At 69.3% G+C, this 113,311-nt stretch carries 103 protein-coding genes, 3 tRNA genes and 7 pseudogenes (2 of these 113 only partly in view); 50 read left to right on the top strand and 63 right to left on the bottom strand.

Annotated elements, in window-relative coordinates:
• Positions 1-930: the 5' portion of an FAD-dependent oxidoreductase gene (locus tag V1460_RS29000; RefSeq protein ID WP_338676555.1), read on the bottom strand. It extends 300 nt beyond the left edge of the window; the window shows 930 of its 1,230 coding nt (coding positions 1-930); it begins with the start codon at positions 928-930; the stop codon falls past the left edge of the window.
• Between the two features lie 214 nt (positions 931-1,144).
• Between V1460_RS29000 and V1460_RS28995 the strand changes: the two genes are divergently transcribed.
• The 3 genes from V1460_RS28995 (at position 1,145) to V1460_RS28985 (ending at position 3,103) form a co-directional block, all read left to right on the top strand.
• Positions 1,145-1,525 (top strand): MarR family winged helix-turn-helix transcriptional regulator, encoded by a 381-nt coding sequence (locus V1460_RS28995; protein WP_338676554.1) that lies wholly within the window; start codon positions 1,145-1,147, stop codon positions 1,523-1,525.
• A gap of 697 nt (positions 1,526-2,222) precedes the next feature.
• Positions 2,223-2,603: a divalent-cation tolerance protein CutA gene (gene cutA, locus V1460_RS28990; protein ID WP_338676553.1), complete on the top strand. Its 381-nt coding sequence runs from the start codon at positions 2,223-2,225 to the stop codon at positions 2,601-2,603.
• Positions 2,600-3,103, top strand: coding sequence for a gamma-glutamylcyclotransferase family protein (locus V1460_RS28985; protein WP_338676552.1), 504 nt, complete (start codon positions 2,600-2,602; stop codon positions 3,101-3,103). Before cutA ends, V1460_RS28985 begins: the two co-directional genes overlap by 4 nt.
• On the opposite strand, the gene V1460_RS28980 is transcribed toward V1460_RS28985, so the two are convergent.
• From V1460_RS28980 to V1460_RS28965, 4 genes and pseudogenes are all read right to left on the bottom strand, one after another.
• Complete coding sequence (locus V1460_RS28980; protein WP_338676551.1) at positions 3,054-5,177, bottom strand: molybdopterin oxidoreductase family protein; 2,124 nt, start codon at positions 5,175-5,177, stop codon at positions 3,054-3,056. The genes V1460_RS28985 and V1460_RS28980 overlap by 50 nt on opposite strands.
• A 76-nt stretch (positions 5,178-5,253) precedes the next feature.
• On the bottom strand, positions 5,254-5,418 hold the full coding sequence (locus V1460_RS28975; RefSeq protein WP_338678408.1) for a hypothetical protein: 165 nt from the start codon (positions 5,416-5,418) through the stop codon (positions 5,254-5,256).
• Positions 5,418-6,418 (bottom strand): annotated as a pseudogene (locus tag V1460_RS28970) (IS5 family transposase). The gene V1460_RS28975 and the pseudogene V1460_RS28970 overlap by 1 nt, the downstream one beginning before the upstream one ends.
• A gap of 76 nt (positions 6,419-6,494) precedes the next feature.
• A pseudogene (locus V1460_RS28965) lies at positions 6,495-7,046 on the bottom strand (vancomycin high temperature exclusion protein); the annotation flags it as partial.
• Positions 7,047-7,209: 163 nt separating this feature from the next.
• Here V1460_RS28965 and V1460_RS28960 point away from each other — a divergent pair.
• The 6 genes from V1460_RS28960 to V1460_RS28935 all read left to right on the top strand — a co-directional run bounded on the left by V1460_RS28960 (position 7,210) and on the right by V1460_RS28935 (position 15,221).
• Positions 7,210-7,911 carry a hypothetical protein gene (locus V1460_RS28960; RefSeq protein WP_338676550.1) on the top strand — a complete coding sequence of 234 codons (702 nt, stop codon included), beginning with the start codon at positions 7,210-7,212 and terminating at the stop codon, positions 7,909-7,911.
• Positions 7,912-8,104: 193 nt separating this feature from the next.
• Entirely contained in the window at positions 8,105-9,001 is an 897-nt protein-coding gene (locus V1460_RS28955) for a sirohydrochlorin chelatase (RefSeq protein ID WP_338676549.1), read from the top strand.
• 70 nt (positions 9,002-9,071) lie between these two features.
• On the top strand, positions 9,072-10,430 hold the full coding sequence (locus V1460_RS28950; RefSeq protein ID WP_338676548.1) for a deoxyguanosinetriphosphate triphosphohydrolase: 1,359 nt from the start codon (positions 9,072-9,074) through the stop codon (positions 10,428-10,430).
• A gap of 200 nt (positions 10,431-10,630) precedes the next feature.
• A complete protein-coding gene (locus V1460_RS28945) occupies positions 10,631-11,899 on the top strand; it encodes an FAD-dependent oxidoreductase (RefSeq protein ID WP_338676547.1) in 1,269 nt (422 codons plus the stop codon).
• 9 nt (positions 11,900-11,908) lie between these two features.
• Positions 11,909-13,846 (top strand): DNA primase, encoded by a 1,938-nt coding sequence (gene dnaG, locus V1460_RS28940; RefSeq protein ID WP_338676546.1) that lies wholly within the window; start codon positions 11,909-11,911, stop codon positions 13,844-13,846.
• Positions 13,847-13,967: 121 nt separating this feature from the next.
• Complete coding sequence (locus V1460_RS28935; RefSeq protein WP_407077547.1) at positions 13,968-15,221, top strand: RNA polymerase sigma factor; 1,254 nt, start codon at positions 13,968-13,970, stop codon at positions 15,219-15,221.
• On the opposite strand, the gene V1460_RS28930 is transcribed toward V1460_RS28935, so the two are convergent.
• The 5 genes from V1460_RS28930 to V1460_RS28910 form a co-directional block, all read right to left on the bottom strand.
• The gene (locus V1460_RS28930; protein WP_338676545.1) at positions 15,209-15,445 is read right to left on the bottom strand and encodes a hypothetical protein; all 237 of its coding nucleotides are present in this window, start codon (positions 15,443-15,445) and stop codon (positions 15,209-15,211) included. The two genes, V1460_RS28935 and V1460_RS28930, sit on opposite strands and share 13 nt — an antisense overlap.
• Positions 15,446-15,524: 79 nt before the next feature.
• Complete coding sequence (locus V1460_RS28925) at positions 15,525-17,450, bottom strand: ABC transporter ATP-binding protein (RefSeq protein ID WP_338676544.1); 1,926 nt, start codon at positions 17,448-17,450, stop codon at positions 15,525-15,527.
• Positions 17,450-19,183 carry an ABC transporter ATP-binding protein gene (locus tag V1460_RS28920; RefSeq protein ID WP_338676543.1) on the bottom strand — a complete coding sequence of 578 codons (1,734 nt, stop codon included), beginning with the start codon at positions 19,181-19,183 and terminating at the stop codon, positions 17,450-17,452. The genes V1460_RS28925 and V1460_RS28920 overlap by 1 nt, the downstream gene beginning before the upstream one ends.
• 141 nt (positions 19,184-19,324) lie before the next feature.
• Positions 19,325-20,770, bottom strand: a complete 1,446-nt coding sequence (locus tag V1460_RS28915; protein ID WP_338676542.1) for an FGGY family carbohydrate kinase — start codon at positions 20,768-20,770, stop codon at positions 19,325-19,327.
• A 67-nt stretch (positions 20,771-20,837) separates the two neighbouring features.
• On the bottom strand, positions 20,838-21,140 hold the full coding sequence (locus V1460_RS28910; RefSeq protein WP_338676541.1) for a YtxH domain-containing protein: 303 nt from the start codon (positions 21,138-21,140) through the stop codon (positions 20,838-20,840).
• Between the two features lie 169 nt (positions 21,141-21,309).
• Here V1460_RS28910 and V1460_RS28905 point away from each other — a divergent pair.
• The 4 genes from V1460_RS28905 (at position 21,310) to V1460_RS28890 (ending at position 22,265) form a co-directional block, all read left to right on the top strand.
• Positions 21,310-21,382 (top strand) — tRNA-Asn (locus V1460_RS28905).
• A 5-nt stretch (positions 21,383-21,387) separates the two neighbouring features.
• Positions 21,388-21,460: transfer RNA gene (locus V1460_RS28900), tRNA-Asn, on the top strand.
• Between the two features lie 177 nt (positions 21,461-21,637).
• A tRNA-Ile gene (locus tag V1460_RS28895) sits at positions 21,638-21,714 on the top strand.
• Positions 21,715-21,944: 230 nt separating this feature from the next.
• On the top strand, positions 21,945-22,265 hold the full coding sequence (locus V1460_RS28890; protein ID WP_338676540.1) for a MafI family immunity protein: 321 nt from the start codon (positions 21,945-21,947) through the stop codon (positions 22,263-22,265).
• A 238-nt stretch (positions 22,266-22,503) separates the two neighbouring features.
• Here V1460_RS28890 and V1460_RS28885 read toward each other — a convergent pair whose 3' ends face one another.
• The 7 genes from V1460_RS28885 to V1460_RS28855 all read right to left on the bottom strand — a co-directional run bounded on the left by V1460_RS28885 (position 22,504) and on the right by V1460_RS28855 (position 27,638).
• The gene (locus V1460_RS28885) at positions 22,504-23,247 is read right to left on the bottom strand and encodes a methyltransferase domain-containing protein (RefSeq protein WP_338676539.1); all 744 of its coding nucleotides are present in this window, start codon (positions 23,245-23,247) and stop codon (positions 22,504-22,506) included.
• Between the two features lie 20 nt (positions 23,248-23,267).
• Positions 23,268-24,659, bottom strand: coding sequence for a hypothetical protein (locus V1460_RS28880; RefSeq protein ID WP_338676538.1), 1,392 nt, complete (start codon positions 24,657-24,659; stop codon positions 23,268-23,270).
• Positions 24,659-25,429: a hypothetical protein gene (locus V1460_RS28875; protein WP_338676537.1), complete on the bottom strand. Its 771-nt coding sequence runs from the start codon at positions 25,427-25,429 to the stop codon at positions 24,659-24,661. The genes V1460_RS28880 and V1460_RS28875 overlap by 1 nt, the downstream gene beginning before the upstream one ends.
• Positions 25,430-25,468: 39 nt before the next feature.
• A complete protein-coding gene (locus V1460_RS28870) occupies positions 25,469-26,059 on the bottom strand; it encodes a hypothetical protein (RefSeq protein WP_338676536.1) in 591 nt (196 codons plus the stop codon).
• A 148-nt stretch (positions 26,060-26,207) separates the two neighbouring features.
• The gene (locus V1460_RS28865; RefSeq protein WP_338676535.1) at positions 26,208-26,507 is read right to left on the bottom strand and encodes a hypothetical protein; all 300 of its coding nucleotides are present in this window, start codon (positions 26,505-26,507) and stop codon (positions 26,208-26,210) included.
• Positions 26,508-26,581: 74 nt separating this feature from the next.
• A complete protein-coding gene (locus V1460_RS28860; RefSeq protein ID WP_338676534.1) occupies positions 26,582-27,091 on the bottom strand; it encodes a nucleoside-diphosphate kinase in 510 nt (169 codons plus the stop codon).
• Positions 27,092-27,413: 322 nt separating this feature from the next.
• On the bottom strand, positions 27,414-27,638 hold the full coding sequence (locus V1460_RS28855; protein WP_338676533.1) for a hypothetical protein: 225 nt from the start codon (positions 27,636-27,638) through the stop codon (positions 27,414-27,416).
• A gap of 257 nt (positions 27,639-27,895) precedes the next feature.
• On the opposite strand from V1460_RS28855, the pseudogene V1460_RS28850 reads away from it, so the two are divergent.
• The 3 genes and pseudogenes from V1460_RS28850 to V1460_RS28840 form a co-directional block, all read left to right on the top strand.
• Positions 27,896-28,048 (top strand): annotated as a pseudogene (locus V1460_RS28850) (helix-turn-helix domain-containing protein); the annotation flags it as partial.
• A gap of 557 nt (positions 28,049-28,605) precedes the next feature.
• Positions 28,606-29,127, top strand: coding sequence for a hypothetical protein (locus V1460_RS28845; protein WP_338678407.1), 522 nt, complete (start codon positions 28,606-28,608; stop codon positions 29,125-29,127).
• A gap of 10 nt (positions 29,128-29,137) precedes the next feature.
• Positions 29,138-29,620, top strand: coding sequence for an NUDIX hydrolase (locus V1460_RS28840; RefSeq protein WP_338676532.1), 483 nt, complete (start codon positions 29,138-29,140; stop codon positions 29,618-29,620).
• A gap of 523 nt (positions 29,621-30,143) precedes the next feature.
• On the opposite strand, the gene V1460_RS28835 is transcribed toward V1460_RS28840, so the two are convergent.
• The 12 genes and pseudogenes from V1460_RS28835 to V1460_RS28780 form a co-directional block, all read right to left on the bottom strand.
• The gene (locus V1460_RS28835; protein WP_185013271.1) at positions 30,144-30,557 is read right to left on the bottom strand and encodes a PIN domain nuclease; all 414 of its coding nucleotides are present in this window, start codon (positions 30,555-30,557) and stop codon (positions 30,144-30,146) included.
• Positions 30,554-30,769, bottom strand: coding sequence for a type II toxin-antitoxin system VapB family antitoxin (locus V1460_RS28830; RefSeq protein ID WP_018889935.1), 216 nt, complete (start codon positions 30,767-30,769; stop codon positions 30,554-30,556). The genes V1460_RS28835 and V1460_RS28830 overlap by 4 nt, the downstream gene beginning before the upstream one ends.
• A gap of 722 nt (positions 30,770-31,491) precedes the next feature.
• Positions 31,492-31,932: a CBS domain-containing protein gene (locus V1460_RS28825; RefSeq protein ID WP_338678248.1), complete on the bottom strand. Its 441-nt coding sequence runs from the start codon at positions 31,930-31,932 to the stop codon at positions 31,492-31,494.
• Positions 31,933-31,960: 28 nt separating this feature from the next.
• Entirely contained in the window at positions 31,961-32,155 is a 195-nt protein-coding gene (locus V1460_RS28820; RefSeq protein WP_338676531.1) for a hypothetical protein, read from the bottom strand.
• Between the two features lie 10 nt (positions 32,156-32,165).
• Positions 32,166-32,411: an acyl carrier protein gene (locus tag V1460_RS28815; protein WP_338676530.1), complete on the bottom strand. Its 246-nt coding sequence runs from the start codon at positions 32,409-32,411 to the stop codon at positions 32,166-32,168.
• Entirely contained in the window at positions 32,408-33,790 is a 1,383-nt protein-coding gene (locus V1460_RS28810) for a 2-oxo acid dehydrogenase subunit E2 (RefSeq protein ID WP_338676529.1), read from the bottom strand. The genes V1460_RS28815 and V1460_RS28810 overlap by 4 nt, the downstream gene beginning before the upstream one ends.
• 2 nt (positions 33,791-33,792) lie before the next feature.
• Entirely contained in the window at positions 33,793-34,788 is a 996-nt protein-coding gene (locus V1460_RS28805; RefSeq protein WP_338676528.1) for an alpha-ketoacid dehydrogenase subunit beta, read from the bottom strand.
• Between the two features lie 2 nt (positions 34,789-34,790).
• On the bottom strand, positions 34,791-35,894 hold the full coding sequence (gene pdhA / locus V1460_RS28800) for a pyruvate dehydrogenase (acetyl-transferring) E1 component subunit alpha (RefSeq protein ID WP_338676527.1): 1,104 nt from the start codon (positions 35,892-35,894) through the stop codon (positions 34,791-34,793).
• The gene (gene acsA / locus V1460_RS28795; protein ID WP_338676526.1) at positions 35,891-37,681 is read right to left on the bottom strand and encodes an acetate--CoA ligase; all 1,791 of its coding nucleotides are present in this window, start codon (positions 37,679-37,681) and stop codon (positions 35,891-35,893) included. The genes pdhA and acsA overlap by 4 nt, the downstream gene beginning before the upstream one ends.
• A gap of 398 nt (positions 37,682-38,079) precedes the next feature.
• A pseudogene (locus tag V1460_RS28790) lies at positions 38,080-38,436 on the bottom strand (gluconate kinase); the annotation flags it as partial.
• Positions 38,437-38,531: 95 nt separating this feature from the next.
• The gene (locus tag V1460_RS28785) at positions 38,532-39,206 is read right to left on the bottom strand and encodes a CBS domain-containing protein (RefSeq protein WP_338676525.1); all 675 of its coding nucleotides are present in this window, start codon (positions 39,204-39,206) and stop codon (positions 38,532-38,534) included.
• A 303-nt stretch (positions 39,207-39,509) separates the two neighbouring features.
• Positions 39,510-40,280 carry a CBS domain-containing protein gene (locus V1460_RS28780; RefSeq protein WP_338676524.1) on the bottom strand — a complete coding sequence of 257 codons (771 nt, stop codon included), beginning with the start codon at positions 40,278-40,280 and terminating at the stop codon, positions 39,510-39,512.
• A 393-nt stretch (positions 40,281-40,673) separates the two neighbouring features.
• On the opposite strand from V1460_RS28780, the gene V1460_RS28775 reads away from it, so the two are divergent.
• Together V1460_RS28775 and V1460_RS28770 are read left to right on the top strand one after the other, a co-directional pair.
• Positions 40,674-41,012, top strand: coding sequence for a cation transporting ATPase C-terminal domain-containing protein (locus V1460_RS28775; protein ID WP_338676523.1), 339 nt, complete (start codon positions 40,674-40,676; stop codon positions 41,010-41,012).
• A 286-nt stretch (positions 41,013-41,298) separates the two neighbouring features.
• On the top strand, positions 41,299-41,718 hold the full coding sequence (locus V1460_RS28770; RefSeq protein WP_338676522.1) for a CBS domain-containing protein: 420 nt from the start codon (positions 41,299-41,301) through the stop codon (positions 41,716-41,718).
• 35 nt (positions 41,719-41,753) lie between these two features.
• Here the strand turns inward: V1460_RS28770 and V1460_RS28765 are convergent, their stop codons facing one another.
• The 7 genes from V1460_RS28765 to V1460_RS28735 all read right to left on the bottom strand — a co-directional run bounded on the left by V1460_RS28765 (position 41,754) and on the right by V1460_RS28735 (position 49,654).
• Positions 41,754-42,410, bottom strand: a complete 657-nt coding sequence (locus V1460_RS28765) for an NAD-binding protein (protein ID WP_338676521.1) — start codon at positions 42,408-42,410, stop codon at positions 41,754-41,756.
• The gene (locus tag V1460_RS28760; RefSeq protein ID WP_338676520.1) at positions 42,407-43,066 is read right to left on the bottom strand and encodes a TrkA family potassium uptake protein; all 660 of its coding nucleotides are present in this window, start codon (positions 43,064-43,066) and stop codon (positions 42,407-42,409) included. Before V1460_RS28760 ends, V1460_RS28765 begins: the two co-directional genes overlap by 4 nt.
• Positions 43,066-45,882, bottom strand: coding sequence for a cation-transporting P-type ATPase (locus V1460_RS28755; protein ID WP_338676519.1), 2,817 nt, complete (start codon positions 45,880-45,882; stop codon positions 43,066-43,068). Before V1460_RS28755 ends, V1460_RS28760 begins: the two co-directional genes overlap by 1 nt.
• A gap of 25 nt (positions 45,883-45,907) precedes the next feature.
• Positions 45,908-46,582: a molybdopterin dinucleotide binding domain-containing protein gene (locus V1460_RS28750; RefSeq protein WP_338676518.1), complete on the bottom strand. Its 675-nt coding sequence runs from the start codon at positions 46,580-46,582 to the stop codon at positions 45,908-45,910.
• A 445-nt stretch (positions 46,583-47,027) separates the two neighbouring features.
• Positions 47,028-47,672, bottom strand: coding sequence for a CBS domain-containing protein (locus V1460_RS28745; RefSeq protein ID WP_338676517.1), 645 nt, complete (start codon positions 47,670-47,672; stop codon positions 47,028-47,030).
• A 111-nt stretch (positions 47,673-47,783) separates the two neighbouring features.
• Positions 47,784-48,245 carry a cyclic nucleotide-binding domain-containing protein gene (locus V1460_RS28740; RefSeq protein ID WP_338676516.1) on the bottom strand — a complete coding sequence of 154 codons (462 nt, stop codon included), beginning with the start codon at positions 48,243-48,245 and terminating at the stop codon, positions 47,784-47,786.
• Positions 48,246-49,231: 986 nt separating this feature from the next.
• Positions 49,232-49,654 carry an Hsp20/alpha crystallin family protein gene (locus V1460_RS28735; protein ID WP_338676515.1) on the bottom strand — a complete coding sequence of 141 codons (423 nt, stop codon included), beginning with the start codon at positions 49,652-49,654 and terminating at the stop codon, positions 49,232-49,234.
• A 161-nt stretch (positions 49,655-49,815) separates the two neighbouring features.
• Here V1460_RS28735 and V1460_RS28730 point away from each other — a divergent pair.
• Together V1460_RS28730 and V1460_RS28725 are read left to right on the top strand one after the other, a co-directional pair.
• A pseudogene (locus tag V1460_RS28730) lies at positions 49,816-50,085 on the top strand (RraA family protein); the annotation flags it as partial.
• Between the two features lie 108 nt (positions 50,086-50,193).
• Complete coding sequence (locus V1460_RS28725; protein ID WP_338676514.1) at positions 50,194-50,706, top strand: aconitase family protein; 513 nt, start codon at positions 50,194-50,196, stop codon at positions 50,704-50,706.
• On the opposite strand, the gene V1460_RS28720 is transcribed toward V1460_RS28725, so the two are convergent.
• From V1460_RS28720 to V1460_RS28710, 3 genes are all read right to left on the bottom strand, one after another.
• Positions 50,599-52,992, bottom strand: coding sequence for a phosphoketolase family protein (locus tag V1460_RS28720; protein WP_338676513.1), 2,394 nt, complete (start codon positions 52,990-52,992; stop codon positions 50,599-50,601). The genes V1460_RS28725 and V1460_RS28720 overlap by 108 nt on opposite strands.
• Before the next feature lie 265 nt (positions 52,993-53,257).
• Positions 53,258-53,425 (bottom strand): universal stress protein, encoded by a 168-nt coding sequence (locus V1460_RS28715; protein WP_338676512.1) that lies wholly within the window; start codon positions 53,423-53,425, stop codon positions 53,258-53,260.
• 110 nt (positions 53,426-53,535) lie between these two features.
• On the bottom strand, positions 53,536-54,408 hold the full coding sequence (locus V1460_RS28710) for a universal stress protein (protein WP_338676511.1): 873 nt from the start codon (positions 54,406-54,408) through the stop codon (positions 53,536-53,538).
• 343 nt (positions 54,409-54,751) lie between these two features.
• On the opposite strand from V1460_RS28710, the gene V1460_RS28705 reads away from it, so the two are divergent.
• Positions 54,752-55,624, top strand: coding sequence for a universal stress protein (locus tag V1460_RS28705; protein WP_338676510.1), 873 nt, complete (start codon positions 54,752-54,754; stop codon positions 55,622-55,624).
• Positions 55,625-55,741: 117 nt separating this feature from the next.
• On the opposite strand, the pseudogene V1460_RS28700 reads toward V1460_RS28705, so the two are convergent.
• Positions 55,742-55,885, bottom strand: a pseudogene (locus tag V1460_RS28700) (hypothetical protein); the annotation flags it as partial.
• Positions 55,886-56,087: 202 nt separating this feature from the next.
• Here V1460_RS28700 and V1460_RS28695 point away from each other — a divergent pair.
• Positions 56,088-56,222, top strand: a complete 135-nt coding sequence (locus tag V1460_RS28695; protein ID WP_338676509.1) for a hypothetical protein — start codon at positions 56,088-56,090, stop codon at positions 56,220-56,222.
• Between the two features lie 56 nt (positions 56,223-56,278).
• Here V1460_RS28695 and ppk2 read toward each other — a convergent pair whose 3' ends face one another.
• The gene (gene ppk2, locus V1460_RS28690; protein WP_338676508.1) at positions 56,279-57,142 is read right to left on the bottom strand and encodes a polyphosphate kinase 2; all 864 of its coding nucleotides are present in this window, start codon (positions 57,140-57,142) and stop codon (positions 56,279-56,281) included.
• A gap of 39 nt (positions 57,143-57,181) precedes the next feature.
• Here ppk2 and V1460_RS28685 point away from each other — a divergent pair, with 39 nt between their 5' ends.
• Positions 57,182-57,793, top strand: a complete 612-nt coding sequence (locus V1460_RS28685; protein ID WP_338676507.1) for a CoA-binding protein — start codon at positions 57,182-57,184, stop codon at positions 57,791-57,793.
• Positions 57,794-57,834: 41 nt separating this feature from the next.
• On the top strand, positions 57,835-59,532 hold the full coding sequence (locus V1460_RS28680) for a GAF domain-containing protein (protein ID WP_407077546.1): 1,698 nt from the start codon (positions 57,835-57,837) through the stop codon (positions 59,530-59,532).
• A 33-nt stretch (positions 59,533-59,565) separates the two neighbouring features.
• Here the strand turns inward: V1460_RS28680 and V1460_RS28675 are convergent, their stop codons facing one another.
• Positions 59,566-60,027, bottom strand: coding sequence for a pyridoxamine 5'-phosphate oxidase family protein (locus tag V1460_RS28675; protein ID WP_338678246.1), 462 nt, complete (start codon positions 60,025-60,027; stop codon positions 59,566-59,568).
• A 159-nt stretch (positions 60,028-60,186) separates the two neighbouring features.
• Entirely contained in the window at positions 60,187-60,507 is a 321-nt protein-coding gene (locus V1460_RS28670) for an STAS domain-containing protein (protein WP_338676506.1), read from the bottom strand.
• A 377-nt stretch (positions 60,508-60,884) separates the two neighbouring features.
• Here V1460_RS28670 and V1460_RS28665 point away from each other — a divergent pair, with 377 nt between their 5' ends.
• The gene (locus tag V1460_RS28665; RefSeq protein WP_338676505.1) at positions 60,885-61,613 is read left to right on the top strand and encodes a response regulator transcription factor; all 729 of its coding nucleotides are present in this window, start codon (positions 60,885-60,887) and stop codon (positions 61,611-61,613) included.
• 653 nt (positions 61,614-62,266) lie between these two features.
• Here V1460_RS28665 and V1460_RS28655 read toward each other — a convergent pair.
• Both V1460_RS28655 and V1460_RS28650 read right to left on the bottom strand, forming a co-directional pair.
• Positions 62,267-63,136: a universal stress protein gene (locus tag V1460_RS28655; RefSeq protein WP_338676504.1), complete on the bottom strand. Its 870-nt coding sequence runs from the start codon at positions 63,134-63,136 to the stop codon at positions 62,267-62,269.
• A 262-nt stretch (positions 63,137-63,398) separates the two neighbouring features.
• Positions 63,399-64,427 carry a PP2C family protein-serine/threonine phosphatase gene (locus V1460_RS28650; protein WP_338678245.1) on the bottom strand — a complete coding sequence of 343 codons (1,029 nt, stop codon included), beginning with the start codon at positions 64,425-64,427 and terminating at the stop codon, positions 63,399-63,401.
• A 206-nt stretch (positions 64,428-64,633) separates the two neighbouring features.
• Between V1460_RS28650 and V1460_RS28645 the strand changes: the two genes are divergently transcribed.
• The 16 genes from V1460_RS28645 (at position 64,634) to V1460_RS28570 (ending at position 84,431) form a co-directional block, all read left to right on the top strand.
• On the top strand, positions 64,634-65,158 hold the full coding sequence (locus V1460_RS28645) for a nitroreductase family deazaflavin-dependent oxidoreductase (protein WP_338676503.1): 525 nt from the start codon (positions 64,634-64,636) through the stop codon (positions 65,156-65,158).
• Between the two features lie 602 nt (positions 65,159-65,760).
• A complete protein-coding gene (locus tag V1460_RS28640; RefSeq protein ID WP_338676502.1) occupies positions 65,761-67,293 on the top strand; it encodes an alanine/glycine:cation symporter family protein in 1,533 nt (510 codons plus the stop codon).
• 213 nt (positions 67,294-67,506) lie between these two features.
• Complete coding sequence (gene nhaA, locus V1460_RS28635) at positions 67,507-68,817, top strand: Na+/H+ antiporter NhaA (protein ID WP_338676501.1); 1,311 nt, start codon at positions 67,507-67,509, stop codon at positions 68,815-68,817.
• Between the two features lie 708 nt (positions 68,818-69,525).
• Positions 69,526-71,232: a multicopper oxidase family protein gene (locus V1460_RS28630; RefSeq protein WP_338676500.1), complete on the top strand. Its 1,707-nt coding sequence runs from the start codon at positions 69,526-69,528 to the stop codon at positions 71,230-71,232.
• Positions 71,233-72,666: 1,434 nt separating this feature from the next.
• A complete protein-coding gene (locus V1460_RS28625) occupies positions 72,667-74,187 on the top strand; it encodes a LuxR C-terminal-related transcriptional regulator (RefSeq protein WP_338676499.1) in 1,521 nt (506 codons plus the stop codon).
• A gap of 251 nt (positions 74,188-74,438) precedes the next feature.
• Positions 74,439-75,773, top strand: a complete 1,335-nt coding sequence (locus V1460_RS28620) for a YcaO-like family protein (protein ID WP_338676498.1) — start codon at positions 74,439-74,441, stop codon at positions 75,771-75,773.
• Positions 75,774-75,783: 10 nt separating this feature from the next.
• A complete protein-coding gene (locus V1460_RS28615; RefSeq protein WP_338676497.1) occupies positions 75,784-76,443 on the top strand; it encodes a TOMM precursor leader peptide-binding protein in 660 nt (219 codons plus the stop codon).
• Complete coding sequence (locus tag V1460_RS28610) at positions 76,440-78,203, top strand: hypothetical protein (RefSeq protein WP_338676496.1); 1,764 nt, start codon at positions 76,440-76,442, stop codon at positions 78,201-78,203. Before V1460_RS28615 ends, V1460_RS28610 begins: the two co-directional genes overlap by 4 nt.
• The gene (locus V1460_RS28605; RefSeq protein ID WP_338676495.1) at positions 78,194-78,880 is read left to right on the top strand and encodes a nitroreductase family protein; all 687 of its coding nucleotides are present in this window, start codon (positions 78,194-78,196) and stop codon (positions 78,878-78,880) included. The genes V1460_RS28610 and V1460_RS28605 overlap by 10 nt, the downstream gene beginning before the upstream one ends.
• Entirely contained in the window at positions 78,877-80,025 is a 1,149-nt protein-coding gene (locus V1460_RS28600; protein WP_338676494.1) for a PqqD family peptide modification chaperone, read from the top strand. Before V1460_RS28605 ends, V1460_RS28600 begins: the two co-directional genes overlap by 4 nt.
• Positions 80,022-82,439: a hypothetical protein gene (locus V1460_RS28595; RefSeq protein ID WP_338676493.1), complete on the top strand. Its 2,418-nt coding sequence runs from the start codon at positions 80,022-80,024 to the stop codon at positions 82,437-82,439. The genes V1460_RS28600 and V1460_RS28595 overlap by 4 nt, the downstream gene beginning before the upstream one ends.
• A gap of 1 nt (position 82,440) precedes the next feature.
• Positions 82,441-83,298, top strand: coding sequence for a thiopeptide-type bacteriocin biosynthesis protein (locus V1460_RS28590; RefSeq protein ID WP_338676492.1), 858 nt, complete (start codon positions 82,441-82,443; stop codon positions 83,296-83,298).
• A gap of 171 nt (positions 83,299-83,469) precedes the next feature.
• The gene (locus tag V1460_RS28585; RefSeq protein ID WP_338676491.1) at positions 83,470-83,634 is read left to right on the top strand and encodes a thiocillin family RiPP; all 165 of its coding nucleotides are present in this window, start codon (positions 83,470-83,472) and stop codon (positions 83,632-83,634) included.
• A 106-nt stretch (positions 83,635-83,740) separates the two neighbouring features.
• A complete protein-coding gene (locus V1460_RS28580; RefSeq protein WP_338676490.1) occupies positions 83,741-83,899 on the top strand; it encodes a thiocillin family RiPP in 159 nt (52 codons plus the stop codon).
• 81 nt (positions 83,900-83,980) lie between these two features.
• On the top strand, positions 83,981-84,142 hold the full coding sequence (locus V1460_RS28575) for a thiocillin family RiPP (RefSeq protein ID WP_338678244.1): 162 nt from the start codon (positions 83,981-83,983) through the stop codon (positions 84,140-84,142).
• A gap of 91 nt (positions 84,143-84,233) precedes the next feature.
• Positions 84,234-84,431 carry a thiocillin family RiPP gene (locus V1460_RS28570; RefSeq protein ID WP_338676489.1) on the top strand — a complete coding sequence of 66 codons (198 nt, stop codon included), beginning with the start codon at positions 84,234-84,236 and terminating at the stop codon, positions 84,429-84,431.
• Positions 84,432-84,667: 236 nt separating this feature from the next.
• Here the strand turns inward: V1460_RS28570 and V1460_RS28565 are convergent, their stop codons facing one another.
• The 5 genes from V1460_RS28565 to V1460_RS28545 all read right to left on the bottom strand — a co-directional run bounded on the left by V1460_RS28565 (position 84,668) and on the right by V1460_RS28545 (position 89,080).
• Positions 84,668-85,510 (bottom strand): enoyl-CoA hydratase/isomerase family protein, encoded by an 843-nt coding sequence (locus V1460_RS28565; protein WP_338676488.1) that lies wholly within the window; start codon positions 85,508-85,510, stop codon positions 84,668-84,670.
• A 776-nt stretch (positions 85,511-86,286) separates the two neighbouring features.
• Positions 86,287-86,583, bottom strand: coding sequence for a hypothetical protein (locus V1460_RS28560; RefSeq protein ID WP_338676487.1), 297 nt, complete (start codon positions 86,581-86,583; stop codon positions 86,287-86,289).
• Positions 86,583-86,789 carry a hypothetical protein gene (locus V1460_RS28555; RefSeq protein WP_338676486.1) on the bottom strand — a complete coding sequence of 69 codons (207 nt, stop codon included), beginning with the start codon at positions 86,787-86,789 and terminating at the stop codon, positions 86,583-86,585. Before V1460_RS28555 ends, V1460_RS28560 begins: the two co-directional genes overlap by 1 nt.
• Positions 86,790-87,120: 331 nt before the next feature.
• The gene (locus tag V1460_RS28550; RefSeq protein ID WP_338676485.1) at positions 87,121-88,182 is read right to left on the bottom strand and encodes a helix-turn-helix domain-containing protein; all 1,062 of its coding nucleotides are present in this window, start codon (positions 88,180-88,182) and stop codon (positions 87,121-87,123) included.
• A 370-nt stretch (positions 88,183-88,552) separates the two neighbouring features.
• Positions 88,553-89,080: a MarR family transcriptional regulator gene (locus V1460_RS28545; protein WP_338676484.1), complete on the bottom strand. Its 528-nt coding sequence runs from the start codon at positions 89,078-89,080 to the stop codon at positions 88,553-88,555.
• Positions 89,081-89,361: 281 nt separating this feature from the next.
• On the opposite strand from V1460_RS28545, the gene V1460_RS28540 reads away from it, so the two are divergent.
• Both V1460_RS28540 and V1460_RS28535 read left to right on the top strand, forming a co-directional pair.
• Complete coding sequence (locus V1460_RS28540) at positions 89,362-90,078, top strand: DUF4142 domain-containing protein (RefSeq protein WP_338676483.1); 717 nt, start codon at positions 89,362-89,364, stop codon at positions 90,076-90,078.
• Positions 90,079-90,778: 700 nt separating this feature from the next.
• Entirely contained in the window at positions 90,779-91,471 is a 693-nt protein-coding gene (locus V1460_RS28535) for a response regulator transcription factor (protein ID WP_338676482.1), read from the top strand.
• A 13-nt stretch (positions 91,472-91,484) separates the two neighbouring features.
• On the opposite strand, the gene V1460_RS28530 is transcribed toward V1460_RS28535, so the two are convergent.
• The 3 genes from V1460_RS28530 to V1460_RS28520 form a co-directional block, all read right to left on the bottom strand.
• Complete coding sequence (locus tag V1460_RS28530; protein WP_338676481.1) at positions 91,485-93,200, bottom strand: GAF domain-containing protein; 1,716 nt, start codon at positions 93,198-93,200, stop codon at positions 91,485-91,487.
• A 177-nt stretch (positions 93,201-93,377) separates the two neighbouring features.
• Positions 93,378-95,945 carry a cation-translocating P-type ATPase gene (locus V1460_RS28525; RefSeq protein ID WP_407077545.1) on the bottom strand — a complete coding sequence of 856 codons (2,568 nt, stop codon included), beginning with the start codon at positions 95,943-95,945 and terminating at the stop codon, positions 93,378-93,380.
• A gap of 112 nt (positions 95,946-96,057) precedes the next feature.
• Positions 96,058-96,255 carry an SHOCT domain-containing protein gene (locus V1460_RS28520; protein WP_338678243.1) on the bottom strand — a complete coding sequence of 66 codons (198 nt, stop codon included), beginning with the start codon at positions 96,253-96,255 and terminating at the stop codon, positions 96,058-96,060.
• A 384-nt stretch (positions 96,256-96,639) separates the two neighbouring features.
• On the opposite strand from V1460_RS28520, the gene V1460_RS28515 reads away from it, so the two are divergent.
• Positions 96,640-97,521, top strand: a complete 882-nt coding sequence (locus V1460_RS28515) for a universal stress protein (protein ID WP_338676479.1) — start codon at positions 96,640-96,642, stop codon at positions 97,519-97,521.
• Positions 97,522-97,546: 25 nt separating this feature from the next.
• On the top strand, positions 97,547-98,536 hold the full coding sequence (locus tag V1460_RS28510) for an Acg family FMN-binding oxidoreductase (protein ID WP_338676478.1): 990 nt from the start codon (positions 97,547-97,549) through the stop codon (positions 98,534-98,536).
• A gap of 196 nt (positions 98,537-98,732) precedes the next feature.
• Here the strand turns inward: V1460_RS28510 and V1460_RS28505 are convergent, their stop codons facing one another.
• Entirely contained in the window at positions 98,733-99,770 is a 1,038-nt protein-coding gene (locus V1460_RS28505; RefSeq protein ID WP_338676477.1) for a saccharopine dehydrogenase NADP-binding domain-containing protein, read from the bottom strand.
• Positions 99,771-99,898: 128 nt separating this feature from the next.
• On the opposite strand from V1460_RS28505, the gene V1460_RS28500 reads away from it, so the two are divergent.
• A complete protein-coding gene (locus V1460_RS28500) occupies positions 99,899-100,834 on the top strand; it encodes a helix-turn-helix domain-containing protein (protein ID WP_338676476.1) in 936 nt (311 codons plus the stop codon).
• 125 nt (positions 100,835-100,959) lie between these two features.
• Here the strand turns inward: V1460_RS28500 and V1460_RS28495 are convergent, their stop codons facing one another.
• The 8 genes and pseudogenes from V1460_RS28495 to V1460_RS28460 all read right to left on the bottom strand — a co-directional run.
• Complete coding sequence (locus V1460_RS28495) at positions 100,960-101,463, bottom strand: flavodoxin domain-containing protein (protein WP_338676475.1); 504 nt, start codon at positions 101,461-101,463, stop codon at positions 100,960-100,962.
• A 203-nt stretch (positions 101,464-101,666) separates the two neighbouring features.
• On the bottom strand, positions 101,667-102,374 hold the full coding sequence (locus V1460_RS28490) for a CBS domain-containing protein (protein ID WP_338676474.1): 708 nt from the start codon (positions 102,372-102,374) through the stop codon (positions 101,667-101,669).
• Positions 102,375-102,553: 179 nt separating this feature from the next.
• Positions 102,554-103,948: a nickel-dependent hydrogenase large subunit gene (locus V1460_RS28485; protein ID WP_338676473.1), complete on the bottom strand. Its 1,395-nt coding sequence runs from the start codon at positions 103,946-103,948 to the stop codon at positions 102,554-102,556.
• Positions 103,945-104,748 (bottom strand): oxidoreductase, encoded by an 804-nt coding sequence (locus V1460_RS28480; RefSeq protein WP_338676472.1) that lies wholly within the window; start codon positions 104,746-104,748, stop codon positions 103,945-103,947. The genes V1460_RS28485 and V1460_RS28480 overlap by 4 nt, the downstream gene beginning before the upstream one ends.
• A 1-nt stretch (position 104,749) precedes the next feature.
• Complete coding sequence (locus tag V1460_RS28475; protein ID WP_338676471.1) at positions 104,750-105,553, bottom strand: FAD/NAD(P)-binding protein; 804 nt, start codon at positions 105,551-105,553, stop codon at positions 104,750-104,752.
• The gene (locus tag V1460_RS28470) at positions 105,550-105,951 is read right to left on the bottom strand and encodes a cyclic nucleotide-binding domain-containing protein (RefSeq protein WP_338678242.1); all 402 of its coding nucleotides are present in this window, start codon (positions 105,949-105,951) and stop codon (positions 105,550-105,552) included. The genes V1460_RS28475 and V1460_RS28470 overlap by 4 nt, the downstream gene beginning before the upstream one ends.
• 71 nt (positions 105,952-106,022) lie before the next feature.
• Positions 106,023-107,195: a 4Fe-4S dicluster domain-containing protein gene (locus V1460_RS28465; RefSeq protein ID WP_338676470.1), complete on the bottom strand. Its 1,173-nt coding sequence runs from the start codon at positions 107,193-107,195 to the stop codon at positions 106,023-106,025.
• A 309-nt stretch (positions 107,196-107,504) separates the two neighbouring features.
• Positions 107,505-107,699: pseudogene (locus V1460_RS28460) on the bottom strand (DUF1918 domain-containing protein); the annotation flags it as partial.
• Between the two features lie 625 nt (positions 107,700-108,324).
• Here V1460_RS28460 and V1460_RS28455 point away from each other — a divergent pair.
• From V1460_RS28455 to V1460_RS28440, 4 genes are all read left to right on the top strand, one after another.
• Positions 108,325-108,525 (top strand): universal stress protein, encoded by a 201-nt coding sequence (locus V1460_RS28455; protein WP_407077544.1) that lies wholly within the window; start codon positions 108,325-108,327, stop codon positions 108,523-108,525.
• Positions 108,526-108,628: 103 nt separating this feature from the next.
• Positions 108,629-110,104, top strand: coding sequence for an AAA family ATPase (locus tag V1460_RS28450; protein WP_338676469.1), 1,476 nt, complete (start codon positions 108,629-108,631; stop codon positions 110,102-110,104).
• 142 nt (positions 110,105-110,246) lie between these two features.
• On the top strand, positions 110,247-110,903 hold the full coding sequence (locus tag V1460_RS28445; protein ID WP_338676468.1) for a CBS domain-containing protein: 657 nt from the start codon (positions 110,247-110,249) through the stop codon (positions 110,901-110,903).
• A gap of 241 nt (positions 110,904-111,144) precedes the next feature.
• Positions 111,145-112,014 carry a universal stress protein gene (locus V1460_RS28440; RefSeq protein ID WP_338676467.1) on the top strand — a complete coding sequence of 290 codons (870 nt, stop codon included), beginning with the start codon at positions 111,145-111,147 and terminating at the stop codon, positions 112,012-112,014.
• A 30-nt stretch (positions 112,015-112,044) separates the two neighbouring features.
• On the opposite strand, the gene V1460_RS28435 is transcribed toward V1460_RS28440, so the two are convergent.
• Positions 112,045-113,311 carry the 3' portion of a glycosyl hydrolase family 65 protein gene (locus V1460_RS28435; protein ID WP_338676466.1) on the bottom strand. It continues 1,133 nt past the right edge of the window, so the window shows 1,267 of its 2,400 coding nt (coding positions 1,134-2,400); its start codon lies beyond the right edge, outside the window — the gene reads right to left on this strand; its stop codon occupies positions 112,045-112,047.

Raw genomic sequence — 113,311 nt, 5'->3', positions numbered from 1 at the left:
GTCACCTCCGCCGAGCCGGGCGGCGAGTACGTCGGCCTGTTCCACCGCCGCAGTCGCGAGGCCGTAGACGGTGCCCGCGTGCTCGGCGCAGTCGCCGAGCGCGTGGATGTGCGGGTCCGAGGTGCGGAGTTCGTCGTCCACGACGATTCCTTGGCGGACTTCGAGACCGGCTTCGGTGGCCAGTGCCGTACGCGGACGGACCCCGCAGGCGAGGACCACGCACTCCGCGTCGAGTACGAAGCCGTCGGCGAGTTCGACGCCGGTCACGGCCTGCCGGGCGCCGCTGCGCAGCCCGCGGACATGGCACTCGGTGTGGACCTCCACCCCGAGCCCCTCCAGGTGGGCGCGGACCAGGGCACCGGCCGCCGGGTCGAGATGGCGGTCCATCAGCGTGGGCCCGTGATGGGCCAGCACCACGTCCGCTCCCCGCTCGGCCAGTGCGCGTGCGGCGGAGACCCCGAGCAGTCCGCCGCCGATGACGACGGCACGCGTGCCCGTACGGACCAGTGCGGCCAGGGCCAGGCAGTCGTCGAGGGTGCGGAACGGGTGCACGCCTTCGGGCAGTCCGTCCGATGTGCCGCGCAGTGGCGGCAGCACCGGGTTGGAGCCGGTCGCCAGGACGAGCCGGTCGTACGCCACCGCGGAGCCGTCCGCGCAGTGCACGGTTCGTTCCTCGCGGTCGACGCGTACGGCCCGCACCCCGCGTCGCACCGCCGCCGGTCCGCCCGCCCCGGGCGGACCACCCGGTACGGGGGGCAGAGCGATCACATCGGGCGTGTACCGCCCGGCGAGGACGTCGGCGAGCAGCACCCGGTTGTAGGGGGCGTGCGGCTCGTCACCGAGCAGGGTGATGTCGCACACCGGCGCGAGCAGTCGCGCCAGGCGTGCCCCCGCCATCCCGGCGCCGATCACCACGGTCCTCGTATCCATGCAGGCAGCTTGGGGCGCGGCTGTTACCTGCCGGCATCTGCGTTGTTTCCCGTGGGGAACGCTGATCTCAGCGCGGGCGGGGGAGTGGTGTGAGGCGGTCGGAGAGGGGCCGCCTCAGCGGGCGCTCCCCAGGTTCCGGTCCGCCGCGGTGCCTTCATGAGGGTGACCTCCTCGATCCGGCGGAAGCGCCCGTCGGGGCCCGCGCAGTGCCGCGATGCCGGCCGGAGACGTGGGACTCGACCGCTCCGGAGTCACCCGGCGCGCATCGAGGCTGGAGGAGGCGGGACTCGTCCGGCGTGCACCCGACCCCGGAGACAGGCGGGTGACCCTGCTCGCCCTCACGGCGGCGGGCGAAGAGGTCGTCGCGACCCTGTGCCGACGCCTGGCCGTTCACATCGAAGCCGCCCTCGCCGGCTGGCCCGCCGACGAGGCTGCGGCTTCCGTGCGCCGCCTCAGGCGCTTCGTCGGCGACGGCCCCTTCACCGCCTTCGAGGTCGCGCATCGTCCCGCCGACGCAGCGCACGGTCCCGTCGAGGGCGAGGGAATCAGGCGCTCCGTGAGCGGACGGCCCGAGCAGGGGGTCGAGGCCGGGTAGGCGGAAGCAGAGCGGCGGACTGAGGCGGCGAGGCGGGCGCGACAGAGACGGGCCCTGAATCGGAACGACTTCCCGCCCCCGTCAGCCGGACGCTTGACGGGGGCGGGGACGGGGCGGTACGAGGATGGTGGAAGCCGAACCCCGCCGGCCGCCCTGCGCGCCGCTCGCCCGGCATCGCAGGGGCCGCGCCCCGTCGGCAGCGGTCGCGGCCGGTAGGGCCGCACCGCCGCGATCTAGGTGGTGTCGGCGAGGTCCCGTCCGGGCGATCCTTGCGGGCCCGAGAAGATCGCCCGGACGGGAGCCGCGCCGGCGCTACGTTCGGCACCGAGCCCGGTGGACGCCGGCACAGGCCCGGACACGCCGTTCGACGTCGGCGGGCAGATCGTCGTGCGCATGTCGTCCTCCGGCGCGGTCGTACTCCGGTGCGATGGGCGTCGCTCCACCTCTGAGGTAAGGGCCAGTGCGACCGCTACGCCTGCTGATGGGCGATCAGAAATGCGGACGCACGCGGGCAACCCCTGTTTGCCGGCTCCGTTTCCGCAGGTCACAGTGGATGAGATGGGCCATTGGGCGCACCGTGCGAGCCGTCGCTCCGAATGGGTGATTCGAGGTCGCGGTACGGCGAGTCGCCTGGCGTGTGCGAGGTTGTGTACCGGAGCCCGTACAAGGACTCCATGAGGATCGAGAGGAGGCGCACATGGCCGCGGTGAACCGCGCGGAGACAGTCCCGAAGGCCCTGGCCGTGCTCACCACCACCGACAGTGCCGGCCAGGCCGAGACGCCGGCGCGTGGCGCGGTGGAGGCGCGGCCGGCCGCCTGCACGCAGATCTCCGGGCCCGTCACCTCCGTCCACCACTGGCAGAGCGCCGTCGAGACGGGCCAGGAGTGGCAGGTCCTCTTCAAGGCCAAGCCGGACCGCTACGACGCGCTGGAAGCCCATCCGAAGGCGCGGCACGGATACGACACCACGGAGATCATCGCCACGCCGGTGGCATGGGGCAGCGCGGCGTACCCGGAATGGATCGCAGCCGAGACGGCCGCCCCGCCCCCGGCCGGGCCCGGGGCATCCGCGCCATGAACCCGAACGAGCCGCTGCCGTTCTTCGTCTACGGCACCCTCCGCCCCGGCGAGCACAACCACGACCGCTGCCTGCTCGGTCGCACCTCGACCGAGGAACCGGCCCGCCTCGCCTCGGCGGTGCTCTATGACGGCCCCGGCTACCCGTACGTGGTCGAAGGCGGCACCGGCACCGTGCTCGGTGAGCTGGTCACCGCGCCCGGTGACCTCCACCAGGAGCTCACCGCCGTGCTGGACGACCTGGAGGAGTACTTCGGCCCCGACGACCCGCGCAATGTGTACGTACGGGTCGCCAGGGACGTCGAGACGGACGCCCGGGAGAGCGTCACGGCCTGGGTGTACGTCGCCGCGGAGGCGGTGGCGCGGGAGCTGCGGGCGCGAGGCACGGTGATACCGGGCGGCGACTGGACGGCCAGGGGAGCAGCCACGCGTCCCGCCCGCCCCTCCAGCCCTACCGGCTCTGTCCGTCCGCAGGCTCCAGCCGCACCGCGCACACCTTGAACTCCGGCATCCGCGAGACCGGGTCGAGCGCAGGGTTGGTCAGCGTGTTGGCCCGTCCTTCGCCCGCCCAGTGGAACGGCATGAACACCGTGTCCGGCCGGATCGACTCCGTCAGCCGTGCCGGTGCCACCGCCCGCCCCCGCCGCGACACCACGGCGAGCGGCTCCCCTTCTGTCACTCCGACCCGCGCGGCGAGCCGGGGATGCAGTTCCACGAACGGCCCCGGGGCAGCCGCGTTGAGCTCGGCGACCCGGCGGGTCTGCGCCCCCGACTGGTACTGGGCCAGCACCCGCCCGGTCGTCAACAGCACCGGATACTCGGCATCCGTGTCCTCCCCTGCCTCCCGGTGCACGACCGGCACGAACCGTGCCCGCCCGTCGGGCGTGGCGAACCGGTCGTGGAACAGCCGGGGCGTACCGGGGTGGCGCCCCTGACCGGGTACCCCGGGTGTATCGGGGCACGGCCAGAACACACCGTGCTCCTCCTCCAGGCGCCGGTAGTCGATCCCCGAGTAGTCCGCGGCCCCGCCCGCCGATGCCCGACGCAGCTCCCCGAACACCTCTTCCGGATCCGTCGGGAATCCCTTCCCGTGGCCCAACAGCCCGGCGAGCCCGTGCAGCACCTCCAGATCGCTCCGTACCCCGTCCGGCGCGGTGAGCGCACGCCGCCGCAGCAGCACTCGCCCCTCCAGGTTGGTCGTGGTCCCTGTCTCCTCCGCCCACTGGGCCACCGGGAAAACCACGTCCGCCAGCTCCGCCGTCTCCGACAGCACCACATCGGCGACCGCGAGGAAGTCCAGAGACCTGATCCGCTGCTCGACATGCGCGGCGCGCGGAGCGGACACCACCGGGTTGGACCCCATCAACAGCAGGGACCGTACCTCCCCGCCGAGCGCGTCCAGCAGTTCGTACGCACTGCGGCCCGGCCCCGGCAGGGAGTCGGGATCGACCCCCCACACCGCGGCGACGTGCTTCCGCGCGGCGGGGTCGTCCAGCCTGCGGTAGCCGGGCAGCTGGTCCGCCTTCTGGCCGTGCTCACGGCCGCCCTGCCCGTTGCCCTGACCGGTGAGGCAGCCGTATCCGGTGAGCGGGCGGCCCGCGTTCCCGGTGGCCAGGGCCAGATTGATCCAGGCGCCGACCGTGTCGGTCCCCTTCGACTGCTGTTCCGGTCCGCGCGCCGTGAGCACCATGGCGGCGGGGGCATCGCAGAACAGGTCCATCGCCGCGCGCAGCCCGGGGACCCCGACACCCGTGATCCGCTCGACCAGTTCGGGCCAATGCGCCATCGCCGCGGCCCTGGCCTCCGGCCAGCCGCTGGTCCGCTCCCGGATGAACTCCTCGTCCGTCCGCCCCTGTGCCACCACCAGATGCAGCAGCCCCAGCGCCAGCGCCAGATCCGTCCCCGGGCGCGGGGCCAGATGCAGGTCCGCCTGCTCGGCGGTCCTCGTACGGCGCGGATCGACCACGATCAGCGAACCGCCGTTCTCCTTCAGCTCGGTGAAGTAGCGCAGCGCCGGTGGCATGGTCTCCGCGAGGTTCGAGCCGACGAGGATCACACACCCGGTACGCGGAATGTCCTCCAGCGGGAACGGCAGCCCCCGGTCCAGGCCGAACGCCCGCTGGTGCGCCGCCGCCGCGGACGACATGCAGAAGCGGCCGTTGTAGTCGATCTGGGAGGTGCCGAGCACCACCCGGGCGAACTTCCCCAGCGCGTAGGCCTTCTCGTTGGTGAGCCCTCCGCCCCCGAACACCCCCACCGCGTCCGCGCCGTGTGCCTCGCGGGTGCGCCGTAGCCCGTCGGCTGTGACCCGCAGGGCCTCGTCCCAGGTGGCCGGTTCCAGACCGCCGCCGGCCGGGCTGCGCACCAGGGGCGAGGTCAGCCGGACCCGAGAGGAGAGCACGGCAGGCGCTGTGCGGCCCTTCCCGCACAGCGCGCCGCGGTTCACCGGGAAGTCGGGCCGCTCCACCACCTCGGTTCCGCGCAGGTTCATCCCGCACTGCAGCGAGCAGTAGGGGCAGTGGGTGGGGACGAGCGCTGAGGCGGTCGGTGCGGTGGCGGCCGGTGCGTGGGACATGCCCTTCAGCGTGCGTCGCCGGTGTTACGCCGACGGGCTCCTCGTATTACGGCGCTGGTACGGCGCCCTCAGCCGACTACCCGGCGGGAGGTGAGATGTCCGCTGCCAGCGCCTTCGCCACCCCCGGCTCCTTGCGCCCCAGGAACGTCGGCTCCGGCTCGAACGCCGCGTCCAGCGCCGCCTTGCCCGCCGCGAGCAGCTCCCGGGTCTCCCCGTAGGGAGCGTATTGCGTCGTGATCATCAAGTGGTCCGGGTGAGATCTCTGAGCCAGATCATCGAGGCGCGTAGGTGGAGGCCGGCGAGGTAGCTGTCAGGGGTCTTGTCGTATCGGGTGGCGATGCCTCGCCAGGCCTTGAGCTTGTTGATCAGGCGTTCGACGGTGTTCCGCTCTTTGTAGAGGTCGGCGTCGTGGCTGACGGGTCGGCCGCCTCTGGAGCCCTTCTTCTTCCGGTTGGCGGCCTGGTCCTTCTTCTCCGGGATGACCGCCTTGATACGGCGTTTACGCAGGTGGGCGCGGTTTCCGCGGGACGAGTAGGCCTTGTCCCCGGCGACCGCGTCCGGCCGGGTGCGGGGACGGCCGACGGGTCCACGCACCCGTACCTTGTTCAGGACGGGGATGAACTGCGGGCTGTCGGCGGCCTGTCCCGCGGTCAGAATGAACGCCAGCGGGCGGCACTTGCGGTCGCCGGCGACATGGATCTTGCTGGTCTGCCCGCCCCTGGAGCGTCCGAGGAGGGCGGCCTTCAGCCGGAGTTTCCGCCGTCGCCGGATGCGCCGTCGCTCTTCCCGCTCGGGATCGCCTTCGGCCCCCTGCCCGGTTTGTTCGTCGCAGTCGCCCCCTTTGACCTGGTCTTCTCCGCCTCGGCGGCAGCCTTCTCCAAGGCTGTGAGGACGTCTTGGTCCAGATGCATCCCGGCTGCGTCGTGATGGGCCCGGGCGGTGGTGGAGTCGATGCTGACCAGGGACAGATCCACCTCACCCCGCTTCGCGGCTTCCGCGATCAGGCCCTCCATCAGGGCCCCGAAGACCCCGGCATCACGCCACTGCCGGAACCGGTTGTGGACGGTCGACCAGGCACCGAACTCCTGCGGCATCTCACGCCACTGCCCGCCCGTCTTGAACCGCCAAATCACGCCCTCGAACTGCTGCCGCAGCCGTTCCGGATACGGGCCGTACTCGCCGATCGGCACATACGGCTCGATGAACTCCCACTCCGCATCCGTCAGTTGCACTCGCGTCACCCAAGAAGGTCTACCCGTCCAGACCCTTCCGCGAAGGCAGATCCCGCACATTGATCAGGACGCAATACGCTCCCTAGTACCAGGTCGCGTCGAGCGGCTCGGCGACCCCGACCCCGTAAGACTCCACCCCCGCCGCACCGCACAGCGCCACGGCCCGCTCTATGTGGAAACCCTGGGTGACGAGCACGGCCCGGTCCACTCCGAAGATCTTCTTCGCCCGGACGCACGAGTCCCAGGTGTCGAAACCCGCGTAGTCGCTGACGATCCGGGCGTCCGGCACCCCGCGCTCGGTGAGGTACCCGCGCATCGCGTCCGGCTCGTCGTACTCCATCCGGCTGTTGTCGCCGGTGACGAGCACCACCTTGACCTTGCCCGTGCGGTACAACTCCGCTGCGGTGTCGAGCCGGTGCGCGAGATACGGCGTCGGTCGGCCCTTCCACAATCCCGCCCCGAACACCACGGCGACATCACGGGCCGGCGCGTCGGCCACCGTGCCCACCCGGCTGTCGGCTGCGACGTGCATCCAGGTCGCCGGGGCCAGCGCGAGTACGCAGCCCAGCATGACGCCCTGGAGGGCGCGCCGCTGCCCGCGGCGGGTTCTGGGCAGTCGGAGCGAGAGTGTGCGCATAGCGTGAGGACCCCCTGGTTCGGCCCGGTCCGGTGTGACCCGGCTTGTTGAGGTCGTCCTGGTGTACGACCCACCTCTTCCGACGTCATCGCGGGCGTGCCGGTTCAGTGTCCGCCGCCGAAATCAGCCGAGGCGGGGGCCGCCGGTCCGGCATGATGGCGGCATGATCAGCGCAGCTGCCCGCAACAACGCCGAATGGTGCGACGCCATGTGCCGTGCGCACGGGATCACCGGAGTGTTCGGCGAGTGGGCCTGGACCAGCGAGTCGCGCACCCCGCCGCTGTACCCGGACGCCGTGACGCTGTCACCGCGGGCCGTGGCCCGGGACGTGCTCGAAGGCATCGACCGCGCCGCGCCGGGCTGCTCGGTGAAAGACAGTTTCGGGCGACTGGACCTCGCGGCGGACGGCTTCGAAGTGATCATCGACGCCCGCTGGATCCACCGTCCGGCCACTCTGGCCACACCGGTCGCTCCCGCCGACGTGGTCTGGCGACCGGTCCGTACGGTCGGCGACCTGGCCCGGTGGTCGGCGGCGTGGTCCGGCGGGGACGAGGCCATGGCGGGCATCTTCCGCACCGAACTCCTCGCCGACCGTGCCACGACCGTACTCGCGGGCACCACGGACGGCGGACGGCGCACGGTCGCGGGGGCGGTGGTCAGCCGCAGCACGTCCGTCATCGGCGTCTCCAACCTCTTCTGCTCCGACGACGACCCCGAGCGCGCCTGGGCGGGCTGCCTCGCGGCGGTCGCCCGGCTGTGGCCTGGGATGCCGGTGGTCGGCTGGGAGACCGGGGACGCGCTGGACGCGGCGGTCGCGCAGGGCTGTGTCCCGGGCGACGCACTGCGCGTGTGGCTCGCGGTCTGACCGCGCTTCCGGGCGGTGTGCCCCCTGCACTCCGACCGCGCTCCTGGGCGGCGCCCCGCGGGCCGACCGCGCTCCTGGGCGGCGCCCCGCGGCACCGGTGCGGACATCGGGCCGGACAGGGCGGTGAGGCCCTGGAAACCAGCTTTCACCGCACCGCAACGACCCCGCAATCCGCACCCGCGACGATCGGACCATGACGGAGTCGCTGCCACCCGACGCCACGTTCGACAGCACCGCTCAGCTACTCACGTGCATCACCGCGCAGTTGGGGAGGCAGCTCAGTCACGTCCAGCTCAACGGAGTGCGCAGACCCATGAGTCACCCCCAGCCCTCGTGCCCCGAGACCCCCACCCTCGTCGCCGTCGCCCACGGCAGCCGAGACCCCCGTGCCGTCCGTACCGTCCGCCGGCTGCTCGACCGCGTCCGGGAGCTGCGTCCGGGATCGGACATCCGCATCGGGCACATCGAACTCGACGCCCCCCTGCTGCCGGACACGCTCGCCGGGCTCGTCGCGGAGGGCCGGAGCGACGCCGTGCTCGTACCGCTCCTCCTGGGCCGAGGCTGTCACGTCAAGCGGGACATCCCCGGTGCCGCCGCCGCTTTCCCGGCTCTGCGGGTCAGGATCGCGCCGCCGCTCGGACCGCATCCGCTGTTGGTCGAGGCCCTCTACGCACGCCTGGTCGAGGCCGGGTGGCGGACCGAGGACGACGGCAGTCGCAGCGCCGGGGTGGTGCTGGCGGCGGCCGGCTCACGCGATCCCGACTCGGCCCAGGACGCCCGCCGTACCGCCGCGCTGCTCAGCGAGCGCACGGGCGGGGTGCCGGTGGTGCCCGCGTACGCGTCCGCGGTCTCGCCGAACGTGCCGGAGGCGGTGCGCGCCCTGACCGCCCGCGGTCGCCACCGGATAGCCGTGGCCTCGTACTTCACGGCGCCCGGCCGGTTCGCGTCAGCCGCAGCGGCTGCCGCGCCCTGGATCGCGGCGGAGCCCGTCGGCGCCCATCCGGCGCTCGCCCGGCTGGTGCTCCAACGCTATGACGCGGCGCTGGCCGCCCCGCGGTCGCCGGGACGGCGCGAGCTGGTGACGGCCTGAGCCCGACGAACACCCGCCACCGCTCAGGGCCCGTACCGCACCGCGGGCCCTGAGCGGTTACCGTCGGGGCATGGCAGGCACCACGGGCAACTCCGGCGACCAAGCGCAAGACCAAGCGCAAGACCAAGCGCAAGACCAAGAGCGAGACCGAGAGCACGGCTACGACGAAGCGGCGACCGCGCGCTGGGCCCACGAGCCCGACAAACGCCCCGGCCGCACCGCCTTCCAGCGCGATCGCGCCCGGGTGCTGCACTCAGCCGCGCTGCGCCGCCTCGCCGGAAAGACCCAGGTGGTGACCCCGGGCTCACGCAGCGCGGCCTGGGACCCGAGCCCTCGCACCCGGCTGACCCACTCCCTGGAGTGCGCACAGGTCGGGCGTGAGCTCGGCGAGGCGCTCGGCTGCGATCCCGATCTGGTGGAGGCCGCTTGCCTCTCCCACGACATGGGCCATCCGCCCTTCGGGCACAACGGCGAGCAGGCACTCAACGACGTCGCCAAGGACTGCGGCGGATTCGAGGGCAACGCCCAGTCGCTGCGGCTGCTCACCCGTATCGAGCCCAAGCACTTCGTCCGCTCCGCTCACTCGGACGAGCCGGTCAGCGTCGGACTCAACCTCACCCGCGCCGCACTCGACGCCGCGACCAAGTACCCCTGGGCCCGCGGCGGCCACCCCAGCGACCCCGGTTCACCGAAGTTCGGGGTCTACGAGGACGACCTTCCGGTCTTCACCTGGGTGCGCGAGGGCGCGCCGGGTCACCGCAAGTGCTTCGAGGCCCAGGTCATGGACTGGTCCGACGATGTGGCCTACTCGGTGCACGACTTCGAGGACGGGCTGCACGCCGGGCACATCGACCCGAACGCGCTGGTCTCCGAGCATGAGCGCCGAGAGATCTGGACGGTCGCCATCGGCCGCTACGTGCCCGAAGGCACCGATCCGCGGGCGCTCGCCGACGCCCTGGACCGGCTGGTGAACCAGGAGTGGTGGCCGCACGGCTATGACGGCACGGCCGTCGCCCAGGCCCGGCTCAAGGACGCGACGAGTCAGCTGATCGGCCGGTTCTGCCTGGCCGCCGAGGCCGCGACACGCCAGGCGTACGGCACCGGCAGGCTCACCCGCTACGCCGCCGAGCTCGTCGTACCGGACGAGACACGGCTGGAGTGCGCGGTGCTCAAAGCGGTCGCCGACCGCTATGTCATGCAGCGTGCCGAGCAGGAGGCGCTGCGCGCCGAGCAGCGCATCGTGGTGGCCGAGCTCGCCGACGCCCTGGCGGCCAGGGCGCCGGAAAGCCTCGACCCGCAGTTCCGGGCACTGTTCGACGCCGCGCCCGATGACAGGTCGCGCAAGCGGGTGATCATTGACCAGATCGCATCGCTCACCGACGCGTCGGCGCGCGCCCTGCACGAGCGGCTGACTTCGGGGGGCGCGTAAGGGAAGCCGCGGTGGCTGGAACAGGTCCCGAAGCACCCCTGTTCCCGCCCGCACACCCCGACACCCCCTCTTCCCCCCTCACGCTCCGTGCGGGACGCTCACAGTAGGCGGCGTAGCGTGCTGTGTTGTCCGGGGAGCCAACCCCCGGAGCCCCGGCAGTGAACATCCGGCACAACCGGCAGTGAACTAGGAGGAGCGAAGTGGTCGACGCGCATCGGACGTTCGTCATCGTGGGCGGGGGACTGGCCGGGGCCAAGGCCGCGGAGACCCTGCGCGCCGAGGGGTTCACCGGCAGAGTGATCCTGATCGGTGACGAACGCGACCACCCGTACGAACGCCCGCCGCTGTCCAAGGGCTATCTGTCAGGCAAGGACAAGCGCGACAGCGCGTTCGTACATGAACCGGCCTGGTACGCCCAGCACGACATCGAGCTGCACCTGGGCCAGCCTGTCACCGCGATCGACCGCGCCGAGCGGTGTGTGCGGCTCGGCGACGGGACGGGCGTCCACTACGACAAGCTGCTGCTGGCCACCGGTGCCGAACCGCGCCGCCTGGACATCCCGGGCACCGACCTGGCGGGCGTCCACCATCTGCGCCGACTCGCGCACGCGGACCGGCTGCGGCAGGTGCTCGCGGGCCTCGGCCGCGACAACGGCCATCTGGTGATCGCCGGGGCCGGCTGGATCGGCCTCGAGGTGGCGGCGGCGGCCCGCGGCTACGGCGCCGAGGTCACCGTGGTCGAGCCGGAGCCCACCCCGCTGCACCGGGTCATCGGCCCCGAGCTCGGCCAGCTGTTCGCCGACCTCCACGCGGAGCACGGGGTCCGCTTCCACTTCGGCGTGCACCTCACCGAGATCGTCGGCCAGGACGGCATGGTGCTCGCGGCCCGCACCGACGACGGAGAGGAGCACCCGGCGCACAGCATCCTCGCCGCGATCGGAGCCGCCCCGCGCACCGGCTTGGCCGAGGCCGCCGGACTCGCCCTGGTCGACCGCGCCCACGGGGGCGGTGTCGCGGTGGACGCCTCGCTGCGCACATCGGACCCGGACATCTTCGCAGCCGGTGACGTCGCCGCCGTGCACCACCCGCTGCTGGACATCAGGCTGCGCGTGGAGCACTGGGCGAACGCGCTCAACGGCGGACCCGCGGCGGCCAGGGCGATGCTCGGCCAGGAGGTCTCGTACGACAGGGTGCCGTACTTCTTCTCGGACCAGTACGACCTGGGCATGGAGTACTCCGGCTGGGCTCCGCCCGGCTCGTACGACCAGGTCGTGCTGCGCGGGGACGTGGGCAAGAGGCAGTTCATCGCCTTCTGGCTCAAGGACCGGAAGGTCCTCGCCGGGATGAACGTGAATGTGTGGGACGTCACCGAGGACATCCAGAACCTGATCCGCTCGGGATCCGCGGTGGACACGGAGGCACTCGCGAACCCCGCGACGCCGCTCACCGCTGTCGTCCCGGCACCTTAAGATTTACGCGTGGCAGGCAGGATCAACGATGACGACGTGAAGGCGGTCAGGGACACGGTCCCGATCGACTCCGTCGTGTCCGAGTACCTCCAGCTGCGCAACGCCGGCGGCGGCAACCTCAAGGGCCTGTGCCCCTTCCACGACGAGAAGTCCCCCTCCTTCCAGGTCAGTCCGAGCAAGGGTCTCTTCCACTGCTTCGGCTGCCAGGAGGGCGGGGACACCATCACGTTCGTGATGAAGGTCGACCATCTGTCCTTCTCGGAGGCGGTGGAGCGGCTCGCCGCCCAGGCCGGGATCACGCTGCGGTACGAGGAGGGCGGGTACAACCCCGCCCACCAGCGCGGCGAGCGTATCCGCCTGGTCGAGGCGCACCAGGCCGCGGCCCGGTTCTATGTGGAGCAGCTCGACGGAGCGGAGGCCGAGATCGGTCGGAAGTTCCTCGCCGAGCGTGGCTTCGACCAGGCGGCCGCCCAGCACTTCGGCGTCGGCTACAGCCCGGCGGGTTGGGACCACCTCACCCGCTTTCTGCGAGGGAAGGGTTTCTCCGACAAGGAGCTGCTGCTGTCGGGGCTCTCCCAGGAGGGACGCAGGGGCCCGATAGACCGCTTCCGGGGCCGGCTGATGTGGCCGATTCGCGATATTTCCGGCGATGTGGTCGGTTTCGGTGCGCGCAAGCTCCGCGACGACGACAACGGACCGAAGTACCTGAACACGCCGGAGACGGCGATCTACAAGAAGTCCCAGGTGCTGTACGGCATCGACCTGGCGAAGAAGGAGATCGCCAAATCCAGCCGGGCAGTGGTGGTCGAGGGCTACACGGACGTGATGGCCTGCCATCTCGCCGGGGTGACGACGGCGATCGCGACCTGCGGTACGGCGTTCGGCGGCGAGCACATCAAGATCCTTCGGCGGCTGCTGATGGACAACGGCAGCGCCAAGGTGATCTTCACCTTCGACGGTGACGCAGCCGGCCAGAAGGCGGCGCTGAGGGCCTTCGAGGACGACCAGAAGTTCGCCGCCGAGACCTTCATCGCCGTCGCGCCGGACGGGATGGACCCCTGTGAGCTGCGCCTCGCCAAGGGGGACGAGGCGGTGCGGGAGCTGGCCGAACCGCGCAACCAGCTCTTCGAGTTCGCGATCCGCCACATCGTGCGCAATTACGACCTGGAAACCCCGGTCGGCCGTGCCGCCGCGCTGGACGAGGCCGCGCCGATCGTCGCCCGGATCAAGAACAGCGCCTCCCAGCACGAGATGGCGGTCCAGCTCGCGGGCCTGCTCGGCATCCTGGACACCCAGTTCGTGGTCAGACGGGTCGCACAGCTGGCGCGCTGGGCCAGGCAAGGAGGCGGTGACGGCCGAGGTAGGAACCAGGGCCCGGCGCAGGGCCAGGGGCGCGGCGCCCCCCCGCCCGCGCAGGCATACGACGCCGGACGCCCGTCCGTGCCACAGCCCAGCGGCCCCGCGCTCAACCTGCGCAGCCCCGCCCACCGCACCGAGCGCGAACTGCTGAAGCTCGCCCTCCAGCGCCCCGAGCTGGTCTCCCCGGCCTTCGATGCCTACGGCGCCGACGAGTTCACCGCCCCGCCCTATGTCGCCGCACGCCAGGCCATCGTCGAAGCGGGCGGCGCCGAGTACGGCATCTCGGACGGGCCCGGCTATCTGGCCCGCGTCCGGGACGCCGCGCCCAATGACACCGTGCGCTCGATGATCACCGAGCTCGCCGTGGAGGCCATCCACTCCAAGACCGTGGACGAGAGCTACGCGGGCTTCCAGCTCGTGCAGGTCCGGCTGCGTGCCGTCGACCGCCGTATCGCCGAGGTGCAGGGCACGCTCGCGCGCCTCGGCGCCCATGCCGACCCCGAGCGGCTCGCCGCCGTGCAGAACGAACTGTGGGTGCTCCAGCAGTACGCCCAGTCGCTGCGCAGCCGTGGCGCCGCCGCCCTCTGAGCCGGGACCGAGCAGGCGTCGAGCCATCCGCGCGGCGGTCACCGCACGGTCACGGAAGGGACTCAAAAAGTCCCCGCACGCCCCTCGTGGCAGCGATGTGTCGTACCCCACACTGGATGCGGTGCCTGAGTCCTCGGAGCGCGGCCGGTCCACACAGGGTGGACCTCTCACCCCGCGGATCCGCGTCGTGTACCTGGAGGTCGCCCCCGTGCAGACCCAGACCCAAGCGCAGACACAGCATCCGGCCAGAGTCGTGCCAGCGCAGAGCCATGCCGTGCACCACCCCGAGAACGCGGAGAGCGAGCCGCCCCGGGGTTGGGAGCCCGACCCGGAGGCGGAGGCGCCCGACATCCGGCAGGAGGCACCCGGTCCGGCCGAGTCGACAGGTCAGCCCGGGCCGGTCGAGCTGTCCGAGCCGCCTGAGCGTCCCGAATCCGCGGCCCGTACCGAGGCCCAGGGCAACAGCCCCTCGTCCGACCTCTTCCGGCAGTACCTGCGAGAGATCGGCCGGATCCCGCTCCTCACCGCCGCCGAGGAGGTCGAGCTCGCCCGCAGAGTGGAGGCGGGCCTCTTCGCCGAGGAGAAGCTCGCCGGAACCCCGGACCTCGACACCGAGCTCGCCCTCGACCTCGACCGGCTCGTCGTCATGGGCCGGATGGCCAAGCGCCGCCTCATAGAGGCCAATCTCCGCCTCGTCGTCTCCGTCGCCAAGCGCTATGTCGGCCGCGGGCTGACGATGCTCGATCTGGTCCAGGAGGGGAACCTCGGCCTGATCAGGGCTGTCGAGAAGTTCGACTACGCGCGTGGCTACAAGTTCTCGACATACGCGACCTGGTGGATACGCCAGGCTATGTCCCGGGCCCTCGCCGACCAGGCCCGGACCATCCGCGTGCCCGTCCACGTCGTGGAGCTGATCAACCGGGTCATCCGCGTCCAGCGCCGGCTGCTCCAGGAGCGCGGCTACGAGCCCACCCCCGAAGAGGTGGCCGTCCAGCTCGACCTGTCGCCCGAGCGGGTCGGCGAGGTGCTGCGCCTCGCACAGGAGCCGGTGTCGCTGCACGCGCCCGTGGGCGAGGAGGACGATGTCGCGCTCGGCGACCTCATCGAGGACGGCGACGCGACCTCACCGGTCGAGTCCGCGGCCTTCCTGCTGCTGCGCGAGCACCTGGAGGCCGTGCTGTCCACGCTGGGCGAACGCGAGCGCAAGGTGGTCCAGCTCCGTTACGGCCTGGACGACGGGCGGCCCCGCACCCTGGAGGAGATCGGCCGCATCTTCGGCGTGACACGCGAGCGCATCCGCCAGATCGAGTCCAAGACCCTCAACAAGCTGCGGGACCACACCTTCGCGGACCAGCTGCGCGGCTACCTGGACTGAGCTCCGTCCTCCTGGGGCGTGGCGCCCTGCCGCTTCCGCCGCATGTCGGCCGCGGCGCCCACGGCGGCGCCGACGGCCATGCCCAGACCGAGACCGATCGGCAGATTGCCGATCGCCATCGCGACGCCCGCCCCGAAGGCGAGGCCGAGCGAAAGCCCCATCGCCGTCGCGGTGCCCGCGGGCACCGAATCCCCACCGCCCGCTTTCCTGTCTTCCCTGCCCATACCCGTCCCCCCGTGCGCGGCCGGTCGGCCACGCTCCGTGCCACTCGTCACGGCTCAGTGCCTACCGCGCACGAACTCGTCAGTCGACTTCGGCCACCGCCTGTGCGAACTGCGCCGCGTAGAGCCGGGCGTACGCGCCCCGTGCGAGCAGCAGTTCGTCGTGTGTGCCCTGTTCGACGATGGAGCCATTCTCCATCACCAAGATCACATCCGCGTCCCGGATGGTGGAGAGCCGGTGCGCGATCACGAACGACGTACGCCCGTGGGCCAGGCCTGCCATCGCCTTCTGGATCAGCACCTCGGTCCGGGTGTCCACCGAGCTGGTCGCCTCGTCCAGCACCAGGATCACCGGATCGGACAGGAACGCCCGTGCGATGGTGATCAGCTGCTTCTCACCGGCGCTGACTCCCGAGCCCTCGTCGTCGATGACCGTGTCGTAGCCGTCCGGCAGGGTGCGGATGAAGCGGTCGGCGTGCGCTGCCCGCGCCGCCTCCTCGATCTCCTCCCGGGTGACCTCGCGGGACGCGCCGTAGGCGATGTTCTCGGCGATCGTGCCGCCGAACAGCCAGGTGTCCTGCAGCACCATGCCGATTCCGGCCCGCAGGTCGTCGCGGGACATGGCGGCGATGTCGACGCCGTCGAGTGCGATCCGGCCGCCCGTCACCTCGTAGAACCGCATCAGCAGATTGACCAGCGTGGTCTTGCCGGCGCCCGTCGGCCCGACGATCGCCACCGTCTGGCCCGGCCGGACGGACAGGGACAGATCCTCGATGAGCGGCTTCTCCGGCTCGTAGCGGAAGGAGACCTTCTCCAGCGTGACCTCCCCGCGCAGCTCCGCAGGGCGGGCGCCGCGCAGCGGGTCGGGCTGCTGCTCATCGGCGTCCAGCAGCTCGAAGATCCGCTCGGCCGAAGCCACCCCGGACTGCACCAGGTTCGCCATCGACGCGACCTGCGTCAGAGGCATCGAGAACTGCCGCGAATACTGTATGAACGCCTGGACGTCGCCGATCGACAGCGTGCCCGAGGCGACCCGCAGCCCGCCGACCACAGCCACCAGCACGTAGTTGATGTTCGAGATGAAGTACATCAGCGGCTGCATGACGCCGCTGTTGAACTGCGCCCGGAACCCTGCCTCGTACAGCGCCTCGTTTTGTTCGGCGAAGTCCTCGGCCGACTCCTGCTGGCGTCCGAACACCTTCACCAGGGTGTGGCCGGAGTACATCTCCTCGATGTGCGCGTTCAGGCTGCCCGTGGACTTCCACTGCTGCACGAACTGCGGCTGGGAGCGCTTGCCCACCTTCGCTGCCACGAACACCGACAGCGGCACGGTCAGCAGCGCCACCAGCGCCAGCAGCGGCGAGATCCAGAGCATCATCGCCAGCACGCCCACGATGGTCAGCAGCGAGTTGATCAGCTGCCCCATCGACTGCTGCATGGTCTGCGAGATGTTGTCCAGGTCGTTGGTCGCCCGGCTCAGCACCTCTCCGCGTTTCGCCTTGTCGAAGTACGACAGCGGCAGCCGCGACAGTTTCGCCTGTACGTCCTCCCGCATCCGGTAGACGGTGCGGTTTATCACCCGGATCGACAGCCGGGTCGACACCAGCATCAGCAGGCCGGCACCCACGTACACGGCGAGCGCGATCAGCAGCACGTGCCCGACCGAGGTGAAGTCGATGCCCCGGCCCGGGGTGAAGTCCACCCCGGAGAGCATGTCCGCGAGCCCGCTGTCGCCCCGGGCACGGAGGGCGTCGAGCGCCTGCTCCTTGCTGGTGCCACCGGCTATCTCCCGTCCGACGACTCCGGCGAAGACCAGGTCCGTCGCCTGCCCGAGGATCTTCGGCCCGACCACCGCGGCAGCGACGCTCAGCACCGCGGCCCCGAGCATCGTCCACAGGGTGCCGCGCTCCGGGGCGAGCTGAGCGAGCAGTCGCTTTCCCGAGCCCTTGAAGTCCATGGACCGTTCGCCCGCGTTGGGCATCATCATGCGTCCACCAGGACCGGCCATCAGGCTGCCTCCGCCTCGGTCAGCTGGGAGAGCACGATCTCCCGGTATGTCTCATTGCTCTCCATCAGCTCATGATGGCGCCCGGTACCGACAATGCGGCCCTCGTCCAGCACCACGATCCGGTCGGCTCCACGGATGGTCGACACCCGCTGGGCGACGATCACCACGGTCGCGTCGGCCGTCTCCAGGGAGAGCGCCCCGCGCAGCGCGGCGTCGGTCGCGTAGTCCAGCGCCGAGAACGAGTCGTCGAACAGATAGATCTCGGGCCGCTGGACCAGCGTGCGCGCTATCGCCAGTCGCTGCCGCTGGCCGCCCGACACATTGGTGCCGCCCTGTGCGATCGGAGCGTTCAGCCCGCCGTCGAGCTCGCGTACGAACTCGGCCGCCTGGGCCACGTCGAGCGCCTGCCACAACTCATCGTCGGTCGCGTCGGGATTCCCGTACCGCAGGTTCGTGGCCACCGTGCCGGAGAACAGGTACGGCTTCTGGGGGACGAGTCCCACGGTCTGTGCCATCAGCGCAGGGTCCAGCTCCCGTACGTCGACACCGTCGACCAGCACCGCGCCGCCGGTGACGTCGAACAGCCTGGGTACGAGCCCGAGCAGCGTCGACTTGCCGCTGCCCGTCGACCCGATGATCGCGGTCGTCTCACCCGGACGAGCCACCAGTTCCACGTCCACCAGGACCGGCTCCTCGGCACCCGGATAGCGGAACTGCGCGCCCCTGACCTCCAGATGGCCGCGCCGAGCCAGCTTCCGCACCGGATCGGCCGGAGGCACCACGCTCGACTCCGTGTCCAGGACCTCCTGGATGCGCTCGGCGCACACCTCGGCCCTCGGCACCATCATGAACATGAAGGTGGCCATCATCACGGCCATCACTATCTGCATCAGATAGGCGAGAAAGGCGGTGAGCGCGCCGATTTCCATCGCGCCACTGTCGATGCGCTGGGCCCCGAACCAGACCACCGCGACACTGGACACGTTCACGACCGTCATCACCGTCGGGAACATCAGCGCCATCAGCCGGCCGGTCGACACGGCCACATCGGTCAACTCGGTGTTGGCTCCGCGGAACCGCTCCTGTTCGTACGGGTCCCGTACGAACGCCCGGATCACCCGATTGCCCGTGATCTGCTCCCGCAGCACCCGGTTCACCGTGTCCAGCCGCTCCTGCATGGTTCGGAACAGCGGACGCATGCGCTTCACGATCAGCATGACCGAGACACCGAGCACCGGCACGACCGCCAACAGCACTGCCGACAGCGGCACATCGAGGGCGAGGGCCAGCGCGATACCGCCGATGCACATGATCGGCGCGGACACCATCAGCGTGAACGACATCAGCACCAGCATCTGGACCTGCTGGACGTCATTGGTCGTCCGGGTGATCAGCGAAGGAGCCCCGAAACGCGCCACCTCGCGGGCTGAGAACGCCTGGACGCGTGCGAAGACGGCCGCCCGTACGTCCCGGCCCAGTGCGGACGAGGTCCTGGCGCCGAAGTAGACGGCCCCGATGTTGCACAGCACCTGGACGACGCTGATGCCGACCATGATCGCGCCGAACGCCAGGATGTACCCGGTATCGCCCTTGACGACACCGTTGTCGATGATGTCCGCGTTCAGTGTCGGCAGATAGAGGCTGGCGCTGGTCTGGAGCAGCTGGAGCGCCACCAGCAGGGCGAGGGGTTTGGAGTAAGGACGCAGGAACGTCCGCAGCAGTCTTATGAGCACGCGGGGTCTCTCGTGGTCGGGTCGGAGTATGAGGGCGGAGGTCGCCCCCATACTCCGTCACCCCGCTTACCGGGAGCCAAAGGTTTTCCCCAAGCAACGGTCAAGAACCGGCCTGCCCGGCGAGGCCCGCATCCGCGAGGCTCAGCCCCCGGTGCCGAACGCCCCCGGATGCGTCTGGTTCCTGGTCGCGACGTACTGCTGCCGCACCGCCTGCCCGACCGCCAGTTCCTCGCCCGGCTCGAACACCTGGGCTGAGGCACCCCGCCACGCCGGCGGGCTCTGCGGAGCCAGCGTCCCCTGGGCGACCCCGAGCGCCCAGGCCGCCTGACGGGCGGCGCCGATGGCCGCGTAGTCGGCCGGCTGGGGCACGACGACCTGGGCGCCGAAGATCGACGGCGCCGCGGCCTGGACCGCGGGCAGATCGGCGGCCTGTCCCAGCAGGAACACCCGCCGCACCTCCACGCCCCGAGCCCGCAGCACGTCCAATGCGTCGGCGAGCCCGCAGAGCATGCCTTCGAAGGCCGCCCGCGCCAGATGCTCACGCTTCATCGACTCGCGCCGCAGCCCGGAGAGCGTGCCCGCGGTGTGCGGGAGGTGCGGGGTGCGCTCGCCTTCCAGATAAGGGAGCAGCACCAGGCCGGAAGCACCCGGCGTCGACTTCATCGCGAGGGCGGAAAGCTCACCGAGGTCCTCGACACCCAGCAGTTCGGCGGTGCCGCGCAGCGCCCGCACGGCGTTCAGGGTGTGCACCACCGGCAGGTGCATCCCGGTGGCGTCAGCGAAGGAAGTGATCATTCCGCTGGGATCGGCGAGCGCCTCGTGGTGCACGGCCATCACCGAACCCGACGCCCCGAGGGACACCACGGCGTCACCGACGGCCAGGCCGAGCCCGAAGGCCGCCGCCATGGTCTCCCCGGTGCCAGCGGAGATCAGCAAGCCCTCCGGGGTCGTCCCGGCGGCCTCGCACGGGCCAAGCACCTCGGGCAGCGCGGCCCGGTGCCCGAGCGCCAATTCCACCAGGTCCGGCCGGTAGGCCCCAGTGCCAGCGGACCAGTACCCGGTCGACGAGGCCCCGCCCCGGTCCGTGGTCCTGCGCGCGGGCCGGCCCAGCAGCTGCCACACCAGCCAGTCGTGCGGTTGCATCACCAGAGCGGTGCGCTTGGCCGCGTCGGGCTCGGTCCGCGCCAGCCACCGCAGCTTGGCCACCGGCAGACCCGACTGGGGTACGCACCCGACCGCCTCGGCCCACGCCTGCCGGCCGCCGAACGCCTCCACCAGATCCGCCGCCGCGACCTGCGCCCGCTTGTCGTTTCCGACCAGGGCAGGCCGCACCGGCGCGCCCGACGCGTCGATCGGAATCAGTCCGTGCTGCTGCGCCGACACGCCGATGGCCTGCACACCTTCGAGCAGTCCGCCCGCCGCCGCCTCACCCAGCGACAGCAGCCATGCCTGCGGATCGACATCGTTGGCTTTCGCCTCGATCGGGTGCGGAGCGTACCCCTGGCGCAGCACGGCACCCGTGTCCGTGTCGCAGACGACGATGCGAGTGAAGGCGGACGAACTGTCCAACCCGGCGACTATCCCCATGCCGTCAGATTCTGCCGCACTCGGGGGCTTGCTGCGGCCCGGGCCGAGCGGTCGGGCGCCGCTCGTTTCAGGTGTTGCTGGTCCCCCAGTCGTCCTCCCCGTTGCTCAGACTCCGCTCCCGCAGCGACCGCACCCGCGCGGCCACCGATTCGGGCACCCTTTCCCCCACCTTCTCGCTCACGGCGTGGTACGCCTTGCCCGCCACCTCGCGCCCGGTGTGCGCGGCGGACTCGGCGGCGTTGCGCACCGCGGGGTTCTGCGCGAACTCGCGCGCCGATTTCTTCAGCTGCTCGTAACGCTCGCGCCCGGCACGGGTGCCGAGCACGTATCCGAGTGCCACTCCGGCGACGAACGTGAGCCGGTATCGCATCACTGCCACCCTTCGCCGACGCCGTCCCCGACGCCGGGATCAGAGGTCACGAGGTCACGGGGGGAACCGATTGGCGGAGCACCCCCCTGCTTGCGCTAATGTATGTGTCGCAGCGAGCGAGCGCCGCCCGGAGAGCCCCGGGTAGGTACGTTCGGTGCATACGCAGCAATCCCCTGTAGCTCAATTGGCAGAGCAGCCGGCTGTTAACCGGCAGGTTACTGGTTCGAGTCCAGTCGGGGGAGCGCGATCCCCTGTAGCTCAATTGGCAGAGCATTCGGCTGTTAACCGGAGGGTTACTGGTTCGAGTCCAGTCGGGGGAGCGGTACGGAAAGAGGACCCCTAGGGGTCCTCTTTCCGTGCGTGGCGCCTCGCGGGAACCGCGCAGGCTGCGGCGCGGTCTTCAAGGTCACAGCGAAGCCGACCATCCGAAGCAGGAGATCGTATGAGCGGCTATGCTGCGGCAGACGGCGCGCACAAATGTGCGCGACGCGCCGTAAGGGGCGGTAGCTCAGCCGGTTAGAGCAGCGGACTCATAATCCGTCGGCCGTGGGTTCGAGTCCCACCCGCCCCACCACGAAGTGGTCCAGCAGAAACGTTCTGACCAGCGAGTTTGCTGGTCGGGGCGGCTGTGGAAGGATCTTGGCGGCCCTGCTGTGATCCTCGAATCATGGATGTTGGGCCGATGTTAGGCCGCCGGAGTCCGAGTTGGCCTATTGGTGCTGTGGCTTCCCTGGTCGAGGCGTCGTGGGTATCTCGGTCCTGCCCCCCACACTCGCGTGGGACGGCGCAGACGACACTGGCGTCATGACCTTTGATCGTGAGGCACTGCAGGCCAGCTGGAACCGGGCCCATGTCCACCTTGAGGCTGCCCGGCTCCAGCTGACGGGCCTGCCGAACGTTGATCTCTCGGCGACGCTTGAGTTCCTGGAGCACAACGAGCTGGGACTCGCCTTTGACTGTCTCGTAGATGTCGGTGACGACCTCGACCTGCCGGTCGTCTTCTGGCAGCACCTCGACCGAGCGGCTCGTGAGATGCGGCTCTACAGCGATGTGTCGCACACGCCCCACCTCACGGCTGCCGACCTCTGCCGTCGCCATATTGCAGCCGCCTCAGAGCGAGCGTGACCGGCCATCCGCTAAGCCCTCGGTCAGAGCACTGGAGGGTAGCCCGGCAGCGATCGACATGCCTGCTGTTGGGGCCGCGTGCTCCGAGGTGGCTGATGCTGTCGACACGATGGTGGACAGGCCAGGGGCGCTGACGGACAAGGGCTCTGTGAGTACATGTGCGAGAAGCCGCCCGTGCTGAATCTGCCCGCAGCGCCAAGGAGCCGATGACCGGTCGTGATTGCGTTCGAGCTTGCGATCATCGTGTCGCAACGACGTAGATGCTGCCCCACTCCCGCTTTGGGTTGGCCATCGCGGCGTCGAATTCCCATGGCTCGACGGTCTCGAAGCCCGCCTCCGCGAACAGCTGGCTGAGCTTTTCGAGGTCGTAGGACCATAGGTGCGGGGTGTATCCGGGGTCGTCGTCCTGATCGCGGAAGACGTAGTTGATCAGGTCGAGGTAGGTGTTGATGTCTGAGCGGCAGGTGCGCTTGGCGTACCAGCGATCGATCGTCTCCTCGGCCTGCTGAGGACCAGCGGGGTAACGGCTGAGGACGAACGATGCGTCCGGGACGCCGGTGATGAGTCGGCCGCCGGGGGCGAGGACGCGGTGGGCTTCGCGGGCGTAGTGCTTGGCGGAAGTCGGGTAGTCGATGTGCTCGAGGAAGTGCTCGGAGAACAGCACCTCCACCGTGTTGTCCTGGAGCGGCAGTCCTTCGCGGACGTCCCACAGCAGGTCGGCCGGCGGCACGGCATCGAGGTTGAAAAAGCCGTCGATCCGGTGCGCGCCCCCGCCGACCTGGACGTTCTTCGGAGCCGCGTCAATCTGTCCGCTGGGGTACGCCTCACGGCTGGCCCTGTGGTACTGGCTGAGCGCGATCTCCTTGACCGCGGCGCGGAGAGTCCGGCCCAGGCCGTGTGTGGTGGCGGGGTCACTTAGGAGGGCGTTGATCTGCTCGCCGAGCAGGTCGATGGAGGTGCCGTTCGTGCGGTGGGGGTTCATCAGAGCGGTGTCCTCTCGCATCAGGCGGTGGCAGGGGCCGGTGCGGTCCATTGGTTGTTGCGCATGAGCGTGTACTTGATGTCGACCAGGTGCGGAGCGATGGTCAGGCCGAGTTCCTCGGCGGGCTGGAGGCGGCCGGTCTCGTCATGCTCGGCTCGCCAGACCCGGTACTCCAGGTCCGGGTACGCGGGGTTGATGCCGATCTCGCCCTTGGGCATGGTCCCGTTGAAGGGGGTGACGATGTCCATGTGGTTCCAGTAGTTCCACGCCTGGAGTGCCTTGTGCTGGTCGAAGTAGAAGTAGAAGTCCGGGTACCGGCCGAAGGTGCGTAGCTCGCGGTGGATGAGGTGGCCGAGGAGCGGCCCAAGCTGCGTGGAGAGGCTGTCGAACTCCCAGCGGGTGCGGTGCCAGGCTTCGGGGACCTGTCCGGGCGTGAAGAGGCGGGCCGCGACGAGGTGGCTGATCCGCTCGGCCAGGTAGTTGCCTGCGTGGCGCGTGTCAAGGCCAGGGTCGATGCGGGAGAGAAGCGCGGCCAGGCCGGTGGGTGGGGGCCGGAACTTGGCCAGGTCGAACTTGCCCGCCATGTCCGGGAAGGAAGCGAACAGCATCTCCTTGTAGAGCCAGTTGTCGAACTCGCCGTGCTCCGCCCGCCCGCAGGTATCGGGGGTGGTGGAGTGCAGCATCAGATACTCGGCCAGGGCCTCGAAGTACACGTAGCCGAGGATCGGCAAGCGGGGGATCGTCTCGTCCAGCAGCCGCAGGAACCGGTCAGGCTGTACGGCCGTGCCCTGGTAGGCGATGGCAGCCGCAAGGGCGAGGAATGCGGTGGAATTCTTGATCCGGCTCACGATGGTCTCGCGCAGCTGGTGACGCTCGGTCTTGGAGAGCAGGTACTCCAGGCGGCTGTAGATCTGAAGGTGGATCGATCCCAGCCGGAGGTAGTCCACACCGGCGAGACCTCGGTAAGCCTGTGGCGGGAGAGTCACCTCGAAGATCAGCGGCGTGGGCACCCGCTTGTCGGAGGCGGCCTTGGCGGCGAAGGCTGGGGCTTCCTTGGTCAGGATGTACTCGCCGAGGTTGTGCATGCGGAAGCCGTGCTCGGTCGCCGTAAGGGGCGCGCAGTACACGCTGCCGACCAGGCAGCCGCCAGAGGGGTAGAGCGTGCCGTGCTCGCTGATCTGCTCCAGGGCGTGCGTGACGTGGAGTAGGTGGAGTTTGCCGTCCCCGCTCAGTGCACGGAAGAGGGCGTTGTCGCGCAGAAGTCGACCGTTGGGGGTGTCAGCGAGGCGGCCCTCCCACCCAGCGGACTGGCACGCGAGAGGGTCCTGGCCGTCGGTGGGCCTGGGGATGAGGGTGGTGTCGAAGAACGCGTGCGCGTCGGCCCACTGCTCGTAGGCGTCGAGGAAGTCCATCAGGTGATCAACCCCAGCTGCGTCAGCCCGGCGAGGACGGCGTCCGCGCTACTCGCCCCAGCCAGCCACGCGGCCTCGGACCGGACGACGAGCGCGAAGGCGGTGGAGCGTAACCCGGCGAAGGAATCTGTACGGACACAGGCGGGGTCGGGCCACCAGGTGAGCTTGGGCAATCGGTAGCGGTCGAGGGCGTCGGCGGCCTTCAGCAGGTCGCTGATCGTCTCTGCGCGGCTGTGGGCGGTGCGGTCGTCCGGGGCGAAGCGCTCGTACGGCAGGTCGTGGAGGCGGATGGCCGTGCCTGCGACGGCGATGCGGCTGGGTGTCGCCGTGATCCCGAAGTGGCTCCAGACGGTGGCGGCGTTGTCCGTGAGCCAGATGGCGGCCCGGGCGCCGTGACCACGGTCGTCCTTGTCGTGGAGGCGGCGGCAGTCGTGGAGCGCCGCGGCCAGGACGAGAGTGGCGGTGTCCTTGTCGCTGAGCCCCGTGGCCTCAGCCAGGAGCGCGGCCAAAGCGGCAGTGCGCATGGCGTGCCGGACTCCGTGGAGGGAGTCATGGCACCTGGGCTCGGCGAGCCAGTCGCGGGGGATGGCCGCCCGGGTGACGAGCTCCTGTGCGCTCGGCCGCAAGGTGGGAGGAGGCGGGCCGTCGGGGAAGTCCGGCCGATTGGCGGTGATCCAGCGGACGGTGGCGGGATCGGTGTACTGGTGGTGCGGGAGCTGCTTGCGTGCAGCCAGCTCGATCAGACTCTCGGCCGGCGAGGTCGTGCTCATCGGGCCCGCCTCCTCGTGGTGGTCGACGACAGCGGATGCCTAGCTGGCGGGCGCGGCGGTGGTGGCCGCATCCCTCTCCTTGCGCTCCTGCTCGGCAGCCTCGAAGGCGGCCGTGAAGTCGGCCAGCTCCTGCTCCGTCATCAGGCGGACGCCGAGCTCGCCGGCGATGTTGCGGATGCGGGCGGCGGCCTCCTCCTGCGGCGTGGCTCCGGCGGCCTCGTCCAGGAGCACCTCGAACTCGGCGTGGTGGCCCCATGCTTCACTCCACTTCACGGCGATCTCGACGCCGCGGAAGCGGAAGTTGTGCCGCTGGTTGAACGCCTGGTGCATGGTGCCCTCAAAGCCGAGGGCGTTGAAGATCCGCACCGCAGCCGCCACATCCTCGCGGTCGATCGCGATCTCCGTTTCGGGGAAGGCGGAACCCTGCCCGATCTTGCTGGCCTTGAGTGTGACCTTCGCCGAGCCAGCGGCCACGTTGTCGGTGACCTTCAGCAACTGGTCCGGGAGGACGTAGAAGAAGATGTTCTTGTCGTCGCAGCCGAGGTCTTCGGCTTCCGCCGTGAGGCGGTCGATGAGCTGGTCGTAGGCGTCCTTGTCGAACCGGGCGCGCATCTCGATCTCGATGGCCACAGGGGCTCCCTTCCGGAATCAGGCATGGGTGATCCGCCCGAGCCAGGCCACGCACGGGGGTGGCTCGGTTGGTTGCGATGTGTGGTTGGTCAGCGAACGGCGGCGGTGCGGTCCGCGGCCGCGTGCCGCACCGCCGCAGGGTGGAACGTCAGTCGATGTCGCCGAAGCGGTCGCGCAGGACGCCCTCATGCAGGTAGTTCGGCAGCGGGACACCGCCGACGGACACCCGCTTGGTGGCGACGTCGCCCTCGGTCTCGTCCGGCAAGCCGGCCAGCAAGGTCAGGCACTGCTTGGCCCACTCCCGGGACTTCTCCCAGTCGCCGAGGTCACGGCTGCGCGTGGCGAGGGCGAAGGCGGTCTCCGCGGCGGCCCAGCAGTCGGTCGCCAGCTCCTGCCGGAAGATGTTCTCCAGCTCGGCTACGGAGGCGACGCGGGTCGGGTTGGTCATGATGTCTTCTCTCCTACGGTGGTGCCTGGTGGTGTTCAACGCGTCGACAGCCGATAGGTGACATCTGTGAGGGCTCAGTACGTGAAGATCTCCGCGAGGGTGCGGTAGTCGTGGAGCTCGTCCTTGTCGAACCAGAGGTCCACCTCCATCTCGGCCTCCTCCTTGTTGCCCGAGGCGTGCACCAGGTTCGCCACGGCCTTCCCGGACGCGGCGCTGGCCCCGCGGCTGTAGTGCGAGTAGTCGCCGCGGATGGTGCCGGCGGGAGCCTCGTTCGGGTACGTGCTGCCGACGATCTTCCGGACCGTCGCAACGGCGTCGAAGCCCTCCAGGACGAGTGCGATGACAGGGCCCTGCTGCATGAAGGCCGCGGTGAGGTTGTAGACCTCCGGGCCGAGTCGCTCCTCCAGGTCGAAGTAGTGACGCCGAGTGAACTCAGCGTCCAACTGCTTCATCTTGACGCCGACGATCTTCAGCGCCGCGTCTTCGAAGCGGGCGATGATCTTCCCGCCGAAGCCACGGACCAGAGCGTCGGGTTTGAGGAGGACGAGCGTGCGCTCCACGGTGTTTTCCTGATCCTGGGCCATCGATTTCCCTTTCAGCTTTCAGGCAAGCCATATGGCGGGCGCTCAGCGCCTCGCCCGCCCGAGGTTACCGGCGTCGAAACCCCCGTTTGTGCCAGTTAGTTGACAGATGGAAGGGTTATCGGCCAGATGATCGGGACTGCTGTCCGGCCAGGACCCAGTGCAGCTGCTCCCAGGCGGAAAACGCACTTGCTGCACGCGTGGATCTCGGCCTCGACATCGCCCACGGCGATCGAGCCGATGACGGCCACTTCGACACCAAGCTGTTCACAGCGGAAGCAGCTCCCGTCGGTCCACTCGAGTCGTTGCCAGAGTTGCTGAGGCTTCACGCGGCCGGATGGCCGCGGGCAGGCCGGAGGCCGTCGATCGATGCGGTCCACTCCTTTCCGCCGCCCTCCGGCCGCAGCCAGACGCTGGTGGGAGTCCTCTCGGAGTAGTAAGGCCACGGCTGCACCTCGCCCCGGCGGCCGGTGCCCGTGTCGATCACCACTGCGTGAACCGTGAGCCACTCCGGCAGCGAACTCCAGTCAGCCGCGGCTTCGACGGTCACCGGGCACTGAGATGCGGGTTGGATCGTTCGTTCGAGGTCTTGCGGTGCGGGCCTCATGGCTGTGCCATCTCCGATCTCTGCCTGAACAAGACGGGTGGAACGGACGAGCGTCGTTGGCCAACGCCACTTGATGCAAGACGAGTTGTTCGCATCTCCCAGCGGTGTTCTCGGCCTGCTGAGACAGTAGCCAGGAGGTCCGGTGACACCCCGGAAAAACCTTCCGGGGTTCACTTCGGCCATGAGGTGAAGATCAGGACATGCGAGGTATGACAGAGGCCCTGACAATCGGCGAGCGCGTCGCCTGGTACCGGCGTCGGCGCGGCCTCTCCCAAGAGGTGCTGGCCGGTCTCGTCGGCCGTACCACGGACTGGCTGAGCAAGGCGGAGAACAACCGGATCGAGCTGGACCGTCTCTCAGTGATCACCTCACTCGCCGATGCCCTCGACGTCTCTCTCGGAGACCTGCTCGCCGAGCCGACCCTCATGGACTGGTCGGCCGACAGTGGCCACCGGACGGTACCCGCGCTGCGCGAAACGCTGATGGACTACAAACAGCTCGCCCCTTTACTCGGAGCCGCCAGCGACGAGGAACCACCCGTCCTGCAGGACCTCCGAGGCAACGTTAGCGACGTGCTCGATGCCTACCAGGCATCTCGGTACGGCTTCGCCACACGACGTCTCCCTCTTGTCCTGGCCGATGCACTCGCCGCGTCCCGCACCTACTCGGGGCACGAGGCGGAGGAAGCCCACGCCCTGCTGGCCCTCACATACCACGGCGCCGCCATGGTGCTGGGCAAGGTCGGAGAGTCCGAGCTGGCATGGATCGCCGCGGACCGTGGGCTGGCAGCAGCGCACTACAGCGGCCGCAGCGAAGTCACGGGGTCGCTGTTCCGTGCGGTCACGCACTGCCTCCTGGCCACCGGACGCTTCACAGCCGCGGTCCAGCTGGTGAACGACGCGGCAGGGTCATGCAGCCGGAGCTGGGCAACGCCAACGACGAGTACCTCTCCGTGTACGGCACGCTGTTTCTCACGGGCGCGATGGCCGCCGCCCGGGCAGAAGACCGGGCGACCACGCAGACCTTCCTCCGCGAGGCGAACGAGACCGCGCACCGACTCGGCGCCGACGCCAATCACATGTGGACGGCCTTCGGCCCAACCAACGTGGCCATCCACCGCGTAGCCACCGCCGGCGAACTCGGCGACATCCAGATCGCCGCGGACCTGGGCTCACGAATCGACACCACCGCCCTGCCCGTGGAGCGGCGCGTAAGGCACAGCCTCGAAGTCGCCAGGGCGCTGAGCCACTGGAACCGCACCGACGACGCCCTGGCAGTCCTGCTCGAAGCCGAGCAGGCCGCTCCCGAGCAGGTGCGCCACCACTACCTGAGCCGGGAACTCGTCATCGGCTGGATACGCGGCACCAGGGGTCGGCCTTCCCTACCCGTGGCAGACCTGGCCCGCAGACTGGGCATCGTGGCGGGCAGCTAGAGTCCGATCCGTGAGCGAGAACGAGCACGAAGCGAAGATGGCCCACCCTCGCATGGCAGCCGGTGCTCTCTTCTTCGACGAGGCCGATCGAGTCCTCCTCGTCGAGCCGTCTTACAAGGACTACCGAGATATCCCGGGAGGCTACGTCGAGGAGGGGGAGTCGCCCCGACAAGCCTGCGTGCGCGAGGTCCAGGAGGAACTCGGCATCGCCCCCCACATCGGCCGCCTCCTCGTCGTCGACTGGGCCCCGAACCCCGGAGAAGGCGACAAGGTCCTCTACCTCTTCGACGGCGGCCGACTGAGCGCAGATGACCGCCGACAGATCGCCCTGCAAGCGGACGAGCTCCGCGGCTACGACTTCCACAACGCTGACCAGATAGCGGAGCTCACCATCCCTCGCCTGGCGCGCCGAATCGCCGCCGCCATCCAGGCACGAGCGGCCGACCTGACTGCCTATCTAGAGCATGGGGAGCCGCCGGCAACGGGGACCTGACAGATCAGCAGCGGCAGACGCCGTGGGTGGCCGACGGCAGACCCACCTTCACCTCTCGGAGCCACTGGCTCAGCGCGCATTCTGAGCAAGCATCCAGAGCGGCATGGCTGGTTCGAGTGGTGCAGCGGCAGCAGCCGGGCGGTCCACTACAGCCTGGGTACGAGCGCCCCGCATGCCCTGGCCCGCCGCCCGCGGTATGCCGGGGGCATCACACCGTGGATCCGCGACAGCGTGAACACCCGCTTCGCATCGCGGAGATGACACCAGGCGTACAGATGCGGAGGGTCCAGGTCGCGCGGCCTCGTCCGCCGTCGCGTCCAGCGAATCCGCCAGGACGTCCCGAGAGGCCAGCGCACTCAGCGCGGCCAGTGCTTCGGCTGCTGCAGGGCGGGCAGCGGGAGCCGGGACGGCGCGAGCGCGACCGAGCCCGGGCGTTGCAGGCGTTCGGTCAGTTCGCTCACCGAGCGCGGCTCCGGGACCGGTCCTCGTCCTTCGCCACGCTTCCGTGTCAGGTTGGAAAGGATCACTGTCTGAGGTCGATCGTGCGTACTGGCTGTCCCGTGGTCCGGGCGATGGTTTCGAAGTCGCGGTCGTAGTGGAGCAGGGTGAGGCCCGCTTCTTCGGCGGCGGCTGCGACGAGGAGGTCGACCGGGCCCGCGCTGCGGTGTTCCCCCTTCGCGGTGAGCTGCTCCTGGACCACGCGGGAGCGGCGGTAGATGCCGTCCGGCATCGGACACCAGACGTAGTGGGCGTCGAGTGCCGCCTTCAGCCGAGCGCGGTCCGTGGAAGAGCGGGCGGAGTAGAGGACCTCAAGTTCCGTGAGGTCGCAGATCGCGACGAGGCCGGCGGCGATCCTGTCGTCCCACTCGGCCGTGTTCTGGGCGAGAAGGACGCGGGCGAGGGCGGAGGTGTCGATGAGGTAGTCGGCGACGGTCACGGCCGGTACTGGCTCTTGTCCAGGAGGATGTTGATGTCCAGGGCTCCGTCGGCCACCAGTTGCCGGGAGTCCTCGAGTGCGCGCAGGCGCCGGTAGCGAGCGGTGACCTCGCGCAGGGCGGTGTTGATCGTGTCGCGCTTGGTGGTGGTGCCGAGTTCCCTGGCGGCTGCCTCCAGTGCCTCGTCGTCGAGGTCGATGACGGTTCGGCTCACTGCGACTCCCTGTGTATACGGCAATGTATATCAGTATGCCTGCTCCACTGTATATCGAGGGGCGGGCTCCAGTCTGGTCCTGATCGGCGGGCTTCTTCGCCAGAAGGCGAGACCGGACGAGGTTCGAGAGCAGGTGCTCGCGCACAGCGAGGGCGGCGACCTGCCTCGCGCCCGGTTCCTCTGGAGCCACCTGCCCGCTGCCGACCATGAGGTCCCCGCATCCGGCGCGTGGTCCGGTGCCTGCGCACCTGACTGCCAAGACGTGCGGAGCCCCACCCTCGGGCCAGGAGGGCGAGCCCTTGCTTCGCCGGTAAGGCGCTCTGCTGCTCGACTCTTCGAGTCACGAGGCCTCTGCCCGCACGCCTGCTCTCGGCGAGGTCCCAGTGGCCGCCGTGGATGGCTTGTCGTGCACCGTAGTGGACACGCAGTGGACGGAAGGATCCTGAAGGACTAGGAAGGTCAGGCGCGGGTCCGCAGGGTTGCACGCCGCTGACCTGCTGAAATGGGAAGATCGGGGCAGGATCCGGCCGCAAGTGGAAGATCCGAAAAGAGCAGAGCGAGCACGAGGACGCCGTCCGGCAGCGATGGGCCGCCCACCACGTACCGGCAGAGGGCGACGCGCCCGGCTGACACCCGTGTGACCGTGCCTCGACCGGCGACCCGTACGGTGAGCCTGAGCCGACTTCCACAGGGCTTGGGGCGTTGCACGCCAACAGGAATGTTCAGGTCCCGTGCGAGCGCGTGTCCCCGGCGGGCGGCCCAGGTGGTTCCTCAAGGATGCTCCAGGCCACCGGGCCCAGCATGTCGGCCAACCGCTGGAAGACGTCGATGAGCATGTCGTCCACGGTCAGGACGCCCACGACCCGGTGTCCATCCAGTACAGGCAGGCGACGGACACCAGACCTGCGGAACACTCGGTAGGCCTCGTGGATGTCGTCGGTCACGCCCACTGTGATCACCGGCGAGGTCATCACCGTATCCACCGGCTCGTCCTCGCCCAGGCCTCGGGCAAGAGCGCGTACCGCAAGGTCGCGGTCGGTGACGATGCCGCGGAGCGTCCCGCCCTCCGTAACCATCACGGAGCCGACCCCGTATTCAGCCATTTCACGGGCCACCTGCCCCAGCGGCGTCCGCGTCGGAACGGACACCGCCGGAGAACTCATCGGCTCGGAGACCTTCATCAGCCAGCACCTAGAGCCCTTGGGAGAGCAGCAGTTCGTGTGCCAGTCGGGCGCCGCGGACTGCCTGCTTCTCCATCTCAGCGTTCTCCGAGGGGATTTCCTCCAGCCCTTCGGCCAGTGCTCTGATGGCCTGGGCCAGGACCTGCACCTGGGACTCCAGGATGCGCAGCCTTTCGTGCTCGTTCGGGGCGACGTTCTCAGTCATCGACGGCTCCTCACTCTGTACGGTCGACGAGGAAGTCGGCGCTGTCGGCAAGCGTGGTGAGTCGCGGAGCGTCCTCGTCGTCAATGCGGACACCGGTCCGCTCGCTGAGGGTCTCGACGAAGCTCAGGAAGTCCAGCGAGTCCATTTCGAGGACGTCACGGAACTTATCGTCGGGCCCCAGGCTGGTGAAGTCGGCGTCGGGAATGACGCGTGCTAGCGACTCCTTGACAATGTCCCGTGCTTCGGTGCGGTTCATAGCTGCTCCGGGTTCTGCAGGTGACGGTCTACCGCTACCAGGTAGCGGGCTCCGATGGCGCCGTCCGTCGCTCGGTGGTCCGCCGACAAGGTGGCAGTAACCACGGGCCGCACGCCCAGCAGGCCGTCGACGGCGCTTGGCCGGTCGCCGACCCGACCGAAGCCGACCAGGGCCACTTGCGGCGGGTAGATGACGCCGAAGACGGTTTCCACCCCTTGATCGCCGAGATTGGTGACCGTGATCGTGGCGTCGGACACTTCGGAGCTGCGGAGCCGACCTGTGCGGGCGTGGGCGACCAGGTCCTTCAAAGCGGCCATCAGGTCGGTGAGGTCGAGGGCGTCGGCGTCGTGCAGTGCCGGAGCCATGAGCCCGCCACTGCGCAGGGACACCGCCACCCCGAGGTGTACGCCCTCGCCTGCCATGAAGTGGTCGTCGGTCCAGAAGCCGTTCAGCTCGGGGACTTCCCGGGCCGCGAGGGCCGCCGCCTTGAGCAGCAGGGCGGCAGGTAGCAGCCGCTTGCCGACCGGGCTGCGCCGGTTGTGTTCATGCAGCCACTCCAACGCGGCGGCCATGTCGATGGTCGTGGACAGGTAGTAATGCGGAATCTCTTGATTGGCGCGGGTCATCAGTCCAGCGATCGCCTGGCGCATCGTGGCTGACCGATCCCCTGAAGGGCGTACCGGGGCGGCGACGCGGCGTGGGGCCGCGGTTGCCGGTCCGGGGACTGCCTTGCGCACATCTGTGGCGCGAACGGCGCCGCCCTTGCCGGTCCCAGTCACCGTGGCCAGGTCGACGTCCAGTTCGGCTGCGAGCTTTCGGGCGAGGGGGGTGGTCCGTATGCGCGGTAGTGAAGTGACAGCCTCGGCGGCTGCGGCTGCTTGTTCGACGTCGGTTCGGGTGACGCGCCCTCCGGGTCCGGATCCGTGGAGGTCCTCCAGGCCGATGCCGCTGCGCTCGGCGAGGTGCCGGGTCAAGGGGCCCGCTTCGCTGTGCCCGCGCTCGTGGGCAGCCGACGGTGCCGGAAGTCCGGCGGGTTCGCGCCGGGCGGGGGGCGTCGCGCGCATTGGAGCAGGCGGGACCGGTTGATTCCCGTCGGCCTTCTTCTCGGGCTTGCGAGGCTTTTTGTGTCTCCCGGGTTCTTCCGCGGCTGGCTCGATCAGCGCGAGTGTCGTTCCGACCGGCACCGTCGTGCCCGGTTCGACGAGGAGCTGGCCCATCATCCCGGTCTCGAAACATTCCACCTCGATCATGGCCTTCGAGGTTTCGACGACGGCGACGGGATCACCTTTGCGGACCAGGTCACCGGGCTGCACCAGCCATTCCTGGAGTGTGCCCTCGTCCATGTCGGCACCCAGGGACGGCATGGTGAACTCGGCCATGGTCAGTCCACCGCCCGGTGTGCCGCCGCGACGATGTCGGCAGCCTGCGGCAGGGCCGCCTCCTCAAGCCGCAGGGCGTAGGGCATGGGAACCTCCGCGCTGCACACCCGCTCGACGGGCGCGTCCAGTTCGTAGAACGATGCTTCAGCGATGCGGGCGGAGACCTCGGCGGCGAGGCTGCCGCTGCGCCAAGCCTCGTCGATGACCACCGCCCGATGTGTACGGGCTACGGAGGCGGCGATGGCCGCGTCGTCGAGCGGCCGGAGTGTCCGCAGATCGGTCACCTCGGCTCTGATGCCTTCGGTGGCCAGCTCGTCTGCCGCAGCGAGGGCTTTGGGCAGTGAACCGCCGTAGGTGATCAGGGAGATGTCGGTGCCGGGCCTGCGGATGGCAGCGTGGTCCAGGTTCACGGGGGCAGTGGGTGGGATGAGTTCACCGGCGGTGTTGTAGAGACCTCCGTGTTCGAAGATCAGCACTGGGTCGGGGTCGGCCAGTGCCGGGGCCAGCATGTGGCGCGCGTCGTCGATCGTCGCCGGAGCGAGCACACGGATGCCGGGGATGTGTGCGTACCAGCCTTCTAGGCTGTGGGAGTGCTGGGCGGCGAGCTGCCGTCCCGCGCCCGTCGTCATCCGGATCACCAGCGGTACGGGGAGCTGTCCACCGGACATGTGCAGCAGGGTTGCGGCATTGTTGAGGATCTGATCGAGGGCGAGCAGGCTGAAGTTGACGGTCATGATCTCGACGATGGGCCTCATGCCGGCCAGGGCCGCGCCGATGCCGGCGCCCACGAATCCGGACTCCGACAGCGGGGTGTCGCGCACTCGCCTCGGACCGAACTCTTCCAGCAGGCCGAGGCTGACGCCGAAGCAGCCGCCGTACCGGCCCACGTCCTCGCCCATGAGGAAGACGCGGTCGTCGGAGCGCAGGGCCTCCCGCAGGGCCTCCCGCATCGCTTCCCGGTAGGTGGTCTTCCCGTCCTCCGGCTGGGTGGTGCCCATCGTCAGTTCACCTCGGCCGAGGAACTCGTGACGTGGCGGAGCAGGTTCTCGACCGGCTCCTCCGGCGCCTGTTCGGCCGCTTCGACGGCGCGGTCGGTTTCCTCGGTGACCTGGTGCTCTATTCGGGCGAGTTCCTCGTCGTCCAGCTCGCCGTCCTCGCGCATGCGCTCCATGAGCCGGTTGATAGGGTCCCGGTCCTTCCATCGCTCAACCTCTGCCTTGTCCCGGTATCGGTCGGGGTCGTACATGGAGTGGGCGCGGAAGCGGTAGGTGCGCAGTTCGAGGAAGTGAGGTCCGGCGCCTGCCCGGATGGCTTCGGCGGCTTGGCGGGCGGCCTGCTCGACGGCTTCGACGTCCATTCCGTCCACAGCCCAGGCGACCATGCCGTACGAGGCGGCGCGCATGGCCAGGTCGGTCTGTGCCTCGTGGCGCTCGATGGCGGTGCCCATGGCGTAGAGGTTGTTCTCGCACACCAGCAGCAGCGGCAGGTTCCACAAGGCGGCCAGGTTGGCCGTCTCATGGAACTCGCCTTCGGCGAAGGCGCCGTCGCCGAAGAAGCAACAGGTGACACGGGACTGCTCGCGCATACGGTCGGCGAGGGCGAGACCGGCGGCCAGGGGGAGACCGCCGGCGACGATGGCGTTGCCGCCGTAGAAGCGAAGGCCCGCGTCGAACAGGTGCATGGACCCGCCCCGGCCCCCACTGCAGCCGGTCGTCTTCCCGTACATCTCGGCCATGACGGCCTCCGCCGGGATACCGCGGGCGAGCGCATGGCCGTGCTCGCGGTAGGTAGAGACCACCGCGTCCTCAGGGCGCAGCGCCTCGTTGATGCCGACGGCGACGGCTTCCTCGCCGATGTAGAGGTGGACGAATCCGCGGATCTTCGCGGCACTGTACAGCTCGACGCATCGCTCTTCGAAGCGCCGGATGCGCAGCATGCCGAGCAGCAGTGCGCCCTGGTGCCCGGCCGCCGCTTGGTGGGCCGACGGCGGTCTTTCATCAGCCGCGGTCTTCGCGGTGACTCTGGTTCGGTCGGGGGAGGTGGTGGTCTCGGTCTGTGCGTTCTTCGAGGTCTTTCGTTGGCGGGTGCCGCGGGCAGGACTCATGCGGATCCCTCCAGAGTGGACAGGTCGCCGGTGGGCAGGCCGAGTTCACGGGCACGCAACAGTCGGCGCATGACCTTGCCGCTGCGGGTCTTGGGCAGGCTCTGGTCGAAGGCGATCTCCCGCGGCGCGACGGCCGGGCCGAGCCTCCGACGGGCGAAAGCGAGCAGCTCACGTTCCAGCACGGGCGTCGGCTCCATGCCGGGCTGTAGCGACACGAACGCCTTGACGATGCTCCCGGCGACGGGGTCCGGCCGTCCGATCACACCGGCCTCCGCGACCGCCGGGTGCTCCATCAGTGTGCTCTCCACCTCGAACGGCCCGATTAGGTGCCCCGCCGACTTGATGACGTCGTCGGCTCGCCCCACGAACCAGAACCAGCCGTCAGCATCTCGCTTGACCAGGTCGCCGGTCAGATACCAGCCGTCGGCGAACGCGGCCTCGTACCGCTGCTTGTCGTGCAGATAGCCGCGGAACATGGACGGCCAGCCGGGGCGCAGCGCCAACTCGCCCTCAACGCCCGGGCTCTCCAGTAGCGTCACCCGGCCGTCGGTGACCCGTGCCCGGCCGTCCTCGCCGCGCTCCAGCACTCCAGCCTCGACCCCCGGCAGCGGCCGCCCCATCGAGCCGGGCCGGATCTCGCAGCCCGCATAATTCGCGATCATGATGCAACCGGTCTCGGTCTGCCACCAGTTGTCGTGCACGGGCAGGCCCAGCACATCTAGGCCCCACACCACGGCCTCGGGGTTCAGAGGCTCGCCGACGGAGGCGATGAACCGCAGCGCCGACAGATCGTACGAGCGCGGCAGGTCGTACGGGCCCTGTCGGGGTGTGGCGCGCATGAGCATCCGCAGGGCCGTCGGTGCGGTGTACCAGACGCTGACCCGTTGTTCGCCGAGGATCCGGTACCAGCGCCGGGCGTCGTAGTCGCCCTCGTCGACGACAGCCGTCACGCCATGCACGAGCGGGGCGATGATCCCGTACGACATGCCGGTGACCCAGCCGGGGTCGGCGGTGCACCAGTACACGTCCTCGGGGTCCAGATCGAGCGCGTAAGCGGCCGTGGCGTGGTGCGCGACGACCGCTTCATGAACGTGGATCGCGCCCTTGGGGGTCCCGGTGGTTCCGCTGGTGAAGTGCAGCAGAGCCATGTCCTCGGGCGACGTCGGCGGGATGGTGAAGCTGTCGGATGCGGAGGCCATCAGGGCATCGAAGGAGTCCGTGCCGGGAAGCTCCTCCGCGCCGGGTCCGACGATGAGCACGTGCTTCAGATCGGGGAGCGATGCCCGCCGATCGGCGACCTTGCGTCGGTACAGGGCCGCAGCGGTCACCAGCACGCGGGCGTCGCCCAGCCGTAGCCGCTGTTCGACCGGGTCGGGGCCGAACGCGGAGAAGAGAGGGCACAGCACGCTGGTGTTCTTCAGCGTGCCAAGCACCGCGGTGTAGAGCTCGGGACAGCGGCCCAGCAGGGTGAACACCCGGTCTGCGTGGGCGACGCCGAGCGAGCGCAGGACGTTCGCGAAACGGGCCGTACGATCGGCCAGCTCGGCGTACGTGACCGTCGAGACGGCATTGTCACGGGCGATGCACCGCAGCGCTACCTTGTCACCATGGTCCGGTCCGGCATGCCGGTCAACCGCCTCGTAGGCCATATTCAGCCCGCCGCCGGGCAGCCCGGCCAGCGCAGTACGTGCGTGCGACCAGGTGAAATCGGAACGAACCTGATCGTAGTCGGCGAGATTCGGCGTGACGCCCGGTGGGGTGTCCTTGTGGATCGTCTCCCAGTGCATAGGACGGCTCCTCCCGACGCCTGCCTCTGCCTCCAGGGTCGCCGAGCCTGGCCCGTGCCGCATTGCGGCTGGCCTGTCCGGATACGAGACGGGCGGGGACTCGCAGGGCTGAACACCCGGCGACCCGGCCCGGACGGGCGGCAGCCTCCCGGCATCGTCGAGCCGAGGGCTGCCCGCTTCTCGCGGACCCTGATTGCACGGTGCGCGGCTTACTCCGCTTCCCCGTGTCTGATGGGGTGCCCTCGGCTCAGTTCCATAGCACCACTGTTCCTCCGCGAGAAGCAGGGCCGATCGGTCCAGAGCGAAGGGCCGACCAGCCCTGTTCCCGTAGAGGTATGGCTTCCAGAGGATCGTCACACCCGACAGAAGCCGATGAGGCGGCACGAGGTGCCGAGGCTGCGCTCGGCCTGGGGGTTCACTCGCCGCCGTCGGCCGGCGAGCAGACGGGCGACGGCGGCACGCAGGGCATCATCGACGGCCGCGCCTTCCCGCACGAGCTGGGACAGTCGGCGCTCCGCCGGCATGCGACGCATCACCACGACAGGTTCGGGCGGCTCCGCATGCGGGACGCGGATGTCACCCACACCCAGGTAGACGTCGGGGGCGAAGCGACGGTTGAGAGTGACTTCCCGCTCGCATGCAATCCGCCGGGCCTCCACGGTGGTGTAGCCCAGGAACTCGAGGTCGACCGGTTTCTTGAGTTTGTAGGCGCGGTCACCAACGAAGAACACGATTGCGGTGTGGGTTTCGCGCACCTCTGCCAGCGGGAGCGACCGCGCGCCGGTGGTGGCGCCGGTCCGCAGCACGGACGCGTCAACCTGATGCGCCGACATGGCCGGCTTCCGGGTTGCTAGGCGCCTTCCGGACCGGCGGGCGCGGCGGACTCGCCGGTGAGGTGGGGCTCGACGTCGACTACGCCCTCCACTGCGCGGATGAGGCGCGCGGCCACGGAGATGAGCGAGGTGTCGTTGATCTGTCCGCGGAGGGTGACGACCCCCTCGTGGACATGCACGTGGATGGCATGGCTGAAGGCGGGGAAGAGGTAGGCGATCACCGTGCGGCGGACTTCCTCCTCGATCTCCTCGTCCGGACGCAGGAACACCTTCAGCAGATCGGCACGGCTGACGATGCCCTGCAGCATGTCCTCGGCATCGACCACAGGAAGCCGCTTGACGTGCTTCACCGCCATGATCCGCGCGGCCTGTGCCAAGGTGGCGTCGGGGCGGACCGTGACCGCAGGGGCAGTCATGAGCTCCTCCGCGGTCACTGCTCCCGCCTTGAGGAGGTCGGACAGGCGCTGCCTCTGCTCGGTCAGGCTCATGGCCCTGTCGTGGAACTCCTCCTTGGGCAGAAGGTCTGCCTCGGAGACGACACCGATGACGCGGCCCTCGGCCTCCAGGACCGGCAGGGCACTGACCTTCCACTGCTCCATGGCCCGGACGATCTCCTTGAAGAGCGCGTCGCGCCTGACGGCTACGACTTTCAGGGTCATCACGTCGCTCACGATGTGCGGAGTTTCAGGCACTTCAGGCTCCTCTCGCGTCAGCCGTTTCAGAGCTCGGGACCGGCGCCGCTAAGGCGCGATCAGATCGAGCAGTCGCACCCGCTCAGCCCTGAGCCGCTTAGCGCCCACCGCGGAGACATAGGTACACAGTGCGTGATCAAGTACCGGATCCCTCGAGCACAACCGTGCCCGTTTCCCAGAAGCGGCCTTGGCGTCCTGGTTGAGGATGCGCGCGCCTGTCGCGAAGGACACCTCACGGGCCAGCGGCATGATTCGACTCCGCCCGGTCCCGGGGCAGCGCCCCGAGAAGACCACACCCCGTGATCACGGTGACCTCTCCCCAGGGATCCCGCCGTGCCCTCCGTCTCCCGTGACGGCGGATCGTGTCTGCTGGGTAGGCTTCGAGCCGGAGTCGTCGTAGCGGTAGGTCAGCTTGTCGATGACGGAGACCACACCGTCCACCTGCTGGGCGAGCCGCACCGCGACCTGGATGTCACTGAACCGCTCAAGCTGTCCTTCGAGGGTGACCACACCGTCGATCACATGCACCTGGACCGTCCCTGGGGGTACCCACAGCGTCTGGTTCAGGATCTCGTCGGCGATTTCCCGGCGGATGTCGGAGTCCGGCCGCAGGAAGACTTGAAGCAGGTCGCGGCGGGTCACGATACCCAGAAGGCGGCCCTCTGCATTGACCACGGGCAGCCGCTCGATGCGATGCTCCGCCATGGTGCGGGCGGCCACGGTGATGGTGTCGTCGGCCTTGACAGTGATCGCGGGGTGCGACATCAGCTCCCGGGCGCTCATCGCGTGCGCCTTGGTATCTGCGGTGAGGGGGCTGTCGGTGCCGCCGGACGGCGCTGTTGGCCAGGCCAGCCGGGCGCTGCGAGTGGGTCCCGGCTCGGGCGTCACGCCCGCCTGCCGGAGCATGAGGTCGCTCTCGGAGATCACACCGAGCACCTTGCCGTCGGTGTCGACCACGGGCAGGCCGCTGATGCGGTGCACCGCGAGCAGTTTGGCGACCTCCTTGAACGGGGTTTGCGGAATCACCGAGATGACATCGCTCACCATCAGGCTGCCGATTTTGCTGTGCTTCATCACTGGCTCCCTCTCGCGGGTGGGGGCCACTCGCGACACCCGTACCTGCTGTCAGCTTCAACGCTGATGGGACTGCGCCCGGCTCCAGGGTCCTCATGGGCACGAAGCTGGGCTGACCAGCCGTATGAATCCACCATCGCCGCAAACCGCCCCGGTGCAACCCGTCCGAAGGTCCTGTTTCAGCACGAAGGGCCGCGTGTCGCGGTGGCCCCTGGAGGATGCGACGGTATTCGCAGGGGGCGCTGGCAGAGGCCGGATAGGAAGGCGGTGGGCAGGGATGGAGTACCCGCTGGTCGTAGGCGTCGACGGATCCGATGCCAGCCTGGACACGGTCGACTGGGCGGTCGACGAAGCGAGGAAACGGCGGAACCGCCCGGGACATGGGAGTCGGGTTTGTCGCTGCTCGGTCTCGTCGGCATTCTGGACCCGCTCCGCAGCACCTCGAAGGTGGTCCTCGGCGCGACTCAGCTCGGCGTGGCGCTCGGTTCCCGCGCTCGCCCGGGAAGCCTGGCCAACCCCTTCCTGCTGGTCGCCGTTGGTGCGGCGCTGAGCCTCCAAGCAGCCGGTGTCTGTCTGCCTGCCTTGCAGACCCTGCTGGGTACGGAGCCGCTGCCGCTCGTCGACCTGGCGATCGCATGCACGCTGTCGGGTCTGGGCCATGTCGTCATGCGTCTCCAGGCACGGCTGTGGCCGGAACGTCCACCGCGCGCGGTCCCATCGATGTCCTGCTGATGTGGAGACCAGCGAGGCTCCCGGGCGCCGGTCCTCGGGCCGACGACGCTGGAACTGACTCTGTACGTGACAAACAAGGCCTGGGCACCTTGGGTGGCATGACCCTGTCCTGCTCGTTCGGACCAGGACTTGTGGGGGAGGAATGGGGCAGGGGATCAGTCAGTCAGCACCCCGGCATGCGCACGGTATGCGAAGAGCCCACACTGGCCGCAAGGAGTACCAGTCGGGGCGGGTCCGGCTCCAGACGACCTCCCCGAGCAGATCGCCAGGCTCGAAGGAGACGGATATGACCACAGCACGGGAGATCATGCACTCCGGCGCCACCTGCGTGCAGGAGAGCGAGACGCTGGAGGACGCTGCGCGCCGGATGAGCGAACTGGGCGTGGGGGCTCTCCCGATCTGCGGGCCGGACGACCGGCTCCACGGGATCATCACCGACCGGGACATCGTGGTGAAGTGTGTCGCCAAGGGCAAGGACCCGAAGAAGATGACCGCGGGCCACCTCGCGCAGGGGAAGCCGGTCACGATCGATGCTGAGGCCGACACGGGCGAAGTCCTCCGGGCCATGGAGGACCACAAGATCCGGCGGCTGCCGGTCATTGAGAATCATCGCCTGGTTGGCATGATCAGCGAGGCGGATCTTGCCCGTCGCCTGCCGGAGGAAGAGGTGGGCCACTTCGTCGAGATGGTCTGCGCGTCTCACTGACTCCAGGTCGTGCCCCTGGCTGCAGCGGACGGAGGTCACTGGAAGGCGGCGTGGATCTCCTGCTCGGTGGCTGCGTGAGAGACGACGAGAAGTTCGTCGCCGGGCTCCAGTCGCACGTCGGGGGTGGGTACGGTGGGTTGCCCGTCGCGGATGACCGTGGCGATGACAGTGCCCTTGGGAAGGGTGATCTCGGCGAGGGAGCAGCCCGCGGCGCGGGACTGCGGTGTGATGGCGGTTTCGATGACGTCGACGCCCGCTTTGCTCAGGCGTAGCAGGGCGACGGTGTCTGTGGCTCCGGTGGCTTCCTCGATGAGGGAGATCAGGGGGGTGGCTGTGGGGACTGCGGTGTCGACGCCCCAGTTCGGGTCGAAGAGCCAGGTGTTCTCTGTGTCGTTGACGCGGGCGGCGACGCGAGGGACGGTGAATTGCCGCTTGGCGAGGAGGCTGATGACGAGGTTGTCCTCGTCATTGCCGGTGGCGGCGATGACGAGGTCGGCGGTGAGTGCGCCCGCGTGCTCGAGAAATGTGGGCTCGCAGGCGTCCCCGGCCAGAAGGCGCACGGCCAGGCGGCCTTCGAGTTCGGCGATGCGGTCCTCGTCGATGTCGACGAGGGTGACGTCGTTGCGGGCGGCGGCAAGGACCTGGGCGATTTGGGTGCCCAGGCGCCCGGCGCCTGCGATGAGTGCCTTCATGTCCCCAGCTCCTTGTCCAGGAAGCCGTGCAGCCGCCCGAGGGCGGTGGTGGTGACGGCGAAGGTGACCAGGTCTCCGGGCTCGGCGGGTGTGCTGTGGGCGGGTACGAGGGAGCGGCCCGCGCGAGTGACCTCCACGACGCGGATCTCGCCGTCGACGTCGAACTCGGTGATCCGTCGTCCGGTGAGGTAGTCGGGGAGTTCGGAGCGGATAAGCAAGGTTTCGCCGTTGCCGAAGGTGAGTTCGGGTGTGAGGTGGCGGTGCAGCAGCATCTGGTGGATCTGGTGCACTGTCCATCGGACGCTGGCAATGGTGGGGATACCGAGTTCGCGGTAGATGTCGGCGCGGCGGGGGTCGTAGATGCGGGCGAGGACGATGGGGACCCGGTAGGTCTCTTTGGCCGTGCGTGCGCTGACGATGTTGCTGTTGTCCCCCGAGGTGACGGCGACGAACGCGTCGGCTTGCCCGATTCCGGCGGCTTCGAGCACCGTCCGGTTGTACCCATTGCCTTCGTACAACTGGCCGGGGAAGTTGTCGGGCAGGTGCTTGCGGGCCTTGGGGCTGCGGTCGATGAGTCGTACGTCGTGGCCTTCGGCGACGAGTTGCACGGCGAGCGTGGATCCCACCCGTCCGCAGCCCGCGATGATCACTCTCATCAGGTCTCTCCCTTTGAGCTCGTCGGCCGGCGGCGGCGCAACCACCACTTGCGAATCTCCTCCGCGGTCAACAGCAGTGCTCCGAAACCGGCGAGGATTGCCCAGTCAGCGGCGTCCAGCGGGGCGGTGTTGAAGAGAGCCTGCAGCGGGGGCAGATAGCTGATGGCCGCCATCAGGGTGATGCCGAAGCATCCGGCGGCGATCAGCCACGGGTTGGACAGCAGCCCGATGCGGAACACACTCTGCCGGTCAGTGCGTACCGCCAGGGCATTGAAGAACTGGCTGACTACGATCCCGGCCTGGACCATGGTGATCGCCTCCCGGTAGACAGTGTCGTCCTCGGTGAAGTCGGAGTACGGAATCCCCGAGGCGTTGATGTGCCAGAAGAACACGGCGGTCACGCCAAGAGACTGGATGCCGCCCAGGAAGAGGATGCGTCCCATAACGGCAGTGGAGAAGAGCCGTTCGCGCCGGGAGCGCGGCGGGCGGTCCATGACATCAGGTTCCGGTGGCTCGACGCCGAGTGCCAGGGCGGGCAGGACGTCGGAGCCGAGGTCGATCGCGAGGATTTGAACGGCGGTGATCGGCACCAGGGGGAACCCGGTGAAAGTTGCGGCCAGGATCGGGACGAGCTCGGCGATGTTGTGACTGAAGAGGTAGACGAGGAACTTGCGGATGTTCTGGTAGACCGACCGGCCCAGTCTCACCGCCGTGGTGATGGAGGCGAACGAGTCGTCCAGCAGCACCATGACCGCGGCTTCCCGGGCAACGTCGGTGCCGGAGACACCCATCGCCACGCCGATGTCCGCGTGCTTGAGCGCCGGGGCGTCGTTGGCGCCGTCGCCGGTGACGGCGACGACCTCACCGCGCTGCTGCAGCGTGGTGACCACCCGCATCTTGTGCTCGGGGCTCACCCGGCACAGCAGCAGTTCGCCCGACGCTGCGAGCAGGGCGTTCAGGCTGTCATCATCGAGCGCGTCCAGCCGGGTGCCGGTGACGACGGTTGGGGTCGGCTGCCGCACAATCCCCACGCGGCGGGCGACGGCCTCCGCGGTCAGCGGGTGGTCGCCCGTGACCATGACGATACGGATCCCGGCCCGTCGGCAGGCGTCGACGGCGTCGCTGACCTCTGGCCGCGGCGGATCGAGCATGCCGACCAGACCCAGAAGGGTGAGCTCCGATTCGACCTCGCCCCGGGCAGGGTGGGAGCGGGCCAGGGGCCGAGATGCCGCCGCCAGGACGCGTAGCCCTTGGGAGGCCAGGTGGTCGTTGGCGGCCGTCACCACGGCACGCAGTTCATCGGTCAGCGGCTGCCGCGTTCCCCTCCAATCGATGGCGGTGCAGCGGGCGAGCAGCTCCTGCGGCGCGCCCTTGACATACGCGCGGCCGCGTCCGTTGGCGTCTTTGTGCACGGTGCTCATCAGCTTGCGTGCCGAGTCGAAAGGGAACTCCGCCACGCGTGGCGCGGCAGCTTCCTCGTCAGCCAGGTCCAGCCCGGCCTTCACCGCCGCGACGAGCAGGGCGCCCTCGGTGGTGTCGCCGAGCACCTGCCACCCTTCGCGACCCATCGGCGGGACCAGCCGGGCGTTGCAGCACAGTCCCGCGGCCCGGAGCAGTTCGCGCACCGGCCGTGGATCGGCCACCTCGCCGACGGGGGCGTACCCCACCCCGGACACGGCGTGCGGCACGCCACCGGCCCACACCTGCACGACGGTCATCTCGGCCTGGGTGAGCGTCCCGGTCTTGTCCGTGCAGATGACGGTGGTGGACCCAAGCGCCTCGACTGCCAGCAACTGCTTGACCAGCGCGTGCCGACGGGCCATGCGTCGTACGCCGATCGCCAGCGACACCGACAGGGTCGCCGGCAGTCCTTCGGGGACGAGCGCGACCATCACACCGAGCGCGAACACGAAGGTCTCCACGAACGGCTGCCCTGTGGGCACGCGCACCGCGAACAGGGCCGCCCCGATCGCCAGCGCCGCGCCAGCCACCCGACGGGCCATCGAGGCGACCTGGCGCTGCAGCGGGGTCTTCTGACGCGGCGCCGCGGCGGCCAGCCGGAAGACGCGCCCGAACTCCGTCGCCGCACCGGTGGCGAACACCACGGCCTTCGCGGAGCCCGCCACGATATCGGTGCCCATGAAGACACAGTTACGGGCCCGCAGCACTGGGCCGCCCGCCACCGGCTCGCCGGTACGCCCGACGGCATCGCTCTCCCCCGTCAGGGCCGCGTTGTTCACCGAGACCTCGTGCGCCTCGACAAGACGGCAGTCCGCCGACACCGCGTCCCCGGCTTCCAGGACGACGACATCTCCGGGCACCAGGTCACGCGCGGGCAGCTCCCGGGGCTCCCCGTCGCGCAGCACCCGGCAGGTGTGCGGCACCATCGCCTGCAGCGACTCCGCCGTGCGCTCGGCGGAATACTCCTGCGCAAAGCCGATGGCCGCATTCAGCAGCACCACGGCGAGGATCGCCACGGCCAGCTGGAGTGTGCCCACATCCCGGGGCTCCTGCAGCCCGTAGACCACGAACGTGATCGCCGACGCGACGAGCAGCACGATGGCGAAGAGGTCGGTGAACTGCCCGGCGAGGTCACGCCACAGCCCCCCGCCCCTGGCGGCCGGCAGCTCGTTGGGCCCGACCCGGTCGCGCCGCAACGCCACGGCCCCCGACGCCAGTCCCCGCGGGGACGTGTCCAGCGCGGTGAAGACCTCCTCGACTGGCAGGGTCTGCACCACAGGGCCGCGTGCCCCGCTCGTGGCCGTCGGCCCGCGGCCCCCGTCATCGGGCGTCAGTACGGGGGTTCCGGTACCCATGGTCGGCCACCTTGGAGGGACGCGGTCACGGCGTGGCCACGCGTACCGCGGTGACCTTGTACTCGGGGCAGGATGTGACCGTGTCCGCGTGATCGGAGGCGAGCCGGTTCACTCCGCTCGTGGGGAAGTGGAAGGAACAGAAAACCTGGCCGGGGGCTGTCTGTTCGCTGACCCGGGTGGTGAGCCGGGCCCACCCGTGTCGGCTCTCCACGGTGAGCTGCGCGCCGTCCCGCACCTCGTACCGGATGGCGTCGTCGGGGTGGAGGTCGAGGTAGTCGACCGGATCGAGTGCGAGGTTGCCGCCGCGTCGGGTCATGCTGCCGGAGTTGTAGTGCGCCCAGCGCCGCCCGGTCACCAGGACAAGCGGATAGTCGTCGTCGGGCTGTTCACCGGGTGGAAGGTAGGCCGCCGCGGCGAGGTGGGCCCGCCCGTCTGGCGTGGCGAACCGCTCCCGGTAGAGCTTGGCCTCGCCGAGACGGCCGCCTTCCAGGCCTGCGGTCAGGGCGGTCTCCTCACCCGCGACGTACGACCCGGCGCCTTCCACGTGACGCCGACCGCGCGGGGCGGCGAGGTCCGCGTAGTAGAGAGCCGGTCCGAGCGCGGCGGCAGAAGGCAGGCCGAAACCGGCGGCAACGGCCGGAGCCCGGTTGCCGGGGCTGTCGGCCGTTCCTGCCCTGGCTTCTGCCAGCGATGCGATCAACCGGTCTCCTGGCTGCCCACGCCGGTCGGCTAGGGCGTGTTGCGAAAGTCCCTCCTGACCCGCGGCGTCTGGCACGCACGCTCGCTGCGTTGTCGGAGTCATCCACGTACGTCCAGTACGGGGATGATCCTCCGCCTTGCGATCGCAGGCACCAGACGCCGCAGGCCCCGCCCTGCGGGCGGACGGAGCTCCTTTCGCAACACGCCCTAGGGCCCGAAACGCATCGAAACGGTCCGCAGGACCCACGGGAACCATGACCTCATCGTGGAGGCAGCCACACAAGGCCGCATCTCCAACACCGTCGTGTGCGCACGACTGCGGCAGCGTGGCTACCCTCGGCAACGACTTCCCCTGTGAAGAAACTGGCGTCGGCGAACGCCTTTATGACTTCTGGCATGCGCTGCCATGCTTGCCCGGAAGGGCGGGAGTTTTACGGCAGTGCTGGCTAGCCCGCCCGGGCGGCGGCGAGGTGGGCGTCCACCGCGACAACGCCGTCGACGCCCTGGCACAGGCCCACGACCACCGGGACGAGACGTGGTTCCGGGACGTGACCCCGCAGGGTGACGACCCCGTCGTGAACCTCGACCGCGACGGTGCCTTCACCCAGGCCGAGGATGCGTCCCAGGACGTCCTGCTCGACCTCGCCGCGGATCTCGACGTCGGAGCGGATGAAGGCGTCGAGCAGGTCGCTGCGGCTGACGATGCCGGTGAGGCGCCCGTCATCGCCGACCACGGGCAGCTGCTTGACGTGCCGTCTGCGGAGTTCCCGCGCGGCCCAGGGGATCGTCCAGTCGGCGCGGGCGGTGAAGACGGGGCTGCTCATGAGAGCGCCCGCAGTCCGGGCCCGGGCCTTGCCCCAGGCGCGCTCGTCGTTCCCGTCCTGCCCCTGCGGATCGGGCAAGCCGGTCTCGTGCCGCAGCACGTCGGACGCGGACACGACGCCGATGGGGGCGCCGTGGTCGTCGACGACCGGGGCCGCGACGATGTCGTTCACGTCCAGCAAAGCGGTGACCTCCTGGAGTGGTGTGCTGGGGCGGAGGGTGACGACCTCCGCGGTCATCACGTCGCCGACCGTACGGCGGTGCAGCATGGCACCGACCTCCTCCGCTTTGCGACGGGCAGCCGAGATCGGACCGCCCGGGCCGGACGACGCGCGGCGCACCGGGCTCCGGGCCCTGCCGACTCGTCCACGCCGGGAGATTCACTGTAAGACCTGCGTCACTCCGCTGCCATGGGGTGCGTAGAGATCGAGGAGCCGGATCCGGGTGGCCTGTAGCCGGTGTGTGACCACCTCCAGGACGCGGCGGGTCAGCGCGAGGCCGAATGCGGGATCCACTTCGCACAGCCCGCGTACGGCCTTTGCATCGAACTCGTGGGCCCGTACCAGGCTGAAGGCCTCAGCCCCCAGCCGCCAGGCATACGGGGGGACCAGCCAGGACCAGCCGAGCAGATCGCCGTGGCCCAGCGTCTCCACCGTGGCGGCGCGGCGGCCGTGTGCCTGGAGGTCGAGTGTGACGGCGCCGGTGCGGATGATCCAGAACCGGTCGGCGGGGTCGCCCTCGTTGAAGATCCGTGTGCCTGCGGGGAACGAGACCTCGTGCGAGCAAGCCATCAGATGGTCCTGGCCCTCCGTTGGCAGTCCGTGGAGAAAGGTGCTGTTCATCGGTGTCCTCCCAGGTTCCGGCCGCCGCAGTTGCTCCGCACGGTGCCGACCGTGTCCACACCCCCAGGCTGCGCACTTGGGCCGAGAGCCCCGGCAGTGTGCCCCATGCGGCCTTGTTCCGTAGCGCAGGTCGGCCACGGCTCTGGGACATTCGCCGAAGAGGCTCCGCACCCGGAGCATCCGTACTCGGCGCCTGTGCGTCTTCAAGACCGGCGCCTGGCTCTGGCCCGCTCAACCCTGTGCTGGCCTGGCTCGTGCGGTCCTTTGACGATACCCCTCGCCCCCGGGCGCCTCGATTCTGTGCTTCCGGTCGTGCGGCGCATGCTCCTCCGGGGGTCGGCGAGTCAGCACAGCTCGCTTGTGCGCCGCCGTGCCTGCCGGAACTCGGCGGCACTGATCGTGGCCATGCTGACCGAGCCGATGAGGAACCCCGTGATGCGGCTGAGCCCGCGCGAGCCGAGCACCAGCAGGGTCCGCTTCGCCTGCCTTGGCGGACAAGGCCGCTGGGGGCCGTGCGGAGAGCTGCGGAGTGCTGATTTCGAGTCCGGGTTGGCGCTCCCGCAGATCGTTCGTGACCTCGGTGAGCATTCGGTCGGACCCACGTTTCTGCGTCTCGAAGCCGCTCACCGGCATGGTGACGGATACGGGCCGGTCCTCGGCGTAGACGAGGCGCAGCGGCAGGGCGCGCAACGCGGCCTTGTCTGCGGCCCATGCCGCTGCCCAGCGGCTTTCGGGTGAGCCGTCCACGCCGATGGTCGGATGACGGGTCATCGTGCGGACCTCCTACGGTGGCCATGCGCGCGGCCTGCCGGCGTCACGGCCGACGGACGGTGACGCTGTGGCTGAGAGCTCCCCGTGGGGCCGAACGACCGCGCCACGGCGCGGGGAGTGACATCCCGTTCATGGCCATGACCGCGGGAGAGCCACCTGCGCGAGGCGCCTGAGCGGAGTGTGTGACAGGTCGTCCAGGCGTCCAGGAGCGCGACTCACGTGGTGTGCTTGATCTCGATGTGCTTCGGTTCCGGCTTCTCTTCGCCGAGGCCCACGCTGACGGTCAGCATGCCGTCGGCGTACTCGGCTCGGACGTCGTTCTCGTCCGCGTTCTTGGGTAGGGTGAGACTGCGGGTGAGGGATCCGTAGCGGATCTCGCTGCGGTGCTTGTCCACCTCGCGCTCGGTTCGCTCGGCCTTGATGGTGAGGACGCAGTCGTCGACGGTGACGTCGAGATCCTTGACGTCGATGCCGGGGAGTTCTGCCCGGACGACGTACCGGCCTTCCTCGGTGTACTCCTCCATCTTCATCGGGTACAGATCCGCCATGGCCGGCATGGTGAATCGGGCGGGGAAGGCCTCGAACCAGTCGGGTAGGTCAGGGAACGGGAACTTCTGCTTGCGTGCGAGTACAACCATGACCAGGCTCCTCGGAATCGCGGCTACGACATATGTCCAGTCCACCGCACCACGTGCAAGATCGCAGGGGCCGACGAGGCATCGTCGTGGCCGAAGGTCCCCGGGGGTGCCGCATCACAGACGATCGGCTTCCATGAAGGGGGCCCACTCGGTCCTGCCGCCGCGGCGTCATCCCGATACCCGGCACCAAGAAGAAGGTCGGCGCGCTCGGTGAGCCGGCCCGCGTCGGCGGTGTGCTGGTGCACCCCGGCGACATCGTGGTCGCCGACGAGGAGGGCAGCGTCGTCACCCCGGCCGCCGGCCAGGAACAGACCCTCGCGGCCGCTCGGGCGAAGCTCGCCAAGGAGGCTGAGGAGTCCCTCGACGCCTGGGAGGAGAACCACCGCGCCCGCATCGAGAAGGCCCTGAGCGACCAGGGCTTCACCGGCTGACCGGATCCTCTTTCCGCGGACAGACCCTTCAGCCCTTACAGCGGCGCATCCCGGAACAGCACCCGGGGGCGCCGCTCCTCCGTTTGTTCCGTCGCACGGAAGTCGCAGGTGCTCACCGCGCCCGACCGCCGCACCATCGCCAACATGGTTCCCGAGTACGGCGCCATGTCCGCGTTCTTCCCGGTGGATGAGGAAACCCTTGATCGCCTGCGCCGTACCGGACGCACGGAAGCCGAGGCGGCCCAGGTACGGGACTACTGGTCGCGCCGGCGGCTGATGAGAAGCGGCGCTGAGCCCGCCTTCGGGCGGACCACCAACTTCGACCTCGGCGAGGTCGGCCCAGGTCTCGCCGGCCCCGGTCGCCCCGACCAGCGGATCTCTCTCGGCGAACTGCCCACCTCCTTCGCGGCGCTGCACGCCGGCGAAGTCCGCACCGAGGCAGGTGTTTCTGACGGCGACGTGGTCATCGCGGCGATCACGTCCTGTACCAGCCTCGAAGTGCGCGTAGTACGATCACCTCGGCCCGTCCCAGGCCCAGTCGGCGACCTCAGGCATGTCGGTGCCGTGGACGCGGATCCAGTCGTGGTGGCGGACCAGGGTGTGCTCCATCCGCTGGCGTAGGACCGCGGCGCGCACGGCCAGTCCGGGTACGCGGTCGATGACGTCCGTGACCAGCCGGTAGCGGTCCAGGTCGTTGCGGACCACCATGTCGAACGGTGTGGTGGTGGTCCCGTACTCGTTGTAGCCGCGGACGTGGAGGTTCGCGTGGCCCGCCCGGCGGTAGGTCAGGCGGTGGATCAGCCAGGGGTAGCCGTGGTAGGCGAAGATCACCGGCTTGTCGCGGGTGAACAGTCCCTCGAACTCGAAGTCGCTCATGCCGTGGGGGTGCTGCTCGCTCGGCATGAGCCGGGCGATGTCGACGACGTTCACGACGCGTACGGACAGCTCGGGCAGGTGGCGGCGCAGCAGCTGCGCCGCGGCCAGCACCTCCTGGGTGGGGACGTCGCCCGCGCAGGCGAGCACCACGTCGGGTTCGCGGGAGTCGTTCTCCGTGCCCGCCCACTCCCAGATCCCGGCGCCGCGGGCGCAATGGACCCGGGCCTGCTCCATGGTCAGCCAGTCGAAGCAGAGCTGCTTGCCGGCGACGACGACGTTGACGGAATTGCGGCTGCGCAGGACGTGGCCGGCCACGGAGAGCAGGGTGTTGGCGTCCGGGGGCAGGTAGACCCGCACCACCTCCGGGCTCTTGTTCAGGACGTGGTCGATGAATCCGGGGTCCTGGTGGGAGAAGCCGTTGTGGTCCTGCCGCCACACGTGTGAGGTGAGCAGGTAGTTGAGGGAGGCGATGGGGGCCCGCCAGGGCAGTCGGCGGGTCACACGCAGCCACTTGATGTGCTGGTTGACCATCGAGTCGACGATGTGAACGAACGCCTCGTAGCACGAGAACAGCCCGTGCCGACCGGTGAGGAGGTATCCCTCGAGCCAGCCCTGGCAGGTGTGTTCGGAGAGGATCTCCATCACCCGGCCGTGCCGGTCGAGGTGCTCGTCGACCTCGAGGATGCCGGCCTGCCAGGCTTTGCCGCTGGCGCCGTAGACGGCCTGGAGGCGGTTGGACGCGGTCTCGTCTGGGCCGACGAGGCGGAAGTCGCGCCGGCCGGCGGTGGCCCTCATGACGTCTTCGATCAACCCGCCGAGGACGCGGGTGGGTTCGTGCAGTGTCGCGCCGGGTTTGTCGACGGGGACGGCGTGCTTCTCCAGCGGCGGCAGGGGCAGTTCGCGCAACAGCAGGCCGCCGTTGGCGTGCACGGTGGCGCCGAGCCTGCGTGCCCCGTCCGGAATGCAGGCCAGGACCTGGGGCCTGGGGCTGCCGTGCTCGTCGAACAGCTCGTCGGGCCGGTAGGAGCGCAGCCACTCCTCCAGCTGCCGCAGGTGCTCGGGATTGTCGCGTACGGCGGCCAGCGGCACCTGGTGGGCGCGCCAGGTGCCCTCGACGGGCAGGCCGTCGACCTCTGCCGGGCCGGTCCAGCCCTTCGGCGTGCGCAGCACGATGACCGGCCAGTGAGGGCGCTCGGTGGCACCGTGTTCGCGGGCGGCGCGCTGGACGGCGGCGATGCGGTCCAGCGCGGTGTCCATGGCGTGTGCCATTGCCCGGTGGACGGCGGTCGGATCGTCCCCGGTGACGTGGATCGGATCGTGGCCGTATCCGTGGAGCAGTGCGTCCAGCTCCGACTCGGGCAGCCGGGCCAGGACCGTGGGGTTCGCGATCTTGTAGCCATTCAGGTGCAGGATCGGCAGGACGGCTCCGTCGTTCACGGGGTCGAGGAATTTGTTGGAGTGCCAGGACGCGGCCAGTGGGCCCGTCTCGGCCTCGCCGTCGCCGATCACGCAGGCGACCAGCAGGCTCGGGTTGTCGAGCGCGGCCCCGTAGGCGTGGGAGAGGGAGTAGCCCAGTTCGCCGCCCTCGTGGATCGAGCCGGGCGTCTCGGGCGCGACGTGGCTGGGCACTCCGCCGGGGAAGGAGAACTGCTTGAAGAGGCGGGCCATGCCGGCTCCGTCCCGGGTGATGTCGGGATACGTCTGCGTGTACGAGCCCTCCAGCCAGGAGTTGGCGAGCACCGCCGGACCGCCGTGGCCGGGCCCCCAGATGCACAGGGCGTGCAGTTCGCGGGCCCTGATGACGCGGTTGAGGTGAGTGTGCACCAGATTCAGGCCCGGTGACGTGCCCCAGTGGCCGAGCAGCCGCGGCTTGACGTGATCCGGGCGCAGCGGCTCGGTCAGCAGGGGGTTCGCCATGAGGTAGATCTGGCCGACGGACAGATAGTTCGCCGCGCGCCAGTGGGCGTCCAGGGCGGCCAGCTCCTCGTCCGCGAGTTCGGCGGGCGGCGCCTGCTGGGTGTCGACGGGCATCGGGAGTCCCTTCCGGGTCGGGATCGGGTTCGGGCCGACGGTGCGTGTACGTGCGTGCTTCCCACCCTCCGTCCCTCACCCGGCATCCGGCAGAGCCGAACGGGCTACATCGGTGGCGGGCGGCGTCCGCCGACCCGGCTCCGGTTGCGGCCCTGGCCGTGCGGCGCGTTCATCACGGCGGCGCCGGTCCGTCCCGGCGACGCCGCCCGAGCACTGACCGCGTCGCGAGGCCGGTCACAGCAGAGCAGGCGCCGGTGACGGCTGCTCAGTGGTGCGGGACGAGCGCGACGGGGCGGGGATCGTGGTGCGGTACCGCGTGGTTCACCGGTCCGAGCTGCATGCCAGCATGGCCGCCCCGGCGGCGCGCGTCGAAGACCAGGAGAGCGACTTTCGTCGCCGCGTCCAGCAGTACGTCACGGGCCCGGTCTTCCACGATCCTCCGGTGAAACGGTCACCGAGCCGTGCGCCCGCTGCCGACTCCCTCAGTGCCTCGGCGAGTTCGTCCTGGGGCCCGTGACCTCCGTCAACGGCGCGCCGGTCAGCTCAGGTGTGCGGCACCACCGCGACGGGGCAGGCGGCGTGGTGCAGCGCGGCATGGGCCACCGACCCGATGCGCGTACCGACGGGGGAGCGGCGTACCCGGCGGCCGACCACGAGCAACCGGGCTTGCGAGGCGGCCGACAGCAACACCTGCCCCGGGCTTCCGATCTCCACGTGCGCGTTCACCGGCACGTCGGGGAACCTCTTCTGCCAGGGAGCGAGCGCTTGCTCCAGCGCCTTGCTTTCGAAAGGTTCCAGTCCTGCTGCCTCGACGGCCAGGAGCATCGAGCCCGGGCTGTAGGCGAAGAGTGGCGGCAGACTCCGGACCCGTACCGCTCGTACGGCAGCGCCTCGTGCGGCGGCGGCTTCGAAGGCGAATTCCAGGACGGCGTCACTGTCCTCGGCCCCACCTTGCTGGCCCACGACGACCTCGCCCCCTTCTGGTTCGTGCGTCTGCCCGTCGCGTGCCCGGACCGACACCACCGGGCACGTCGCGTTCGCGATCACCTGTTGACCGGAGGAGCCGAGCAGGAAGCCGAGGAGGGCGCCGTGCCCTCGCGATCCGAGCGCCAGCATCTCGGACCGTTCGGCCTCGGCGAGCAGGGCGGAGACCGGTGTGTCGGGAACGACCTCGGTGGTGACGGCCAGGTCCGGATGTCTGGCGCACACGCGGCTCTCTGTCTCTCGGAGCACGGCGTTGGCCGAGTGGGCCTGCTGCTCCTTCTCCTGGACGATCGGTACGTCCAGGGGCTGCCATAGCCAGGCGTGCACGATACGCAGGGGCAGCCCGCGCAGCACGGCTTCGCGTGCTGCCCAGTCGGCCGCCGCGAAGCTCTCCGGGGATCCGTCGATGCCGACAGCAACAGGACGAGTCATGTAGCGGCCTCCGCACAGGGTCGCGCGGGGACGGCCGCTTCGCCCGTCCCGCTGTCCTTCGATCTTCACGGAGCGGGCGGGGTCCGACGAGGGCCGGTCGGCCCGACACGGGGAGCCGTTCGGTCCTGACGCACCACCGGGCAGTGCCAGCCGACCGGGCCAGCCCTGCCCGGCGCCCCGGGGGCCGGGGTCGGGGTCGGGGTCGGAAGAGCCCCTCACGGACGGCCCGCCGCCTCGGGCCCATTGCGCCCCGGACAGGGACCTGTGGCCCCTCCGCACAGCGGCACGGGGCGGCCACCGTGGAGAACATGGGCTCGTCCCCTTCTTCCTGCAGGAGTCAGCCATGAACCGAACTGTCGCTGTCGGCATCGACGGATCCCGCGAGAGTCTGGCCGCCGCCGACTGGGCGGCCGAGGAGGCGCTGCGACGCGGGATTCCGCTGCGGCTCCTGCACGTGTGGAGCAAGGATGAGGAACGCCACGCTCGGGGGATGGATCCGGCGACAACACGCGTATGGGGGGAGCGGACCCTCGGCGTCACGAAGCGGCGTCTGCAGCGCCGTCATCCCGGACTGAGCGTGGTGACGGCGTGGGTCCCAGGTGACGCGGTCGTCGCTCTGGCGGCGGCGGGTGACACGTCGGAGCTGCTGGTGCTGGGCTCGCGAGGCCTGGGCGCAGTCTCCGGCTACCTCGCCGGGTCCGTCTCCCTGGCGGTGCTCGCCCGTCTGCACCGTCCAGCCGTCCTCGTACGCACGCACAACTCCCCGGCGCCCGGGGAACCCCGACCGACCGGTGATGTGCTCCTGGGAGTCGGCGTGGACTCGCCGAGCGACGAGACGATCGGGTTCGCCTTCGCGGCAGCCGCACGGTACGGCTGTCGTCTGCACGCGCTGCACAGCTGGCCCGTGCCTGATGTGCACGGGCCCGACATTGCGGGCGACCTGCCGGTGTTGCTCGCCGACATCGCTCAGGAACGGCAGCAGGCGCTCGACGAGGCACTCGCTCCGTGGACGGAGAAGTACCCCGACGTACCCGTCGTCCGTCAGTGCGGTCAGGGGCGGGCGGCGCAGGATCTGGTCGAGGGTTCCCGTGATGCTCGGCTGGTCGTGGTGGGACGACGGAGGCGCCGGGCACGGATCGGCACCCGGATCGGCGCCGTCACTCATGGGGTTCTGCACCACTCAGTGGCCCCCGTCGCCGTCGTACCGCACGACTGAGGCACACCCGCCGGTCCGGGAACCGTCGCGGACGGCACACGGCACCCACGGAAGGAAACGGCAACATGACCACCTGATGTGTACGACTCCGCGGAGGGCGGCCGGGACATGGCCGACTCCCGTGCCGGCGGTGAGTACGGGCATCCGGCGGGTCATCCGGCGGGCCGTCCGGGAGAACGCCCGCAGGTTGCCGAAGGGGTCGAGGTGCAGGAGGGGCAGATCGGTCCGGCTCTCGCACTCCCACCACTGCAGCATGTCGTCGCTCTCGCCCTACTGGCCTCCTTCGAACTACCGTTGTTCCCTTCCGGGACGCTCGCCTTCCTCGGCGTGGCAGCCGTCCTGGGTGCCGGATCGGGCGCTGTGTGCGCACTTGCCGCCCGCCCGGTGCCGCCGGAGCGTCGGCCCAGTCACCGGTGTCGTGGGTGCTTCCGAGTGACTGGGAGGTTTCTCTCCGCCTCCGGCCATGGGCGTCATCTACGGAGCCGCCGACGACTGCACGTGGGGTTTCGTGCCGCCGGCGGCCACCGCCGGCGCTACCGCGGCGTTCACCGTCACCGTCGTGCGGCGCCAAGCCCTGCGCGCAACGCGACCGGCGTAGCTCCTCACCGACCGATCCCGCTCTTGCAGAGACTGTGACGAGGCCTGGGCGGGACCCTAGGATGTGCGCCGGGAACTGCTCAGGAGCGCGTTTGCATGGTCCGGTACGTGCGTCTGGAGGTGCTTCGGTGGGCGCTCGTACCCGCTCGGCGACGGACGGGGCGGCAGGCGGAGATGCGGCTGCCGGATCTCTCGGTAGGGCACCGTGGACAGCAGGTGAGCGATCATGTTGATGCGGGCAGCCCGCTTGTCGTCGCTCTCCACGACGTACCAGGGCGCCTCGAAGGTATCGGTGTGTACGAACATCTCGTCCTTGGCCCGGGAGTACGCCTCCCAGTGAGTGACGGACTCCAGATCCATCGCCGAGATCTTCCAGCGCCGTGTCGGATCGGTCAGCCGCTGCCGGAACCGACGCTCCTGCTCGGTGTCGCTCACCGAGAACCAGTACTTGCGCAGCAAGATCCCGTCCTCGATGAGCATCCCCTCGAAGACGGGGCACTGGCGGAGGAAGCGCCGGTACTCTTCCGTGGTGCAAAAGCCCATGACGTGCTCGACACCGGCACGGTTGTACCAACTGCGGTCGAGCAGCACGATCTCACCCGCAGCCGGGAGCTGCTCGACGTAACGCTGGAAGTACCACTGTGTCCGCTCCCGTTCGGTCGGCACGGGCAGGGCGACGATGCGCGCGACACGTGGGTTGAGAAGCTCGGTGACCCGTTTGATCGCGCCTCCCTTACCGGCCGCGTCGCGACCTTCGAAGATCACCACGAGTCGCTTCCCTTCGGCTCGCACCCACTCCTGGAGCGTCACCAGCTCGGTTTGCAGCCGGAGCAGCTCCTTCTCGTACAGCGACCTGGGCAGACGGGTGGGTCCGCCCTCGCCCCGTGATGGCCCGTCGTTCGTCTGCTTCGTACCAGGCACCGTCCTCGCCTCCCTGACTCACCGACCGACAGGACCAGGATGGTCCTGTCGGTGAACGCATGCCTACTGGGCGTCAGCCGTGGGGAACAACCGCGACATGATGTGGGGGCGGCCATGACTTGGCCGAGGCCCGGTCCCCGTTCCATCGCCGTGGTCGGTGCGGGTACGAAGCCAGGTTCCGCGGGGCGGGCAGTCCTGAGGAGCCTCAGCCGCGCCGGCTTCGCCGGACTGCTGCATGCCGTCGACCCGCACGCCCAGGCCGTCGAGCGGCCCCCCTGCCACCCGTCGGTGACGTCCCTGCCCCAGCCGCCCGAGCTCGCCGTAGTCGCGGTCCCCCGCGTGCCGTGCCCGAGGCGGTCGAGGAATGCGGCCAGACCGGGTGCGGGCGCCGGTGGTGCTGACCTCCGGTTTGGATGCCGGGCAGGCGGCGGCGCTGCCTGCCACGGAACGGCATTCATGGCTGCCCTGCCTCAGCAGGCCCTCGACGCCTACGAGGACCAGTGCGCACCGACCAACCCCCGTATGTCGATACTCCTTGACATAGAGGACATCATGCGCGCGGCATTTTATGCCGAACCGCACCCCATGCCTTCCGCTCAGGCGCCGTCTTCACCCGTACGGACCGATAGGCTGTCCGCGTCCGGCGGGTGAAAGCGAGGGGGCGTGTGAGCGTCGAGGAGTCGTTGTCACGTATGCCTCAGATGCGGCTCGACGAGCTGCTCGAGGAGTTGCAGGCGCGCATCAACGCAGCACGCGGCACGCGCGACCGGGTGCACAGCCTCCTCGAAGTCGTGGTCTCGGTGGGGCGCGAGCTCGATCTGCCCCAGGTGCTGAGGCGCATCGCCGAGGCCGCCGCTCAACTGGTCGACGCGCAGTACGCAGCCCTGGGTGTGATCGGCCCGGACGGCAGGACGCTGTCCCAGTTCCTCACCGTGGGACTGACGGAGGAGGAGATCGCCAGGATCGGGCCGCTGCCGGCCGGACACGGGCTGCTCGGTGAGCTGATCCGCAACCCCGAGCCACTGCGACTCACCGATCTCGGCGCCCACTCGGCGTCGTACGGCTTCCCCGCCCATCACCCGCCGATGCGTACGTTCCTCGGCGTGCCGATCCGGGTGCGCGACGAGGTGTTCGGCAACCTCTATCTGACCGACAAGCGGGGCGGCCAGGACTTCGACGCCGAGGACGAGGCGGTGATCGCCACGCTCTCCGTGGCCGCCGGTGTGGCCATCGACAACGCCCGGCTGTACGAGGCCTCGCAGCGACAGCGGCGGTGGCTGCAGGCGAACGCGGAGATCACCAACGGCCTGCTCTCCGGCAGACCCCGGCTCGAGGTCCTGGAACTGATCGCCCGCCGTGCCCGGGAAATCACGGGTGCGCGGGTCGCTGATGTGTCCGTGCCCGTCATGGGTACGGGCGACCTGGTCGTCGAGCTGGCCATCGGTGGCGACGACGACACGCGCCGGGGCCTGGTGATGCCGGCCGAAGACACCCTGCCGGGCGCTGCTTACCAGGCCGGTGCGCCGGTGACCACGGCTGGACTGGCCGACGATGCCCGTTGCATCGCGGGATCCCGGCACTGGGAGGGACTGGGGCCGGCCGTGGCCGTACCCCTGGGCACTGCGGCCAAGGACACCCGAGGAGTCCTGCTTCTGGCACGTGCCGAGGGCGAGCCCGTCTTCACCGAGGGGGAGCTGCAGCCCTTGCTGGCCTTCGCCGGACAGGCCGCACTGGCGCTGGAACTGGCCGAGCGCCGACGCGACGCCGAACAGCTCGCGCTGTTGGAGGACCGCGACCGTATCGCCCGCGACCTGCACGACCTGGCCATCCAACGGCTGTTCGCCACCGGCATGACGCTGCAGAGCGCCGCGCGTCTCGTCGAACACGCGGGCGCCGCAGAGCGCGTCCAGCGCGCGGTCGGTGACCTGGACGAAACCATCAAGATCATCCGTTCCACGATCTTCGGCTTGAGGGCCCGGGAGGACGAGACCGGGCCGAGTCTGCGCGCCCGCGTCGCCCGCACCGTCGGCGAAGCGGGAGAGGCGCTGGGATTCCCGCCACGCCTGAGCATGGAAGGTCTGCTGGACACGGATGTGCCCCCGGCGGTGGCCGACCACGTCATGGCAGCTCTTGGTGAAACGCTGAGCAACGCTGCCCGGCACGCGCAGGCGACGCGTGTGGAAGTGTCCCTGCGGGCCACGACTGACGAGGTCGTCCTCACCGTGACCGACAACGGAAAGGGAATCCCGGCCGAAGGCAGGCGCAGCGGACTGCGCAACCTCGCCGAACGCGCCGACAGCATGGGCGGCACCCTGGACATTCGTACCCCGGCCGAGGGCGGCAGCCGGCTCGTATGGCGGGCTCCACTCGCCGCCGGCAACGAGGCGTGAGGGGACGGGCGACCCGCGGGGCCCGCGCACGGCTCAGACCGTGAGCCTCGAGCCCGTGACCAGGTCGGGCTGGATACGCAGAGCTGCGTTCATGGCGGAATACACCACCCACGGGCGGAGCCTTGCCGCGTAGCGGGCGAGTTCCCCGTCGTCCGTGACCCGGTGGGCGTAGCCGGTCACGACGACGCTCCAGCCGAGATGGGTATCGGGGTCGATGACATCGGCCTCGTAGGCCACGACGACACCTGTCTCGTCGGTGGGCGCCACGATGGAGGTGAGCGCCGCGCCTTCGTGCAGCTGGACGATGATGTCCTCGCCGTCCATGAGGTGGTTGACCGGGCGGACAGCGGGCAGGGCCCGTTCGGTGAAGACGATCCGTCCGAGCGACACGGTACCGAGCAGGCGCAGAGCCTCGGCGCGGTCGATGTGGGTGATACGCCGGGGCGCCACCGTGACGTGGCTTGTCCCCGTCCGCCGCGTGGCTTCGTCGTCCATCATGCCCACCCTTTGCTTCTGCTTCGTGCCCCGAAGCAGCTCGCTGCCGTGACAGCCAGCGTTCCCCAGGCGCGGATGCGGCGACAGGGCCGAACGGACCTTTCCGGCCGTCCGGTTTCCCGGACAGTCAGTGCCGGCACGCCCCCGGGCCTACGGTCGTCAGATAAAGGAGCAGGAGACGGCGTCATCCACGCCAAGCACGCGAAACACCGTCGCGCAAAGGTGTGGCACACCGCACAGGTGAAGTCGCACGCCCGTCGCCGCGCAGTGTTGATGCATCCGTACGAACAGGTCGGCTCCGGAGCTGTCGCAGAAGGTGACGCCCGACAGATCGAGGCGAAGTTCGCGTACCGTGCCGACGGCCAAGTGAGTCAGATCCTGCTCTATCTGTCCGACCGTGGCTATGTCGAGCTCGCCGGAGAAGGCGATGACCGTGGTGCCGTCGCCCAGTGCTGTCGCGGTCAGAGTGAGCGGAGTCATGAGGTTGGAGGACCTCCTCGTCAGGGGCACCGTTCCGCCGGCTCGGCCGACCCCCGAAAGTCCATCAGATGACCGCCCGCGACCAGCCGGCCATCAGGCCCCTCTCACACGACCATTGGTCCCTCTCGGCCCGTGACGGCGTCGTCACGGGGAACGGTTCCCGGTGGAGTCCCCTGGCACGGCGGGCGATGGCGCCGAAGCCGGGGACGCCCCTGATGCGTCGGGCACCGAACGGAGCGACAGACGCAGGCAGCGCAGGGGAGCTTCGTCCGGGCAGGACTGATCAGGGCCGTTCGGCCCTGGCCGTTCGACCCGTACGAGGACACCATGCAGATGGTCCGCCGCGGCGGACGAACCGAGCCGATACGGAGCGTGTGATGACGGACAGCAGTGGCGGACCCGTCGAGAGGGACCCGGTCAGGGTGTTCCTCCTGGACGACCACGAGGTGGTGCGTCGCGGTGTGCACGACCTGCTGGACGCCGAGCCCGATCTGACCGTGGTCGGTGAAGCGGCCACCGTCGAACAGGCGCTCGTGCGGGTGCCCGCGCTGCGCCCGCAGGTCGCCGTACTGGACGTGCGCCTCCCGGACGGCGACGGCGTGAGCGTATGCCGGGAGCTGCGCTCCCGGCTGCCCGATCTGGCCTGCCTGATGCTCACCTCGTTCGACGACGAGGAGGCGCTTCTGGACGCCATCATGGCCGGGGCGTCCGGCTATGTCCTCAAACAGATCACCGGCACCGACCTCGTCCATGCCGTGCGGACGGTGGCCCGCGGCCAGTCCATGCTGGACCCCGGCGCCACGGCCCGTGTGATGGCACGTCTGCGAGGCGATGCCACGCGGGACGAACAACCGCAGGGGCTGCCCGCGCTGACCGACCGCGAGCGGGAGATCCTGGCCCTCGTTGGTGAGGGGCTGACCAACCGGGAGATCGGCAAGCAGCTTTACCTTGCGGAGAAGACGGTCAAGAACAACATCTCCCGGCTGCTGGCCAAGCTGGGTGTGGAGCGGCGGGTCCAGGCCGCCGTCATCGCCACGCAGGCGCTGGCGGCTCAGGGAGGCCAGGCAGGCCCAGCCTCCCCGGCGCAGGCCCGTTCAAGGAACTGAGTCTCCGCGCACCCGAACTGAAGGTCCCGAGCCGCGTCCCGCACAACAGACCGATACCCCGGTTCCCCTCGGAACCGGGGTATCGGCCGTCGGACGAGGGGCCGGTGCCGGTCTCGTGCATGGCGGGCAGGGTCTCGTCGTAGTCGCGCACCAGGCGGCGTGAGCGCAGCGGCAGCCTCGGCGTGCGCTCCACCACCACCTGCGGGGCAGCACCGCGAACCCGATGGCGTCCTCTGAGCGTTTGACGATCTCGACGGCGGAGACGGGTTTCCCAGCGGCCCGGTCGACGAGTCGGCCCGCGTAGCCGCTGCGCCCCCACCAGCCGGATCGAGAGGTACAGGACGCTCCAGCAGCGGGGTCTCGGCCCCGCACGCCCGCCGCAGTGACCAGCACCATGGCAGGGGACTCGCACGGGCCGGTCGGCCGCGTTTTCGAACTGGTGCGCGAGACGGTCACGCGGCCGTGACGGCGCATTGGACTCCGCGGGCACGACCACGTCCAACAACGACCACGGGGCCTCCCCGCACTCGGGAGGTTCGCACCCCGAGCCACCTACCTGGAAGCCCTGCCATCGGGCGCCGGCCTGGACGCGATCACCCAGTCGGGGAGCCCGTCCGACACCAACCCCAACAGAATCCGAAAACGGAGTCTTCTCAGGAGTGCGGTACCACGGCGACGGGGCAGTGGGCATGATGCAGCGCGGCATGGGCCGCCGAGCCGATGCGGGTGCCGACGGGGGAGCGGCGTACCCGGCGGCCGAGCACGAGCAACTGGGCCCGAGCGGCAGCAGACAGCAACACCTGCCCCGCGCTTCCGATTTCCACGTGTGGGATCACCGGCACGGCGGGGAACCTCTCCCGCCACGGAGCGAGCGCCTGCTCCAGCGTCTTCCTCTCGAACGGTTCCAGCCCTCCCGCCTCATCGGCGAGGCGCATCGAACCCGGGCTGTAGGCAAAGATGGGCGGTAGGCTCCAGGCCCGTACTGCTCGTACGGTCGCGCCTCGTGCGGCAGCCGCTTCGAAGGCGAACTCCAGTACGGCATCACTGTCCTCGGCTTCACCCTGCTGGCCCACGACGACCTCGTCACCTTCCGCCGCGTGCTGCCCGTCGCGGGCCCGGACCGACACCACCGGGCGTGTCGCGCTCGCGATCACCTGCTGACCGTACGAGCCGAGCAGGAAGCCGGCGATCGCCCCGTGCCCGCGTGATCCGAGGACCAGCATGCCGGCCCGATCAGCCTCGGCAAGCAGGGTGGGAACTGGCGTATTCGGCACCACTTCGGCCGTGACCGACAGGTCCGGATACCGGTCGGACACGCGTGTCTCGGCCTCCAGCAGCAGGGCGCTGGCGGATCGGGCCTGCACTTCCCTGTCCTGGACGACGGGGACGTCCAGGGGCTGCCAGAGCCAGGCGTGCACGATGCGCAGGGGCATACCGCGGAGCGTGGCTTCACGGGCTGCCCAGTCGGCTGCGGCCAGGCTCTCCGGGGATCCGTCCACTCCTACAGTGACAGGGCGAGTCATGCGATGGCCTCCGTGCGGGGTCGGGCGGGCACGGCCGCTTCGGCCGCCCCTGGGTTCTTCGATCCTCGCGGGCAGAGAGCTGTCCGACGAGGGCCGGTCGGCCCGACACGCTGATCCGTTCGGCCGGGACGGCCGCCTTCCCGCAAGGTCTCAGCCACCCCAACCACATGACGTCGATCGCCAAGGCGGTCCTCACACCGGAGACGTAACGCTGAAGAGGCTCGCTGGGATCTCCTGTCTCCCATTCGCGCACACGTCATCTTCATGGGTCGTGATAGCGGAGCAGAAGCATCGCCGCGTCGTCGTGGAGCGGCCCTTCGACGTGTTGCACCAGATCTGAACGAAGGGCTTGTAGTGCCTTCTCGGGGTCCGGGTCGCTGAGCAGGTCGGCGCGCTCGTCGAGCGGGTAGAACCGTCCCGCCGCATCGCGTGCCTCGGAAACGCCGTCGGTGTACAGCAGCAGCTGATCTCCTGGGGCGAAATCGGCTTCGTAAGGCTCCGGCCCGGCGAAGCCGTGCATCCCGAGACCGAGAGGGAGTGCGTACTGCGGTGGCTCGACGAAGCCCACGCTGCCATCTGGACGCATCATCACAGGTGATGGATGGCCGTAGTTGAGCATGCTGACGACTCGATCGTCGCGTATCTCGGTGAGTACAGCCGTGACGAACTTCTCTCCCCGGAGTTCTCGGTCGGCGACCCGCTCAAGCCGTAGTCCGACATGTCGTAGGTCCGGTTCGTCGTATGCGGCTTCCCGGAACGCGGCCAGGACGAGGGCTGCGGTCTCGACCGCGTCCAAGCCCTTTCCCTGTACGTCGCCCACGATCACACGTACACCGCTGGGCGAGGCGACGACCTCGTACAGGTCGCCGCCTATCTGGGCTTCGGCAACTGCCGAAGTGTAGGAGACCGCCACGCGCAGAGGGCCGGCGCTGCGAGGCACGGGCCGCAACAGCACCCGCTGGGCGACCTCGGCGATCGAACGGACACTCGCAAGTTCTGCCTCTCGCCGTTGCCGCATCACCGCAGCAAGGAGCCCGGCTGCGGTCACACCCGCCACTGAAGCCAGTGCCGTGTAGCCGCGGCGACTGGCGAACAGACCGTCGTAGAGCCCGAGGCCGAGGCAGAGGATCAGGGCGAGTCCGCCGATCAGCGCGGTGCGCCGCCAGCCGCCGACCAGCCCGGCGAAGGCGGGGCCGAGTGCGACCAGTGGGAGGAGTCCAACCGCGGGCCCCGCGGTGACGTCCATCACGGCCACAATCGCCATCACCGAGTACGGCATCACGGAGAGCATGAGCAGGTACTGCGGCGACTGCAGCTTCTTTTCGGTCAAGGCGGGCCCCCGCGGTGTGAGCGGCTCCTGGGCGGAGTCTGGCACCGCGCCACAGACTCGGCATATTTAGCCTATGCAAAACTTGCACTGTCGAAGCATTCGAGTGCCCAGTGTTACCGAACCGCAGCCGACGATGCGGCTTTCTCAGGCAGGAGCAGCCGAGCGTGATGACCTCCGCACACCGATCGAAGCCGCGACCCACGCCTCCGAGAGGCTGGAGGGGTCTCCTTGCGCGGCTCCCGGTCCACATGCACCGAATCGGGCTGGGACCGCTGTTCGGCGGGAGACTTCTGTTGCTCATCCACACCGGGCGCGTCACCGGTATGGCTCGCAAGGTGGTCATCGAGGTGGTCGAGCATGATCCCCGGGCCGGTTCCTGGACGGTGGCGTCGGGCTTCGGCGAAAGCGCACAGTGGTACCAGAACCTCCGCCGGACCCCTCAGGCCACGATCCAGGTCGGCAGGCGCTACCACGCGGTGACCGCCTCTTTCCTGCCTGCGGAGGACGGGGGGCGGATCATGGCCCGGTATGCCGCTCTCCATCCTCGAATGGCCGTCCGACTCTGTGCATACATGGGCTTCGCCGTCGACGGCACTTCAGAGGGCTACCGCGAGGCGGGGGAGCGGATTCCCTTCGTGAGGTTGGACCCCGCCCCGTGCGGCCGCACCGCTCGCGATGATGTGAGTCGCTGAGGCCGGGGAAGGGATGTCGCCGGGTGCTCGCTGTCGGATACAGCCTGTACGAAGCGAGCGGCAAAGTGTTCCCTTCGCGGACCGTGTTCGTCACTGCCAGGATGCGGCAGCGACGTCTGACGAAAACTGCCGGTGGCTGGAATCGATCGCTGAGCGTATTCGTCTTTGCTGAGGTCAGGGGCGGGTGTCTCGATGCACAGAAGCCTCATGCGTGCGACGTTATGGGCCCTGTGGGCGATGCGTGAATTCTCGCCATGGACCCTGAGTGTTCGGGTCGTGACTCCTGGTGTCATTCTGGGGCGTTTGAATAACGGTCACATCACGCCACCTGGGCCGATGCGTGATTACCGACCGTTAGGTGATTTGGATCACCCAACTCCTCCTGAAGGCCGTGCTAAAAATTCGCACTCCGGAACCCGGCCACCCTTCGCCGAGTGCCGGAGCGCCGGAACGCACCGGCTGTATGACCAGGGTGACGAGGTCCGAGTCCGCGGATCTTGTCACCCAGGGTCGCTGATCGGACAACGGCGTTCGCTCAAAGACCGCACATCACCCGGCGCAATCTCCCAGGCGCCGGTCTCCTGCGCCATGAGGTAGCCACTGTGTCACTCGACTCCATCACCAATTCCGTCGACAAGGCAGTCAGCGGATTCTTCGAGCCCATCGCCACCTGGCTCGTGGAAGTCGTCTTCTACACCGTTCCCGTCGGCGGGACGGAAGTCCCCCTGATCGTCGCCTGGCTCGTCGTCGCGGGTCTGGTGTTCACCGCCTGGTTCGGGCTGGTGCAGATACGCAAGTTCCGCCTCGCCGTCGACGTGGTGCGTGGCAAGTACGATGCGAAGGGGTCGGCCGGTGAGGTCAACCACTTCCAGGCGCTGACCGCGGCGGTTTCCGGCACGGTCGGTCTCGGCAACATCGCGGGTGTGGCCGTCGCCGTCTCCATCGGCGGCCCCGGTGCGACCTTCTGGATGATCCTCTGCGGTCTGCTGGGCATGGCGACGAAGTTCGTCGAGGTCACCCTCGGGGTGAAGTACCGCGAGGTGCATGCCGACGGCACTGTGTCGGGTGGTCCGATGCACTATCTGCCGAAGGGTCTGGCCGAGCGCTTCGGGAAGAACGGCAAGGCGCTCGGCAAGGTCCTCGCCGTCCTCGCCTCCTTCATGATCCTGTTCTTCGGGCTCTTCGGCGGCAACCTCTTCCAGGTCAACCAGAGCTACGCGCAGCTGGTCTCCGTCGCCGGCGGTGAGAACGGCGCTCTCGGGTCCTCCGCGGGTGCCCTGTTCTTCGGCATCCTGATCGCCGCGATCGTCGGCATCGTGCTGCTGGGCGGTATCCGTTCCATCGCCAACGTCACCAGCAAGTTGGTCCCGGCCATGGCGGGCATCTACGTCGTGGCCTGCCTGGTCGTCATCCTGGTGAACGTCACCGCTGTTCCTGACGCCGTCGCCTCGATCGTCAAGGGCGCTTTCGCACCGGAGGGTGTCGCCGGTGGTGTCCTCGGCGCACTGATCATCGGCTTCAAGCGGGCCGCCTTCTCCAATGAGGCCGGTCTCGGCTCCGCCCCGATCGCCCACTCCGCGGTGAAGACCAAGCACCCGGCCAGCGAGGGCCTGGTCGCCCTGCTGGAACCGTTCATCGACACCGTGCTCATCTGCACCATGACCGCGCTCACGATCGTGATCGCCAACCCGGCCAGCTGGGTCGAGGCGCGGTCGGGCGAGTCGATCGGCGGCGTCACCATCACCTCCGACGCCTTCGGCACGGTGCTGCCCTGGTTCCCGTACATCCTCACCCTCGCGGTGCTGCTGTTCGCGATCTCGACGGTGCTGACCTGGGGCTACTACTGCATGAAGGCCTGGACGCACCTGTTCGGCCGCAGCAAGGTCAGCGAGCTGACGTTCAAGGTCCTCTACACCCTCTTCGCCGTCGCAGGCTCACTGCTCACGCTGCAGACCCTGATCGACATGGCCGACGCGATCCTGTTCATGCTCGCCGTCATCAACATCATCGGCCTCTACCTCCTCGCCCCGGTCGTCAAGCGCGAACTCGACTCCTTCCTGGAGTTCGTCCGCGCCCGCAAGGCCGGAGAAGACGATGCCGAAGAAGACCAGGCGCCGGTGAAGACCACCGTCTGACCGCCCCCGCGGCCAGGCTCCTGAGGGGGTTCGCATGCGCCCCGCCTTGCGCATGCGAACCCCCTCACCCGCGCCACCTGGTGGCGCTGAGCCGCTTCTGGTTAGGGTGTGAAGAACGCGTCAAGAAGACGCGTGGTGTGCCGGGAAGTCTGTTCGGCGTCAAGGGTGCAGTGTGCCCGCTCCATCGACACGGCCCGGAGGCTCCCCCCTCTCATGTCAGACTTGCAACGCCAGCGCAGCACCTTCCTCGGCATCCCGCCCCTCCCCGAGCGCAACGCCGTGGCCGAGGCCCTGCGTACCGAGACCATCGGCGGCTTGGTGCTCCTCGTCGCCGCGCTCGTGGCGCTCGTGTGGGCGAACACCCCGTGGAGCGGCGTCTACGAGCAGGTCCGAGACTTCCATTTCGGGGTACCCGCCCTGGGCCTTGACCTGTCCGTGCAGCACTGGACCGCCGACGGCCTGCTGGCGGTCTTCTTCCTGGTCGCCGGAATCGAACTCAAACGGGAACTCGTCGTCGGCGAGCTGCGCACACCCGCCACGGCCGCCCTGCCGGTCATCGCCGCACTCAGCGGCATGGTGGTTCCGGCGCTCGTCTACCTCACCGTCACCTCGGCCGGAGGGGGAAGCCACGACGGATGGGCCGTGCCGATGGCCACCGACATCGCCTTCGCACTCGCGGTCCTCGCCGTTCTGAGCACCCATCTGCCGGCCGCCCTGCGGGCTTTCCTCCTCACCCTCGCGGTCGTGGACGACCTGGGCGCCATCCTGATCATCGCGATCTTCTTCACCAGCGATCTGAACCTGTGGGCACTGGCCGGAGCCTTCACGGGACTGGTCGTCTTCTACATTCTCCAGCGGCTCCGCGTGCACGGCTGGTGGTGGTACGTGCCGCTCGGCGTCGTCATCTGGGCGCTGATGTACAACGGCGGCATCCACGCGACCGTCGCGGGGGTAGCGATGGGACTGATCCTGCGCATCACTCGCGACGACGGGGAGAAGACCTCTCCTGGAGAGCGGACAGCGCACCTGCTGCGACCCGTCTCCGCAGGTGTCGTTGTCCCCCTGTTCGCCCTCTTCGCGGCAGGGGTCGCCGTGACCGGAGCAGCCCTGGGGGACGTCTTCACCCGACCAGAGCCACTCGGCGTCGTACTCGGCCTGGTCGCGGGAAAGGCGATCGGCATCTTCGCGGGCACCTACCTCGCCGCGCGCTACACCCGAGCGCGCCTCAACCCCGACCTGAAGTGGGCAGACGTCTTCTCGCTCGCCGTCCTGGCGGGGATCGGCTTCACCGTGGCGCTCCTCATCGGCGAACTGGCCTTCACCGACCCCGCCGAGGCCGAGCACATCAAGGCTGCTGTGCTCGTGGGATCCCTCACGGCCGCCGCCTTTGCCGCGCTGCTGGTCAAACGCCGCAACGCCGTCTACCGGAGCCTGTACGACGACGAGACCCGCGACGACGACGCCGACGGGATACCCGACATCTACCAGCAGAGCGTCGCCGGCCGAGGCACTGGTGAGGCGTGAGGAGGGTCGCGGAATCCTTTGAGCCTGGCGGCAGTCACCACGCGGGACGACTTGTTGCCCGAGGTGCCGTTCCGGATGAGGCCTCCACATACCGGGCCACGCGGCAGTCCTGGAAACCTGCCCTGTCATGAGTGACGCCTCGCTGTTGGCGGTCACGTTCGTGATGGCCGCCCTGGTCGTCAGGACTGCGATAGGCGAATTCGTTGCCGAAGGGCACGCTGGAGGCCGAGGGCCGATTTCGGAACGCCATCGCCTTCCCCGATGGGACGGCTGGGTGGGCCACGCGGTCGTCAAGTATGAGCATGGTCGGCGTCCCCCCGCTTTCCCGCAGCTGGTGAATGTGTGCCGATGGTTGCACGAATCGGGTGGCGACACGTCGAGCGGGGCATGGCTGCTGGACCCTTCCTTTGCTCTATGCAATTCTTCCTGATGAAGGCGGCCCTCTGACGTGCGACGACGCTTGGCTCGGTCGCCTCACGGCAGACCTCGGACGGGCACTCGGGTCACCCTTCCAGCCAGCCGCGAGAGTCCGTCCGGAGTCGGGCTTCCACAGCGTCCGTGGGACCTGTCAAGGGAACGCCCCGAGAATGTCCGTGAGCAGTGCATCCCGGCTATCAAGGCATTCCCGCGACGTTGAACCGGCGACGCATCGTCATGCACCCCAATCGTCTCGACAGGCTGGGCGCCCATTTGACCGACCGGAGTGCCATGTACAGGCAGGAACAGAGCAGCGATCTGTCTCACACCCGACGCGCTGTGCTCTGCGCGGGGATTGCGGCTGCGGGATCGGAATTGCTCTCCGGATGTTCGGGCAGTCCACCAAGCCGTGATCACCACGCAGGTGCCCCGGGTGCCGTGCCCGCCCGGTCCGTTCCGCCGCCGGGGGGCGAGAGCGCAGCTCCCGCCGCAGAGCAGGGACACGGGCGGGCAACACGGCGTCTGATCTACACGGCAACCGCGAGCACAGTCGATCTGGGCGGCGGACACGCCGTCAGGACATGGACGTACAACGGTGAAGTGCCCGCCCGTCCGGTTCGCATCACCACCGGCGACACGCTCGAGATGACTCTGAACAATCACCTGCCGGAGTCCACCACGGTCCACTGGCACGGGCTCGCCGTACGCAACGACATGGACGGGGTTCCGAACGTCACCCAACGGCCGATCAGATCGGGTGCCTCGTTCACCTATCGATTCCGCGTCCCGCACCCCGGTACGTACTGGTTCCATCCGCACCTCGGCCTGCAACTCGACCGTGGTCTCTACGCGCCGCTGATCGTGGAGGACCCCAGAGAACCACTCTCCTACGACCGTGAGTGGGTCGTCATGCTGGACGACTGGGTCGATGGGGTGAACGGCGCCAGCCCAGCGGGTGTCTTCGCGCAGCTCCGTGGCGACAAGCCACCCATGGGACACGGCTCAGAACACCGGAGTGGGCACAGCGACGGTCATGAGCGCCCTCCATCCGGTGCCCGACCGCCGCGGCCCGTCGGAGGCGTGGACGCAGGATACGGGCCGCCGTTGGCCCATGCGCCGGGTCAGCGGGGATCCTCCGCGCCCCCTGACGGCGGTGACCATTCCTACCGGCTTCCGAAGAGCGCTGTCAGCAGACTTCTCGGCGGCCCGTCGGGCCACATCGCCTACCCGCACTACCTCGTCAACGGGCGCACTGCGGATCATCCTGCGCAGTTCAGGGCCAGGCCCGGCGAGCGCATCCGGCTGCGCATCATCAACGCGGGTGCCGAGACTCCCTTCCGTGTGGCACTCGGTGGCCACCGGCTCACCATCACCCACTGCGACGGCTTTCCCGTCCAGCACCACACGGTGGACTCGCTGCTCCTGGGAATGGCTGAACGGTATGACGCGCTGGTCACCGTGAAGGATGGCGTCTTCCCCCTCACAGCACTCGCGGAAGGGAAGCGAGGAGCGGCGATGGCCGTGCTGCGTACCGGAAGAGGTGCGTCGCCGACGCCGTCCGTACGGCCGGCGGAGCTCTACCGCGACGTGCTGGTCTCGGCCCGGCGCCTGCGGCCGCACGACTCCGTCGCGATGGACCGGCGCAGGCCGGATCGCAGGCTCAAGCTCACGCTCACCGGCGGCATGCAGGAGTTTGACTGGGGCATCGACCACAAGCCCTATTCACCGGACCGGATCCTCAAGATCGAACGCGGTGAACGGGTACGGCTCACCGTCATCAATGCCACGGACATGTGGCACCCCGTCCATCTGCACGGCCACACCTACGCCCTGGCCGGAACGGGCACCCTCGGAGCACGCAAGGACACCTCCGTTGTCCTGCCGCATCGCAAACTGGTCTTCGACATGGACGCGGACAACCCTGGACTGTGGATGCTGCACTGCCACAACGTCTACCACTCGGAATCCGGAATGATGACGACACTCGGTTACCGCTGACTTGATTCCCAACCTGTGCGGCGGGGACGTTGGGGTTGCCTTCTTTGTGCGTCGTCTCGCCGGGGCTTCTTTGCCGGTGGTGTGGATTCTGTTGCTGACCCGCAGGCCGGGCACGCCCGGGCCCCGTCATCGGCCGTGGCCGGGTCGACCCGGCGTGTCCCGTCCGCCGGTCGCCCGACCCGGACGACGGACACGCCGTCGACGTCGAGCTGCAACGTCGCATCGTTGGGCAAGCCCGTGGCTCCTGCCTGATTGTTCTGCGCGGATAACGGAAATGGGCATGCAGACCACGGGCGCCTTGCGTCCACGGTCAAGCAGCCTGTCCCAGCACAAAGATTGACGCCGTGTCAGCAAACCGAACCAGCGCACCGCTCAACTGCGAAGACCCGCATCATCGAATCGCAAGCCACAGCCCCCGGAAGCGAAATACTGGAGAGTAACCTCAAATTTCTCACAGATTCCCATTCCCCTTTCCCCGCGGGGATTTCGCACGGCTAAGCTCCTTGGCCAATAACTCATACCGAACTCAGAGGCACCCCAGCTCATCCAAGGGCGGCGTTCGCGACCTGCGGTATGTCGCACCCGGAGCTTTCGTGCCGACAGTGGTTCACGATGGGTTCGACCAGGTTGACCATCAGCCATCAGGGGGAGTGAATGTCGAAATCAGCAGGGCAGCTGCACGGCTGCCGGGGAATACCGACCTCCGTCTGCCCCGTCCCGCGGTGCGTGAGAGCCGGCGTGACGGCACCGCAGTCGAGCGTGCTCTAGCCGCCGGCCGGTGGCACCACGGCCGGCCCCGGCCGGCGCACGCACGTACCCGCCCGAACCGCGACGGGCGCCGCGGCACGTTTCGATCGGCACAGGGACACGCTCTCCCCGTCGAGCCCAGAGGGCAGCAAGACCTGGCCCTTGCAGTGGCCCTGGTCCGTTCCGCCTGACGACGGACCGGCTGCCGCGGAATTCGCGCGGACGGCCGGCGTCCGGCTCCTCCCCCCGACGTGCTCGAACCCCCGACCGCCGCAGCGCTCGTCGAGATGAACGACGAGTGGCCCGCCTTCCCTGCCACCAACCTCCCGGAGGGAGGCACGGACACGATCCGCCCCCGCGACGAGGACCGGATCGATCCTGCCGCACCACCAGGGGGACATGACTTCCCGCAGGGTCTCCACGATTGCCGAGTATGGAAAAGCGGCCCTACTCGAGCACCCGCCGAGTGCCGAGAGTTGGGTGAAATATGAACAGAGCGGTGAATTCGCTTCACCACCCGACCCTCCTTCTTGCTGAATCAGGAGTCCGGCACGGACTCGGAGGGGCCTCGGCTGCATCATTTCGCCGGTGGCAAGGGGGTGCCGCTATTCGACACACCGACCGCCGAGGTGGTGGTCACGATGCGTGGCCCCGGTCCACCGCTACGCATGCGCAGGAGAGGTAAGAATGGCCGAGCACAGTGACGGAATCGCCGCAAGGCTCTCTCAACCGGTAGTTTCAGCGAGGCTGGCGCCTCCAGCCCTGGGCCCGTTACTCGACCGACCCCGGCTGTACCGCAGGCTCGACACCGGGGTGACCGGCCGTCTCACGGTCGTCATCGGTCCACCGGGCGCGGGGAAGACGGCGCTCCTCACGTCCTGGGTGCGCTCCCGTACCAGCAGGCGCAGCCGCACTGCATGGCTCACACTCGATGCGGATGACAACGACTCCATGTTACTGCTCGTACATCTGGACGCGGCTTTGGCCCGCATCGGAGTGATGGCCACCGGACCCGCCGCGCAGATGGCCTCCGAGTACCCGATCCGTGAGATCAGCGTGCCGGCGCTGCTGAACTCGGTCAGTGACTTCCAAGCCCCCATCGTGCTGGTACTGGACGGGATCCACGAACTGCGCAGTGGGCCTGCGTTGAAGGCACTGCTGCAGTTCACCCGCTACGCCCCCGCCTCCATGCGCGTCGTCCTCGCCTCACGCCGGGAGCCCGAGCTTTCCCTGCACAAGCTGCGCGCGTCAGGTGAGCTGACGGAGATCCGAGGTGCCGACCTCGGCTTCACCCACGGGGAGGCCTCCGCTCTGTTCCACGACCACGGTGCAGAGGCCGGCGGGGAACGGATCACCCGGGTGATCGAGTGTTCCGGCGGATGGGCACTCGCCGTTCGCTACGCCGCCGTGCACCCGGTGCGCGACACCAACCACCAGTCCTGCCTGGAAGGCTGGTCACAGGCCATTCGTCACTGCTCCGACTTCCTGATATCGGAATTGGTGGAGCCGCTGCCCGTCGAGCACCAGGACATACTGCTGCGCACCAGTGTGCTCACCGAGTTCAGCGCGTCTTTGGTCCGAGCTTTGACGGGACGGCCGGAGGCCCACCGCACCCTGCGGACGCTGGCCACCGACCACGACCTGCTGGACCGCGACGACGAGTGGTCCTATCGGCTGCCCAATCCACTGATCCGGGGAGTGCTCGCCCGGGAGCTGACGGAGCGGTACGGCTGGGACGAAGTCATCCGTCTGCTCCGCACGGCCGCCGACTGGCATGTGGAGGCGGGGCATCACGCGAAGGCCAAGGAGTACGCGCTCGCTGCGGAGACGCATGCCGTCTGGGCGGACTACGAATCCGGGATCGTCCTCCCACCCGGCCTTGCCGCGGCCCCCCCGGGCGAAGGGCCCGCTCCGGGAGGGAAGGGGGGCGCGGTAGCGGCGTCGCCCGTGACCTCGGGGACGATCACCACCCGCTCACCCTCACCCGGCCCTTCCGCGCGAGGTTCGGAGACCGACGAGTCCCTGACACCGACCGAACTGGACGTACTGCGGCTGCTACCGGGCCAACTGACACTCGATGAGATCGCCGTGCAGCGCCATGTCTCCCTCAACACGGTCAAGACTCAGGTGAGAGCCGTCTACCGCAAGCTCCGAGTGACCCGTCGGCGCGATGCGGTCGCCGTCGCCGTAAAGCTCGGCATGATCTGACCTTCGCCCTCCGAGGCCCGGTGCCGGCACCCAGCGGCACCGGGCCTCGGCGTTGCCCCCGCCTCGCCGGCGGCGCTGCTCGGGGAGCGGCGCCGGGCGCACATGCCGACACGGACCGCCCTGGGGGTGATGCGCATCACCCCCAGGTGATCACGGGTCTCGTGCATTTCACCTGCGACGTGTGATGTCCCGTCGGCCGCACCCGGGTTGCCTGGAGCCATCACCACAGTCACACGCGAAGGAGGCCGGCGGTGTACGAGGACGGCAGGGCTAGAGGCAGCAGCACGTGCGAGCTCGACGGGCTCCGGAGGCTGGAAGCGGTCAGCGGGCCGGCCGTCCGCCCCGTACGTGGATCTTCCCGGCTGCCGCCGCTACCGGGCGAACCCGCCTACTCGGTCTTCGTCTCTTCGATCGGGGACCCGACCGTGCTCTGGTCCGACAGGCCCGCCCAGCCCCAGGGACTGGACGGCGCGGGGGGCGGTGTCGACCCGGAGCGGGCACGACTGATCAGCGTGGCGGAGGCGGTGGAGCGGTACACCAACGCCTTCTACCAGCCCCACATGGTGCGGTGGGCCTCGGCGGACGAGCTCGGAGCCGACGCGGTTCCCCTCGAGACTCTTCCCCGCTGCTCGGACACCGAGCTCGCCGACGAGGCCAACTGGCTCATCGATCCCGACCCGTCTCTGCCGCAACGCTGGGTGCGCGGCTGGTCCCTGACCAGGGGCTGCCCGGTATGGGTGCCCGCCACCTACGTCTGGCTGTTCACCGCTCACGATGCGATCGGTGAGCGTATCGCCAACCCGATCTCCACCGGCTGCGCCGTGCACACCGACGTCCACCGGGCCCTGGTCAACGGGATCTGCGAAGCGCTCGAACGCGACGCCATCTCCCTGGTGTGGCTCCAGCGCATGGAGCTGCCGGAACTCGACCTCGCGGACGATCCCGCGTTCGCCGCCCAACGCGAGCTCGTGCGCGATGGATTCGTGGAGTACCGGTTCTACGACGCCACGACCGACGTCGGCGTGCCCATCGTCTACGCCGTCGTCCTCAGCGACCACCACGACTCCCTGGGCCAGTTGGTCATGTGTGCGTCAGGGCCGGATCCCGTCGACGTCGTCCGCAAGATCTACCGCGAGGCGGCGTCGTCGAGGATCGCGCTCCAGGTGCCGAACCGGATTCCGGAGGATCCACAGGACTTCACCAGCGTGCTGCACGGCGCCGTCCACATGGGCCGCCCCGAACGCCGCGACGCCTTCGATTTCCTCCTTCGGCGCCCCCGCCCGACGCGCACGCTCGCAGACCTGCCCCAGGCGCCCGCCACGGACCCCGCCGAGCAACTGACCTGGCTGGTCGGCCGGCTGGACGTGATCCAGGCCGAAGTGATCGCCGTGGAACTGACCACCTCGGAGGCACACCGAGTGGGCCTGCGCTCGGTGCGCGTCATCGTGCCGCAACTGATGCCCCTGTCCTTCGTCCACCGCAACCGGTACCTCGCCCACCCGCGGCTCTACCACGCGCCTGCGGCCATGGGTTTCACCAGTCATCCCGAACACGAGCTCAACCCCCACCCTCAGCCGTTCGCCTAGGAGAGCGCCCGTGCCGTTCAACATACGACCCACCCACGTCCTGTGGGCCGGCGCGTTCGGCCGGAGCGTGGCCGACCATCTGTCGGCCGCGGCCGGTTGGGGATCGTCCCCCGCCGACGCCCTCGGACTCCGATCCGCCGAGTGGCCCCACTGCGCGCTCCGTGTCGTCGCGGTCTGGCGCCACGAGAGCGCCCTGTTGACACGGATCGCCCGACTCCACACCGCCTGGGGTACAGCCTGGATCCCTGTGGTGCAGGAGTTCCCAGTGATCCGGGTGGGACCGCTCGTCGTGCCCGGAGAAGGCCCCTGCTACTCCTGCTACCTCCGCCGAAGGGCGCAGCACGACCAAGCGCGCGCCGTATCGAAGGCGTTGGAGACGTCGTTCAGGGCCGGACCGGAAAACGGAGTCACCGGACACACCGACGCCCAAGCGGCGATCGCCGCCGGCGTCGTAGCCGACCTGCTGTCACGCTACCGGGCTGGCAAGGACGTCGTGCCCGGCCAAGTGGTGTTCTACAACGTGCTGACCCGCTCGCTCTTCACCGACACGGTCATCGGCGTCCACGGCTGCCCGGAATGCGGACCGCCCGTCGACCCCGACGCCGGCTGGCGCGTGCTCGCCCAAGAACTGGCCGGGCCACTGGCCGCGCGATCCGGAGGTGCACGGTGAACGTTCTCGCGAACGATGCCCTACGACGCGGCACCCCGGCCGCCACCCTGGCCGCCGCCGTGCAGGGCGATCCGCAGTTCCGGGTGCCCAGACGCCCGCAGCTCTGCCGCGGACTCCACATCGTCGACACCCCTGACGGAGTGGTCATCGACGGCGCGGCCGAACGCCAACACCTGCACGGGAGGTCCGCTGCCACGCTCAGGCAGGCTCTGCTCCCCCTGCTCGACGGCACCCGGGACCACGCGGCGCTTGCCGCGGAGACCGGCTGGAGCCTCCAGGCCGTCGGCCAAGCCGTGGCCACGCTCTACTTCGGCGGCGTGCTGGAGGATGCGGAACAGGCGGTCGCCCAGCCGGATGGGGCGGGCCCGTCCCCGTCCGCCGCGATCTGGATGTCCCGAACCCTGGACTGCAGCCGCGTCCACGCCCACTCCAGCCTGATGGCCGAGGCCGCCGGGTCGGCCCAGGTCCGGCTCGTGGTCCGGGAGGCCTGGCGGATTCCATTGAAGGCCGCGCTCGCGGACGTCGGTATCACCGACGTCTCACACGGTGCATCGGCACCGGGACCGGCGGACGTCCTGGCGAACGACGTCCTGCTGGTCGTCGACCTGGCCGCTCCCGTCGGCACGGTCGACCGGATCGTCGAGGCCGCCGCCGCTTTCGGGCTTCGCCTTCTGCTGGTCGACGAGCGGGACGGCCATGCCATGATCGGCCCCTTGGTCGACCCCACGGCGACGGCCTGCGCACGGTGCGCCCGAGCCGCAGTGGACCAGGAGAGCGACTCCCGGCGGTGGGGGTCGCTCCCCACGGCGGGTTCGCTGGTCGCGGTCGGTCTGATCGCCGAAGAGATCCGGGCGCTCATGCTCCGCAACGAGCCGGCTCAGTCCCTCGGCGGACGGTTGGTGGTGGACCTGGAGCACGCGACGACCAGCGTGGACAGGCTGACCCCGGAGGTCGACTGCGCTACCTGCTACCCCACGTCCACCGAGCGCACGGGCCCCCCGCCACCCGCGTCGCTGCACTACGAACACGCGGTCGGCTTCCCGCCGCGGCACCTGGTCAACCCCAAGACCCACCAGCACCACTTCCGCCCCGAGAACATCGGACTGCAATTCGAGCACCTGCGGTACCCCGGTAATCCGCGGTGTTCACTGCCCGGCGTGAACCTGGCAGAACTGGAAGCCCTAGCCGCTGCCGGGGAACCAGCGGCCTGGCCCATCGCACTCGCAGCCGTGCTGCGCTTCACCGCCGGGCTGCGCGCACCTGCCGACGCCGGCGAGTTCACCGATCCGAGCCGGGTGAACCGCTGGTCGCCCAGTGGAGGCAACATCGGCTCCTGTCACCTCTACACCGTGCTCCGCGGTGTTCCCGGGCTGGCTGACGGCATCCACTACTACGACGCGGCAGCGCACGCTCTGACCGCGATGCATCCCCACGTCGAGCACGCGCGCACCCTGCTGACCCGCCTGGGTGCGCAACCGGAGCAGACGTCCGGCGAACCGGAGGCATACCTGCTCTTCGCCTCGGACGTCGGCCGGGTTGCCCGCAAGTACGGTCCGTTCTCCTACCGGGTCGGAAACCTGGACACCGGCTGCGCACTCGCCCAGCTCGCCCTCGTCTCGTCCGCCATCGGACTCGCCGTCAGCCTGCTCGACCCCCATGACCTCCATCCTCACCGGGAGTTGGTGACCGGCACCAGCGGTCCCGCGCTCCTGACGGCCGCCGTGCAACTTCGCCAGGAAGGGAGCAGCGCGTGCCGCTGATCGACATCGGACGTCTCACCGAGAACCTGCTGACCGCACCCCCCGTGGTCGGGGCGCCCGCCGCACCCCCGCCCCCGCCCCGGGCGACGGCCGCCGTGCCGGGTGATGTTGTCCAAGCCCTGCGCCGGCGTACAGCGGTGCGAACCTGGTCCCCGGAGCCCCTCGACGGGGCGTTGCTGGCCCGTGCCCTGGACTACGCCTGCGAGCAGGACACCCGCCTATGGCAGCCGGCGTTCCCGGCACTCCCCTCCCCGGTGGCAGCGGTCCTCGCCTGCGGTGTCTCCGGTCTGCCCCGGGGCGTCCACCGCTACGACACGGGCGAGCGAGGGCTCAAACCGGAACCGCGCGATCTGCCGCCACTGAAAGACCTGGTGCTCCAACTCGAGTTCGCCAAGGCCCCTGCCGTGGTCCTGGTACACGGCGACCTCGCCACCGCGGTGGAACGATACGGCGTGAGCGGTCACAGGCAACTCCTGGCCCGGGGCGCGGCCTTCGCGCACTCCGTGTGGTTGGCGGCTCTGCACGAAGGTGCCGTCGGTTCCGTCTTCGCCGGTGTGCTGAGCGCCGCGGGCCGCACCCATCTCGGCCTTGACGGTGCCGGCCGGGCCCAACTTCTCGGCCTGGCTCTGGGACAGCCGCAGCGGTCCGCGCCGTCCAAGGACGGTGACACGCGATGACCACGATGGCTGACGGCGAAACCACCGGCACGGCGCCGTCTTCCTGGCTCGACACCGAACGCCCCGCCGCGCGACCGGACATCGAGATCACCGAGGGACTCAACGGCGAACCCCTCGCCTACGACCCGGTCAACGGTCACTACACCCGGCTCTCCCGCAGCGGGGCAGCGATCCTCAAGGCGCTCGACGGCAGCATGACCGGACGGGAGTTCGCCTTTCTCGCGGTCCGTGCCGACGGACCTGGCGCCGGCGGCCACGCCGAGCAGACCGTGCTGGACTTCCTGGACGAGCTGAGGGCGGCCGGACTCCTCACCATCCCCTCCGCCAAGGGACGACGAGAAGCGGCCGTCCGGTTCGCCCGGAGCAGCCATATGCCGCGCCGGGCCCTGGTGGGGCCGGGAGTGTCCGTCGTGCTGGATCCCGTGGTCGCTGTTCTGCGCCGCGCACCGCTCGTGTTCGGCGGCCTGTGGACCGCGGCCGCGGTCGGCAGCCTGATCGCCGCAGGCGCGGTGGTCGCCTCACCACAGGCGGCCGACGGCCCGAGCCTGTCCGGTCTGGGCTGGGGATGGGCCCTGATCAGCGGCTTCATGCTCGTGCAGACCGTCCTCCACGAACTGAGCCACGGGGTGGCCTGCCGGTTCAACGGGGTGCGGGTCAGGGAGATCGGCGTCGGGCTGCTCTTCTACGTCGTGCCCGCTGCCTACGTGGACCGCACCGACGCCCACCGGTTGCGCACGCGCGGCCCACGAGTGGTCATCGCGTTCGCCGGCGTGGCTGTGGACGTGCTGTGGCTCGGTGGCTGGTCCGCACTCGCCCTCACCACGGACGGCGGCCCCGCGCACCTCGCGATCGTGATGGTCTGGCTGCAACTCGGCCTGCTGCTGGCGAACCTGAACCCGCTGCTGCCGACAGACGGATACCACGCGTTGGAGGCCGCGTTCGGCGCCGTCAACCTGCGCTCCCGGGCCCTGACCGCGCTGCGCTGCCAGGTCCTGCGCCAGGCGCCGCCGAGCTGGCTCGCGGCCCGCAGTCGCTCCCAACGCGTCCGCTACCAACTGTTCGGGCTCATCTGCCTGGTCTACGGACTGGTCATCGCGGCCTTCTGCGCCCGGTCGCTGGTCCTGCTCGCGGGGTGGCTGACGTGACCGGCACCGCATTCAGGGACGAAGTCGCGGACGCCGTCGGCCACGCACTGGTCGAGGGGCCGGCCCTGGACCGGGTCGCCGGGTTGCCGGCACGGTCCGTCTCGCCCTTGGCCGCCGAGCCGATCGCGCGGCTGCTCGACAGCATGGCCGCGGCCCGCGCGGACCTGGAGTCCCTCGGCCCACCGGTGTCGGAACTCCTGTATGAGGCCGTGCCGATGGTGGGTGCGCCGTCTCGTCGCCGGGCTGTTCTGCGCTGGCGCCGGGCCGCTCACGGGGCCACCCCGATACCGGTGCCCCCCGCGCTGCTCGCCGAGGTGGGCAGCGTCCTCCGCAGGACGGGGAGGGACCCGTCCGAACTGCACCGCTGGGCGGAGCGTGCCGACCTCCTGCGGGCCCACCGGTCGGACCTGCGCCAGACGGCCACGGCCACCCGCGCGGATCAGGAACGCGCTCTGCGCGCGCTCATGTCGGATCCGGTGGTGGCGCGGGGCCTCTCGGTGGTCTCCCCTGTGTTCTTCGCGCGGACGGCCAAGGACCGGGCACTGGACCGGGGCGAGCGGGTGACCGCCTACGGGTACGCCGTGCGCACCGCACTCAAGACCAGCCCGCTCTCATCGCTCACCCACGTGGCCGTCCCGGGCGCCGGTCACGGGGACCGGGTACGGGTCAGCCTCCACCCTCTGGTCGGCCGGATCCTGCTGCACACGGCGGCTGCGCGGCCGGAGGTGCGAGATCGGCTGGTGTGGCGGCCCAACGACTCCCTCAGGGGCGCAGGGGACGACGCCCGTTTGAGCGTACCCCTGCTGTCGGTCAGCGTCGGCTGGGCCTGGTCCCACCAGGAACTGGTCGACGCCCGCCGGCGGCTGGACCTCTCATCCGTGGTCGGTGGCCCGGCCGACACGGCGGCGCTCGGTCAGCTGCCCGTGGAGCGCCTGGAGCGCTACCTGGCGAGCGGGTTGGTCGACGTCGATGATCCCTGCCCGCCGGACGGGATCGTGTCCTGGCTCGCCGGCCTGCTGGCGTCCGCGCCGGATGTCTCCGGTCGGACGGCCTCCGCCCGGCTCACCGAGGTGGCGGGACACCTCGGGCGTATCGCGGACGGCACCCCGGCCCAGCGGTCCGAGGCGCTGCGGGGGCTGCGCTCCGCGCTCACCGCAGCGCTGCGGGAGCTGGGTGCCCCCGACGACTGGCCCCTGAGCGAGGTCACGCTGGTGTACGAGGACTGTGCCGGATCGACAGCCGCCCACCCGCTGGACGGCGCGGCCCGTGCGGCCGTGCTGCGTCACGCCGAATCCGCCTGTGCGTCCCTGCGGATCTCGGACGAGTACCAGGCCGTCACCGACGCCTTCGTCGCCCGCTTCGGTGTCGGCGGCGTGTGCAAGGACGTCTTCGCCTTCTGCCGGGACGTCGCCGGGTCCGGACCCTCGCAGCCCGTGCCGCCGGCGGTGGCGCGGACCGCCGGGGCCGGCCGCTCGAGTTGTCTTCCCTGTCTCTCGGTCCTGTACCAGGACGCCCACGGCAGTGAGGACGGAGCCCTGGTGGTGGTCAACCAGATCTCCTCGGGCAGCGGCGCCCTGGCCGCGCGGTTCCACCGCCTGTTCGACGGGCCCGACCGCACCGGGTTCGCCGACCGGCTTCGGGACTGGATCGCCACCCTGCACCCGCAAGCCGAGTGCCTGGAGTTCGTCCCGGCCCGGGAGGCGAGCCCGCTCCAGGCCGACAGCGGCGGACTGCTGCCAGCGCTGTACTGGCCGGGTACACCGCGTCCGTACGGACCCGGCACCCCGGTGACGGAGTTGGAGCTCGCGCACGACCCGGACCGCCATGCCCTGGAGCTGCGCCGCCCGGGAGCAGGACCCGTCGCCCCGGTCTACCTCGGAACCGTGCCGCGGCATCTGGTGGGCGGTGCCGCCCGAGTGCTGCTGACCCTGGCCGATCCCTGGTGGCTGACTCCGGGGCGTGCCGACGGGGCCCGCACGGACGGTCCGACGAGCCGTGGCGACGGGTTTCTTCCCCGGCGCAGCATCGGGCGTGCAGTGGTGCGCAGAGCCCACTGGCGGTGCGACAGTTCCGAGGTTCCCCGGCAACGTCCGGGCGAGGACTGGCCCGAGTTCCTCGAGCGCATGGACGGATGGCGGCGGGCCCAGGGCATGCCCGCAGAGGTCTATGCACGCTGCGAGACCGACTTCCCGCGGCACGACGCACTCCGCAAACCGTTGTGGGTCGCCTTCGCGTCCCCCGTGGGGCTGGAGGCTCTGCACCGGCTGACCGAACGGCCCGCGGTACCGGTGGTGTTCACCGAGTGCCTGCCTGACCGTGGGGATCCGACCAGCCGGGCCGACGGGCAGGGCCGTGTGGTGGAGCACTGCGTGCACTTCGCCCGCGCCACCACCAGGACCACAGGCAGGTGCTGATATGGGCACACCGGAATGGCTGTACGCACGCCTGCACCACACGGGCCACCAGGACGGGGAGTTCCTGCTGGGCGCCCTCGTCCCCGACTGGGCGGCCGCGGCCGAACGCCTCGGCGCCACACGGTGGTTCTTCATCCGCTACGTCGACGCCAGCGGCCCGCACCTGCGGCTGCGCTTCTACGGCCCGCCCGACGCGATGGACGCGTGCTGGGCGGTGGGGCGAGAACTCTGGCGCCGGACCGACCACCGAGGGGCCGCCCAGGGCGAGGTGCACCGGCTCCACCCGACGGCCGAGGACTTGGTCGCCCGACGCGGTCGCCGGCACCTGTCCCTGGGCGTGTACAGCAGGGAGCATCACTACTACGGTTCACCTGCGGCCACGGAGATCGCCGAAGAGGTCTTCCAGGCGAGCAGTCGAGTGGCCCTCGACGTCGTGGCGTCCACCGGCGGGGACCGTGCGGCACGCGCCCTGTACGCGGTCGAGTTCCTCCGGGCCTGCACCCGCTCCCTCGGCCCGGAACAGCGTGACCGTGTGTGGAGACTGCACTGGCAGCACTGGACGGCCGTCCTGAACGCTGATCCGGCAGCTCTGGACCGGACGGAGGAGCACGCGGCGCACTGGTGCCGCGCGGCACGCACGCGTGCCCCTGACGCGGCGGAACCCCTCGTGCGGCTGGCAGACCGGGTGGTGGACGGCGTCCACCGGGCCCTTTCGCGGGACGCCGAGGCCGTCGCCTCGCGACTCCTCCTGATGCACATGCACATGACGCTCAATCGGCTCGGTTTCCTCCCGCTGGAGGAAGCGGTGCTCGGCCGGGCCGCCCGGGAGGCCGACGGCGCCCCGTCCGTCCGCCCCTGATACGCGCCGCCACGACCGGCCGCCTTCGGGGGGTCGCGCTCCGCCGTCGGCACACTCCGTGCCCGACGCGGACGGACGAGACCCCTCAGGCCCTCAGACCCGGCGCACACCCGGTGCGCCGTACCGGTTCCGGACGACCGGAACCGACGAAGCAAGAAAGGGAAGAAGCAGATGAACGACCTGGACCTGCACCTGGAGCAGGAAGCACCCGAGATCGAGGTCCTGCCGGACACCCGGTCCGCGGCGTCCTGCGCCGGCTCCGTGAGTACCGCCGGCTGCTTCTCCTGCCCGGCAGGGTGCGCCGGCAGCGTGGGATCAGCCAGCAGCCGCGGCTGACCTCCACACGCGCCCGCATACCACACGTCCCCCAGCAGTCGGCCCACACGGGCCGGTCCCGGCCTCCGTGGCCGGGGGTCACCCCATCTGAAAGAGGAGAGCCGTCATGAACGATCTCGATCTGCGCCTGGAGCAGGAACCGGCGGAGCTGGAGGTGCTCCCCGAGGAGTACTCCGCGGGATCCGTATCCTGCGCCGCCACCATAGGCACCGCCTCCTGCCCCGTCGCGACCTACGGCACCGCGAGCACGCTGAGCTCGAAATAGGCAGCCCACCGGGGCGGTGGCCCCGACCCCGGTGGAGCCCCGTTCCCCATCACCGTAGAAAAGGAGAGCCTCGTGTCAGAGATGCACAACCTCGAACTCGTCCTGGAGCAGGAGCCACCGGAGCTGGAGCCGTTGCCTGCCGCCCAGGCACCCGGCAGCACACTCGGCAGCGCCGGCAGCATCAGTTGCGCGTCCTGCCCGGCGGCCTCGTTCAGCAGCACCAGCACCGCCAGCAGTCACTGACGTCCGTCACGCGGCCGGCCCGCCCCGTTCGCTGCATGACACCGCCTACCGGTGGACGACCCTCCACCGGCACTGACTCAGGAGGTACACCATGTCCGACATCACCAACGACGATCGACCGAACGCGCTGTCAGCGCTCGACCTGAGCCTCGCCCAGGAGTTCCCGGAACTGGAGGTGCTGCCCTCCGAGCATGCCCCGGGCAGCACGGTCGGTACCGCCGGCACCGGCAGTACCATGTCCACGCCGGTGGGGTGCTTCGGCAGCGCCGGTACGATGAGCAGCGCATGAGCACGGGCCGGTCCCAGCCCGGCTGCGCTACCCACAGGACAGCGTGACCTGATCGGGACCGGCGCGGGAGGCCGGCTCGCGCCACCGTGCGCAGGCCGGCCTCCCGTTGTTCGCTCGGACGTCCTCGTCTGGCGCGGATCCGTCGGGGCGTCAGCACCCGTTCCGGCATGACCCGGGGCCGGAAGCGGTGGCGGCTTGCGTCCGGCCTGCCTGGGTAGAGCGTCGGGGGCGTCCGGCTACTGGGCCGGGTCCCCTGACGCACTGTCGTCCCGTCCGAGTTCGGCGCCGAAGTCGAATTCGAACGGTCCGCGTTGCTGCATGCCGCGGGCGAGCAACTCGGTCAGCCTCGCGCGGCCGTTCGGCGAGGCCGCGGCCGTGCGCAGCGCCTGACCGGACTCCACGATGTCCTCCAGCGGGAGCGCCGACCGGCGGTTGATGATGTCCTTGGCGGTGGACAGCGCGTTCCGGTCGAAGCGCGCGATCCGCGAGGCGAAGCCGTCGACGAAGGCGTCGAGTTCGGCGTCGGGCAGGGCCCGGTTCACCCAACCGTACCGCTCTGCCGTCGCGGCGTCGAAGTCCTCGGAGCCCAGCACGATCTCCAGAGCGCGTGAGCGTCCGACCAGAGCGGGCAGGATCTCCATCGCGCCGCCACCTGGGACCACGCCCGATCCCACCTCCGGCTGGCCCAGAACCGCCTTCTCGATACTGGCGAAGCGCAGATCGCACGCCAGCGCGAACTCGCTTCCCGCGCCCCGTGCACGGCCGCGCAGGCACGCGATGCTGACGAAGGGGGCCCGTGCCAGGCGTACAACGATGTCCGGCCAGGGCGGCAGGCCGGTGGGTCCGGCGTCGGTGGGCATCTCGGCTGCCCGGACCGCGTCGTAGTGCGCCAGGAAGAACTCGTCATCAGCGCTGTCGAAGACGACAACCTGCACCTCCCGGTCGTTCTCCAGCAGGGTCAGGAGATCCCGCAGGCCGGCCATGACCTCGGGGTCGATCAGGTTCAGAGGCGGGTTGTCGAAGGTGATCCGCCAGTAGGTGGCGGAGTGGCGGTGGACTCGCACCGGGGAAGTGGGCACGGAGGCTCCCGAATCCTGATCCAGGGACAGCGGACCGGCAGTGCTGAGCGCTTCCCGGTCGTGACGTCCAGACATGCTCTGACCCGCACACACTAACGAGCCGCGGCTGAGGCGTGACCGGAGGCTCGGGCGGTGTCTCAGCGTGACGTCCGAAGACGCTGTCTGCGCTTGTCGTACCGGCAGGACCTGGGGCGTGTTGCGAAAGTAGCTCCGTCCGCCCGCAGGGCGGGGCCTGCGGCGTCTGGTGCGTGCGATCGCAAGGCGGAGGATCATCCTCGTACTGGACGTACTTGGATGACTCCGACAACGCAGCGAGCGTGCGTGCCAGACGTCGCGGGTCAGGAGGGACTTTCGCAACACGCCCTAGCCGCTTCGGTTCGGGTTGCTCGTGGATGCCGCCGGGAGACGGTCGTTCTCCAGGGCACCCGCACGGTGGGCGAAGAGGTCCTGGTCATCGACGGGAACGAGTCGTGCGGACGTGTACACGTGCAGGATTGGCGGCGGTACAGGGGCGGTATCCCGCTCCATTCACTTCCGGATGGGTTCGACGTGCCCGGAGGATCGGGACCCGCGCGTGACGCGGTGCGCCCGCCTGCGTCGTCGTAGCCAGTCAACGGTTTCCCCGATCGATGCCACGAACGCGGCGGACGCGACACAACGCGCTGGGGAGGTGGGCTGGCCGATGGCCTGCGCCGTGAGCCACAATCCCGCGGCGAACAGCAGCCACCACGCGACGAGGGATCCGGCGAGCCGCCATCTCCGGTGGAAGAGGCCGGTCATCGTACCGTTGCCCGGACACTCCGGGTGGTGACGGCGGCGACCGTGACGCACGCGGAGACGGCCAGCGTGCCCGCGGTGGCCGTGGCAGCCAGGGTGGCGGTGGGAGAGGTGTCCGTCATGCGGGGGAGCGCGTTGATCGGCGCGCCCGCGTGCAGAGCCGGCAGGGCGAGCCCGAGGGGACACATCGAGGCCGGCCGGGTACGCAACCGGTGAGGCACTCTGCCCGTGAGCACAGCCAGAGCCGCCGGCGGGAGCGTGAGGGTGAAGACGGCGAGGCCTGTCCAGTGCCACATCACAGTCCGTCGGTTCCTCTCTCAGAGTGGCCGGAGTTCGGTTCGCTGTGCGTCGTGGCGAGCATGGCCAGACCGGTGGTGAGCGATACGAGGCCGATCACCAAAAACGGCAGGCCTGGCCCGGGCAGGGCGTACATGGCGGCTCCGATCAGTGTGACCGGGGCTCCTGTGGCGGCCAGGGTGGCGCCGATGCGTTTGGTGGACACGATGCTCCTCTGCGTGACCTTGCCGACGCTGCGTTCGTGGACGGTGCGTGCTGTGGTGGACGAGTGCGGTTACAGGTTTTCGATGCGCTTGCTCCGAAGCGGCGTGCCGCGGACTGCTCCAGTGACGGGCTGCTCGGCCGCGATGGGCCGACGGTCACGTGCCGTCCGCCTGCCAGGGCGCGGAGCGATGAGGTGCCGCAGGCCGGGGACGTGCCCACGCAAGTCCGTCGCCCGGGAAACGCGTCACCTCCCGGCACACCGCCCGCCGCTGTTCCTCCGGACCCTATCGACCTGAAGGGGGCATGCCCAGAGCTGCTTCCGCTGCCTGTGCTCAGAGTTCCCGGGCCGGCCAGTCCAGCAGGCGGGCGCCGATGACCGCTGTCTGCAAGGTGTAGCGGTGCACGGCGTCGCCGGGGTCGGCGCCGGTGAGCTGATGGATGCGTTCGAGCCGGTAGGTCATGGCTCGCACGCTCAGGGAGAGCCTTCGGGCGGCCTCCGCGGCCACACAGCCCGTGTCGAAGTAGGCGATCAGGGTCTCGATCAGCGGCTGAGCTCCTCCGCGGGCGTCTTTCAGGGGGCCGAGGACGCTTCGCACAAGCTCGGCCATCGCCTGCCGGTCACGTGTGAGCACCGGATAGACCAGCAGGTCCGAGGCCTGGAGCACCGGGTCTTCCAGGCCCATGCGGACGGCCAGGTCCAAGGCGTTCAGCGCCTCCTCGTAGGAGTGGACGACACCGCCGGCGCCGGGATGGGCTCGTCCTACGGCGACCCTTCCGCCGTCCGTCGCCGCGTAAGCCTGCTTGGCGAAGAAGCTGAGTACATCGGACTGGTCGCCCGGTGCGATGCAGATCAGTCGGCCGTCTTTGGTGGTGAGCAGGATGCGGCGATTCCCGAAGCGGGCAATGAGCGAGGATTCGATCCGGCGGGTCACGGAAGAGCCGTCGTCGAACGGGCCCGTACCCTGCGCCACGGCGACCGCGTGGGCGTGGGAGAGCAGCAGCCCGAAGCGTTCGGCGCGCTCGGCGAGGCGCCCGAGGTCGCTGCGCCCGTAGAGCAGGTCGTCGATGAACTCCCGGCGCGCCGCCTCTTCCTGGCGCACGGCAAGGCGTTGAGCCCGGTCATGCCCCTCGGCGAAGGCGTCCACGGCCTGCTCGACCACGGCGAGGACGCGGACGGCGGCGTCCTGCGGTAGGTCCGGTTGAACCTGCTGCGCGGCGATGAGGTGAGCGCGGACCAGCGCGCGCAACCCGAAACCGGCCTCTGCGGCTCGCTCCCCCCGGCCGCGAAGCGACTGCAACTCCTCGCGTGTCAGTCGGCGGCCTGTGGAACAGGCCGCTGTGAGGGCCTGGGAGTACCCCGCCAGAAACTCGTCCGGGACATCCGGCTCGGCCATCGATTCTCCCGGTTCTGGGTGTGCTGATGCCGGTCTCCCGGACGTGAGGGTGAGGAGCAGGCTTCTGCCCGGTGACCGGCATCAAGAGTACGTACTGACTGCCGGTGGGCGGCAACGCGGGCGAGCATTCAGGAGAGCAGGACTCCTGGGCACCGAAAGAGGCGATCCAGCGAGTACGGACGGGCGTCTGTCGCCGGGGCGTTGCAGCCCTTCGTCACCTGATCGGTCAAGCCGTCGTGGCGGAGCGATGCGCCCAGGTGCCGAGAGCCAAGGGCCACCGGAGCGGCCCGCGGCGTCTCCTGTGGACCTGGTTGAGGATCGCCACACCCGTGAACACAGCCCTCGGGACCCGCTACTTCGGGTCGCAAGCTCAGTGCTCCTGTGGCAGGGCTTCCACCCAACCCAAGGGGTGCAGGGTGCTGTCCGCCGCTGTCACGGTCGGCTCGCCGCCGGCCTCGTTGAACGCTGTCAGGGCGTCGATCAGGGTGGTCCGTTGCGCTGGGGCGATGCGTTTCACGATCGTCTCGATCTCGCGTCGGCGCCGGGAGGTGACGTCGTCGACGAGAGCTCGGCCGTCGTCCGTGAGCCGCAGTACCGTTTCGCGCCGGTTGACGGGGTTGGCCTCGCGTGCCGCGAGCCCCGCCGCAATCAGCCGGTCGATCATGCGCATGGCCGTGGACGGATTGACACCGAGCCTGTCGGCGAGAACCACGAGCTTCGCCGGGCCCCCTGTGGACAGCACCACCAGCAAGCGGAACTGGGGCAGTGTCACCCGCTCCTCGACGGCTGCCAGTGATCGCGCTGAGACCGCGACCAGCAGCCGGGAAGCGGTCAGCACCGCGCGCGTCACCGCATCGACGTCATCCACACGCTGCGAGGACTGCCTTCTGTCGGTCATACCTCCTTTCTACCGTGCACACCGGGGCGTGCTGCTCCCCGCCTTGAGAGTGCCGTGATGTCCGTCCATCCGCACTCCCGGTGGCGCAGGAGCAGTGGAGCCGAGGCGTCGGCCTTTCGCAGCAGTCGGCGATTCCGCCCTCGACGAGTGGGCCGGTAGATCCGGTTGGCCAATCCGACTGCTGCTGAACGGACCGGCAGTGGAGCACGTACTGATGGCTGCGTGCCGTGCCAGCCGCACCACAGCTCCCGACGACACCCCATGCCGAACCGGGAGGCAACATGCGTCAGAACCGACGCGCCGTTCAGTCCAAGTCCTCGATCGCCGTCATCGCCGTAGTCTGCGCCGTCGTCGCGACGGTGCTGATCGTTGTGCGCGGCGGTGACGAAAAAGCCTCCGCGGTACAAAGCGCATACGGTCAACCCTCAGGTGCGGGCTACGGGCACTCCGGCTCCGGGCATTCCTCCGACTCCGGGAGCACGGAAGCGGACGACTCACAGCCCGCGCAGGGCGGGGGGCAGCCGGTCACCGAGGTGGACAAGACGTTTCTGGTCAAGGTGCGTCAGGCGGGGCTGTGGGAGATTCCGGCTGGTCGGCTTGCCCAGGCCAATGCCTCCAGTGAGGCCGTGAAGCGTGCGGGCCTGCATCTGCTGGACGGTCACAGCAAGCTGGACCAGCTCGTTCGCGAGGACGCGAGGATCCTGGGGGTCCCGTTGCCGGACCAGGCCACGGAGGAACAGCAGGGCTGGGTCAGGCAGATGGAGGAGGCGAAGGGTGCCGAGTTCGACCGGCTGTTCGCCAACCTGCTGCGGGCCTCGCACGGGAAGATCTTCGCCACCATCGCCGAGGTCAGGGCCGCCACGCAGAACGACCTCATCCGCCGCCACGCCCGGCAGGCCAACCAGACCGTGCTGGACCACCTGGAAGTCCTCGAGGACACCGGCCTGGTCGACGGCGCGACCCTTGCCGAGGTCGAAAAGGCAGTAGCGCCTCAGTAGCCACGCTTCAACCCGGTGCGGCGCGTCACGGGACCAGGTTTCTTGCACTATGCAAGGCTCTCTGCGAGGAAGCCGGGGGATCGGCAGTCTTCGTCGGCGAGCTCAGGGAGAGCGCACCGAGCCGTCTGGCGGGCGGCTGTCGAACCGGACTCCCTCACCCAGGCCGACTCCGGGCGCGTCCGGGATCTTCGCACCCTCTCACCGGTGGCGGGTCCCGGGTTCGGAGTCGGCCGTTCAGCGGTGCCAGGCTGCAGTGCGGGCCCTTTTGCGTGCCGAGAGAGCGCGCTGGAACTGTCGTTTGCCTTGTGCAATGATTGCATTGAGGAGGGCTCGCAGGTGATACGCGCTGCCCCCTGGGAGCTGAGGCGCTGGCACGGTGACACAGCCGAGGGGCAGTGCGGCAAGCTGGCGAAGCCCTCCTCGCCAGCGTGCGTGAGGGGCTTCGGCTGAACCGGTCTGCGGAGTTCCGGGCTCGCCACTCCGCCGCAGCTGCTCGTCCGGGCCGTGCGTGCCGTCGAGGGTGTCGTGGACGTTCGAGTCGATTTGAGGGAATCGATGCAATCGGAACGGATGCGTCTGTCCGGCGCCGGATGATCCAGGGCAGCTTTCGGTCGGTACGGCGCATATCCTGGATTCTCGATTGATGTGCCGCAGGCAGTGGCAACCTCTACCGAAGGCACCGACACGTCAGTAGGTCACCATGTCCGAGACGCCTGTCTTCTCCGCCGAAGCGCCCATCAGAGTCTTCTTGCTCGACGATCATGAAGTCGTTCGTCGTGGATTGCACGATCTGCTCGACTCGGAACCAGACATCGAAGTGGTAGGCGAGGCCGGCAGTGCCGAACAGGCCTTGGCGCGCGGGCCGGCTCTGAGGCCTCATGTCGCTGTGCTGGACGTTCGACTTCCCGACGGTGACGGCATCACGGTGTGTCGGGAGTTCCGGTCTCGTATGCCGGATGTGGCTTGCCTGATGTTGACGTCATTCGACGACGAGGACGCCTTGCTCGACGCGATCATGGCCGGCGCCGCCGGGTACGTGCTGAAGCAGATCCGGGGTTCGGATCTCGTCTCTGCCGTGAGGACGGTCGCCACAGGGCAGTCGATGCTTGATCCCGCCACCACCGCACGTCTGATGCGGTCGCTGCGTGATCCCGACGACGCCGAACACAGTGAGGACGAACGCCTCTCGTCTTTGTCCGAGCGCGAACACGCCGTGCTGGGGTTGATCGGGGAAGGCTTGACGAACCGCCAGATCGGCAAGAGGCTCTACCTGTCGGAGAAGACCGTCAAGAACCACATTTCACGGCTGCTGGCGAAACTGGGTGTGGAACGCCGTGTGCAAGCAGCGGTCATTGTGGCCCAGGCACATGAGCATCAGCAGCGCTCCGGTTGATCAACCTCAGAGATCATTGATCTGCGCGTAGAGGGACACACCAGTGAAGTCGGGTCCCACCGTTCTTGCCGGGCCCAACGGCCAGCGAGCCGCCAAGGGCCTCGGCTCGTTCGGCCAGGTTGCGCAACCCGCTCCTGCGTCCGTCCGTGCCGGTGCCGACTCCATTGTCGACAACGGTCACGCTGAGCGAGTCGGCCTGCGAGACGATACTGACCTCCGCCCGGCTCGCGTGTGCGTGCCGGGCGACGTTGGTGAGGGACTCACTCAGTACGGCGATCACAGCGTCCGCGATGCTGTCCGGCGTATCCGTGTCGACGAGCCCTTCCACTCGCAGGGCTGGTGTGAAGCCGAGCGCTGAGGAAGCTTCTTCCACGGTGCGTGCCGAGCGGACACGGAGACCTCCTGGCCGCTCAGGTGCCTCGTGCTGCCGGAGGCCGAATATCGTCGACCGGATGATTTTGATGGTCGCATCGAGGTCGTCGATTGCGCGCGTCAGTCGCTCCGACGCCTCCGGATGATCGATGAAGCGCAATGTGCTCTGCAGGGTGATCCCGGTGGCAAACAGACGTTGGATTGCGAGATCGTGCAGGTCCCGGGCTATTCGCTCATGATCGGACAGGAGATTGATCTGTTCCACGTCCCGCCTGCGATCGGCCAGCTCGAGGGCAAGGGCCGCCTGCCCGGCGAAGCTGGACAACGGGGAGGTCTCCACCTCCACAAACGGAGGCTGACCGGCTCCCCGCCCCAGCACCAGGACACCTCGGACGCTCTCTTTCGTTCCCAAAGGCACCGCGACGGCAGGGCCGAAACCCTTCCACCGATCTCGCTCGAATGTCACCCGAGGGTCCTCTGCCACGTCGCTCGTCGTGATCAAGGCATCTGCCGCGAGGGCCTCGGCGGCCAGAGTTCCGTCTCCTGGAAGTATCCGGTCACGGTGTTCCCCGGCCCGGTCCCCTGCGGCGAGAACTTCCCGCAGCCCGCCAGCGGACTCCTTGAGGTAGACGAGGCCCATGTCCGCGGTGGTGATCCGAACGGCACGCTCAAGCATGAGTGAGAGCACTTGAATGTCGGAGGACCCGGACAGCAGGGAGCTGGTGCACTCCGAACTCGCCTCCTGCCACAGCTCCCGCAAGCGGACCTCCTCGAAGAGCCTGGCGTTCTCGATCGCGATCCCCGCAGCCACGGCGAGGGCGGAGAGGACCGCTTCGTCCTCGGAGCCGAACTCGGTGCCATCACGCTTCTCGGTGAGGTAGATGTTCCCGAACACCTCATCACGGACCCGGATCGGAACGCCCAGAAACGAGCGCATGGGCGGATGGTGAGCAGGGAATCCGGATGAAGCGGGGTGTTGGGAAAGATTGCTGAGCCGCAGTGGCCGGGGGTGCCGGATGACCTCGCCCAGCAACCCGTGCCCGGCGGGTAGGGCGCCGATCTGCCCCCGGCGCTCGTCGCTGACGCCCACCGTCAGAAACTGGACGAGCTTCTGGCCGTCACCTATGACACCGAGGGCCCCGTACTGCGCGTCCACCAACGACACAGCGGTCTCGACGATCCGGCGCAGCACCTGCGACAGGTCCAGCTCCCGTCCCACGGACAGCACGGCCTCAAGCAGGCCGTGCAGACGATCCCTGGTTCCGTGCACTTCGTCTATGCGGCTACGCAGCTCATCGAGCAGTTCGTCCAGCCGCATCCGCGGAGCGCGGCTCACGGGCTGATACTCGCCGGCCATGGGTCCTCCGCCTGCGTCCACCGCCACTACTCATTCACGTTAGCGCTTGACCGAGGTAACGGCTTGCTCACGGCCGGACCACGTGCTGGAACGGGATCGCGGAGATTCTTCGGCGGGCGGGCTACGGCCTTCCGCCCGCCGACCCGCACAGGCCCCGGCAATCCGATCCGCCGTCCCTCAACGGTCCGTGAACAGCCGCTTCACTCGTGGCCGGCCGGTCATTCGCGCGGCCATGAAGCCGACCAGCCCGACCACCATCGCTGCTGCGCACTCCATCCAGCCAAGTGGCTCCGTCTCCAGGATCGAGCGGAGGAAGGGCGTGTACAAAGCCGCGAGTCCCAGTGCGGCTGATGCGACAACCGACAGAGGCAGGAAGGGGTTGTCGCTGGTGAACAGGCGCCCGCGAAGGCCCAGTACGACCCCCAGTTGGGCGGTGAGGAGAGACAGGAAGAGCACGCTCTGCCACGGAGCGGCCATCGATTTCGCTGCGAGCCCGGCGATCAGGCAGGCAGCGGTGACCACCGTGCCGAGGAAGAGCACACGCTGCCAGAGGCCGTGCCCGAGCACATGTTGGCTGGGGGGACGTGGGGGCCTTCGCATGGCCTCAGGCGATACGGGTTCCGCCCCGACGGCAACCCCGGTGAGACCGTGGGTCAGGAGGTTGATCCAGAGGATCTGCCCTGCGCGCAGCGGCAGGGGCAGGCCGAACATGGGACCGATGAGCATGACCATGATCTCCGCTGTGCCACCGGCCAGGGCATAGACAAGGAACCGCCGGATGTTGTCGTACACCCGGCGTCCCTCCTCGACCGCGGCCACCACGGTAGCCAGCTCGTCGTCGGTGAGTACCAGGTCGGCCGCCTGCCGGGCGACCTCCGTGCCGCGGCGCCCCATGGCGACGCCGATGTCCGCCGCCCGCAGCGCGGGGCCGTCGTTGACGCCGTCACCGGTCATCGCGGTCACATGGCCGCGCTCGTGCCATGCCTCGACGATGTCCAGCTTCTGTTGCGGGTCCGTGCGGGCGAAGACCGTCACGGCCGTTGGATCGAGGATCCTTCCCGTGATCAGGTCCAGCCCCGTGGCGACGGCGCCATCGCCGGACGCCGAGTCCAGAAGCCCGACGCGCACGGCGACGGAGCGAGCGGTCGCCGGGTGGTCCCCGGTGACCAGCACCGGTGTGATGCCTGCTGCTCGGCAGGCGGCCAGAGTGGTGGTGGCCGCGGGTTTCGGGGGATCGCTCATCGCGGCCAGGCCGAGGAGTTTCAGGCCGTGCTCGGCGGTCGACGCCGAGGTCGGCGTCTCGGCCAGGGTGCCGGATGCCACTGCGATGACGCGGTAACCGCGGGAGGCCAGCAGCGCCGCCTCGTGCCGCGCGCGCTCGAGAAGTGCTGCTGATTCTTCGACCACGTCGGGGGTGAGTACGGCTTCCGGTGCCCCTTTCAGGCAGATCAGCAGGTGTCCGGGTGGTGTGGTGTGCACCGTGGTCATCCGCTTTCGGAGGCTGTCGAAGGGCTCTTCGCCGGTCCTGGGGTATCTGTCCCTGAGGAGGTGTCGGTCGTCGCAGCCCGCCTTGGCTGCCGCTGTGAGCAGTGCCGCATCGGTGGGATCGCCCAAAGCCGTCCACCGGCTGCCCGCGTCGTCGGACGTGTCGACCGGCGGCCGGAGCTCGGCGTCGTTGCACAGTGCCGCGGCGGTCAGCAGTTCCCGTACAGAGCCGAGCTGCCCGGCTGTCGCCGCTCGGCCGTCGACGAGGACGTCGCCCTGCGGTGCGTAGCCGAGCCCGGTGAATTCGACGGAGCCGTGTGGCGTCCAGACGCGCTCGACCATCATGCTGCCCTCGGTCAGCGTGCCGGTCTTGTCGGTGGCAAGAACGGTCACGGACCCCAGTGTCTCCACCGCCGGTAGCCTGCGCACCACTGCATGACGGGCTGCCATTCGTCGCGCACCGAGGGCCAGGGCCAGGGTGACGACCGCGGGCAGCGACTCCGGGACGGCTGCGACGGCAAGACTGATCGCCGTCACCGCCATGGTCGTGGGTGCCAGACCCCGGATCAGACCGAGCCCGAACACCAGCAGGCACAGCGCCAGAGTGACCAGGGCAAGGATCCGGCCCAGGGCCGCAAGCCGCCGCTGCAAGGGCGTCGGTTCCGCTCGCCTCTCCAAGAGCGCAGCGATGCGGCCAAGCGCACTGGCCGAGCCCGTGGCTGTCACCTCGGCAACGGCCCTGCCTCGGAGCGCGACCGTACCGGCGCTCAGCGTAGTCGCCTCGGAGCCGCTTGCCCGTACGTCCTTCTCGACCGGTACGGATTCTCCGGTGAGCATGGACTCGTCGACGAGCAGTGCTGAGCTCTCCAAGAGCCGGGCGTCGGCGGCCACGATGTCACCCTCACTCAGAAGCAGCACGTCTCCCGGAACGACGTCCGCCGCCGGCACCGCACACCCGGCGCCGTCTCGCAGGACACGCGCGGTCGGCGCTGACAGGGCCGAGAGCGCGGCCACCGCATGGTCGGCCCTGACCTCCTGCACGACACCGACGGTGGTGTTCACCACGATGACGAGGGCGATGACCACCGCATCCGGGTGATCTCCGATCGCGATGGTGAGGACGACCGCGCCGAGCAGCACCGTGATCAGGGGATCACGGAGCTGTGCCAGGACACGAGCATGAAGTGGCACGCTGCGGCGTGCCTCCACCTCGTTGCTGCCGTACAGGTCCAGCCGGCGCGTTGCTTCCTCCCACGCCAAGCCCGTCGGCGGCCTTCCTGTGACCGATGCGGCTCGGGCTTCGTGGTGCGTCACACAGTCGCTCCGTCCCGCGTCGTCATGGAGCCCTCTCCCTGCGGGTACGCCCGGATGGTCACGTCTGTCCGAGCCCGGTGCGCAGGGCGTTCAGGCGCCGTCGGTATTCCTCTTCGTTGATCTCCCCGCGGGCCAGTCGGTCGTCGAGAATCTCCTCTGGTGTGGAGCGGGGGGTACAGCCGTGACTTCGGGGCCGAGTCAGGTCCCGGACGAGCAGGAACACCACGCCGATGACGAGCACCCAGAAAAGAATCATGCTCACGGACATGGCGAACAGGCCCCATCCCCCATGTCGTTGTCGTACCAGAACATCATCGCCGCTCACCTGCTTCGACGGCTGGGGCTGGACGTGCGGTCCGCGGCCCGGGATACGTTTGTCGTTCGTATCGTGGCTGTCTCGGTACGAGCCGGGCTGGGGCCGGATGGTGCCCGTCGCTGGGACGTTCGGGCACTGTCCGTGGTGTGTGCGACCGGGGCGTCACCAGGCGGATGAGCGGCCACTTCACCGAGTGAGCCGGCAGGTGCGCGACGCCCAGGGCCGTTCGGCCCCGGCGGGGGACCCTCGGCCCCTGCATCCGAAGGCTGCTGGGCAGGGAGGCTGGAAGCCTGTCCGACGCGGAGGGCCAAGGAGGTCACGGCGATGACTCGACCGGTGGTCGTAGGGCTGGACGGTTTCCCCGAGAGCCGCGCCGCCGCAGAATGGGGGGCTGCGGAAGCACTTCTGCGAGGTGCGCCCCTGAGCCTGGTGCACGTCGAGGAGTGGCTCATCCCCGCCATCGTGGAACTGCCCACGAGCGACCGGGAAGGTCATCGCGAGTGGGCCGATGACCTCCTGGAAGAGGCGGTCGACGACCTCCGGCAACGGCACCCTCTACTGAACGTCACCTCTCGACGGCTGACCGGGCGAACAGCCGCCGCTCTCGGCATCGAGGCGGCCGGTGCACAACTGCTGGTGCTCGGGTCACGTGGGCTCGGCACGGTCACGGGCTTCCTGCTCGGCTCGACCACGATGGCCACGATCGGAGTGACCGACACTCCGGTTGTGCTTGTCCGGGCCTCGACGCTCACCGAAGCGGATCCTGAACGGTCGGCGCACGAGCGGGGCGTGATCGTGGGAGTGGACATCCACGAGACGGGCGCATCCGTGCTCGAGTTCGCCTTCGACGAGGCAGCGCGGCGCGGGTGCGGCCTGCGGGCCGTACACGGATGGACCCTGCCCTTCGCCTTCGGATACGCACCCATGCTGGATCCGGGCGTCATCCGGGAGGTGGCGGGCACGGTGGGTCGAAGACTCGGCGACGTGATGCAGCCGTGGCGGCAGAGGTACCCCACGGTGAAAGTCGAGGAGAGGGCGCTGGTGGGCGCTCCAGCCGAGCAGGTGTTGTGCGAGGCCGAAGACGCGGACCTGGTCGTGGTCGGCCGCCGGATCCGACGGCCCCCGGTAGGCGGACACCTGGGCCACGTGGCCCATGCCGTCATCCACCATGCCACCGTGCCGGTGGCCGTCATCGCTCACGATTGACGTGGAGCGCGGACAGGAGGACGTCGTGACCGCTGTATCCCTTGATGCGAACGCGATTGCCGCGCTCGTCGAGGAAGCCGGGCTGGCTCCGTCCATGCACAACGCCCAGCCGTGGGCCTTCCGCTACCGCAACGACCTTGGCACGATGCTGCTTCGCGGCGATTCGTCACGGGTGATGGAGAAAGCCGACCCGCGGAACCGTGCCCTGCACCTGGGTTGCGGTGCCGCTCTGTTCAACCTGCGGGTGGCCGCAGCCCGTATCGGCAGGGAACCGCAGACCACGCTCCTGCCCGCCCCCGACGACCCCTGGCTTCTCGCCGAGGTACGCCTCGACCAACCCGTACGGCGCGACGACGACCTCGCCGTCCTGCATCCCGCTATTCGCCGCCGCCACACCAGCCGTTTCCCCTTCACCGACGAGCGAGTCCCCGATGCCGTGCTCGACGGGCTGCGAGCCGCCGCCCGGCTGGAGGGAGCACGGCTTCACATTCCCGAGGCCTGGCATCTGCAGGAGCTACTGAGCCTGGTACACGATGCGGAGAGCCGTGAGGCTCTGGACGCTGAAGTGCGCGAGGAGTTGGCCCACTGGACTTTCACAGGCTCCGAGGACGCCATGGCACCGAAGCAGGGCATTCCCGCGCGAGCATTCGGCCCACGGCAGTATGACGTCACCGCTCCGGTGCGGGACTTCGCCCTCGGACGGGCGGTTCCCGGCCGTGACACCGCAGCCTTTGAGAAGCACCCCTGTCTCGCCCTGCTGGGTACCGCGGGAGATGAACCAGAGGACTGGCTCCTCGCCGGTCAGGCCATGGAGCGCGTCCTCCTGCAGGCCACCCTGGACGGGCTGGCCTGCTCACTGACGTCCCAGGCGCTCGAATGGCCGGAACTGCGCTGGGCCGTGCGCGACCCGATCTCGACGATGGGACACGTCCAGATGGTGATCCGACTCGGCTACGGTCCGGCGGGCCCCCCGACGCCTCGTCGGCCGGTCAGTGATGTGCTCGAGATCGCATGAGTGTCCCGGCGCGCCTTCGCGGCCTTCGCGGCGCGCCAGGTGGGCTCTGCCTGTTTTCTGGGTCGCGCGCCGGGACCGAAGGAAGGGCACGTCGGGGGCGCGGTCGTGAGCACCGTCGGAGCTTGTGGGCGGCCGTCCGGGATTCCCCACGCACGACCCGTTGGAATGTGACTCACGGTGACTTGGAGTGTTGCAGTCAGGCGTTGGGCAGGTGGAGGCCGAGCGTGATGTGCGGGGCGAGTGCGCGCAGGAAGTCCGGGGCGTCGAAGATCTCGCCGGCGGAGGCGACGCCGATGGTCCTGGTGCGGCCCGTCAGGACGCGTTCGAGTGCCTCGACGACGAGCGGTGCGGTGACGGCGTAGATGTCCTGACCGCCGGCCGTGGCCCGGCGCTCGGTACCGCCGGAGCGGACGACGGCGTCGACGAGGAACGTCTGGTCCGAGCGGCCGCCGGCGTCGACGGCGGTCGGGGCCGGTGTGTGGGCGGCGGCGACGTCGCGGACCGCCTCGGCGGTCATATAGGTGGTCACGTCGGGGATGGGCAGGTGCTGGGGGACGGTGACGACGTCCGCCATCGTGAACTCCCCGATCACCGCCCGGACTCCCATCGGTTCCGGGAAGGTCCACTTGAGGGTGGGCGCGGCGTCGGTGCGCTGTTCCCACTGCCCGCCGCGGTAGCGCAGGCGCACGTCGCCACGGCGCTCGCGGGAGACGGCCCCGGACAGGCGGGTGCCTGCGGTGGGGTGCCAGCTGCTGAGCGCGTAGGCGATGTGGGCCTCGTCGGCCGTTGTCCAGTCGCCCATCGCCGCGGTGGCCAGCAGGTCGCCGAGACCGCCGAAGAAGGCCATGGCCGGGACGATCACCGCGCCCGCTTCCCGAGCCCGTTCCCGGTAGTGGGCGAAGGTGTCGAGGTTGGCCTCCAACTCGGCGGCCACGTCCAGGTACGGGATCTTCGCGCGGAGCGCGGCCTCGATCACCGGGCCGGTGGTCGTCGCGAAGGGGCCCGCACAGTTGATGACCGCCACCGTGCCCGCCAGGGCCCCATCCAGCGAGGCCCCATCCTCGACCGATGCCACACGGGCCTCCAGGCCGTGCTCGTCGGCCAGTTCCTTGAGCGCCTGTGCGTTGCGTCCGGAGGGCACCGGGACGAACCCCCGTGCCGCCAGCTCCGCGAGCACGAACCGCCCGGTGTGACCGTACGCGCCGAACACCGCCACCAGCTGACCTGACCTCATAAGACTGCTCCTGTACCTGCGAACGTCCGCTGCGCTGTTGATCCGCCGCGGCCTGACACGCGCATCCTGTCCCCTCGACGGCACCCCGCACGAGTGTCGGAAACGACATGGTGCGTACAGTTTCGGACATGCCTGCTGTTGCGCTGGCCGTCACCGACGGCATGCTCCACTACGAACTCGCCGTGGCCATCGAGATCTTCGGGTCCGACCTGACCCACATCGTCAACCCCTGGTACGACTTCTCCCTGTGCGGGACCGGCCCGGTGCACGTCGACCGCTTCCGCCTGGAGCCCGACCACGGCCTCGACCATCTCGCCCAGGCCGACACGGTGATCGTCCCTGGCTGGGCCGACACCGACCGCGAACCACCCGCCGACCTCGTCGACGCGCTGCGCGTCGCCCACGCGGCCGGGGCCCGTGTGGCCTCGCTGTGCACGGGCGCCTTCGTCCTGGGCAAGGCGGGTCTGCTCGACGGCAGACGTGCGACCACCCACTGGGCGCACACCCGGGAACTGGCCCGGCGCCACCCGGCGGCCACCGTCGACCCGGACGTCCTCTACGTCGACAACGGCGATGTCCTCACCTCCGCGGGCAAGGCCGCCGCCATGGACCTGTGCCTGCACCTGGTCCGCCTCGACCACGGCGCAACCAACGCCAACAAGATCGCCCGGCGTCTGGTCATCCCACCCCACCGCGACGGCGGCCAGGCCCAGTTCATCGCCACCCCCTTGCCCGAGCCCGGCAACCATCCCCTGCGCGACCTGTTCCCCTGGGTCCTGGAACACCTCGACCGGCCCCTCACCGTGGAAGACCTGGCCCGCCAGGCCCGCATGAGCTCACGCCACCTCGCCCGCCACTTCAAACACCTCACCGGCACCACACCACTGCACTGGCTCCACACCCAACGCATCCGCCACGCCCAGGAACTCCTGGAAACCACCAACGCCACCGTCGACACCATCGCCACGGCCACCGGCATGGGCACCGCCACCACCCTGCGCCGCCACTTCCACCGCAGCGTCGGAGTACCGCCCGACACCTACCGCCGCGCCTTCCGCCCCTGACCACGGTCCTGCCGACCGGCGACGTCACCATCAGAGCCCCGGGAAAGCCGACGGACCGGTCCCATCGGAACCAGCGTCGTCTCTCCCGAAGCCGGCGACGCTGTGTCGTCTCTCAGCAGCGCGCGTCAAGGGCGGTCGGCCAGTTCGGCACTGATGTGGTGTGCCCAGCCTTGAATCTGCTCAGGGCTGTGGAAGTCTCCCGCCGCGGCGTGGCGCACCAGGTATCTGGCGATCCATCCTGGTGTCGAGGCGGTGATGCTGTCGCCGAACGTGATGTGTTCACGGGCCTGCAGCCGCTCCATGTGTCTGGCAAGGCCTCGAACGGGCGGGAGATCGTGCTGTTCTGCCGAGCCGTCCACAGGCCCGCTGCTGAACATCCAGATCGGCCGGTCGCTGAGGCCCTCCGCGTGGAGTCGTACGAAGCGCGACGCGTCCCGGTGCCACCGGCCCGCGTAGACCGAGCCACCGACCACGACGGCTTCGTAGCCGCTGACGTCCCTCACATCCCTGGCCGGGAGCACAGCCGTTTCGTATCCGTCCTCACGCAGTGCGGAACCGATCTCGTCGGCGATGCCTGCTGTGCCACCTTGCTTGCTGCCGTAGGCGACGAGTATGCGCTTGGTGGTCATGCCGACTCCTTGCTCGCCCTGGCAGACCACGGATCGCGGAAAGCCCTGACGATCACCTCGAGGACGGCGGTGCGTCTGCTGCGGGTGGGGAGATCTCGCATGCTGCCAGATCCACGGTCACACTCATGCCGACTCCCCGTCGCGAGTCCTTCGGCACCATGGGAAGACCCGAAGGGCTCATGAGTTCGGAACCCGCCTGCACCTCACGGTGAACGTTCTCTGATGGCTCTCCGGTGCCCGACCCTGTCTTCGGCCCGGCCGACTGGGGAGTCGTCGAACAGATAGGTCACTCTGTCGACGACCTCGATGACTCCGTCGACCTGCTGGGCCAGCTTGACGGCCACCAGGATCTCACTGAGCCGCTCCAGTTGACCTTCCAGGGTGACGACTCCGTCCGCTACCTTCACTATGAGCTTGCCAGGAGGCAACCACAGTGTGCGTTCGAAGAGATCGTCGACGATCTCCCTGCGGATCTCCGCGTCGGGTCGCAGGAAGACCTGCAGCAGGTCACGCCTGGTCACTATTCCGACAAGGTGTCCCTGCCCGTCGACGACAGGCAGGCGCTCCACTCGATGCTCTGCCATGACTCGTGCCGCCCCGGCGACGGTCTCGTCGGTGTCGACCGTGATCGCCGGTCTGGTCATCAACCGGGTGGCGTCCAGCGTCGCAGTGGATCGATCGTCAGGCGTTGCGCCGGGACCTGCTTCCCTGTTCGGTGCGTCGCCCGACTGGCGGAAGACCAGGTCGCTCTCGGAGATCACGCCGAGTACCCTCCGCTCGGAATCGACGACGGGGACCCCGCTGATGCGGTGCTCGGCAAGAAGCCCGGCTATCGCCTTGAACGGCATCTCTCCCGTCACCGAGATCACGTCCTGCACCATGAGGTTGCCGATCTTGCTGTGCCTCATCATGGGCTCCTTCCGCCCGGGACGGCCCTGGCACCGGATCGTGCGGACGAATTCAAACTCGAACACGGAGTCTCACCGCGCAAGGTGCCGATGGGAACGTCCCACAGGGCCATCGGGCCCTTTCACGCAGCGCAGCCCTTCCTGTACGAGGTGCTGCTGGTTGTGGCGCGACTCGCGCCGCCTCATTGCGGGGCCTCGGTCGTCGGGTCGTGCCGTTCGACGTCCAGGTCGAGAAAATGGGCCGAGCAGGAGATACAGGGGTCGTGGTTCCGGATGACCCGTTCGCACAGCCGGGCGAGCTCGGACTCGTCCGTGACCCCGCGGGCCAGCTCGGTCTGAACGGCTCGGCGCAGGTCCTCCTCGATCGCGCCCTGGTTCTGGGCGGTCGGCGGGACCAGGCACGCTTCGGCGATGCGACCCTCGCCGTCGAGCGCGTAGCGGTGGTAGAGCAGCCCACGTGGAGCCTCGGTCGCCCCGTGCCCGACCGCCGCACGGGGTCGCACGTCCACATGAGCTCGCGGCGGGGGCTCGTACGCCTCGATGATCCGGAGGGCTTCCTCCACCGCGTAGAGGACCTCGACGGCTCGCACGAGGATGCTCCGGTACGGGTTCGTGGGGCTCCTGTCCGGGGTGGTTCCGGTGGTGCGGGGGAGTAGCGGAGGATCGTCCAGACCTGCCTCCCGCGCCGCTTGGAGGGCCAGAGGGGACAGCAAGTGGCCGCTGATGGCGTAGCGGGCCAGGGAACCGGTGAGGTGCCGGCGGCCGTCGAGTCTGGAGTGGAGTGCAGTGGAGTGCGGGACCTGCTCCTCGACGACGTGGTCCGGGAAGGCGTGGACGGGGAAACTGTGTGACGTCCTCTCCCCGCCGGCCCTGAGCACGGTGGGCACGCCGGACTCGATGGCGTATGTACCGGCCTCGGCGAGAGCGAACAGATCGACGTCGCATCCGGCCTCGGGGATGTCGAACCCCGAGACCCAGCGGACGGTGTCCCAGGCGTCCTCCAGAGCGCCGCGCAGGCGGGTTGCCAGCGGTCGGAGTTCGGAAGGCGCGGGAGCGCGATGAAAACCGCCGAGGCGGACGTTGACGGGGTGGATCGCGCGTCCACCGAGCAGTTCGATCACGGCGTTGCCCGCCTGCTTGAGCCGCAGTCCGCGCTGCACATGGGTGGCATGCGTACCGGACATGCCGAACACATCGTCGTAGCCGAGGAAATCGGGAGCGTGCAGCAAATGGATGTGCAGGGTCTGGCTCTCGATCCACTCACCGCAGTACAGCAGTCTGCGCAGAGCCGCTAGCTGGCCGTCCACCACGACTCCGCACGCGTTCTCGACAGCCCGGCAAGCACTGAGCTGGTAGGCGACCGGGCAGATACCGCAGATCCGCGACGTGATATCGGGAGGCTCGGTGTGCGCACGGCCCCGGAGGAAGGCTTCGAAGAACCGTGGAGGTTCGTAGATCTTCAGCTGGGCTCGGATCACGGAGGTGCCCCTGGTCACGAGATGCAGTGCGGCCTCGCCCTCGACGCGGGCGAGTGCCGGGATGTGCACCACACGTGACTCCGCAGCGGACTCGCTCATGACAGGTCGTCCTCCTCCGTGGCATCCTCCACTGCGGAGAAGGCGGCGACGTTGAAGGTATGCAGGAGCCTCCCGATCTCGTCGTCGCTCATTCCGTCTCGGTGCATGAGCGGCACCAGAGCCCGCAGGTTGGTCGTCGCCGCGGGGCCGAAGCAGCCGTAGCAGCCGCGCCCGTAGGCCGGGCAGATCGCTCCGCAGCCGGCGTGTGTGACAGGTCCCAGGCAGGGTGTGCCGTGGGCGACGGTGACGCACACCGTTCCGCGACGCTTGCAGGAGAAGCAGACGCTGTGATTCGGAATGCCGGGCCTGCGTCCGGCGAGGAAGGCGGTGATGACCTCCAGGAGCTGAGCACGGTCGATGGGACAACCCCGCAGCTCGAAGTCGACGTGCACATGGGCGGAGATCGGGGTCGAGGTGGCCAGGGTGGCGATGTAGTCCGGGCGGGCGTAGACGACCTGCAGGTATTCGGCGACGTCGGCGTAGTTGCGTAGAGCCTGAACTCCTCCGGCCGTGGCGCAGGCACCGATGGTGACCAGTCGGCGGGACTCGGCGCGGATGTGCCGGATTCTCTCCGCGTCCTTTGCGGTGGTGACCGAGCCCTCGACGAGTGCCAGGTCGTACGGACCGTGCCCGACATCACTGGATGCCTCGAGGAAATGGGAGACTTCGATCTCCTCGGCGATGGCCAGCAGCTCGTCCTCGCAGTCGAGGAGCGTGAGCTGGCAGCCGTCGCACGACGCGAACTTGAACACTCCCAGCCTGGGACGACCGCGGTTTGTGAGCTGGAGAGGACCGGTCACATCACAACTCCCTTACGGCCAGGAGGGGTTCGGCCAGGTCGTGAGGGACGACGGGACCGTCACGGCAGAGCAGCAGCGGCCCGAGCTGGCAGTGCCCGCAGTGGCCGGTGGCACAACGCATGTTGCGTTCCAAGGAGACCCGGATGCGGTCGGCCCGCACGCCGAGCTGCACCAGTGCCCGGGCGCTCGCGCGGATCATGACCTCGGGGCCGCAGACGAACGCGGTGGTGCGCGCCGGCACGAAGCGCGCCTCGTCGATCAGGGATGTGACGACTCCGACCCTTCCGGTCCAACCGTCAGTGGGCCGGTCGACCGTGGCACCGCAGAAGGGGTGGCCCCAATCGGGGAACTCGTCCTGGTACAGCAGATCGCCCGGTGTCCGAGCACCCGCGAGCACGTTCACCCGGCCGTATACGTGCGAGTCGGCCAGGACGGCGTGGACCAGCGGCCGAAGGGGGGCGAGGCCGATTCCCCCACCGAGGACAAGCAGATCGTGCCCGCGTGCCTCCTCTGCCTTCCAACCGATGCCGAACGGACCCCGCACGCCCACCGACGCGCCTGTCGGGAGATTGCACAGTGCCCGGGACACCGCGCCTACGGCACGGATCGTGTGGGTGAGCCGTTCTCCGGACAAGCTGGAGACAGAGACGGGGATCTCGCCGATACCGAAGGCGTACACCATGGCGAACTGGCCGGGCACGAAGGGGTGAAGAGCCTCACCCGCCGGCTCGAGCTCGATCGTGACCGTGTCGGCCGTCTCACGTCGACGGTCCGCGAGGCGGTAGGAGACGGGGACCGTGGTCACGCGGACGCCCCGCCCCCCTGCGGCCCGTACAGGTCGAGCAGCCGAGTACGTGTGGCGCGCAGTCGGTCTCCGATGGTCTCGGCGACCAGAGTCACCAGCGCCAGTCCGAACGCCGGATGTGCGGCGAACCGGTCACGGACCGCGGAGGCATCGAACTCCCATGCGGTGAGGGCACTTCTGGACTCCGCCCCGAGATGCCACTGGCGCGGGGGACACAGCCATGACCAGCCGACGAGGTGACCCTCGCAGATCGTCTCCACGACCGTTCGCCCGCGGCCGGGGATCGCCACGTCGAGGGCGACGCTGCCGGAGCGGATGACCCAGAAGCGGTCGGCCCGCTCACCCTCCTCGAAGAGCCGGGTGCCCCCGGGAAGGCTGACTTCACGCGCGAGCGCCATCAACTGTGCCCGGTGCTCCGCGGCGAGTGAGCCGAGTGCACCCGTCCCGGGTTCAGCGTCGGCCGGTGACGTCACTGTGCCCCCCTGGTTCTCGTGCCCTCGTCGTGCAGGGCCTGTGCTTCCTCGGTGAGGTCGATTCCGGTGGGGCACCAGACGATGCACCGCCCGCAGCCGACGCATCCGGAACTGTCGAACTGGTCGTGCCACGTGCCCAGTTTGTGAGTGAGCCACTGGCGGTACCGGCTGCGGGGAGTGGCGCGGACCGGACCGGTGTGCAGTGCTGAGAAGTCCAGGTCGTAGCAGGAATCCCAGCGGCTCCAGCGTTCGGCGTGGTCGCCGGTCAGGTCGGTGATGTCCTCGGTGGTCGTGCAGAAGCACGTCGGGCACACCATGGTGCAGTTGCCGCAGCTGAGGCAACGAGAGGTGACGTCGTCCCAGCGCTCGGCCTCCAGGTTGTCACGCATCAGGGTGCGCAGGTCGACCGGCGGCATGGACCGGCCCATGTGCTCGGCAGCCTGGCGTACGGCCCCGGCAGCGGCAGCGCGTGTGGCCTCGTCCGCCCTCTGGCGCGGCAGTTCCGCCAGTACGGCGGTTCCTTCCGCGCTGCCGCTCCGGCAGAGGAAGCGGTGGCCCCCGGAGTCCAGCACCTCGGTCAGCGCGAGGTCGTAGCCCGCATCCACCGCCGGACCTGAGCCCATCGACACGCAGAAGCAGGTCGCCCCAGGCTCCGTGCACTCGACCGCGATCAGGAAGGCGCCGACGCGGCGGGAACGGTAGGCGGAGTCCTGGTATCGGCCACCGGTCATCACCCGGTCCAGGATTCGGATGGCCCGCAGATCGCACGGCCTCACCCCGAGGAACGCGTATGAAACGCTGTGCGGCGCGTCCGCGCACACAGTCAGACCACCGCCCGGGTCGCGGTCCGCGGTCCACTGCCGCACACGTTCCGGATGCAGGAACGACTTCCATGACTGCGGCCCCGCGCTGTGGGCGAACACAGCGGCGTCGTCCCGACGTCGGATTCGGTACTTCCCCGCTTCCAGCTCGACGCCCCAGCCATCGGGCAACTCGTGGCCGGAGTCGAGCTCGGCGAGCACGATGGCACCGTCGCGCACCGTGGGGCCCACCACCGTGCGGCCGTGCCGTTTCAGGACACTCACCAGCGCGTCAAGACCTTCACGACCGAGGGTCACCGACTCGGTGTGCGCGTCGGCAGATGTTCCGTCATCCCCGGAATCCGTCATCCTCGGTCCCTGTTCCTGGCGTCCGGACGGGAGCATCGCCGGCCGCTGAGACTCACCGTGTCGTGGCAGGCGACAACCGCCGCAGCGGCCACGGACAGCGTGCCAGACGTCAGGCTTCCACATCCCGATGCGTCGCCCTGGCGTGTCTCGTCGGGCACCGGCTCATGACCTCCCGTGGACCGGCGGTACCTCGGCCGCCACGCGGACCGCTCATGACACCCCGGGCGTGGCAGTCGCCCCGGAAGCCGGCTGACCGGGCCATTCGGGCCGGCCGGGCAGTTGCTGCCCGGCTCAGGCAACCCTGCCGCGTTGCTCGTGTCCGATGTGCTTGATGTGCGCGTCGGGCCCAGGAAAGACCAACGTCACCTTGTCCGTGTCCGACCAGCGCACATCGTACGGAGGTGTGCCGTCTTGGTGGTGAAGTCCGACGATCTCGCCGTCACGCCTGGTGGCGCCCGTCGCCGGACTCTCGATGACGAGTTGATCACCGAGGTGAGCTTGCATGGTCACCGCCCCTTCCTCAGGAGTTGCTCCACCTCACACACCGCGGGGGATCTGTTGTCCCACGGGCGCGCAAGTCCGTGCCCGTGCGAGATGGGAATCATCAGCCTCCTCACCTCGAGTCATCCAGCATGCAGTGGTTGAGACCGTCGGCGGTCCGAAGCCGATTGTCCGACCCTGCCGGGGTGCGTCCTCACGACGGATGCTTTCCGCCGCGAGTGCGAACGCCGGCCTCCAAGACGTCGCCGATGCGTCCGTCACCACCATGGAACAACGGCGTCCCCAGGTCACATGGGCCGAAGGTCCCCGATGGTGGCTCTCCCGGCCTCCCCGGAGAGTGGACGAACGCAGCAGACCGAGCGACGCGGCGCCGCACCGGCGGTGAGCACGAGGACGGTGCGGCGTCAGGTCCGCCTCCGCCCGGCCCCTACCGCACCGGTACCAGAAGGAATGACGCCATGCACTGCGACGCGCACAATACCCCCAGGGGTATCCCGTGCTGCTCTCATCATATACCCCCGGGGGTATATGATGAGAGAACGAGGGTGCTTGGCGTGTCGGCGTGGCCCGTGCGCACGACCTCGTACACCTTCGTTCTAGCGTCATACGAGACGGAGGACTTTCGGCCATGAAACCAGTCATCACCGTCGGTCTCGACGGTTCGCCCGAGAGCCCCGCGAGGGCCGTGGTGCAAGCAGCCGAAGGCGGCGGACTGCTCATCGTCGGCCGGCGCAAGCACCGCGCCGCCCTGAGGCGCCACCTGGGCTCCGTGGCCCAGGCCGCTGTCCATCACGTGCGCCGTCCCGTCGCTGTCGTTCCTCATGACTGAGCCGGACAGCCCAAGGGATCTGACCGGGGTGGTGCACCAGGCGGACCCGTCTGCCCTGCGGTCCGGTACTGGCTTCGACGTTGCGCGGCTCCCTCGCGCGGAGGTGAGTGAGACCCATACCGCCATCGTGTTCTTCGTCGGTGACCGCGCGTTCAAGGTCAAGAAGCCCGTCGATCTGACATTCCTGGACTACACCACCGTGGCGGCGCGCCGGGTCGCCTGTGAACGCGAAATCGCCCTCAACCGTCGCTTCTCCCCCGATGTGTACCTCGGACTGGGAGAGATCCGGGGCCCGCACACGGAGGCGCCCGAACCGATGGTCGTGATGCGCCGCATGCCATCGGACCGCCGTCTCTCCCGGTTGGTACGAGAGGGCGAAGCGGTCGACGACGCCCTCCGGGCCGTCGCAAGACAGCTCGCCGCACGTCACGCGGACGCGCCGCGCAGCCGGGAAGTGGACGAACAAGGCACGCGCGACGCGGTTTCGTCCCGCTGGGAGGCCGGCTTCGCGCAGGTTCGGGTGCTGGCGGACGAAGGTGACGCACCTGCCGTCACTGCGGAGATCGAGCGGCTGGTGCGCCGTTATCTCGCCGGCCGCAAGCAGCTGTTCGACACCCGGATCGAGCAAGGCCGGGTCGTCGACGGCCACGGCGACCTGATGGCCGATGACATCTTCTGCCTCGACGACGGCCCCCGCGTCCTTGACTGTCTGGAGTTCGACGACCACCTTCGCTACGTCGACGGCCTCGACGACGCAGCCTTCCTCGCCATGGACCTGGAGTCGCTCGGCGCTCCCGAGGCTGCCGCGCTCTTCCTGGCCTGGTACAGCGAGTATTCCGGGGACCCCGCGCCCCCGTCGCTGTGGCACCACTACGTCGCCTACCGTGCGTTCGTCCGTGCCAAGGTCTCCCTGATCCAGGAGCGTCAGGGCGCGCCCGGGGCCGAGGCGGCTTTCCAACGACTGATCACGACGGCGCTGCACCACCTGCGTACCTCCACGATCAGTCTGACCCTCGTCGGCGGGCTTCCGGGCAGTGGGAAATCCACCCTCTCCGGGGCACTGGCCGATCGGCTGGGCGTCACCCTCCTCAGCAGCGACCGCGTGCGCAAGGAACTCGCGGGCATGCCGGCGGAGAAATCCGCCGCGTCGCGATACCGCGAAGGCCTGTACACACCGGAGTGGACCGCGAGAACCTACGTGGCCCTGCTCGACCGTGCATCGGCTCTGCTGTCCACCGGCGAGTCCGTCGTACTGGATGCCACCTGGTCGGATTCGCGGCAGCGCGAAGAAGCCCTGCGTATGGCCGAACGTGTCAGCGCCGATCTCGTTGCCTTGCACTGCCGGGTTCCCGGCGAGGTGGCAGCAGCACGGTTGAACACCCGCGCCCCCGGCACATCCGACGCCGACCTCGCCGTTGCCACCGCTATGGCGGCCGATGAGCCGCCGTGGGCAGAGGCCGTCACGATCGACACCAGCGGGGCTCTGGACTCCGCGGTCGTCCAGGCGCTCTCGGCGGTACGGCCATGGGGTACCGACCAGGCGCCGGTCTTCCGGCGCTCCTACATGGAGCCGGACTGAGGAGGACGGGGCGACGACGCGGTGTGCACAGGCAGCGGCACCCACGAACAGTTCGGCTCGCAGGATCCCGCCGTTCGGCGGGATCCTGGTATCAGACGACCCGGCGGCGTTCGCGGCAAGGAGCCACACGAAGGAGCGGCACATGCGACATAGAAATGTCGGGGAACTCATGACCCGCGATGTGATCCGCGTACGAAACGATGCACCGTTCAAGGAAATCGTCCGTCTGCTTTCGGACCGTCAGGTCACTGCGGTGCCGGTGGTGGACGCCGACCACCGCTTGCTGGGCGTCGTCTCCGAGGGAGACCTGCTGCGCAAGACCTCCGATCAAGCCGCCGCCGCGGAGCTGCTTCCCGTCCCGGACGCCGATGCCTGGGAGCGGGCGAAGGCGGAGGGGACCCGCGCGGACGAACTGATGTCGGCGCCGGCGGTATGTGTCACGCCCGAGTGGACCGTGGTCGAGGCAGCCAGGCTCATGGAGGTGCAGAACGTCAAGCGCCTGCCGGTGGTGGACGACAGGGACCGGCTGGTCGGTATCGTCAGCCGTCGCGATCTGCTGAGCATCTTCCTGCGCGGGGACGAAGCCATCCGGGATGAGATCGTGACCGACGTTCTCGTGGGGACCCTCCATCAGGACCCCTCCGCCATGGTTGTCGCGGTCCGCGACGGGCAGGTCACGCTGAGCGGCTCGGTGCCGTACAAGGGCATGATCCCCGCGATCGTCCGTATGTGCAGCACCGTCGACGGCGTGGTCTCCGTGTCCGAGCACCTGGACTACGGAGCTGACGACACCCTCTGAGGTATAAATCCGCCCGTGAGCCGGGGTTCGGCGCCGGAACCGGACTCATGCCTCCTCCAGGACGGATCCGCCGGCCGGTGACGTTGAAGCTGAGTCCACATCTCCGCCGCACCTACCGCGGGCGGCAACATGGGCCGTTCGGCTCGGACCGGGGTCTGTCGGCCTGTGCTGCTGGGGCCGCTCCCTGGGTGAATCTGGACTTCTGGCCCCGTAGCAGGCCGGACAGAGGAGGTGCTCGACGATGACTCAGCCAGTGACCGTCGGTGTGGACGGCTCCCCTGAGAGTCGCGCCGCCACGGAATGGGCCGCAGGGGAAGCAGTCCTCCGGGAAGCGCCCTTGCGCCTGGTGAACGTGGAAGAACGGTGGCCGACGGTTCCCGGAGCCATGCCACCGGTCGATCCTGATGGATACCGGCGATGGTCGGAATCTTTCCTCGAAGAGCATGCCGGCGAACTGCGGAAGGGCCGCCCGGGCCTGGAGGTGTCGGTGTGCCGACGTGTCGGCCGACCGGCCGCGGCGCTGGCGATCGAGGCCGACGATGCACAGTTGCTGGTGCTCGGATCGCGAGGGCGGGGCAGGATGGAGCAGTTCTTCGTCGGATCCGTGGGCACGGCCACGATCGGGCTGACCGATACCCCGGTCGTCCTCATACGCGCCCTGGACCAGTCCGCCGCTGAGGAGCTGAATCGGGACGTGGTCGTGGGGGTGGACATCCACGAGACATCGGATGAAATCCTGGCGTTCGCTTTCAGCGAGGCGGCACGGCGCGGGTGCGGGGTACGTGCCGTTCACGGATGGACGCTGCCGTTCGCCCTCGGCTACGCGCCGCAGCTCGACCACGGTGTCCAGCTGGAAGTGGCCGAGGCGATCGCCGCGGCTCTCGCCGAAAGGCTCCGACCGTGGCAGCGGACCTATCCCTCGGTCAAGGCCGAGGGGAAGGCCCTCGTCGGAGCGCCGGCAGAGAAGCTGCTCTCCGAAGCAGCCGACGCCGGCATCGTCGTCGTCGGCCGTCGCATCCGCCGCTCCCCGGTGGGCGGGCACCTCGGTCACGTCGCCCACGCCGTTCTCCACCACGTGACGGCACCGATCGCCGTGATCGCTCACGACTGAACGTGACCCGCACCCCGGGGGTGTGACCCGTCACGGGCCCGGCAGGCGATACCAGCGTTGTTCACCTGCAGGCACGGTGACTCGTCGGCCTCCCGGCAGAATCAGGGGGAGGGGGATTCCTCGCGCCGCGGGCACACTGATGCCCAGCCTTCCAGGGCGGGCCTTCACACGAATTCCACGCTGCCCGCGGAAGCACACGGTGAACGAGAAGCGCGTGAGCTCTCGGAGCGGCACAGGGTCGAGCGTCAGTCCGTCGGGACCGGATTCGATGCCGGTGATCCCCCGCTGCACGAGATCCAGGGTGCCGGCCATCGCCCCGAGATGAACACCTTCGCCAGTGGTGCCCCCTTGGACATCTGCGACATCGCTCAGCAGGGCTTCTTCGCAGTAGCGCCAGGAGCTTGGGCCCTTGAGCCTGGTCAGCACCCAACCGTGGACAAGACTGCTCAGTGTCGAGCCGTGGCTGGTGCGAGCCAGATAGTAGGCGACTGTGCGCCGCCACAAGTCATCGTCGAAACGGTAGCCGAGACGCTCGAAGAGCCCGGAGAGTTCTCCCGGTGGGAACAGATAGCCGAGCATGAGGGCGTCGGCCTGCTTGGACGCCTTGTACTTGTTGACCGAATCGCCTTCGGCCTCCAGGATGCGGTCGAGACGGCGGATGTCGATGTACCGGCTCCGATATGCACCCCAGTCGAGTTCCGACAGGTCACCGTATCCGTCGAATTGACTCACCACTCCATCGTGGAAGGGCACATGCAAATTGCGTGAGACGTCCTCCCATCGCTCAAGCTCTTCGTCATGGAGGGAGAGATGCTCGCTCAACTCCGCCCTCCGCGCGGGCAGGAGCCGGCCGAAGAGGTCGAGTGCGCGGGTGAGGACCCAGGCTGCGGTCACATTGGTGTAGGCGTTGTCGTCGAGCCCCGGCTGCTGCGCATCGGGGTAGCGGTCGTGGTACTCATCGGGGCCGACAACGCCTCTGATGCGGTAGCGGCCGAGCGACGCGTCGTAGGTAGCCGCACTACCCCAGTACTGTCCGATGGCGAGCAGCAGATCCGCTCCCGGGCCGTGGAGGAATCCGTCATCACCGGTCGCCTCGCCGTAGCGCCAGACGTTGAAGGCGATCGCGGATCCCACATGGCGCTGCAAGTGACTGTGGTCCGGAAGCCACCGGCCCGAACGGGGATTCAGGTGGAACTCCTGCGTCTCCTCGCGGCCGCTGCTCGCGCTTTGCCAGGGAAACATCGCGCCCTGCCGTCCGGCCGCTGCCGCTGCTGCGGCCGCTTGCGGGAGACGCCGG

The organism is Streptomyces sp. SCSIO 30461 (assembly GCF_037023745.1).
GTDB lineage: Bacteria > Actinomycetota > Actinomycetes > Streptomycetales > Streptomycetaceae > Streptomyces.
The sequence above is the reverse complement of the archived record's forward strand: the minus strand, read 5'-3'. Positions and strand labels throughout refer to the sequence as shown.

What these genes read in the sequence shown, in the direction of transcription:
- V1460_RS28995 (WP_338676554.1), top strand. Translation starts at nt 1,145, where the DNA reads ATGCCGGCCGGAGACGTGGGACTCGACCGCTCCGGAGTCACCCGGCGC.
- cutA (WP_338676553.1), top strand. Translation starts at nt 2,223, where the DNA reads ATGGCCGCGGTGAACCGCGCGGAGACAGTCCCGAAGGCCCTGGCCGTG.
- V1460_RS28985 (WP_338676552.1), top strand. Translation starts at nt 2,600, where the DNA reads ATGAACCCGAACGAGCCGCTGCCGTTCTTCGTCTACGGCACCCTCCGC.
- V1460_RS28980 (WP_338676551.1), bottom strand. Translation starts at nt 5,177, where the DNA reads ATGTCCCACGCACCGGCCGCCACCGCACCGACCGCCTCAGCGCTCGTC.
- V1460_RS28975 (WP_338678408.1), bottom strand. Translation starts at nt 5,418, where the DNA reads ATGATCACGACGCAATACGCTCCCTACGGGGAGACCCGGGAGCTGCTC.
- V1460_RS28960 (WP_338676550.1), top strand. Translation starts at nt 7,210, where the DNA reads ATGATCAGCGCAGCTGCCCGCAACAACGCCGAATGGTGCGACGCCATG.
- V1460_RS28955 (WP_338676549.1), top strand. Translation starts at nt 8,105, where the DNA reads ATGACGGAGTCGCTGCCACCCGACGCCACGTTCGACAGCACCGCTCAG.
- V1460_RS28950 (WP_338676548.1), top strand. Translation starts at nt 9,072, where the DNA reads ATGGCAGGCACCACGGGCAACTCCGGCGACCAAGCGCAAGACCAAGCG.
- V1460_RS28930 (WP_338676545.1), bottom strand. Translation starts at nt 15,445, where the DNA reads ATGGGCAGGGAAGACAGGAAAGCGGGCGGTGGGGATTCGGTGCCCGCG.
- V1460_RS28925 (WP_338676544.1), bottom strand. Translation starts at nt 17,450, where the DNA reads ATGGCCGGTCCTGGTGGACGCATGATGATGCCCAACGCGGGCGAACGG.
- V1460_RS28915 (WP_338676542.1), bottom strand. Translation starts at nt 20,770, where the DNA reads ATGGGGATAGTCGCCGGGTTGGACAGTTCGTCCGCCTTCACTCGCATC.
- V1460_RS28910 (WP_338676541.1), bottom strand. Translation starts at nt 21,140, where the DNA reads ATGCGATACCGGCTCACGTTCGTCGCCGGAGTGGCACTCGGATACGTG.
- V1460_RS28890 (WP_338676540.1), top strand. Translation starts at nt 21,945, where the DNA reads ATGACCTTTGATCGTGAGGCACTGCAGGCCAGCTGGAACCGGGCCCAT.
- V1460_RS28885 (WP_338676539.1), bottom strand. Translation starts at nt 23,247, where the DNA reads ATGAACCCCCACCGCACGAACGGCACCTCCATCGACCTGCTCGGCGAG.
- V1460_RS28880 (WP_338676538.1), bottom strand. Translation starts at nt 24,659, where the DNA reads ATGGACTTCCTCGACGCCTACGAGCAGTGGGCCGACGCGCACGCGTTC.
- V1460_RS28875 (WP_338676537.1), bottom strand. Translation starts at nt 25,429, where the DNA reads ATGAGCACGACCTCGCCGGCCGAGAGTCTGATCGAGCTGGCTGCACGC.
- V1460_RS28865 (WP_338676535.1), bottom strand. Translation starts at nt 26,507, where the DNA reads ATGACCAACCCGACCCGCGTCGCCTCCGTAGCCGAGCTGGAGAACATC.
- V1460_RS28860 (WP_338676534.1), bottom strand. Translation starts at nt 27,091, where the DNA reads ATGGCCCAGGATCAGGAAAACACCGTGGAGCGCACGCTCGTCCTCCTC.
- V1460_RS28845 (WP_338678407.1), top strand. Translation starts at nt 28,606, where the DNA reads ATGCAGCCGGAGCTGGGCAACGCCAACGACGAGTACCTCTCCGTGTAC.
- V1460_RS28825 (WP_338678248.1), bottom strand. Translation starts at nt 31,932, where the DNA reads ATGAGTTCTCCGGCGGTGTCCGTTCCGACGCGGACGCCGCTGGGGCAG.
- V1460_RS28820 (WP_338676531.1), bottom strand. Translation starts at nt 32,155, where the DNA reads ATGACTGAGAACGTCGCCCCGAACGAGCACGAAAGGCTGCGCATCCTG.
- V1460_RS28815 (WP_338676530.1), bottom strand. Translation starts at nt 32,411, where the DNA reads ATGAACCGCACCGAAGCACGGGACATTGTCAAGGAGTCGCTAGCACGC.
- V1460_RS28810 (WP_338676529.1), bottom strand. Translation starts at nt 33,790, where the DNA reads ATGGCCGAGTTCACCATGCCGTCCCTGGGTGCCGACATGGACGAGGGC.
- V1460_RS28805 (WP_338676528.1), bottom strand. Translation starts at nt 34,788, where the DNA reads ATGGGCACCACCCAGCCGGAGGACGGGAAGACCACCTACCGGGAAGCG.
- pdhA (WP_338676527.1), bottom strand. Translation starts at nt 35,894, where the DNA reads ATGAGTCCTGCCCGCGGCACCCGCCAACGAAAGACCTCGAAGAACGCA.
- acsA (WP_338676526.1), bottom strand. Translation starts at nt 37,681, where the DNA reads ATGCACTGGGAGACGATCCACAAGGACACCCCACCGGGCGTCACGCCG.
- V1460_RS28780 (WP_338676524.1), bottom strand. Translation starts at nt 40,280, where the DNA reads ATGAAGCACAGCAAAATCGGCAGCCTGATGGTGAGCGATGTCATCTCG.
- V1460_RS28770 (WP_338676522.1), top strand. Translation starts at nt 41,299, where the DNA reads ATGACCACAGCACGGGAGATCATGCACTCCGGCGCCACCTGCGTGCAG.
- V1460_RS28765 (WP_338676521.1), bottom strand. Translation starts at nt 42,410, where the DNA reads ATGAAGGCACTCATCGCAGGCGCCGGGCGCCTGGGCACCCAAATCGCC.
- V1460_RS28760 (WP_338676520.1), bottom strand. Translation starts at nt 43,066, where the DNA reads ATGAGAGTGATCATCGCGGGCTGCGGACGGGTGGGATCCACGCTCGCC.
- V1460_RS28755 (WP_338676519.1), bottom strand. Translation starts at nt 45,882, where the DNA reads ATGGGTACCGGAACCCCCGTACTGACGCCCGATGACGGGGGCCGCGGG.
- V1460_RS28745 (WP_338676517.1), bottom strand. Translation starts at nt 47,672, where the DNA reads ATGCTGCACCGCCGTACGGTCGGCGACGTGATGACCGCGGAGGTCGTC.
- V1460_RS28740 (WP_338676516.1), bottom strand. Translation starts at nt 48,245, where the DNA reads ATGAACAGCACCTTTCTCCACGGACTGCCAACGGAGGGCCAGGACCAT.
- V1460_RS28735 (WP_338676515.1), bottom strand. Translation starts at nt 49,654, where the DNA reads ATGGTTGTACTCGCACGCAAGCAGAAGTTCCCGTTCCCTGACCTACCC.
- V1460_RS28720 (WP_338676513.1), bottom strand. Translation starts at nt 52,992, where the DNA reads ATGCCCGTCGACACCCAGCAGGCGCCGCCCGCCGAACTCGCGGACGAG.
- V1460_RS28710 (WP_338676511.1), bottom strand. Translation starts at nt 54,408, where the DNA reads ATGACTCGTCCTGTTGCTGTCGGCATCGACGGATCCCCGGAGAGCTTC.
- V1460_RS28705 (WP_338676510.1), top strand. Translation starts at nt 54,752, where the DNA reads ATGAACCGAACTGTCGCTGTCGGCATCGACGGATCCCGCGAGAGTCTG.
- V1460_RS28695 (WP_338676509.1), top strand. Translation starts at nt 56,088, where the DNA reads ATGGGCGTCATCTACGGAGCCGCCGACGACTGCACGTGGGGTTTCGTG.
- V1460_RS28685 (WP_338676507.1), top strand. Translation starts at nt 57,182, where the DNA reads ATGGTCCTGTCGGTGAACGCATGCCTACTGGGCGTCAGCCGTGGGGAA.
- V1460_RS28680 (WP_407077546.1), top strand. Translation starts at nt 57,835, where the DNA reads ATGCCTCAGATGCGGCTCGACGAGCTGCTCGAGGAGTTGCAGGCGCGC.
- V1460_RS28675 (WP_338678246.1), bottom strand. Translation starts at nt 60,027, where the DNA reads ATGGACGACGAAGCCACGCGGCGGACGGGGACAAGCCACGTCACGGTG.
- V1460_RS28670 (WP_338676506.1), bottom strand. Translation starts at nt 60,507, where the DNA reads ATGACTCCGCTCACTCTGACCGCGACAGCACTGGGCGACGGCACCACG.
- V1460_RS28665 (WP_338676505.1), top strand. Translation starts at nt 60,885, where the DNA reads ATGACGGACAGCAGTGGCGGACCCGTCGAGAGGGACCCGGTCAGGGTG.
- V1460_RS28655 (WP_338676504.1), bottom strand. Translation starts at nt 63,136, where the DNA reads ATGACTCGCCCTGTCACTGTAGGAGTGGACGGATCCCCGGAGAGCCTG.
- V1460_RS28650 (WP_338678245.1), bottom strand. Translation starts at nt 64,427, where the DNA reads ATGCTCTCCGTGATGCCGTACTCGGTGATGGCGATTGTGGCCGTGATG.
- V1460_RS28645 (WP_338676503.1), top strand. Translation starts at nt 64,634, where the DNA reads ATGACCTCCGCACACCGATCGAAGCCGCGACCCACGCCTCCGAGAGGC.
- nhaA (WP_338676501.1), top strand. Translation starts at nt 67,507, where the DNA reads ATGTCAGACTTGCAACGCCAGCGCAGCACCTTCCTCGGCATCCCGCCC.
- V1460_RS28630 (WP_338676500.1), top strand. Translation starts at nt 69,526, where the DNA reads ATGTACAGGCAGGAACAGAGCAGCGATCTGTCTCACACCCGACGCGCT.
- V1460_RS28625 (WP_338676499.1), top strand. Translation starts at nt 72,667, where the DNA reads ATGGCCGAGCACAGTGACGGAATCGCCGCAAGGCTCTCTCAACCGGTA.
- V1460_RS28600 (WP_338676494.1), top strand. Translation starts at nt 78,877, where the DNA reads ATGACCACGATGGCTGACGGCGAAACCACCGGCACGGCGCCGTCTTCC.
- V1460_RS28590 (WP_338676492.1), top strand. Translation starts at nt 82,441, where the DNA reads ATGGGCACACCGGAATGGCTGTACGCACGCCTGCACCACACGGGCCAC.
- V1460_RS28585 (WP_338676491.1), top strand. Translation starts at nt 83,470, where the DNA reads ATGAACGACCTGGACCTGCACCTGGAGCAGGAAGCACCCGAGATCGAG.
- V1460_RS28580 (WP_338676490.1), top strand. Translation starts at nt 83,741, where the DNA reads ATGAACGATCTCGATCTGCGCCTGGAGCAGGAACCGGCGGAGCTGGAG.
- V1460_RS28575 (WP_338678244.1), top strand. Translation starts at nt 83,981, where the DNA reads ATGCACAACCTCGAACTCGTCCTGGAGCAGGAGCCACCGGAGCTGGAG.
- V1460_RS28570 (WP_338676489.1), top strand. Translation starts at nt 84,234, where the DNA reads ATGTCCGACATCACCAACGACGATCGACCGAACGCGCTGTCAGCGCTC.
- V1460_RS28560 (WP_338676487.1), bottom strand. Translation starts at nt 86,583, where the DNA reads ATGTGGCACTGGACAGGCCTCGCCGTCTTCACCCTCACGCTCCCGCCG.
- V1460_RS28550 (WP_338676485.1), bottom strand. Translation starts at nt 88,182, where the DNA reads ATGGCCGAGCCGGATGTCCCGGACGAGTTTCTGGCGGGGTACTCCCAG.
- V1460_RS28545 (WP_338676484.1), bottom strand. Translation starts at nt 89,080, where the DNA reads ATGACCGACAGAAGGCAGTCCTCGCAGCGTGTGGATGACGTCGATGCG.
- V1460_RS28540 (WP_338676483.1), top strand. Translation starts at nt 89,362, where the DNA reads ATGCGTCAGAACCGACGCGCCGTTCAGTCCAAGTCCTCGATCGCCGTC.
- V1460_RS28535 (WP_338676482.1), top strand. Translation starts at nt 90,779, where the DNA reads ATGTCCGAGACGCCTGTCTTCTCCGCCGAAGCGCCCATCAGAGTCTTC.
- V1460_RS28530 (WP_338676481.1), bottom strand. Translation starts at nt 93,200, where the DNA reads ATGGCCGGCGAGTATCAGCCCGTGAGCCGCGCTCCGCGGATGCGGCTG.
- V1460_RS28520 (WP_338678243.1), bottom strand. Translation starts at nt 96,255, where the DNA reads ATGATTCTTTTCTGGGTGCTCGTCATCGGCGTGGTGTTCCTGCTCGTC.
- V1460_RS28515 (WP_338676479.1), top strand. Translation starts at nt 96,640, where the DNA reads ATGACTCGACCGGTGGTCGTAGGGCTGGACGGTTTCCCCGAGAGCCGC.
- V1460_RS28505 (WP_338676477.1), bottom strand. Translation starts at nt 99,770, where the DNA reads ATGAGGTCAGGTCAGCTGGTGGCGGTGTTCGGCGCGTACGGTCACACC.
- V1460_RS28500 (WP_338676476.1), top strand. Translation starts at nt 99,899, where the DNA reads ATGCCTGCTGTTGCGCTGGCCGTCACCGACGGCATGCTCCACTACGAA.
- V1460_RS28495 (WP_338676475.1), bottom strand. Translation starts at nt 101,463, where the DNA reads ATGACCACCAAGCGCATACTCGTCGCCTACGGCAGCAAGCAAGGTGGC.
- V1460_RS28490 (WP_338676474.1), bottom strand. Translation starts at nt 102,374, where the DNA reads ATGATGAGGCACAGCAAGATCGGCAACCTCATGGTGCAGGACGTGATC.
- V1460_RS28485 (WP_338676473.1), bottom strand. Translation starts at nt 103,948, where the DNA reads ATGAGCGAGTCCGCTGCGGAGTCACGTGTGGTGCACATCCCGGCACTC.
- V1460_RS28470 (WP_338678242.1), bottom strand. Translation starts at nt 105,951, where the DNA reads ATGGCGCTCGCGCGTGAAGTCAGCCTTCCCGGGGGCACCCGGCTCTTC.
- V1460_RS28465 (WP_338676470.1), bottom strand. Translation starts at nt 107,195, where the DNA reads ATGACGGATTCCGGGGATGACGGAACATCTGCCGACGCGCACACCGAG.
- V1460_RS28455 (WP_407077544.1), top strand. Translation starts at nt 108,325, where the DNA reads ATGAAACCAGTCATCACCGTCGGTCTCGACGGTTCGCCCGAGAGCCCC.
- V1460_RS28445 (WP_338676468.1), top strand. Translation starts at nt 110,247, where the DNA reads ATGCGACATAGAAATGTCGGGGAACTCATGACCCGCGATGTGATCCGC.
- V1460_RS28440 (WP_338676467.1), top strand. Translation starts at nt 111,145, where the DNA reads ATGACTCAGCCAGTGACCGTCGGTGTGGACGGCTCCCCTGAGAGTCGC.